91 protein-coding genes and 1 riboswitch (1 of these 92 running past the window's edge) are annotated in these 115,343 nt (G+C 73.1%); of the genes, 40 read left to right on the top strand and 51 right to left on the bottom strand.

Translation table 11 applies throughout. The annotated features are described in order from the left end of the window. A protein-coding gene (locus tag BL253_RS02950; RefSeq protein WP_198946136.1) for a CoA-transferase subunit beta crosses the window boundary here: on the bottom strand, nt 1-333 show its start. 519 nt of this gene lie to the left of the window's left edge; only the first 333 of its 852 coding nucleotides appear in the window; the start codon lies at nt 331-333; its stop codon lies beyond the left edge, outside the window. Then, complete coding sequence (locus tag BL253_RS02945) at nt 330-1,235, bottom strand: CoA transferase subunit A (protein ID WP_076813354.1); 906 nt, start codon at nt 1,233-1,235, stop codon at nt 330-332. The genes BL253_RS02950 and BL253_RS02945 overlap by 4 nt, the downstream gene beginning before the upstream one ends. Before the next feature lie 256 nt (nt 1,236-1,491). On the opposite strand from BL253_RS02945, the gene BL253_RS02940 reads away from it, so the two are divergent. From BL253_RS02940 to BL253_RS02910, 7 genes are all read left to right on the top strand, one after another. Continuing rightward, nucleotides 1,492-2,424 (top strand): SDR family oxidoreductase, encoded by a 933-nt coding sequence (locus tag BL253_RS02940; RefSeq protein WP_076813352.1) that lies wholly within the window; start codon nt 1,492-1,494, stop codon nt 2,422-2,424. Between the two features lie 310 nt (nt 2,425-2,734). Beyond that, nucleotides 2,735-3,745: an LLM class flavin-dependent oxidoreductase gene (locus BL253_RS02935; protein WP_076813350.1), complete on the top strand. Its 1,011-nt coding sequence runs from the start codon at nt 2,735-2,737 to the stop codon at nt 3,743-3,745. A 660-nt stretch (nt 3,746-4,405) separates the two neighbouring features. After that, nucleotides 4,406-5,803: a sensor histidine kinase gene (locus BL253_RS02930; protein ID WP_076813348.1), complete on the top strand. Its 1,398-nt coding sequence runs from the start codon at nt 4,406-4,408 to the stop codon at nt 5,801-5,803. 8 nt (nt 5,804-5,811) lie between these two features. Continuing rightward, entirely contained in the window at nt 5,812-6,258 is a 447-nt protein-coding gene (locus BL253_RS02925) for a roadblock/LC7 domain-containing protein (RefSeq protein WP_076813347.1), read from the top strand. Nucleotides 6,259-6,352: 94 nt separating this feature from the next. Further along, nucleotides 6,353-6,739: a DUF742 domain-containing protein gene (locus BL253_RS02920; RefSeq protein ID WP_076813345.1), complete on the top strand. Its 387-nt coding sequence runs from the start codon at nt 6,353-6,355 to the stop codon at nt 6,737-6,739. A 132-nt stretch (nt 6,740-6,871) separates the two neighbouring features. Continuing rightward, nucleotides 6,872-7,513, top strand: coding sequence for a GTP-binding protein (locus BL253_RS02915; RefSeq protein ID WP_420801615.1), 642 nt, complete (start codon nt 6,872-6,874; stop codon nt 7,511-7,513). Continuing rightward, nucleotides 7,506-8,732 carry a styrene monooxygenase/indole monooxygenase family protein gene (locus BL253_RS02910; protein ID WP_076813343.1) on the top strand — a complete coding sequence of 409 codons (1,227 nt, stop codon included), beginning with the start codon at nt 7,506-7,508 and terminating at the stop codon, nt 8,730-8,732. Before BL253_RS02915 ends, BL253_RS02910 begins: the two co-directional genes overlap by 8 nt. A gap of 67 nt (nt 8,733-8,799) precedes the next feature. On the opposite strand, the gene BL253_RS02905 is transcribed toward BL253_RS02910, so the two are convergent. The 4 genes from BL253_RS02905 to BL253_RS02890 form a co-directional block, all read right to left on the bottom strand. After that, nucleotides 8,800-9,720, bottom strand: a complete 921-nt coding sequence (locus tag BL253_RS02905) for a hypothetical protein (protein WP_241834462.1) — start codon at nt 9,718-9,720, stop codon at nt 8,800-8,802. Between the two features lie 208 nt (nt 9,721-9,928). Further along, a complete protein-coding gene (locus BL253_RS02900; RefSeq protein WP_096335896.1) occupies nt 9,929-10,750 on the bottom strand; it encodes an SDR family oxidoreductase in 822 nt (273 codons plus the stop codon). Continuing rightward, nucleotides 10,743-11,975, bottom strand: coding sequence for an acyl-CoA dehydrogenase family protein (locus BL253_RS02895; RefSeq protein ID WP_241834461.1), 1,233 nt, complete (start codon nt 11,973-11,975; stop codon nt 10,743-10,745). The genes BL253_RS02900 and BL253_RS02895 overlap by 8 nt, the downstream gene beginning before the upstream one ends. A gap of 164 nt (nt 11,976-12,139) precedes the next feature. Further along, nucleotides 12,140-12,826: a TetR/AcrR family transcriptional regulator gene (locus tag BL253_RS02890; protein ID WP_076813340.1), complete on the bottom strand. Its 687-nt coding sequence runs from the start codon at nt 12,824-12,826 to the stop codon at nt 12,140-12,142. Nucleotides 12,827-13,037: 211 nt separating this feature from the next. On the opposite strand from BL253_RS02890, the gene BL253_RS02885 reads away from it, so the two are divergent. Together BL253_RS02885 and BL253_RS02880 are read left to right on the top strand one after the other, a co-directional pair. Then, nucleotides 13,038-13,703: an acetyl-CoA sensor PanZ family protein gene (locus tag BL253_RS02885; protein WP_241834460.1), complete on the top strand. Its 666-nt coding sequence runs from the start codon at nt 13,038-13,040 to the stop codon at nt 13,701-13,703. Beyond that, nucleotides 13,704-14,795, top strand: coding sequence for a M56 family metallopeptidase (locus BL253_RS02880; RefSeq protein ID WP_076813336.1), 1,092 nt, complete (start codon nt 13,704-13,706; stop codon nt 14,793-14,795). It begins immediately after the preceding gene. A 77-nt stretch (nt 14,796-14,872) separates the two neighbouring features. Here BL253_RS02880 and BL253_RS02875 read toward each other — a convergent pair whose 3' ends face one another. After that, nucleotides 14,873-15,298, bottom strand: coding sequence for a PPOX class F420-dependent oxidoreductase (locus BL253_RS02875; protein WP_076813335.1), 426 nt, complete (start codon nt 15,296-15,298; stop codon nt 14,873-14,875). A gap of 72 nt (nt 15,299-15,370) precedes the next feature. On the opposite strand from BL253_RS02875, the gene BL253_RS02870 reads away from it, so the two are divergent. Further along, nucleotides 15,371-16,051 carry a GNAT family N-acetyltransferase gene (locus BL253_RS02870; RefSeq protein ID WP_241834459.1) on the top strand — a complete coding sequence of 227 codons (681 nt, stop codon included), beginning with the start codon at nt 15,371-15,373 and terminating at the stop codon, nt 16,049-16,051. Nucleotides 16,052-16,106: 55 nt separating this feature from the next. Here the strand turns inward: BL253_RS02870 and BL253_RS02865 are convergent, their stop codons facing one another. The 4 genes from BL253_RS02865 to BL253_RS02850 are packed head-to-tail and all read right to left on the bottom strand — an operon-like array spanning nt 16,107 to nt 20,548. Continuing rightward, a complete protein-coding gene (locus BL253_RS02865; protein WP_076813333.1) occupies nt 16,107-16,541 on the bottom strand; it encodes a hypothetical protein in 435 nt (144 codons plus the stop codon). Next, nucleotides 16,538-17,428: an ABC transporter ATP-binding protein gene (locus BL253_RS02860; RefSeq protein WP_076813332.1), complete on the bottom strand. Its 891-nt coding sequence runs from the start codon at nt 17,426-17,428 to the stop codon at nt 16,538-16,540. The genes BL253_RS02865 and BL253_RS02860 overlap by 4 nt, the downstream gene beginning before the upstream one ends. Further along, on the bottom strand, nt 17,425-18,207 hold the full coding sequence (locus BL253_RS02855; RefSeq protein ID WP_076813330.1) for an ABC transporter ATP-binding protein: 783 nt from the start codon (nt 18,205-18,207) through the stop codon (nt 17,425-17,427). Before BL253_RS02855 ends, BL253_RS02860 begins: the two co-directional genes overlap by 4 nt. Next, nucleotides 18,194-20,548, bottom strand: a complete 2,355-nt coding sequence (locus BL253_RS02850) for an ABC transporter permease subunit (protein ID WP_076813328.1) — start codon at nt 20,546-20,548, stop codon at nt 18,194-18,196. Before BL253_RS02850 ends, BL253_RS02855 begins: the two co-directional genes overlap by 14 nt. A 472-nt stretch (nt 20,549-21,020) precedes the next feature. Between BL253_RS02850 and BL253_RS02845 the strand changes: the two genes are divergently transcribed. The 4 genes from BL253_RS02845 (at nt 21,021) to BL253_RS02830 (ending at nt 25,488) form a co-directional block, all read left to right on the top strand. Continuing rightward, nucleotides 21,021-22,100, top strand: a complete 1,080-nt coding sequence (locus BL253_RS02845) for a Zn-ribbon domain-containing OB-fold protein (protein ID WP_081437930.1) — start codon at nt 21,021-21,023, stop codon at nt 22,098-22,100. Further along, entirely contained in the window at nt 22,100-23,323 is a 1,224-nt protein-coding gene (locus tag BL253_RS02840) for a lipid-transfer protein (RefSeq protein ID WP_076813326.1), read from the top strand. The genes BL253_RS02845 and BL253_RS02840 overlap by 1 nt, the downstream gene beginning before the upstream one ends. Next, complete coding sequence (locus tag BL253_RS02835) at nt 23,320-24,474, top strand: thiolase domain-containing protein (protein WP_076813324.1); 1,155 nt, start codon at nt 23,320-23,322, stop codon at nt 24,472-24,474. The genes BL253_RS02840 and BL253_RS02835 overlap by 4 nt, the downstream gene beginning before the upstream one ends. 87 nt (nt 24,475-24,561) lie before the next feature. Beyond that, nucleotides 24,562-25,488, top strand: a complete 927-nt coding sequence (locus tag BL253_RS02830) for a cyclase family protein (RefSeq protein ID WP_076813323.1) — start codon at nt 24,562-24,564, stop codon at nt 25,486-25,488. Between the two features lie 141 nt (nt 25,489-25,629). On the opposite strand, the gene BL253_RS02825 is transcribed toward BL253_RS02830, so the two are convergent. From BL253_RS02825 to BL253_RS02805, 5 genes are all read right to left on the bottom strand, one after another. Next, the gene (locus BL253_RS02825) at nt 25,630-27,363 is read right to left on the bottom strand and encodes a PhnE/PtxC family ABC transporter permease (RefSeq protein ID WP_076813321.1); all 1,734 of its coding nucleotides are present in this window, start codon (nt 27,361-27,363) and stop codon (nt 25,630-25,632) included. Next, nucleotides 27,360-28,238, bottom strand: a complete 879-nt coding sequence (gene phnC / locus BL253_RS02820) for a phosphonate ABC transporter ATP-binding protein (protein ID WP_076813320.1) — start codon at nt 28,236-28,238, stop codon at nt 27,360-27,362. Before phnC ends, BL253_RS02825 begins: the two co-directional genes overlap by 4 nt. Nucleotides 28,239-28,279: 41 nt before the next feature. Beyond that, entirely contained in the window at nt 28,280-29,278 is a 999-nt protein-coding gene (locus BL253_RS02815; protein ID WP_076813319.1) for a phosphate/phosphite/phosphonate ABC transporter substrate-binding protein, read from the bottom strand. 200 nt (nt 29,279-29,478) lie between these two features. After that, entirely contained in the window at nt 29,479-29,730 is a 252-nt protein-coding gene (locus BL253_RS02810; protein ID WP_131831436.1) for a hypothetical protein, read from the bottom strand. A 510-nt stretch (nt 29,731-30,240) separates the two neighbouring features. Continuing rightward, on the bottom strand, nt 30,241-30,369 hold the full coding sequence (locus BL253_RS02805; RefSeq protein WP_076813315.1) for an adenylyl-sulfate kinase: 129 nt from the start codon (nt 30,367-30,369) through the stop codon (nt 30,241-30,243). A gap of 153 nt (nt 30,370-30,522) precedes the next feature. On the opposite strand from BL253_RS02805, the gene BL253_RS02800 reads away from it, so the two are divergent. Then, the gene (locus BL253_RS02800) at nt 30,523-31,953 is read left to right on the top strand and encodes an aminotransferase-like domain-containing protein (RefSeq protein WP_076813313.1); all 1,431 of its coding nucleotides are present in this window, start codon (nt 30,523-30,525) and stop codon (nt 31,951-31,953) included. A gap of 300 nt (nt 31,954-32,253) precedes the next feature. Then, entirely contained in the window at nt 32,254-33,954 is a 1,701-nt protein-coding gene (locus tag BL253_RS02795; RefSeq protein ID WP_241834458.1) for a S8 family peptidase, read from the top strand. Between the two features lie 114 nt (nt 33,955-34,068). Here the strand turns inward: BL253_RS02795 and BL253_RS02790 are convergent, their stop codons facing one another. Together BL253_RS02790 and BL253_RS02785 are read right to left on the bottom strand one after the other, a co-directional pair. Beyond that, the gene (locus BL253_RS02790) at nt 34,069-35,673 is read right to left on the bottom strand and encodes an AMP-binding protein (protein ID WP_076813311.1); all 1,605 of its coding nucleotides are present in this window, start codon (nt 35,671-35,673) and stop codon (nt 34,069-34,071) included. A 28-nt stretch (nt 35,674-35,701) separates the two neighbouring features. After that, on the bottom strand, nt 35,702-36,928 hold the full coding sequence (locus BL253_RS02785) for an amidohydrolase family protein (RefSeq protein WP_076813309.1): 1,227 nt from the start codon (nt 36,926-36,928) through the stop codon (nt 35,702-35,704). 159 nt (nt 36,929-37,087) lie between these two features. Here BL253_RS02785 and BL253_RS02780 point away from each other — a divergent pair, with 159 nt between their 5' ends. Further along, a complete protein-coding gene (locus BL253_RS02780) occupies nt 37,088-38,167 on the top strand; it encodes an alcohol dehydrogenase catalytic domain-containing protein (protein WP_081437929.1) in 1,080 nt (359 codons plus the stop codon). A 141-nt stretch (nt 38,168-38,308) separates the two neighbouring features. Continuing rightward, nucleotides 38,309-39,577: an MFS transporter gene (locus tag BL253_RS02775; protein WP_241834457.1), complete on the top strand. Its 1,269-nt coding sequence runs from the start codon at nt 38,309-38,311 to the stop codon at nt 39,575-39,577. Here BL253_RS02775 and BL253_RS02770 read toward each other — a convergent pair. The 3 genes from BL253_RS02770 to BL253_RS02760 all read right to left on the bottom strand — a co-directional run bounded on the left by BL253_RS02770 (nt 39,574) and on the right by BL253_RS02760 (nt 43,249). Then, nucleotides 39,574-40,698, bottom strand: a complete 1,125-nt coding sequence (locus BL253_RS02770) for a Gfo/Idh/MocA family protein (RefSeq protein WP_076813305.1) — start codon at nt 40,696-40,698, stop codon at nt 39,574-39,576. The two genes, BL253_RS02775 and BL253_RS02770, sit on opposite strands and share 4 nt — an antisense overlap. 141 nt (nt 40,699-40,839) lie before the next feature. Further along, the gene (locus BL253_RS02765; RefSeq protein WP_076813304.1) at nt 40,840-42,126 is read right to left on the bottom strand and encodes a flavin reductase; all 1,287 of its coding nucleotides are present in this window, start codon (nt 42,124-42,126) and stop codon (nt 40,840-40,842) included. 4 nt (nt 42,127-42,130) lie between these two features. Continuing rightward, nucleotides 42,131-43,249: a nitronate monooxygenase gene (locus tag BL253_RS02760; RefSeq protein ID WP_241834456.1), complete on the bottom strand. Its 1,119-nt coding sequence runs from the start codon at nt 43,247-43,249 to the stop codon at nt 42,131-42,133. Nucleotides 43,250-43,582: 333 nt separating this feature from the next. Here BL253_RS02760 and BL253_RS02755 point away from each other — a divergent pair, with 333 nt between their 5' ends. Further along, a complete protein-coding gene (locus BL253_RS02755) occupies nt 43,583-44,338 on the top strand; it encodes a sulfite exporter TauE/SafE family protein (RefSeq protein WP_081437937.1) in 756 nt (251 codons plus the stop codon). A gap of 11 nt (nt 44,339-44,349) precedes the next feature. Here the strand turns inward: BL253_RS02755 and BL253_RS02750 are convergent, their stop codons facing one another. From BL253_RS02750 to BL253_RS02740, 3 genes are all read right to left on the bottom strand, one after another. After that, nucleotides 44,350-45,270, bottom strand: coding sequence for a hypothetical protein (locus BL253_RS02750; RefSeq protein ID WP_076813302.1), 921 nt, complete (start codon nt 45,268-45,270; stop codon nt 44,350-44,352). Nucleotides 45,271-45,413: 143 nt separating this feature from the next. Continuing rightward, a complete protein-coding gene (locus BL253_RS02745; RefSeq protein WP_076813301.1) occupies nt 45,414-46,643 on the bottom strand; it encodes a cytochrome P450 in 1,230 nt (409 codons plus the stop codon). 315 nt (nt 46,644-46,958) lie between these two features. Further along, a complete protein-coding gene (locus BL253_RS02740) occupies nt 46,959-47,936 on the bottom strand; it encodes a hypothetical protein (protein ID WP_076813299.1) in 978 nt (325 codons plus the stop codon). 131 nt (nt 47,937-48,067) lie between these two features. Between BL253_RS02740 and BL253_RS02735 the strand changes: the two genes are divergently transcribed. Beyond that, nucleotides 48,068-49,009, top strand: a complete 942-nt coding sequence (locus BL253_RS02735; RefSeq protein ID WP_096335894.1) for a TIGR03619 family F420-dependent LLM class oxidoreductase — start codon at nt 48,068-48,070, stop codon at nt 49,007-49,009. Nucleotides 49,010-49,124: 115 nt separating this feature from the next. Here BL253_RS02735 and BL253_RS02730 read toward each other — a convergent pair whose 3' ends face one another. The 3 genes from BL253_RS02730 to BL253_RS02720 all read right to left on the bottom strand — a co-directional run bounded on the left by BL253_RS02730 (nt 49,125) and on the right by BL253_RS02720 (nt 52,104). Beyond that, a complete protein-coding gene (locus BL253_RS02730; RefSeq protein ID WP_081437928.1) occupies nt 49,125-50,135 on the bottom strand; it encodes a COG1361 family protein in 1,011 nt (336 codons plus the stop codon). Nucleotides 50,136-50,151: 16 nt separating this feature from the next. Continuing rightward, on the bottom strand, nt 50,152-50,646 hold the full coding sequence (locus BL253_RS02725) for a hypothetical protein (RefSeq protein WP_131831435.1): 495 nt from the start codon (nt 50,644-50,646) through the stop codon (nt 50,152-50,154). A 441-nt stretch (nt 50,647-51,087) separates the two neighbouring features. Continuing rightward, nucleotides 51,088-52,104, bottom strand: coding sequence for an LLM class F420-dependent oxidoreductase (locus tag BL253_RS02720; RefSeq protein WP_076813297.1), 1,017 nt, complete (start codon nt 52,102-52,104; stop codon nt 51,088-51,090). Nucleotides 52,105-52,320: 216 nt separating this feature from the next. Between BL253_RS02720 and BL253_RS02715 the strand changes: the two genes are divergently transcribed. The 5 genes from BL253_RS02715 to BL253_RS02695 all read left to right on the top strand — a co-directional run bounded on the left by BL253_RS02715 (nt 52,321) and on the right by BL253_RS02695 (nt 58,087). Then, entirely contained in the window at nt 52,321-53,853 is a 1,533-nt protein-coding gene (locus BL253_RS02715) for an aldehyde dehydrogenase (RefSeq protein WP_076813295.1), read from the top strand. Further along, complete coding sequence (locus BL253_RS02710) at nt 53,850-54,578, top strand: EthD domain-containing protein (RefSeq protein ID WP_076813293.1); 729 nt, start codon at nt 53,850-53,852, stop codon at nt 54,576-54,578. Before BL253_RS02715 ends, BL253_RS02710 begins: the two co-directional genes overlap by 4 nt. A 6-nt stretch (nt 54,579-54,584) precedes the next feature. Beyond that, complete coding sequence (locus BL253_RS02705; RefSeq protein WP_076813292.1) at nt 54,585-55,703, top strand: NDMA-dependent alcohol dehydrogenase; 1,119 nt, start codon at nt 54,585-54,587, stop codon at nt 55,701-55,703. Nucleotides 55,704-55,717: 14 nt separating this feature from the next. Beyond that, nucleotides 55,718-56,821 (top strand): NAD-dependent epimerase/dehydratase family protein, encoded by a 1,104-nt coding sequence (locus BL253_RS02700; protein ID WP_081437926.1) that lies wholly within the window; start codon nt 55,718-55,720, stop codon nt 56,819-56,821. Nucleotides 56,822-57,208: 387 nt separating this feature from the next. Further along, nucleotides 57,209-58,087, top strand: coding sequence for a TetR/AcrR family transcriptional regulator (locus BL253_RS02695; RefSeq protein WP_198946134.1), 879 nt, complete (start codon nt 57,209-57,211; stop codon nt 58,085-58,087). A 55-nt stretch (nt 58,088-58,142) separates the two neighbouring features. Here the strand turns inward: BL253_RS02695 and BL253_RS02690 are convergent, their stop codons facing one another. Further along, nucleotides 58,143-58,622, bottom strand: a complete 480-nt coding sequence (locus tag BL253_RS02690; protein WP_076813291.1) for an Hsp20/alpha crystallin family protein — start codon at nt 58,620-58,622, stop codon at nt 58,143-58,145. 531 nt (nt 58,623-59,153) lie between these two features. On the opposite strand from BL253_RS02690, the gene BL253_RS02685 reads away from it, so the two are divergent. From BL253_RS02685 to BL253_RS02675, 3 genes are all read left to right on the top strand, one after another. Continuing rightward, on the top strand, nt 59,154-61,916 hold the full coding sequence (locus BL253_RS02685) for an ATP-binding cassette domain-containing protein (RefSeq protein WP_076813289.1): 2,763 nt from the start codon (nt 59,154-59,156) through the stop codon (nt 61,914-61,916). Between the two features lie 452 nt (nt 61,917-62,368). Continuing rightward, nucleotides 62,369-63,550: a ferritin-like domain-containing protein gene (locus BL253_RS02680; protein WP_076813372.1), complete on the top strand. Its 1,182-nt coding sequence runs from the start codon at nt 62,369-62,371 to the stop codon at nt 63,548-63,550. A 205-nt stretch (nt 63,551-63,755) separates the two neighbouring features. Continuing rightward, entirely contained in the window at nt 63,756-64,703 is a 948-nt protein-coding gene (locus BL253_RS02675; protein WP_076813287.1) for an exodeoxyribonuclease III, read from the top strand. A gap of 88 nt (nt 64,704-64,791) precedes the next feature. Here BL253_RS02675 and BL253_RS02670 read toward each other — a convergent pair whose 3' ends face one another. From BL253_RS02670 to BL253_RS02660, 3 genes are all read right to left on the bottom strand, one after another. After that, entirely contained in the window at nt 64,792-65,697 is a 906-nt protein-coding gene (locus BL253_RS02670) for a crotonase/enoyl-CoA hydratase family protein (RefSeq protein WP_081437924.1), read from the bottom strand. 161 nt (nt 65,698-65,858) lie between these two features. Further along, nucleotides 65,859-66,614, bottom strand: coding sequence for a DUF4230 domain-containing protein (locus BL253_RS02665; protein ID WP_076813286.1), 756 nt, complete (start codon nt 66,612-66,614; stop codon nt 65,859-65,861). Between the two features lie 74 nt (nt 66,615-66,688). Further along, nucleotides 66,689-68,521 (bottom strand): PP2C family protein-serine/threonine phosphatase, encoded by a 1,833-nt coding sequence (locus BL253_RS02660; RefSeq protein ID WP_076813370.1) that lies wholly within the window; start codon nt 68,519-68,521, stop codon nt 66,689-66,691. Nucleotides 68,522-69,121: 600 nt separating this feature from the next. Between BL253_RS02660 and BL253_RS02655 the strand changes: the two genes are divergently transcribed. Together BL253_RS02655 and BL253_RS02650 are read left to right on the top strand one after the other, a co-directional pair. Then, nucleotides 69,122-70,480 (top strand): ABC transporter ATP-binding protein, encoded by a 1,359-nt coding sequence (locus tag BL253_RS02655; RefSeq protein WP_076813284.1) that lies wholly within the window; start codon nt 69,122-69,124, stop codon nt 70,478-70,480. Further along, entirely contained in the window at nt 70,481-71,266 is a 786-nt protein-coding gene (locus BL253_RS02650; RefSeq protein WP_076813282.1) for an ABC transporter permease subunit, read from the top strand. A 64-nt stretch (nt 71,267-71,330) separates the two neighbouring features. On the opposite strand, the gene BL253_RS02645 is transcribed toward BL253_RS02650, so the two are convergent. Together BL253_RS02645 and BL253_RS02640 are read right to left on the bottom strand one after the other, a co-directional pair. Beyond that, nucleotides 71,331-72,572 (bottom strand): glycosyltransferase, encoded by a 1,242-nt coding sequence (locus tag BL253_RS02645; protein WP_076813280.1) that lies wholly within the window; start codon nt 72,570-72,572, stop codon nt 71,331-71,333. Nucleotides 72,573-72,866: 294 nt separating this feature from the next. Continuing rightward, nucleotides 72,867-74,534: a lipopolysaccharide biosynthesis protein gene (locus tag BL253_RS02640; protein WP_241834455.1), complete on the bottom strand. Its 1,668-nt coding sequence runs from the start codon at nt 74,532-74,534 to the stop codon at nt 72,867-72,869. A 370-nt stretch (nt 74,535-74,904) separates the two neighbouring features. Between BL253_RS02640 and BL253_RS02635 the strand changes: the two genes are divergently transcribed. Continuing rightward, nucleotides 74,905-76,503, top strand: a complete 1,599-nt coding sequence (locus BL253_RS02635) for a glycosyltransferase family 4 protein (RefSeq protein ID WP_081437923.1) — start codon at nt 74,905-74,907, stop codon at nt 76,501-76,503. A 163-nt stretch (nt 76,504-76,666) separates the two neighbouring features. Here the strand turns inward: BL253_RS02635 and BL253_RS02630 are convergent, their stop codons facing one another. The 4 genes from BL253_RS02630 to BL253_RS02610 all read right to left on the bottom strand — a co-directional run bounded on the left by BL253_RS02630 (nt 76,667) and on the right by BL253_RS02610 (nt 81,626). After that, entirely contained in the window at nt 76,667-77,569 is a 903-nt protein-coding gene (locus tag BL253_RS02630; protein WP_241834454.1) for a dolichyl-phosphate beta-glucosyltransferase, read from the bottom strand. 1,068 nt (nt 77,570-78,637) lie between these two features. Beyond that, the gene (locus BL253_RS02620; RefSeq protein WP_076813277.1) at nt 78,638-79,132 is read right to left on the bottom strand and encodes a ribose-5-phosphate isomerase; all 495 of its coding nucleotides are present in this window, start codon (nt 79,130-79,132) and stop codon (nt 78,638-78,640) included. A gap of 93 nt (nt 79,133-79,225) precedes the next feature. After that, entirely contained in the window at nt 79,226-80,005 is a 780-nt protein-coding gene (locus tag BL253_RS02615; RefSeq protein WP_076813276.1) for a mycothiol-dependent nitroreductase Rv2466c family protein, read from the bottom strand. A 64-nt stretch (nt 80,006-80,069) separates the two neighbouring features. Continuing rightward, a complete protein-coding gene (locus BL253_RS02610) occupies nt 80,070-81,626 on the bottom strand; it encodes an AI-2E family transporter (protein WP_420801614.1) in 1,557 nt (518 codons plus the stop codon). A 360-nt stretch (nt 81,627-81,986) separates the two neighbouring features. Between BL253_RS02610 and pepN the strand changes: the two genes are divergently transcribed. Further along, nucleotides 81,987-84,545 (top strand): aminopeptidase N, encoded by a 2,559-nt coding sequence (gene pepN, locus BL253_RS02605; protein WP_076813275.1) that lies wholly within the window; start codon nt 81,987-81,989, stop codon nt 84,543-84,545. Between the two features lie 137 nt (nt 84,546-84,682). Here pepN and BL253_RS02600 read toward each other — a convergent pair whose 3' ends face one another. The 7 genes from BL253_RS02600 to BL253_RS02570 all read right to left on the bottom strand — a co-directional run bounded on the left by BL253_RS02600 (nt 84,683) and on the right by BL253_RS02570 (nt 93,863). Then, nucleotides 84,683-86,266 (bottom strand): MFS transporter, encoded by a 1,584-nt coding sequence (locus BL253_RS02600; protein WP_274535167.1) that lies wholly within the window; start codon nt 86,264-86,266, stop codon nt 84,683-84,685. A 311-nt stretch (nt 86,267-86,577) separates the two neighbouring features. Then, nucleotides 86,578-86,976, bottom strand: a complete 399-nt coding sequence (locus BL253_RS02595) for a DUF5130 family protein (RefSeq protein ID WP_076813272.1) — start codon at nt 86,974-86,976, stop codon at nt 86,578-86,580. Beyond that, nucleotides 86,963-87,343, bottom strand: a complete 381-nt coding sequence (gene ctaJ / locus BL253_RS02590; protein WP_241834453.1) for an aa3-type cytochrome oxidase subunit CtaJ — start codon at nt 87,341-87,343, stop codon at nt 86,963-86,965. The genes BL253_RS02595 and ctaJ overlap by 14 nt, the downstream gene beginning before the upstream one ends. Before the next feature lie 150 nt (nt 87,344-87,493). Beyond that, the gene (locus BL253_RS02585) at nt 87,494-89,815 is read right to left on the bottom strand and encodes a 4-alpha-glucanotransferase (RefSeq protein ID WP_076813268.1); all 2,322 of its coding nucleotides are present in this window, start codon (nt 89,813-89,815) and stop codon (nt 87,494-87,496) included. Between the two features lie 10 nt (nt 89,816-89,825). Continuing rightward, the gene (locus tag BL253_RS02580) at nt 89,826-91,715 is read right to left on the bottom strand and encodes a sensor histidine kinase (RefSeq protein ID WP_076813266.1); all 1,890 of its coding nucleotides are present in this window, start codon (nt 91,713-91,715) and stop codon (nt 89,826-89,828) included. Beyond that, complete coding sequence (locus tag BL253_RS02575) at nt 91,712-92,452, bottom strand: response regulator transcription factor (protein ID WP_076813264.1); 741 nt, start codon at nt 92,450-92,452, stop codon at nt 91,712-91,714. Before BL253_RS02575 ends, BL253_RS02580 begins: the two co-directional genes overlap by 4 nt. A gap of 193 nt (nt 92,453-92,645) precedes the next feature. Continuing rightward, a complete protein-coding gene (locus BL253_RS02570; protein WP_076813262.1) occupies nt 92,646-93,863 on the bottom strand; it encodes a mechanosensitive ion channel family protein in 1,218 nt (405 codons plus the stop codon). Between the two features lie 542 nt (nt 93,864-94,405). Between BL253_RS02570 and BL253_RS02565 the strand changes: the two genes are divergently transcribed. After that, the gene (locus BL253_RS02565) at nt 94,406-94,921 is read left to right on the top strand and encodes an HNH endonuclease (RefSeq protein WP_076813261.1); all 516 of its coding nucleotides are present in this window, start codon (nt 94,406-94,408) and stop codon (nt 94,919-94,921) included. A gap of 32 nt (nt 94,922-94,953) precedes the next feature. Here the strand turns inward: BL253_RS02565 and BL253_RS02560 are convergent, their stop codons facing one another. Beyond that, entirely contained in the window at nt 94,954-97,548 is a 2,595-nt protein-coding gene (locus tag BL253_RS02560; RefSeq protein ID WP_081437933.1) for an ATP-binding SpoIIE family protein phosphatase, read from the bottom strand. 341 nt (nt 97,549-97,889) lie between these two features. Between BL253_RS02560 and BL253_RS02555 the strand changes: the two genes are divergently transcribed. Both BL253_RS02555 and BL253_RS02550 read left to right on the top strand, forming a co-directional pair. After that, nucleotides 97,890-99,641, top strand: coding sequence for an alpha-amylase family glycosyl hydrolase (locus BL253_RS02555; protein WP_076813259.1), 1,752 nt, complete (start codon nt 97,890-97,892; stop codon nt 99,639-99,641). 180 nt (nt 99,642-99,821) lie between these two features. Continuing rightward, complete coding sequence (locus tag BL253_RS02550; protein WP_076813258.1) at nt 99,822-100,223, top strand: globin; 402 nt, start codon at nt 99,822-99,824, stop codon at nt 100,221-100,223. A gap of 91 nt (nt 100,224-100,314) precedes the next feature. Here the strand turns inward: BL253_RS02550 and BL253_RS02545 are convergent, their stop codons facing one another. After that, complete coding sequence (locus BL253_RS02545; protein ID WP_076813256.1) at nt 100,315-102,033, bottom strand: MFS transporter; 1,719 nt, start codon at nt 102,031-102,033, stop codon at nt 100,315-100,317. A gap of 235 nt (nt 102,034-102,268) precedes the next feature. Here BL253_RS02545 and BL253_RS02540 point away from each other — a divergent pair, with 235 nt between their 5' ends. Further along, complete coding sequence (locus BL253_RS02540; RefSeq protein ID WP_076813255.1) at nt 102,269-102,622, top strand: ArsR/SmtB family transcription factor; 354 nt, start codon at nt 102,269-102,271, stop codon at nt 102,620-102,622. Here BL253_RS02540 and BL253_RS02535 read toward each other — a convergent pair. Then, nucleotides 102,570-103,253, bottom strand: coding sequence for a ribonuclease FAU-1 family protein (locus tag BL253_RS02535; protein WP_241834452.1), 684 nt, complete (start codon nt 103,251-103,253; stop codon nt 102,570-102,572). The two genes, BL253_RS02540 and BL253_RS02535, sit on opposite strands and share 53 nt — an antisense overlap. Nucleotides 103,254-103,408: 155 nt before the next feature. Between BL253_RS02535 and ettA the strand changes: the two genes are divergently transcribed. Then, nucleotides 103,409-105,091, top strand: a complete 1,683-nt coding sequence (gene ettA, locus BL253_RS02530; RefSeq protein ID WP_076813253.1) for an energy-dependent translational throttle protein EttA — start codon at nt 103,409-103,411, stop codon at nt 105,089-105,091. Here the strand turns inward: ettA and BL253_RS02525 are convergent. Then, complete coding sequence (locus BL253_RS02525; RefSeq protein ID WP_076813251.1) at nt 105,078-107,333, bottom strand: ABC transporter ATP-binding protein; 2,256 nt, start codon at nt 107,331-107,333, stop codon at nt 105,078-105,080. The two genes, ettA and BL253_RS02525, sit on opposite strands and share 14 nt — an antisense overlap. 477 nt (nt 107,334-107,810) lie before the next feature. On the opposite strand from BL253_RS02525, the gene BL253_RS02520 reads away from it, so the two are divergent. The 3 genes from BL253_RS02520 to BL253_RS02510 all read left to right on the top strand — a co-directional run bounded on the left by BL253_RS02520 (nt 107,811) and on the right by BL253_RS02510 (nt 111,824). Next, nucleotides 107,811-109,040, top strand: a complete 1,230-nt coding sequence (locus BL253_RS02520; protein WP_241834451.1) for a PP2C family protein-serine/threonine phosphatase — start codon at nt 107,811-107,813, stop codon at nt 109,038-109,040. Between the two features lie 103 nt (nt 109,041-109,143). Next, entirely contained in the window at nt 109,144-110,271 is a 1,128-nt protein-coding gene (locus BL253_RS02515) for an AMP-binding protein (RefSeq protein WP_076813247.1), read from the top strand. Continuing rightward, nucleotides 110,271-111,824 carry an aldehyde dehydrogenase family protein gene (locus tag BL253_RS02510; RefSeq protein WP_241834450.1) on the top strand — a complete coding sequence of 518 codons (1,554 nt, stop codon included), beginning with the start codon at nt 110,271-110,273 and terminating at the stop codon, nt 111,822-111,824. The genes BL253_RS02515 and BL253_RS02510 overlap by 1 nt, the downstream gene beginning before the upstream one ends. Nucleotides 111,825-111,896: 72 nt before the next feature. Here BL253_RS02510 and glyA read toward each other — a convergent pair whose 3' ends face one another. The 3 genes from glyA to BL253_RS42145 all read right to left on the bottom strand — a co-directional run. Further along, nucleotides 111,897-113,159, bottom strand: coding sequence for a serine hydroxymethyltransferase (glyA, locus tag BL253_RS02505; protein WP_076813245.1), 1,263 nt, complete (start codon nt 113,157-113,159; stop codon nt 111,897-111,899). A 111-nt stretch (nt 113,160-113,270) separates the two neighbouring features. Further along, a riboswitch (ZMP/ZTP riboswitch) is annotated at nt 113,271-113,357 on the bottom strand. Between the two features lie 256 nt (nt 113,358-113,613). Beyond that, nucleotides 113,614-114,369: a hypothetical protein gene (locus BL253_RS41750; protein WP_131831434.1), complete on the bottom strand. Its 756-nt coding sequence runs from the start codon at nt 114,367-114,369 to the stop codon at nt 113,614-113,616. A gap of 458 nt (nt 114,370-114,827) precedes the next feature. Then, nucleotides 114,828-115,343: hypothetical protein (locus BL253_RS42145; RefSeq protein ID WP_076813244.1), on the bottom strand; the 516-nt coding region annotated here is incomplete at its 5' end.

Genomic DNA, 115,343 nt, shown 5'->3' with positions numbered 1-115,343 from the left:
GTCGAAGACCGAGCGGAACGGCAGCCAGCCCTCGACGACGGCACCGGCGGGGACCGCGCCGAGTGGCGGCGGGTCGGCCATGAGCATCGCCTCTCCGTCGGAGAGCAACAGGTCCGGCGCGAAGGTGCGCCGGGCCAGGCGCACGCCGAGCGCGGGCGCCGTCCCGAAGGCGCTGGCCAGGATCTCGCCGGCGTCGCGGAACGCCTCCGCGCACGCGAGCGCGCAGACGTCCGCCCGCCGGGCGGCACGCGGCGCGGTCCCCGGGGCGCCGGCCATCCCCGTAGCACCGGCGGTCCCCGTGGCGCCGGCCGCCGTCGCGTCGAGCTGGGTCATCGCGCGCCCTCCTTCTCCCGCGCGCGGTCACCCGCGCGCCCGGCCGAGCCGCCGTCCGCGCGGACGGCGGCCTGGTAGGCGGCCTCGTCGCCCGCGAGGTAACGGTCGTGGAACGCCGCCCAGCCCGAGCCGTCGCCGCCGGCCGCGGTCACGTACACCCGCTGGAAGGCCTCGTCCCGGTCGTAGTCGGGCACGCAGCTGGTGAAGTGCGCGCCGTTCGGCGTCCCGACCACGGCGTCGACCATCATCCGGTTGATCCGCAGGGCCTGGACCGGTGCTTCCTTCGTCAGCTCGGCGGTCTCGACGACCCGCTCGCACGAGAGCACCCGGTGCCGGGCGGCCAGGCAGAACAGGTCGTCGAAGTACGGGTCCGGGCCGAGGAAGGCTGCGTTGCCGGCGGCGTCGGCCCGGTTCGCGTGCACGAACGCCACGTCGAGCGGCAGCGCCGGCATCGCGAGAAGCTCCTCCCCGTCGTCGTAGGGCGAGGTGACGGTGCGCAGGCCGGGGAACGTGGCCGGCACGTCGGAGCCGAGGCCGGCGCGGATCGGCAGGAACGGCAGCCGGTGCGCGGCGGCGAGCAGGCCCCACTGCAGCATGCCCTCGTCGAGCTCGGCGAACTCGATCTCGCCGCGCTGGCGGGCGGCGCGGAAGTGCGGCTCCAGCGGGACCGAGTCAAGCGAGACGAAGCCGCTGACCAGCTTGCGGATCTTGCCCGCGGCGGCGAGCAGCCCCACGTCCGGCCCGCCGTAGGTGACGACGGTGAGGTCGGTGGCCGGGCCGCGGGCGAGCGCCCTGACCAGGGCCATCGGCTTGCGGCGCGACCCCCAGCCGCCGATGCCGATGGTCATGCCGTTCTCCACCACCGCTACGGCGTCGGAGATCGTGAGCAGCTTCGCGCCCATCAACCGTCCCTGTGTCGTCTGCGCGGCCGTCGTCTCCGCGGCCGCGCGCGGGCCTGTGTCCGCCTGTGGCCGGGACGGGCCCGCGCCCAGGGGGCGCGTCGGCCGCGGCCGGGTCCCGCGGAACATCTACACAAGCGCTTGCTTGGTTCGGTAAGTTACCAGCCGTCGACGGCCGCCGCGAGAACCTCGCGGGCGCCCCGCGACGAAGCGAAGGGGTGACCACGTGAGCACAGGTGCAGGCGGCGGACGGGGCGCGATGCCGGAGCGAACCCGCGACGGGGCGGGTGAGAGCGGGATCTGCGCGGGCCGGGTGGTGATCGTGACCGGCGCCGGCCGTGGCATCGGCCGCGAGCACGCGCTGGAGTTCGCCCGTCAGGGCGCGCGGGTCGTCGTCAACGACGTCGGCGTCGCCCGCGACGGGGCGGCCGCCGGCGAACCGGTGGCGCGGACCGTCGTCGAGGAGATCAGGGCGCTCGGGGCCGAGGCCGTCGCGAACACCGACGACGTCGCCGACTGGGACGGCGCGAAGGCGCTGGTGGCGAGCGCGCTCGCGGCCTTCGGCCGGCTGGACGTCCTGGTGAACAACGCGGGCTTCGTCCGCGACCGGATGATCGTCTCGATGACCGAGCAGGAATGGGACGCGGTGGTGCGCGTCCACCTCAAGGGGCACGCGGCGCCGCTTCGGCACGCCGCCGCCCACTGGCGCGACGAGGCGAAGGCCGGGCGGCGCCCGGACGCCCGGGTCATCAACACGAGCTCCGGCGCCGGGCTGCAGGGAAGCGTCGGGCAGGCCAACTACGGCGCGGCCAAGGCCGGTATCGCCGCGCTCACGCTGACCGCGGCCACCGAGCTCGCCCGTTACGGAGTCACGGCGAACGCGATCGCGCCGTCGGCGCGCACCCGGATGACCGAGGGCGTGTTCGCGACGATGGACCGGCCGGAATCCGGATTCGACGCCATGGACCCGGCGAACATCGCGCCGCTCGTGGTGTGGCTCGGCAGCGAGCTGTCCGCGCACGTCACCGGGCAGGTGTTCGAGGTGGAGGGCGGCAGAATCGCGGTCGCCTCCGGCTGGCACCACGGCGTGCCGGCCGACCGCGGCGGCCGCTGGGACCCGGCCGACGTCGGCCCTGCCGTCGACAAGCTGCTCGCCGCCGCTCCCCCCGCCGAACCCGTCTATGGCTCCTGATGGACCTCCGAGCGCGCGAGGCTCCGCCATCGTCGCGCACCCTTCGGCCAGGGCTCCTGATGGACCTCCGAGCGCGCGAGGCTCCGCCATCGTCGCGCACCCTTCGGCCAGGGCTCCCGATGGACCTCCGAGCGCGCGAGGCTCCGCCATCGTCGCGCGACCTTTGGCCAGGGAGCTTGATGGACCTCCGAGCGGCTGATGGCTGGTCATCGGTCACCAGGGCCCCGAAGATCGGATGGGGCCGGTCTCCGGGGGAAGCGCCTTCGGTCAGGGAGCCTGACCGGCACACCTCTCACGAAGGGCTGCGCCCATGCTGTCCATACTTCGGTTCAACTTCGCGGTGCCGGGACTCGACCGGGGGGCACTCGCGGCGTCCTACCAGGCGGGCGTCGAGATGGCCCGGTTCGCCGACGAGAACGGGTTCGCGATGGTCTCCCTCGAGGAGCACCACGGCGCCGACAACGGCTGGAGCCCGGCGCCGCTGACGAACGCGGGACTCATCCTCGGGGCGACCAGGAAGATCCACCTCATCATCCAGGCGCTGCTGGTGCCGCTCTCCGACCCGCTGCGGCTGGCCGAGCAGCTCGCGGTGCTCGACCTGGCCGGCCGGGGACGGCTCACCGCCGTCGCGGGCCTCGGCTATCGGCCGGAGGAGTACGCGGACGCCGGGCTCGACTGGTCGCGGCGCGGGGCTCTCCTGGACGAGTCGCTGGCGGCGATCCTGGCCGCCTGGACCGGCGAGCCGTTCGAGTACCGCGGCCGGACGGTGCGGGTGACGCCGCCGCCGGCCAGCGCCCCGGCGCAGCTGCTGTGGGTCGGCGGGTCGGTGAAGGCGTCCGCGCGCCGGGCGGCCCGGCTGGGGCTGYCGCTGTGCCCGCCGAACACGCTGCCGGACCTCGAGGCGTACTACTACGAGCAGTGCGCCGAGCATGGCACGTCCGGATTCGTCATCATGCCACCCGCGGACACGGCGTTCGTGCACGTCGCCGAGGACCCGGAGAAAGCCTGGGCCGAGCTTGGCGAGCACTTCCTGCACGAGGCTCTGCTCTACTCGTCCTGGCAGCCGGAGGGCCAGACGTCAGCGGCGCACTCGCACGCGACGACGCTCGAGGAACTGCGCGCCGAGGGCCGGTACCGGATCCTCACCCCAGACGAGTGCGTCGAGCGGGCGGGAAACGCGACAGAGGGCGGAATGCCGCCGGTCACGGTCCTGCATCCGTTGTGCGGTGGAATGCCACCGGAAAGGGGCTGGGAGAGCCTGCGGCTCTATGCCGACGCGGTGCTCCCGCGGCTGGCCACCGAGGCTCAGCCGGCCGGCTGAGCCCGCGCGGGCGTCGAGAACCCACGGCCCCACTGCCCCGCGGCCCGCGGACCTGCGGGGTCGCGGACCTGCGCGGTCGCGGACCCGTGGTCCGCGACGGCCCGACGATCATGCCGGTTCCGGCACCCTGCGCACTGTCCGCCACGCTCCCTCGGCGCCGCGGTCGACGGGTGCGACCGATGACGCGCGCCCTCGGCCCGCACCGATGGTGACGGAACGCCGGCGGACGAGGCGGCGCCGTGGCCATGAGCGGCCTCGGCTGTGAACTTGCGAACGCCGGCGGCCGGGACTTTAGGCCTACCCTTTTGCCGCCCAAGTCCGGCACGGGACCGCGCGTGGTGCTCCAGTTGTGGGCACGCACGAGCGGCACTCCCCGGCGCCGCGGGCCACGTTTCTCCCCCGTGTACGCCGGGTGTTGTCCCACGTGGTCCTCTCGATGCCCGCGATACGTGAGGAACGGCGACCGGTACCCTCAAAAGGAACGCACCGGACAGCAACGGTCAGTAACCCTGAAAGCCGCCAACGGGGGGAAGTCGGCGAGGCCAGCGAACGGACGGCACGATGAGACGCGAACTTTGGCGCCTTATGTCTGTTTGCTTCCACGTCGGCGAGGGGACGGGTGGGGAAGGCCGGAAACGACGAGAGAGTGCTCGGGGTGGGATGACGACGCGGGCTCGGGAACTCCTGAACCGATCACGTGCGCTGCTGGGCGACCCCCGCGCGGCGGCCGCCCAGCTACTCGGCCCACAGCCGAAGAGGCCTGGCCTCGCCCGGACCTCCCCGCTGGCGGGCGCGGCGGYGCGCGCCGAGAAGGCCGGCCGGGACAGCCTGGCCGCCGGACCTCCGCCGGCCGGGCCGACGGAGGCCGAGGAGGCGCTGGCGGCCATCTGCGCGGACCTCGCGCTGCGTGATCTCAACCTGGTCGACTCGCTGCTCGCGCAGCTGGAGGAGATGGAGTCCCGGGAAGAGGACGCCGACCGGCTGTCGGAGCTCTACCGGCTGGACCACCTCGCCGCCCGGCTGCGGCGCAACGCCGAGAACCTGCGGGTGCTCGCCGGCCGCGACGCCGGCGACAGCGCGTCGGACACGTCGTCACTGGTCGACGTGATCCGCGGCGCGATGTCGTCCATCGACTACTACCAGCGGGTCAACGTCGGGCGGGTCGTCAGCCTGGGCGTCGTCGGGTTCGCGGCCGAGGACGTCAGCCGGCTGGTCGCGGAGCTCCTCGACAACGCGACGAAGTCGTCGCCGCCGCACTCGCCGGTCCGGATCGGTGCCCATCTCACCGAGCAGGGCAGCGCGCTGCTGCGGATCGAGGACGAGGGCATCGGGCTCCCCCCGGAGCGGCTGAGCCAGCTCAACGCGCGGCTGGAGGCCGAGCCGGTCCTCGACGACGACGCGGTGCGGCACATGGGGCTGGCCGTGGTGCGCCGGCTCGCCGCCAGGTACGAGATCAGGACCTGGCTTGACCACCGCCACCCGCACGGCACCACCGCGTCGGTCCTGCTCCCGGCGCCGCTCATCAGCGAGCTGTCCGATGCCGGCTGGTCGGGTCTGCGGACCGTGACCACCCCGTCGTCCGCATTCGGGGAGGGACCGGGCGAGGCGGCGCTCGCTGAGGCGAGCCGTGGCAACGGCAATGGCACGGTCAGCTCGCTGCCGGACCGGAAGGCGGCGAACGGGCGGGCGGGCTCGCGGGCCGCCGCGGCGGTCGCGGGCGTGCGCGACGCGCGGCCGGCGGGCGCGAACGGCGGGCAGGCCACCGGCCGGGCCGGCGGGCGTACGGATTCGGTCACCGGCCCCATGCGCGCGTCGACCGCGCCCGGGACGACGGCGAGCGGACTGCCGCGGCGGGTGTCCCAAAGCCTGCGCGACCCGCGCGGCGAGGAGGAGAGCCCGCCCGCCGGCGCGACGGAACCGGGCGGCGCGACCGGCGTCGGCAGCGCCCCGGCGCCCACGGAAGCCGACGTGCGCGCCGGCCACCAGAAACTACTGGCGGATCTCGGCGCGTTCTCCGAAGGAGAGCGAGCTGCCCTCGACGAGCTGCGACGGGACTGAGGCCGACGATGGTTACCCAGGAGCACAACCACCACGCCAGCCCGGACTTCACCTGGCTGATCGACGACTTCGTCCAGAAGGTGCACGGCGCCACCCATGCCCTGATCATGTCCGCGGACGGGCTCGCGCTGGCCTCGTCCCAGTCGATGAACACCGAGGAAGGGGAGCGTCTCGCGGCCATCGCCAGCGGGATGCTCGGCCTTGCCCGCAACAGCGCGGCCCTGTTCGGCAAGGGGGACTGCGAACAGATCATCGTCCGGCTCTCGCGCGGCTACTTCCTCTTCATGGGAATCGACGCCGGCGCCGGCCTCGCGGTGATGACCGGGCCGGACTGTGACATGAAGGTCGTCGGCTACGAGATGACCCAGTTCGTGATGCACGCCGGGCACGCCCTCACCCCGGAGAGGCGAGCGGACCTGCGGCGCGTCCTCGTCGGGCGCCGCCCGGCCGGCTGAGCCACCTCGAGTGGGTCCGGGACAACGGCCTCCGGGCGCACGAGAAAAGATCATTTTCGCAGGCCCGCTGGCCTTCGAGGAGACAGGGAAAGTGATGGCGGTGCCGCAGGAGTCGAGGCCGGTGAGGCCGGTCCACACCGCGCGCAGCAAGAGGGTCCGGCCGTACGCGCTGACCGGCGGGCGGACCAGGTCGCGCCACCATCTGCTGGTGGAGACCCTGGTGTCCGTGCCGCGGTACGACCCGGCGCTGAGCGAGGTGCTCATGCCGGAGTCGCAGGCGCTCTACGAGCGCGCCCGCTCGCAGCTGTCGATCGCCGAGCTGTCGGCGCTGCTGGCGATTCCACTCGGCGTCGTCCGCGTACTGATCAGCGACCTGGCGACGCAGGGCGCCGTGCTCATCCACCCGACGGCGCACGCCTTCCGCGACGACCGCAACGTACTCGAACGCATTCTCAGCGGCCTGCGGGAGCTTCCCGTCTGACGGCCCTCGGCGCCCCGCGCCCGCTCCGCACGGAGAGGTTCGGGTTCCGCCGCCGCCAGGTGCGCTGCCCCAGACCACGCCAGGACATTCAGGCGCCATGACTACAGGAACGCGGACGTGAGCCCTGCCGACATGACCCCCAGCGACCCGCGCCGCCCGGACGCGCGCGACAACGACGGCTCGAGCGGCGGCCCACTGACGATCTCGGCGAAGATCGTGGTCGCCGGCGGTTTCGGCGTGGGGAAGACAACCCTCGTCGGGGCGGTGTCCGAGGTCCCCCCGATCAACACCGAGGCGTGGATGACCGAGGCGAGCGAGGGCGTCGACGACCTGCCGCCGGGCGGCGGGAAGACGACGACGACCGTCGCGATGGACTTCGGCCGGATCACGCTGGACCCGGACCTCGTGCTCTACCTGTTCGGCACGCCGGGGCAGGCTCGTTTCTGGTTCATGTGGGACGACCTGTCGCGCGGTGCGCTCGGCGCGATCGTCCTGGTCGACACCCGCCGCCTGGACCAGTCCTTCGCGGCGATCAACTATTTCGAGAACGATTCCGACGTGCCCTTCATCGTCGCCGTCAATCTTTTTGACGGAAAACTGTGGCACGACCTCGCCGAGGTGCGGGAGGCTCTTGCGCTGAGCCCGCGGACCCCGTTGGTGACCTGCGACGCGCGCGAACCCGCGTCCGTCGTCGCGACACTGCGCGAGCTCGTGCTTTACACGATGTCGATGACGGAGACGCCGGATCCCAGGAGGGCACGAACACATGCGTAAAGTGCTGGTCGTCGGGGCTGGCCAGTCCGGGCTTCAGCTCGCGCTGATGCTCCAGGAACGTGAATACGACGTCACGGTGATGTCGGCACGCACGCCGGAGGAGATCCGGGGCGGCCGCGTCATGTCCACGCAGGGCATGTTCCACACGTCGTTGCAGCACGAGCGCGACCACGGCCTGAACCTGTGGGAGAAGGACGCCGTCCGCTTCGAAGGCCTCGGTGTGTCGGTCGCGACGCCCGACGGCGGGCGCGCGCTGGACTGGTTCGGCCTCCTCGACCACTACGGCCAGTCCATCGACCAGCGAGTGAAGATGGCGGGCTGGGCGGAGCTGTTCGAGCAGCGCGGCGGGAAGCTGCTCATCCACGGAGTTACCACCGCCGACCTGAACTCGCTCACGTCGCTCTACGACCTCGTCGTCGTCGCGGCGGGAAAGGGTGAGCTGGTCCAGCTGTTCGACCGCCACCCGGAGCGCTCGCCGTTCACCAGCCCGCAACGCGCGCTGTCGCTGGCCTATGTGCACGGCCTCGCGCCGCGCCCCGAGCACCCCGACCAGCCAGGCGTCCGGTTCAACATCGTGCCGGGTGTCGGCGAGCTCTTCATGATCCCGGGATACACGACCAGCGGGAACTGCGACATCCTCTTCTTCGAGGGGATTCCGGGCGGCCCGCTGGACTGCTGGTCCGACCAGCCGGGCCCGGACGAGCACCTGGCGCGCCTGCTCGACCTGATGCGGACGTACGTGCCGTGGGAGTACGAGCGCTGTGCGGACGTGGAGCTCACCGACGCGCGCGCCACGCTCGCCGGCGGCTACACCCCGGTGGTGCGCCGGCCGGTCGGCGAGCTGCCCGACGGCGGCATCGTGCTCGGYATGGCGGACGTCGTCGTCGCCAACGACCCGATCACCGGCCAGGGCTCGAACAACGCCTCGAAGTGCGCCGTGTCCTATCTGGACAGCATCCTCGCGCACGGCGACAAGCCGTTCGACCGCGTGTGGATGACGGCGACCTTCGAGAAGTACTGGGACTACGCCCAGTACGTCACCACGTGGACGAACGCGCTGCTCGGGCCGCCCCCGGAGCACGTGCTGCAGATCCTCGGCACCGCGCAGGCCAAGGACGCGGTCGCGCGCCGGTTCGTCAACGGCTTCGACAACCCGCCGGACTACTTCGAATGGTTCATGGACCCGGCCAAGACAGCCGCCTATCTGGCGACCGTTTAGGCGGTCCGATCGCCCACGCTCGGAGCCGGCCCCGCGACCGCGACGCGGGGCCGGTCCGCGTTCCGCCTCACGGCTGGGGCGACGCCGGCGCCGGGCTCGGTGGCGGGGCGGCCTGACCAGTGAGCAACGGCCCGACCTTGGCCAACAGCGGACCGAGCTGGTCTGACAACGGCGCGAGCTTGCTGAGCAGCTCGGGGCCAAGCGCCGGCGCGTCCTCGCCACCGGTCAGCGACGCCAGCATCGGCGTGAAGATCGGTCCCAGGGCCGGGCCGACGACGTCCATCATGCTGATGCCGACGTCCGCGCCAGGCCATTCGGCGGCGCCCACGTCCAGCAGGCCCAGCCACGGGTCGTTCGCGGCGTAGGTGACCGGGCGCGGCGGGCCGGCCGGCCACATGGCCCCCAGGATAAGCGCGAGGTAGGCCGGGTCCAGCCCGGTGAACAGGCCGCGCACGGCGGTACGCGGAGCCATCGCGCCCGGTACGTGCGCGGCCACCTCGACGGCGCCCAGCAAGGGGAAGACCGCGACCCGGTACTGCGGCCGGGAGAACAGGTAGCCGGGTGTGCCCGGCGGCACCGCCTCCCAGGAGCCGTCACCGAACACCAGGTGCCCGGGGCCCGGCAGGTACGGCGCCAGCTCGTCGATCGGTCCGATGTGGGCGATCTCGGCGATCGCGGTCCTGATGCTCACCCTGCCGTCGAGGGTCCGGATCCCGTAGGCCTGCAGCCGCCCCACCGTGTAGAGGTCGCCGCGGCCGGTCGGCACCTGGTCGAGCGCGGCGACCAGCGGCCCGGTGGCGAGGAACCCGGGAACGTCGAGCGTCCCGAGCGGGATGGTCGCCCGTTCGAGCCCGATCGGCCCGAACGGCGGCAGCCGCCCCGCGTCGGAAGCCGCCGGGACCGGCACCCCTGTGACGGCCGACGCGCCGGGCGCGCCGGCGACCCCGGCCGCCCCGACGCACCCGGCCGCGACCAACGTCACGGCCACGGCGCGAACGGCCCCACCAGGCCGGCCGCCTCGACTACGTGGAGTAACCATCGGCACGTAGGCTAACGGCGACGTGCCGGCCCTCCCGGCCGCCCGCGCCCCGGGCGTGGCGCCAGGCCGCGACCGGCCTCGCCAGCGGGCCGGGATTGGCGGCGGGCGCGGCCACGGACGTGGCCGGGCGGCGAGACGGGGCGACGGGGCGGGGCGGTTACGGATGCTGGCTGCTCACGGAAACGATCTCGCCGGTCATGTAGGTCGAGTAGTCGCTGGCGAGGAAGGCGATGACGGTGGCGACCTCCCAGGGCTCGGCGGCGCGGCCGAAGGCCTCCCGGCGGGAGAGCTCGGCGAGGAAGTCCTCGTCGCTGACCTTGGCGAGGAACGGGTGCATGGCCAGGCTCGGCGCCACGGCGTTCACCCGCACTCCGTAGGGCGCCGCCTCCATGGCGGCGCATCGGGTCAGTGCCATGACGCCGGCCTTGGCCGCGGCGTAGTGCGCCTGGCCGGACTGGGCGCGCCAGCCGACGACGGAGGCGTTGTTCACGATCACGCCGGCGCCGGCCGGCAGCATCCGGCGCAGGGCGGCCCTGGTGGCCCGCATAGTGCCGGTCAGGGTCACGTCCAGCACCGTCGACCACTGCTCGTCGGTCATCTCGGTCAGCGGCACGTCGCCGCCCAGGCCCGCGTTGTTGACGAGCACGTCGAGGCGGCCGTGGGTGTCGTGGACGGCGTCGAACAGGGCGCCGATCTGCTCCTCGCTGCGCACGTCGCAGGGCACCGCCAGCGGCGGCGTGCCGGCCAGCTCGCCGAGCTTCGTCGCGGCCTCGCCGAGGCGGCGGACGTGGTGGTCGGAGACGACGACCGTCGCGCCCTCCAACGCCGCCCGCCAGGCGGTGGCGAACCCGATGCCGGTGCCGGCGGCGGCGGTCACCAGGACGACCTTCCCTCGCAGGAGATCCCGCCCGGGCGGTGGCTCCGGCGCCGCGCGCGGACCCGCGGCCCGAGGGGTGTCGGAGATCTTCTCGTCAGGCACGCGGCAGCCCCAGCGTTCTCTCGGCGATGATGTTGCGCTGGATCTCGCTCGACCCGGCGTAGATGGTGTCGGCCCTGCTGAACAGGAACAGCGACTGTTCTGGCCGCGGCTCGTAGGGCTCGCCGGCCTCGCCCCCGGCGAGCATCGCCTCGGCGCCGAGCACGTCCATCGCGAGCTCGCCCAGCTGCTGGTGCCAGGTCGACCAGTAGAGCTTCCCGATCGACGACGCCGGGCCGGGCGGAACGTCGGCGGTGGCGTCCGTGAGCGTGCGCAGCGCGGTGAAGCGCATGATCTCGACGCCGATCCAGGCACGCACCAGGCGGTCACGCAGGTGCGGGTTCTCCCAGGCACCGTTGCGCTTGGCCAGGGCGATGATCCGCTCCAGCTCGCGCTTGAAGCCGACCTGCTGGCCGAGCGTGAACGTGCCGCGTTCGAAGCCGAGCGTGGCCATCCCGATCCGCCAGCCGTCACCTTCGGCTCCGACCAGGTTGGCCGCCGGCGTGCGCGCGCCGTCGAAGAAGACCTCGTTGAACTCCGACGTGCCGGTCATCGACACGATCGGGCGGATCTCGATGCCAGGCTGGCGCATCGGAACCAGCAGGTAGGACAGGCCCTTGTGCCGCGCCGAGCCGGGCTCCGTGCGCACCAGCGCGAACCCCCAGTCGGCCTGATGCGCGAGCGAGGACCAGACCTTCTGCCCGTGGATGACGTAGTCGTCGCCGTCGCGCCGGGCGCGGGTGGACAGCGCGGCCAGGTCGGAGCCGGCGCCCGGCTCGGAGTACAGCTGGCACCACAGCGCCTCGCCCGCCCGGATCGGCGGCAGCAGCCGGCGGCGCTGGTCCTCGGTGCCGAAGGCGATGAGCGTCGGGCCGACCATGCCGTCGCCGATCAGCCCTACCCGCGCCGGCGCGTCCGCCCGCGCGTACTCCTCGTGGAAGACGACCTGCTCGGCGACCGACAGCCCCCGTCCGCCGTACTCCTTCGGCCACGACAGGCAGGTCCAGCCGGCCGCGGCGAGGTGGCGCTCCCAGTCGAGGCGCAGCTCGAACGCCTCGTGCTCGCGCCCGGGGCCGCCGAGGCCGCGGGCCTTCGCGAACTCACCGGCCAGCGCGTCGGCCAGCCACGCGCGCACCCGCGCGCGGAAGCCGGACGCCTCCGCGCGGACCGCGCCCGGCGTCCCCGGCGTCCCTGACGTCCCGCTCGGCACCAGCTCGCTCGACACCACGGCAGACAGGCTAGCGCCCTGCCCAAGCTAGCGCTTGGTTTCGCGTCGCGGCCGGTGGCGACCCGACAGATCGCGCTCGCTCCGCGGCGCTTGCCTCCGGGCGTGACGGCGGCCGTGGCCGGGGCCGTGGTCACTCGGCGCGGGTCACCGGCAGGCGAGCGGCGCTAACCGACGGAGCGGGCGCGGATGCCGTCGAAGACGGTGGTGAGAAACTGCTCAGCCATTTCCGGCGGCCCGAGGGGTCCATCCGCGGAGTACCAGTGCACCGACACCCAGATCGCATCGCGCAGGAAACGGTAAGTCAGCCTGGGGTCGAGCTCGGCGCGCAGCTCACCGGCGGCGACGCCGTCGCGCAGGGCCGCGAGCCACAGCCGCTGGCTTTCTTCCTCGGATACGCGCAGGTAGGCGAACCGCGGCAGCGTCGCCAGGTAGCCGCGCTCGTTCTGGAACACGGTGACGGCGGCGCGGTGCCGCGCGATCGCGGCGAACGCGGCCTTCACCAGCGCGGCGATCGTGTCGCTCGGCCCGGCCTGCGCGGCGGCGATCGCGGCGTACTGGGCGTGCAGGTCGTCGAGAAAGCTCGACAGCAGCTCGTCGACGATCGACTCCTTGGAGTCGAAGTGGTGGTAGAGGCTGCCAGAGAGCATGCCGGCGGCGTCCGCGATCTCCCGGACCGTCGTCGCCCGGTAGCCTCGCTCGGCGAACAGGCCGGCGGCGATCTCGACGATGGCCGCGCGCCGCTCCGACTCGCCGGCCGTCGCAGCTCGCCCGCCCCTGGCGGCGCGGGCGGTCCTGCCGTGGCGCCCCGCGCGCGGGGGGGCTGGCGTTTCGGTTTCCGCTTCGAGGTCCACACCCGCATTATCGCCTGTCAACCAAGCGCTTGGTCGGTTCCGTGCCGCGTGGCCGTCCCGGTGACGGCGACCGGCGCCGCGACAGAGCGACCCAGTGACCGCCGCCGGCGGTCCGCCGGCGGCACAACACGCCGAGGAATCCGCGCGACGCGGCGCGCCACGGGCACACCTGCCCTCCCGCGACCCCATCCGGAAACGTATGGTCGGAGGCGTGGTACCCGATGCCGACGGATTCGCGGACGATACCGGTGACGACCGCCTGGGCGCCGGCGGCCTCCTTGACGAGGTCATGACCGACGCCGATGTCTTCGGTAGTGACGTCCTGACCGACCAGACAGCGGACGACGCCGTCCTCACCGCCCGGATACGGCGCCGATCGCCGGGCTCGCTCGAGGCGGAGATCCTCAACGTGCTGCACACGGCACGCCGAGAACTCTCGCCCGCCCAGGTGCGCGAACGCCTGGTCAGCGGCGCCACGCTGTCGTACAGCGCCGTGGTCACGACGCTGACCCGCCTGCACGGCAAGGGCGTGGTCACCCGGCGCCGAGTCGGCCGCGCCTTCCTCTACCTGGCGGAGTCCGACGCGGCGAGCCTGGTCGCGTGGCGCATGAACCGCCTGCTCGACGAGCAGGCGGACCACCGCCCGGCGCTCACCCACTTCGTCGCCGCGCTCTCCCCCGGCGACGAGGCGCTCATCCGTCAGTTGCTCGCGGAGAGCCCCGCGGACCAGGCCGCGCCTTCCACCGGCCATGTGCCGGGCCAGGGCGGGCCGGACGGCGCCGGGCGCGCCCCCCTCGACGAGCAGGGCGCTGGCGAGACAGGCCCGTGGGACAGGAGGCACGGCTCCGGCGACGGCCGCGCACCGGCCGGGCACTAGATGGTCGGCGAGCTGGTCCTCTGCGCACTGATCGCCCCGCTGCTCGGCACGCTCGTGATGCGCCTGCTCGCGGACCGGGTGGCCGCGGGCATCGCCGTCGTCGCCTTCACGGTCTCGGCCTGCCTGCTCGCGCTCGGGACGGCGCTGGTGCTGCTCGCTGGCGGCATCCACACGACGACGACGCTGCTGAACACCGGTAGGCGCGGGTGGACCGCCGAGGCCTGGGCCGACGCCGGCCAGGACGTGTGGCTGTCCGGGCCGTGCGCGCTCGTCGCCGTCGTGGCCGCCGTCTCGGCGGCGCGGGCGTGGCGGGCGCAGCGGACCGCCCTGCGGGCCGCCGGTGACGAGGCGGCCGCGCTGCCCGGCGAGGACGTCGTCGTGGTCGTCCCCAGCGAGCACCCGGACGCGTTCACGCTGCCCGGTTCGCCCGGCCGGATCGTGGTCACCGAGTCCATGCGCGCGGCGCTGAGCCCGGACGAGCTGGGGGTGGTGCTCGCGCACGAACGTGCCCACCTCCGCGGCCGCCATCATCGCTACGTCGACGCGGCGAGGCTCGCCGCCGCCGGCCAGCCACTGCTGCGGCCGGTCGCCCGGCTGGTCGAGTACGGCGTGGAGCGCTGGGCCGACGAGCGCGCCGCGGTCGAGGTCGGCGACCGGGTGCGGGTCGCCCGGGCGATCGGCACGGTAGCCCTGGTCACCGCCGCGGCTGGCCCGCCGTCATCGCCTGGCTTCGCCTCGCCCGGTTCCTGGTGCCCGGCCGGTCACGCGTCGCTGGGCTCCGCGCCGTCCGCGCTGCGCATCGCCGCCCCCGTCTGGCTGGAGGAGCCCGCGCGCTCCGCGGCCGCGTTGTCCCGCCGCGCGCGGCGGGTCGAGCGGGCCGGGCGGCCCCCGCTCGCCGGGCGCGCTCCCCGACCGGGCCCGGTCCCGCGCCGGGTCCGGGCCCTCCTGCGCCCGCTGCCCGCCTCGAGCCACCTGATGCTGCTGACGATCCCCGCGCTCCTGTCGCTCGGCTCCTGCTTCTTCGCCGGCAATATCTGCTACGACCTGCATCTCCCCCTGGCCGTGGCGCTCGAGTTCGAAGCCCAGCTATAAGCGAACGGGCCCGGGTCGGCCGCCCACGACCGGCGCGATGGAGGACTGGTCGCGAGCCGTCCGGGAGTTGACGGTGGTCAGTCGGCGACGGCCCGCTCGGCGACGACGCCGACGGGAGTGAGGCGGACCAGCAGCTCGCCGGGTACGCCGTTGCGGCGGCCGAACTCCTCGGCGCGGTCGGCGCCCATGTAACGTCCACCGATCGCGGCCGCCCAGCGGCGCACCTCGGCGAGGTCCTCCGAAATGGTCACGGTGCCGCTCACGACCACGAACGAGTACGGCGGCGTGTCGTCATCCACGCACAGGCTGGCACGCCCGTCCCGGCGCAGGTTGCGCCCCTTCACCGTCTCGGTGCCGGTGTTGAACAGGATGTCGTCACCGTCGAGCACGAACCAGATCGGGGCGATGTGCGGCCGCCYGTCCGCCCGGACCGTCGCGAGCTTCCCCGTCCGCGTGCCCGCCGCCGCGAACTCCCGCCACTCCCCCGCGCTCATCGCCACCATGCCCCCACCCTCGCACACCCTCAGCGGGGCGACATACCCATACGGCGATCATGAAAGGAGCCCGTCGCCCGGATGCCGGTGATCGCCGCTGGAGGATGCGAGCTCGCGTCCGGCGGCCTGTCGACCGACCCGTCGACGACCACCCCGCAGGATCCGTGGAGCGCGGAGTTGGATATGGGTGTGGGAACCGAGGTTCGTCGTGTCGCGGCACCCGACGGCGCGCGACTGCGCGAGGTGCGGCTGGCGGCGCTCGCCGACGCGCCCCGCGCGTTCTGGCAGACGTTCGACGGCGAGTCCGCACGACCGCTCGACGACTGGCACCGTCGTGCCGCCCGGGGCGCCGCGGGGGACGCGCACGCGATGTTCCTGCTGGAGCGCGACGGCGAGCCGGTCGGGATGATCGATGTCCACCGGCCGTCGATGGCCCCGGAGTTCCGCGAGCTGGCCGCGATGTGGGTGGCGCCGGCCGCGCGCGCCACCGGCGCGGCCGACCTGCTGATCGGCGCCGCCCTGGACTGGGCACGCTCGGTCGGCGCGGTCGGGGTCCGGCTGTGGGTGGAGGTCGCGAACCTCGCGGCGCAGCGGGCCTACCGCCGGCACGGGTTCCAGCAGATCGGCGGCCCCGATCGCGACCACGCCGACCCGGCCGGCAAGTCCTACCTGCTGATGGCGCTCCCGCTCAGCCCCGAGACGGCGGCGTCCCCGACCTTCCTGGCCCGCGCGAGCGCCCCCTGGACCGACGAGTCCGCCTGAAGCCGCCGACCCAGAGCCGTCCGTGAACAGGCGGACCGCCGGGCCGCGGAGCCCGTCAGGCGGGGGGGTTCTGGCGGTCGAAGAGGATGCGGGCGAGCCAGAAACGCAGGAAGGCGGCCATCGAGTAGCGCACGAACAGCGCCGCGCCGGCGACGCTGATCGAGACGGCGACCGTACCGAGGACGATCGCGTCGCGCTGCTGCAGCGGGTTCGTCGTCCCGTGCGAGATCACGTACGCGATGACCCCCAGCACGGGGCCGGCCGCCAGCAGCACGGCGCCCAGGCGCAACAGCGCCCCCTCGGTACGAGCCCGCGGATCTCGGATGCGCAGTGCCGCCATGTCCGAGCGGAACGCGTCCGCGCGGCTGCCGCCGCGCGCGCCGCCTGCCCCCTCGTCCACGGCCGGCGGGGCTGGCGGGGCCTGCCCGGCCTGGCTCGCGGGATCGGCCGCGCCGGTCGTTGCGGCGGTGCCGGTCGTCTCGATCGTCACGATCTCACCTCGTCGATCGTCGTCATCGCGTCGTGCCTGACCGCCGGGGCCCGGACCGCGCGGGGCCGCGCGGCGCCGGAGGCGTCCTCAGGACTGTTCTCGTCACGGGCGGGTCGCCCGCCCAGGTAGGCGCCGGAGAGGCTGCCAGCGATGTCGGCCGGCCGGCCGGCGGCGGCGATCCGGCCCTCGACCAGCACCGCCGCGGTGTCGGCGACCTCGAGGACCGCCGCGGCGAACTGCTCCACCACGATGATCGTCACGTTCTCGGCGGCGATCGCCCGGACGGACGCGTACAGCTCCGCCACCACCAGCGGCGCGAGGCCCATCGACAGCTCGTCGAGCAGCAGCGCCGCCGGCTCGGCGACGATCGCCCTGGCGAGCGCGAGCATCTGCTGCTCGCCGCCGCTCATCGTGCCCGCCGGCTGGTGCAGCCGCTGGCCGAGTTTCGGGAACCGGGCGACGGCCCGCTCCTCGACGTCGGCCCGCGACCGGCCGCCGCGGTAGGTCATCATCCGCAGGTTCTCCCGGACGGTGAGGCTCGGGAAGACGCCCCGCCCCTCCGGGATCAGGCACAGCCCTCGCCGGGCGAGGTCGACCGGGTCGGCGCCGGTCACCCGCCGTCCGCCGAGCACGACGTCACCGGCGCTCGCCGCGTGCAGGCCGGCGATGACCCGCAGCAGGGTCGACTTGCCGGCGCCGTTCGGGCCGAGGACGGCGAGCACCTGGCCGGCACCCACGGCGAGGTCGACGCCGTGCAGCACCTCGACCCGGCCGTAGCGGGCACGCAGGCCGCGGGCCGCGACCAGCGGTGCCCCCACGCCGCCGGGTGCCGCGCCGACGCCCGGCCGCGACTCGGCGGGCCCTCCGGCCGGCAGGACGACGGTCATCGCGGCTCCTCCCCGGCCGAACCGGTCGTCGCGGCTGTCGCGGCCAGCCCCGCCTCGCCGGGGCCGGGGACGGTCCCGAGATACGCCTCGCGGACGCGCGGGTCGGCGCGCACGCTCGCCGGGTCGCCCTCGGCCATCAGGGTGCCGAAGTCCAGCACGTACAGGTGCGCGCAGACGCCCATGACCAGCGTCATGTCGTGCTCGACGAGCAGGATGGCCAGGCCCTCGCCGGCGAGTTCGCCGAGCAGGTCGGCGAAGGCCGCCGTCTCCTCCTCGTCCTGGCCGGACGCCGGCTCGTCGAGCAGCAGGACTCGCGGGCGCACGGCCAGCGCCCGGGCGAGCTCGAGGCGGCGGCCGAGGCCGGTGGGCAGCGTGTCCGCCCGCCGGTCGGCGAGCGCGGTCAGGCCCACCCGGGCGAGCAGCGCGCGCGGGTCGGCGGCGGCGCCGGGCGCCGAGCGGCGGCGCAGCCGGGCGGCGAGCTGCACGTTCTCCAGGACGGTGAGCTGCCCGAACAGCTCGAGGATCTGGAACGTCCTGGCGAGCCCGCGCCGGGCGCGCCGGTAGGGGGCGAGCCGGGTGATCTCCTGCCCGTCGAGCAGGACGTGGCCGGAGCTGGGCGGGAGCAGGCCGGTGAGGACGTTGAACAGGGTGGTCTTGCCGGCGCCGTTCGGGCCGATCAGGCCGGTGACCCGGCCGGCCTCCACGCCGAGGTTGACGGAGTGCAGCGCGACGTGCCCGCCGTAGCGGACCGTCACGTCGCGGACCTCAAGCAGCGCCAACGCGGACCTCCCCGAGACGGGACTCGTCGACGCCGGCCAGGGCCAGCCGGGCGTCGAGGACGTCGAGGTCGGTCTGGCTGACCGGGGCGTCGAAGCCGAGCCATTCCAGCGGACCGGACAGGCCCTCGTCCGGCCCGGAGACGACGGTGCCCCCGCCCGCGCCGGTCGCGGCCACCGTCGGCGCGGCAGCCGCGGTGGCGGTGGCGGTGGCGGTGGCGGCCGTGGTGGCGATGGTCGAGGCCGCCTCGGAGGCGACCGCGTCGCCCGGGACAGCCGCTGTCCCGGCGGCGCGAGCGACCGTCCCGGCGGCGCGGTCGAAGAGCGAGCGGGCGAGCAGCGGCGCGGCGACGGCGACGGCGACGATCCCCAGCAGGAGCACATCCCCGTCGACCACGTGCGCCAGCCGCAGCACCCACAGCCCGGTGACGACGCCCACGGAGCCGACCAGCACCGCGGGCACCCGGCGCACCGGCTCGTAGGCGGGCCGCAGCACCGACGGGATCAGACCGTTCGGATTGGCCGCCAGCGCCAGCGCCGCGAGGCCGGCGAGGGTGGCGGTCACCCGGGCGGCCGAGTCGCCGGCGGCGCTGCTGATCGCGGCGGTGCCGAGCAGCAGCCCGGCGGCCAGGCCGCTGCCGATCGAGCTCACCCCGGCGACGACGACGAGCAGCAGCAGGGTCAGTCCGGTGAAGAAGCTGAAGGAGTCGGCGGTGGTGGAGCGCACCGCGGAGGCGTAGACACCGCCGCCCAGCCCGGCGAGCCCCGCCGACAGGGTGAACACGGCGAGCGTCGTCAGCCGCACGTTCATCCCGAGCGTCGCCGACGCGGCCGGGCTCTCCTTGACGGCGATGAGCCGCTGGCCGAGCTCGCTGCGCCGCACCGCCACGACGACGAGCGCGGCGAGGGCGAACAGCACCGCGCCGGTGATGAAGAACGTCTTCGCCGAGTCGGTGTGGAAGCCGCCGACGCGGAACCGGTCGGCGGACAGCGTCCCGCCCTGGAACAGGTCGAAACGGTGCCCGGCCACGGTGAACGACGGCAGCTGGAAGATCCAGTTGTCGAGGGTGACGGCGAACGCGCCGGTCAGCAGCGCCAGGTAGATCCCGGACAGCCGCAGCGCCGGCAGCGACACCACGGCGCCGACGGCGGCGGCGACCACGACCGCGAGCAGCAGCGCCGCCGGGTTGCCACCGTTGCCCGCGTGCGCGACGACGGCCGCGCCGATGCCGGCGAAGCTCAGCTGGCACAGCGAGATCCGCCCGGCGTAGCCGACGAGCGGCACCATCGACACGCCGACGATCGCGAGTCCCCACATCGACGTGGAGGCGAACAGGTCGGCCTTCGACATCGTCGTCGCCGCGATGACCGCCCCGAAGACGACGGCGGCGCAGAACCCCAGGCCACCACCCCAGGTGGGCGTCGGGGTGATCTCGCGGACGGCGAGCGCCGGCCGGCCGCGCAGCCGGGAGGCACGCAGCACCAGCAGCGCGACGAGCAGCACCAGCACCGGCACCACCGGCAGCGCGCCGCGCAGGTACTGCTGGCCGTAGTGGACCTTTGGGAGGTAGCCGACGGCGTAGTCGGCGGCGAGCCCGACCACGAGCGCGCCGGCGAACGTCATCGGCAGGCTGCGCAGCCGGCCGATGACAGCGGCGGCGTAGGCGTTCACGATCAGCAGCGTCAGCGGGATCGCCGACATGGTGAGCTTCGGCGCGATCAGGATCCCGGCGAGCGCGGCGAGCGCCGTACCCGTCATCCAGGCCAGGCGCGCCGACGTGCTGGGCCGCGCCCCGTTGAGGGTGGCCAGGGACGGGTCGTCGACGCGGGCGCGCATCGCGATGCCCGCGCGGCTGTGGTGCAGCAGCAGCCACAGGAGGACGGCGACCGCCGCCGCCACGCCGAGCACGAGCACGTCGTTGTAGGGCACCGAGATGGTGCCGAGGTGGAAGCCCTTGCCGGCGAACAGCTCCTGAGACCGCCGGAACGTGCTCGGGTCCCACACCCACTGGACGAGCGAGACGAGCACGACGAGCACCGCGACGGTGACGACCAGCCTGGTCGACTCTGGAGCGCCGGCGAGCCGGCGCATCACCAGCCGTTCGAGCAGCAGGCCGAACAGCGGGGCGGCGACGAGGACGCAGAGCGGCAGCGCGAGCGGGGCCGGCAGCCCCCAGCCGACGGCCAGCTGCCAGTAGGTGAAGGCGGCGAGCATCCCGGTGGCACCGTGGGCGATGTTGAACACGCCGGTGGTGACGTAGGTGAGCGTCAGCCCGGACGCGCTGATCGCGTAGATCCCGGCGGTGGTCAGTCCACTGATGGTGAAGACCAGGAACTCGTGCACGCGCGACCTCCTGTCCCCCGCTGCCCGCCGTCTGGCGGCCGCCCGACTGCCTGGGCCGCCAGGCGGCCCGCGGCCGAGTGGCGCGGCCAGCCCGGCGACCACGGCCGCCCACGCGGACGGCCGGCGATCACTGTGGCCTACGCCACAGGACGCTCGGGGACATAGAACACGTTCCTAATCGATCAGGCAATGTTTTCACCCGCCCGGCCCACAAACAGCCGCGAGCACCCCAGAAGGTAGCGGAAAATCGCGCGATGGATACTTAACGTGACAGCGAGGCGTGTTCCCGGCAGGGTCTGACGACCCAGCCCCGCACATCACTAGAACAGGTTCTCGTTATGCGATAGAACCCGGTAGACGTAGGAACACGTTCTCATCGTGCCCGCCGCGACGCGCCTGTCGCGGCGTTCTCGTCGCTCCCCCGCCGGCCGGGCCGCACGGGTGGGCGCGACGCCGGGAGGCAGCCTTGCCTGTGTCATCTGGTGCCAGGTCCGGACCAAGGATTGTCACCAACACCGTCGAGTTCCCCTATCGCCGCAGCCTCGGGCCGGTCATCGGCACCTTCGTCGCCGCGCTCGCCCGCGGCCAGATACTCGGGGTGCGCAGCGGCGAGCGGGTGCTCTGCCCGCCGCTCGAGTACGACCCGGACACCGGCGCCGCCACGTCCGGCGAGTTCGTCGCCGTCGGCCCGGTCGGCACCGTCCGCTCGTGGACGTGGGTGGGCGAGCCGAGCGATCGCCACCCGCTGGACCGGCCGTTCGCGTTCGCCCTCATCCAGCTCGACGGCGCCGGCACGAGCCTGCTGCACGCGGTCGACGCCGGTGGCGAGGGCGCGATGCGCACCGGCCTGCGGGTCGTCCCCCGCTTCCGCGCCGAGCCGAAGGGCCACACCGGCGACCTTGCCTACTTCGTCCCCGAGGGCGCCGAGACGACCGACGCGGGCGTCGTGGACGGCGCGGCGCTCTCGCCCGTCGCTGGTGGCGAGCCGGGGGTGGTGCTCGAGCCGGTGGAGACGATGGAGTTCTGGTCGTCGCTGACGTACAGGGAGGCGCTGTCGGCCGCCAGCGAGCGCTACGCGCGATCCCTGCTGGCCGGGCGGCTGCTCGGCCAGCGGTGCCCGACGTGCGGGAAGGTCTACGTCCCGCCGCGCGACTTCTGCGCGATCGACGGGATCCCCCTGGGCGAAGGCGACGACCTGGCGCTGCCCGACCGGGGCGTCATCACCAACTTCACGATCGTCACCCCGGTGAAGTACCCGGGCCAGAAGGAGACCGAGCCGTTCGTGCGGGTCTCGGTACTGCTCGACGCGCCGGACGGCCAGCTGTCGGAGTCGGGAAGCGCGCTGATGGGCCTGCAGCCCGTCGTCGACGTCACCAACGAGGAGGTACGGGTGGGCATGCGCGTCGAGGCGGTGTGGCTGCCGGAGGCGGAACGCAACACCGACGAGCTCGGCAACCGCGGGTGGGGCTCGACGTCCGGCGCGCTCACCGGCTGGAGGCCGACCGGTGAGCAGGATCTGTCTGTCGAGCGCTACATCGACCGGGTCTTCTGATGAGCGCCGACCAGAAGGCCTTCGGCGAGCCGATCGCGATCGTCGGCTACGCGATCTCGCCCATGAGCGCGTTCTCCGAGGACACCGAGGTGCGGCTCTGCCTGGACGTCGTCACGCGGGCGCTCGCCGCCTCGGGGCTCGGCCGCAAGGAGATCGAGTTCACCTGCTCGGGCAGCGCCGACTACCTGTCCGGCGGCACGTTCACCTTCGTCGCCAACCTCGACGCCGTCGGTGCCTGGCCGCCGATCCGCGAGTCCCATGTCGAGATGGACGGCGCCTGGGCGCTGCACGAGGCGTGGGTGCGGCTGCTGATCGGCGAGGAGCGCACCGCGCTGGTGTTCGGCTCCGGCAAGTCGTCCACCGGCGACCTGTCCCGGGTGCTCGCCCTGCAGACCGACCCGTACTACCTGGCGCCGCTGGGCGCCGACCCGCTCTCGCTCGCGGCGCTGCAGGCGCGGGCGCTTCTCGACTCCGGCCGGGCGACCGAACGCGACCTCGCCGCCGTCGCCGCGCGGGCGCGCCGGGCCGCCGTGACCAGTCCGCACGCCCTGCCCGCGCTCGCCGCGGCCGCCGCTGACGCCAGCGGCACCGGCGGCACCGGCGGCACCGGCGGCACGGACGGCGGCGACGACCTGGGCGACCAGATCGACGCGCTGCTCACGGCCGACTACGTCCGTTCGCCGCTGCGCGCCCATGACACCCCGCCGGTGACGGACGGCGCGTGCGCGCTCGTGCTCGCCACCGCGACCGTGGCGCGCCGGCTCGCCGAGGAGAAGGGCATCACCCCGGTGTGGATCACCGGGCTCGAGCACTTCGTCGAGCCGCACCAGCCGGGCACGCGCGACCTCACCGACTCGGTGTCGGCGAGGCGCGCGGCCCAGGCGGCGGGGCTCGCCGGCGGCGCCCCGGTCGAGGTGGCCGAGCTGTCGGCGCTCTACAGCCACGAGGAGATCATCCTGCGGGAGGCCCTGGGCCTCCCGGACGGCTGCGAGATCAACCCGTCGGGCGGCCCACTGGCCGCGAACCCGACGATGGCCACCGGACTGGTACGCGTCGCCGAGGCGGCCAGGGCGATCCAGGAGCGCGGCGTGAGCCGGGCGCTCGCGCACGCCACCTCCGGCCCGTGCCTGCAGCAGAACCTCGTCTGCCTGCTGGACCGTCAGCCCCTCGGCAAGGAAGCACACACCAGCCAGGGCAGCAGCCAGGAAGGAGGCGCGCGGTGAGCGGCGAGCCGTGCGCGGTCATCGGGATCGGCCAGACCCATCACAGGAGCAAGCGCCTGGACGTGTCGCTCGCGGGCCTCGTCCGGGAGGCGGCGGCCCGCGCGCTCGAGGACGCGGGCCTGGACTGGCCCGACATCGACGCCGTCGTCATCGGCAAGGCGCCGGACGCCTTCGAGGGCGTCATGATGCCCGAGCTCTACCTCGCCGACGCGCTCGGCGCCGCCGGAAAGCCCATCATGCGCGTCCACACCGCCGGCAGCGTCGGCGGCTCGACCGCGATCGTCGCCTCGCACCTGATCCACGCGCGGCGCCACCGCCGGGTACTCGCGGTCGCGTTCGAGAAGCAGTCGGAGGGCAACGCCCAGTGGGGCCTGGCCGGAGGGAAGTCCGGTGGCATGGGCGCGGGCGGCATCTTCGCGCCCTGGATCCGCTCCTACATCCGTCGCTCCGGCGCCCCCGAGCACATCGGCTGGCAGGTGGCCGTCAAGGACCGGCGGAACGCGCTGAAGAACCCCTACGCTCACCTGAAGCTCGCCGACATCTCGATCGAGAAGGTCCGCGACTCCTTCATGCTCTGGGACCCGCTGCACTTCCTGGAGTCCTGCCCGAGCTCCGACGGCGCGTGCGCGATCGTGCTGACCGACGAGGCCGGCGGTCGGGACGCGGCCGCCGCGGGCCGCTCCCCCGCCTGGGTGGCGGCGACGGCGATGCRCAGCGAGCCGACGTCGTTCCCCGGCCGGGACGCGGTGCGCCCGCGGGCGGGCGTCGACTGCGCCCACGACCTGTACCGGGCCGCCGGCATCACCAACCCCCTCGCCGACATCGACGTCGCGGAGCTGTACGTGCCGTTCAGCTGGTACGAGCCGATGTGGCTGGAGGGCCACGACATCACCGGCCAGGGTGGCGGCTGGAAGCTCGTCGAGAGCGGCGAGACCGAGATCGGCGGCTCGTTCCCGGTCAACCCGTCCGGCGGGGTGCTCTCGTCGAACCCGATCGGCGCGTCCGGCATGCTGCGCTTCGCCGAGGCGGCGCTGCAGGTCCGCGGCCGGGCCGGCGAGCACCAGGTCGACGGCGCCCGCACCGCCCTCGGCCACGCCTACGGCGGCGGTGCCCAGTACTTCGCCATGTGGATCGTGAAATCGTCGTTGTGAGCCAGGCGGCGGCTGTGGGGCCCACAGCTGTGGGCCCCACCGGCGTGAGCCCCGCGTAGCAGCGGTTCCGATCAAAGGAGATCACCGGTGCCGTTACCCGAGGAGTTCCACGCGCTGGCCCGGAAGGTCAACAACTGGGGGCGGTGGGGGCCGGAGGACGAGCGGGGCACGTTGAACCTGCTCACCGACGAGGCGGTGCGCCGCGGAGCCGCGTCGGTACGTTCCGGGAAACGCTTCCCGCTCGCGATCCCRCTGTCCCAGAACGGTCCGCAGGTGGGGTTCATCCCGGGGCGGATCAACCCGATCCGCACCATGATCTCCCTGAACGAGCCGCTCACCGGTGACCCGACCCAGGTGTGCTTCTCCGACGACATCTTCGTGATGGGCGCGCAGGCGGCGACCCACTGGGACGCGCTCGCGCACGCCTCGTACGACGGCCGGATCTACAACGGCTTCGGGTCGGCCACCGTCACCGCGGCGGGCGCCGCCCGCTGCGGTGTCGACAAGGCCGGCCCGGTCGCCGGGCGCGGGGTGCTGCTCGACGTCGCCCGGGCCAAGGGCGTCGAACGGCTCGACGGCGGCTACGCCATCACCGGCGACGACCTGGACGCCGCCGCCGACCTCGCGGGTGTCGCCGTCGAGCCGGGCGACATCGCGCTGGTCCGCACCGGGCAGATGCGGCTCCTGCACGGCGGCGACAGGATGGCCTACCTCTATCCGGTCGCCGGGCTGTCACTGCGCTCGGTGGAGTGGATGCGCGGGCACGACGTCGCCGCGGCGGCCACCGACACGATCGTGTTCGAGGTCTACCCCGGCGAGCTTCCGGACGTCGAGCTACCCGTCCATCTGCTGCACCTGGTGGAGATGGGCATGACCCAGGGCCAGAACTTCGACCTGGAGGACCTGGCCGCCGACTGCGCGGACGACGGCGTCTACACCTTCCTGCTGGCGGCGACCCCGGAGCCGCTCACCGGTGGCCTGGGCGGTCCGGTCGCCCCGCTCGCCATCAAGTAGCCCGACGACAACAGGACGCGGGCCGCGGCTTTCGCCGTGGCCCGCGGCTGTTCTCTTCTCTCCCGCACCGTCACCGCGTGGTGGCCGGCGAGAGCACCACCTCGCGGATGACGCGGACGCGGTGGCGCCATGGCGGGTCCGCTACCGGAACACCCGCCGTAGCCACTGGGAGATGCCCTCCAGGACCAGCGTGGTGACGACAATCATGATGACGAGCGTCGTCACCTGGCCGTGCAGCTTCAGGACGGGCGAGGCGACCGTCAGGAAGTAGCCGATGCCGCTGCCGCCGACGATGCCGAGGATCGTCGCCGCCCGCAGGTTCGTGTCGACGAGGTACAGCGAGTTACTCAGGAGCGAGGGAAGCCCCTGCGGCCAGGTCGCGGCGAGGTAGCGCTGACCCCTCGTCGCGCCCGCGGCGGTGAGGGCGCGCTCCGGCCCGGCCGGCACCTCCTCGAAGGAGTCGGCGACGAGCTTGCCGAGCAGGCCCACGCCGCCGAACGCGAGCGCGACGACGCCCGCCTGGTTGCCAAGACCGGTGACCATGATGAGGAAGATCGCGAGCACCAGCTCCGGTACGCCGCGGAAGATCACCAGAATGACGCGGAAGGCGTTGCGCACCCGGCCGTTCGGGGCGACGTTGCGCGCGGCGAGCGACCCGAACAGCAGCGAGAAGAACAGCGAGAGCACCGCGGCCGCGAAGGCGACCTCGATGGTCACGAGCAGGGCGTGCATGTACTCGCTGAAGGTGTGGCTGCCGAGGCTCGGCGGCCAGAAGCTCTTGAGCGTCGGCCGGACGTACTCCCAGGTGATGTCGCTGAACTTGACGTCCGCCATCCAGTAGCTGCCGATGATGAGCGCCAGAGCGGCGAACGACCAGCTCAGGTTGCGCACCCGGGAGGAAGTCCACGGGCGCTTCATCATCGACTCGGCGGTCGTGGGGCTCGCGCCCGCGCCGAGCTTCGGCGCGGGCGCCGGCGCGTTCCTGGTCGCCCTGCGAACGATGCGGTCGCCGAGGCCCTTGCCGGTGGGCTGGATGCCGAGCAGGTTGCGCCGGATGGTCGACGAGACGATCTCGAGCACGACGCAGAGCACGAAGATGACGATGGCGATGCCGAGCCCGCGGCCGTATCCCTCCGGAAACCTCTCGAAGGAGATCTTCATCGCGTAGCCGAGGCCGCCCACGCCGGCGTAGCCGAGGATGGCCGAGCCACGAAGGTTGATGTCGAAACGGTGCAGGACGGTCGCGATCCACGACGGCAGCACCTGGGGGAAGACCCCGGACCAGAACTCCTGCGCCCGCGACCCGCCCGCCGCGCGGATGGCGAGGCGCGGGCCGTCGTCGATCTGCTCGATCGCGTCGGCGAACAGCTTCGAGATCATGCCGATCGAGTGGATGCCGATCGCGAGGATGCCGGGCAGCGGGCTGCCGAGGACGAAGACCAGGGCGAACGCGAGGGCGAGAACGACGTCCGGGAGCGCGCGGGTGAGGACGCCGATCGCCCGGCCGATCGGGCGCAGCCAGAACGCCGGAGTCGTGTTGTGCGCCGCGATCCACGCCACCGGGACTGAGATGATCGCGGCGATCACGGTCCCGAGGATCACGATGCCGAGTGTGAGCCCGATGAGGTAGAACAGGTCGCTCGGCCCCGGAACGCTGATCGGGTCCATCTGCCCGAACACCTTGGCGGCGTTGTCGAAGCTCGAGACGGTGTTGCTCCACGAGAAGTCGAGCGTCGTCAGCGAGTAGATCGAGAAGCCGAGCATCGCCAGGATGAAGGCGCCACCGATGATCCTGCTCACCGGAACGGGCCGCCGCGGAGCCCGCCGCGCGACGTCCGGCGCGGCGGTGGCCCGGGCGGCCTCAAGAGTGGTCACGCTATGCCGTCCTGGGCCGGCACCGAGGAGATGGCCGGAGCGTCGTGGACGGGAGGGTCAACCGTGACGTCCGACAGTTCCGTCGCGATCGCCTTGAGCTCGGCGGTCGAGGTCGCCACCCGCCCGTAGATCTCCATCACCTGGGACTTGCTGAGGCCGTCGGTGGTGGTGTCGAGKACGACCCCGCCCTGGCGCAGGCCGACGATCCGGTCGCCCCAGTCGAGCGCGAGGTCGACCTGGTGCAGGCTGCAGACGACGGTCAGGCCGTCGTCGGCCGCGATCTCCCGGATGAGCCGCATGACCTGCTCGCTCGACTCGGGATCGAGGCTCGCGACGGGCTCGTCGGCGAGCAGGATCTCGGGGCTCTGCATCAGCGCGCGGGCGATCGCGACGCGCTGCTGCTGGCCGCCGGAGAGCTGGTCTGCCCGCTGGTAGGCCTTCTCGAGCAGGCCGACTCGGTCCAGGTGGGTCAGCGCCGTGAGTCTGAGGCTCTTGGGGTACGACCACAGGCCGATGCGCGGGCCCGACAGGCGCGAGAGCGCGCCGGTCAGCACGTTCTCGAGCACCGTGAGGGAGGGCACCAGCTCGAACTGCTGGAAGATCATGCCCACACGCCCGCGCAGCGCGCGCAGCGCCTTCGTCCTGAGCTTGGGAACGTTCTGTCCGAGGACCTCGACCGTCCCCCTGGTCGGGAACTCGAGGCCGTTGAGATGCCGGAGCAGCGTCGACTTGCCCGAGCCGGAAAGCCCGAGCAGYACGACGACCTCCCCGGGCTCCACCGTCAGATCGACGTCGTGGAGTGCTCTCGTGGAGGAGCCGAAGTCCTTGGTGACTCCGCTCACAGAGATGATCGGGGAGGCCGCCGCGCCGCTCATGAGCTACCTGTCTCTTCTATCCGACTACCTGGAGCAGTCCGCTACTTCTTGGCGCAATCCGCGGCAGTGACCTTCGAGCAGATGTCGCGGATCGCGTCGTAGTAGGAGTCGTCCTCGGGCTTCGCGCCCTGGAAGGCGTCCTTGAAGCCATCAGTGACGGTGATGCCGGCCTTGGTGATGTMGTCGAGCGTGACGCTGCCCAGAGTCGCCTTGAGCTTGGTCTGGACGCTCTGCGGCAGGGCGGTCGAGTAGGTCAGCGGGCCGCCGGGCACGTACTGCTTGTCGAGCGAGACGAGCGAGCCGTCCTTCACGCCGGGCTCGACTTCCGAGTCCTCGGCGAAGCCCGCGTCGCACTGCTTCGAGGCCACGGCCTGGACCGACTTGTCGTGGGCGCCGGCGAAGGACGCCTTGAAGTCGGCGAAGGTCGGGTTGCCGCTGGCGTCCGTGCCCGACGGGGTGATGTTGAGGCCCGCCTTGCTCAGCGCGAGCATCGGGAAGAGGAACCCGGAGGTCGAGCTCTTCGAGACGAAGCAGACGGTCTTGCCCTTGAAGCCGGCCACCGAGGTGATGTCCGAGCCCTTGGGAACGATCGCCTCGGAGTAGTAGCCCGGGTCGGTCAGGCCGGCAGACGCGATGACGGCCGACGCGACGGTCTGCTTGGCGCCCTTGTTGGTGGCGTTCACGTAGGTGAGGCCCGAGAACGCGGCGACGTCGACCTTGCCGGCGACGGCGGCGGCGATGAGAGCCGTGTAGTCGGCGGTCGGGAAGTACTCGACCTTGTAGCCGGTCTGCTTGGCGATGTACTCCTCGAGCGGCTTCCAGTTCGAGTCCGAACCGGCCTGGTCGGGCACCGTGCCGAAGATGAGGGTGCCGGCGCTCTTGGCGAACTTGCCCGCCTCGGCCGAGCCACTGGCCCCGGCGGACGCCCCGGCCGTGCCGGTGGAGTCGTCGTCAGAACCACAGCCCGCGAGAGCCACGACGGCGAGCAGCCCGCCGACGGCGAGGCCAGCCATGGCCCGCTTGGTGCCGATGAAACGCATGTGGACCCTTTCGATGTTCTTAGTGGAGTTCAGTGCGTACGGGTGTCCCGGTGGGTTCACCACGCTGGGCGCGAGGCGGTCCGGGACGGGTGGTGGTCGTGGACGCGTGGGTCTTCTCGGGACCGGGTCGCCGGTCCGGGTGGGGTGGCTGACTTGTCAGGGAGGAGCCGCGACCCGGTGGGCCACGGGCGGCCAGGGGGTCAGGTGGCGCCCGCCGGGACAGGCGCGCCAACCGGGATCCGCCTCGCCGCGGCGAGGGCCGCGGCGAGTGGGTCGGGCAGCTCGGGGGCCGCGGCGGCGGCGGCGAACGCATCGGCGGCGACCTCGACCATGAGGGCCGTCTCCAGGCATGAGATCGACTGGAGCCGGCAGAGGCCTCGGATGCCCGTCTCGGCGGCAGGTGCCGGACGCTCGAAACCCCGGGTGGCATAGCCACCCATTCGGCCGGTCACGGCATCACCGCCGGACAGACACGAAACCGTTCCGCGTCCGCCACATGCGGGATCCGCGAAACGCGGCTCTGGCATATGGCGAGACGCCGCAATTCCTCCGCGCAGGCAGGCTCGCAGGACCCCCGGTCGTCCACGTCCAGAACCTTGATGGCCCAGCCTGAACGGGCAGTGAACCATGAGCGTTGCGCCAGCAACGTTCGTGTGTCGTGGGCAAGGCGATTTGCGCGTGTTCGTGGCGGCTGTCTGCGCGCGTTACGAGGACATGTCCAACGCGAGGCGCAGCCGCCGGTCGTGACGCAACGATGACGCAACGCTGCCAAGAGCCGACCCGTCGACGCGCAGACACCCCCAGGCTTGGACGTCCCCACAAGCCAGGACACGGCGATGTTCGAGCCGCGCGCCCCGGCCGAGCCGCGCGCCCCGGCGCAGCCACAAACAGCAACGACGCATCAGCGCCGCGTCAACAGGACCACCTTGCCGGGCCGCGCCAGCCCGGCCCCTCCATATGCCCTAGTTCCGGTCCGCGCGGGGAGAGCGCTCCGCGCCCATCGAGTAGTCCGGGTCCCGGGTGTCCGGACCGACGAGCCAGCCGAGCAGCGCGGACAGGACGAGCACGCCCAGGATCACAAGAACGATCATCGCCGCCCTCCCACCGAGCGTCCGTGAAGGCCGCGAAGGTCCAGGGCGGCGGGCGACGTGACGAGGTCGGGGCGCGCCACGAGGAGAGCGCCGACGGCGGATGTCGCGAAAGCGGATGACGGGTCCGGAACGATAGCGCTATCTTCTATTCTCATGGGAAATGGTAGCAGTAGGGACGCCGGCAGCGTCGACAAAGTCACCGACGAGTTGCGCTCCCTCGCTGATACCCGAGCCGTCGGCGCTCGCCTGCCCAGCACCCGCGACCTGCAGCAGCGGCTGGGCGTAGGCCCGGTGACCGTGCAGCGGGCCCTCGCCCGCCTGGTCACCGAAGGTGTGCTGGTCACCCGGCCGGGCGCCGGTACCTTCGTGTCCGCGCGCCGCTCCGCCCGCGTCGGCGACACCGACTGGCAGCAGGTGGCGCTCGGCGCCAGCCCGGTGTCGACGTCCGGCGTCGACGTGCTGCTGGCGGGCGCCCACTCGACCGGCTTCCAGCTGGGCGTCGGCTACTTCGACGCGACGCTGCGCGCCGACAGCCGGCTCGCCGCCGCGGCCAGCCGCGCGGTGCGCCGGCCGGACGCCTGGAGCGCGCCGCCGGCGGCGGGCGTCCCCGAGCTGCGCAGCTGGTTCGGCCGCCAGGTCGGCGCCGATCCGGACCAGGTCCTGATCACCCCGGCCGCCCAGGGCGCCCTCTCGGCCGTCTTCCGCGCCCTCCTGCCAGCCGGGAGCCCGGTGCTGTTCGCGGTGCCGACCTACCCCGGCGCGCTGGCGGTCGCGCGCAGCGCCGGCCACGTGCCGGTGCCGGTGCCGACCGACGCCGACGGCATCCGCCCGGAGTTGCTCGAACGGGCGCTGGCGGCGACGTCGGCCCGGCTGCTGTTCCTGCAGCCGACGTTCGCCAACCCGGACGGTGGCGTGCTGGCGCACGCGCGCCGCCGCGAGGTGCTCGACATCTGCGAGCGGGCCGGCGCCTTCATCCTCGAGGACGACTTCGCGCGCTGGCTCGGCCACGGGCAGGTCCCACCGCCGCCGCTGTGGCGCGACGACGACCAGGGCAGGGTCATCACCGTCTGCTCGCTGACGAAGATTCTCGCCCCGAGCCTGCGCATCGGCGCGATCGTGGCCCGCGGGCCGGTGATGACCCGGCTCGCCTCGATGCGCCAGGTCGATGACTCGTTCGTGCCCATGCCGCTGCAGCACACCGCCGTGGAGATGGTGGCCGGGCCGGGCTGGTCGGCCCAGCTGCGCGCCGCCTCGGCGGCGCTGCGTACCCGGATGGCCACGCTCACGGCGGCCCTCGCCACCGAGCTGCCGGAGTGCTCGTTCGCGAACCCCCGCGGGGGGATCAGCGTCTGGCTGTGGCTGCCCCGCGGCACCGACGACCTCGCGGTCGCCACCCGCGCGGGCCGGCTCGGGGTGACGGTGGCGCCCGGCCGGTACTTCGTGATCGGCGAGCAGGACGTCAGCTACCTGCGGTTGTGCGTCGCCGGGATCAGGGAGCCTGACATCCCCACCGCCGTCGCCCTGCTCGCCGAGGCCGTCCGCGCCAGCGCCGGCACCACCGCCGACCGCTCGTTCGCGGGATAACCGAACAGCCATAGCCAGGGACGTCGCGAAATTCCTGAAACAGTGGAAACCATCCCGTTACCGTCGACGATGCACAGGCGTGCGTACGGAGTGCCGCCGGTGATACGCGACCGGGAAATCCTCAAATGGCCACAAAGGTGCCGTTGTCAGATGATAGATCCACTATGGTGCCCTGAGCAGGATCCACCGGGTCCAGCGCATTTCCCCACGCCTCACAAGGTGAGTGAGTACATGCGCCGATCGCTCAGATCTCCCACCCCGCCCACCGGCGAGAGGCGTGGCCGTCGCCGGTCACGCGGGTTGGCTCTGCTGGCCGCGCCGGTCGCCGCCCTGGTCGCCGTCCCGCTCGCTCTCACACTGCCGGGCGGCCCGGCGAGCGCCGCGAGCTCCAGGACCTACCTCGTCGTCTACTCAGGCTCCGCCGATGCCGGCCGGGCGGCGGTCGCCAGGCTCGGCGGCAGGATCGAGTCCGAGAACGCCGAGACCGGGCTCGCCGTCGTGACCTCGACGGACGCGTCCTTCGAGACGAAGGCCGGTACCAACGCGGCGCTCGTCGGCGCGGCCCCCGACTCACCGATCGGCTACGCCGCCCCGGACGCGGCCGGCGCCGCGGCCGGCGGCGAGGACCAGTCGTTCACCCAGCGCGAGCGCGACCTGTCCCGAAGCGGCGGCGGCACCAAGCCCGGCAAGCCGAGCAAGCCCGCGGCCGGCGCCGAGCCGCTGTCGAGCCTGCAGTGGGACATGCAGATGATGGGCGCGACGCCGACCGGCTCGTACAAGTACGAGCCGGGCAGCAAGGGCGTGCTCGTCGGCGTCATCGACACCGGTATCGACGGCACCCACCCGGACATCGCCCCCAACTTCAACAAGGGCCTGTCACGCAACTTCGTCACCGACATCCCGACCGACCCGGTCTCCGGCGAGGAGGTCGACGGTCCGTGTGAGCACCCGAGCTGCAAGGACCCGATCGACGAGGACGACGACGGCCACGGCACCCACGTGGCGTCCACGATCGCCTCGCCGATCAACGGCCTGGGCATCGCGGGCGTCGCCCCGAACGTGCAGCTGGTGAACGTCCGCGCCGGTCAGGACTCCGGCTACTTCTTCCTGAAGCCGACGATCGACGCGATCACCTACGCCGGTGACGCGGGCATCGACGTGGTCAACATGTCCTTCTACACCGACCCCTACCTGTTCAACTGCAAGGCGAACCCGGCGGACTCCCCCGAGCGGCAGGCCGAGCAGCGCACGATCATCGCCGCGACGCAGCGCGCGGTCGCCTACGCGTCCAGGCGCGGGGTGACCCTGATCGCCGCGTCCGGCAACGAGGGGTCCGACCTCGGCCACCCCACTGGCGACGACACCAGCCCGGACTACCCGCCGTCAGGCAGCGCCGCCTACCCGCGCGTCATCGACAACTCGTGCCTGTCGATGCCGTCGGAGGCCCCGAACGTGCTCGACGTCAACGCGATCGGCCCGTCCAAGCGGCTGAGCTACTACAGCAACTACGGCCTGGAGCAGACGGTCGTGGCCGCGCCGGGCGGTGACGCCTACGACGGCTCCCCCACCCGCCTGGTGACGAACGAGATCCTCGCCGCCTATCCGAAGAACGTCGCCGAGGCCAACGGTGACATCGACGCGGACGGCAACCCGACCAGCGAGTTCGTCGTTCGCGACGACAGCAAGGGCAAGACGTCGTACTACCAGTACCTGCAGGGCACGTCGATGGCCTCGCCGCACGCCGTGGGCGTGGCCGCGATCATCATCAGCGCGCTGGGTCACAAGGACCCGAGGCACGGCGGGCTGACGCTGGACCCGGCGATCGTCCAGCAGCAACTACAGAGGACGGCCGTGGCGACGCCCTGCCCGACGCCGAACCCGTACGTCTACCCCGCCCCGGTGCCAGCTAGCTACACCAAGACCTGCGAGGGCACCACAAGGTTCAACGGGTTCTATGGAAACGGGATCGTCAGCGCACTGAACGCATCCAGGCTCCACTAGCTTTCCAAACCAGGGGAACCACAACCGCATAAGAACCGGCCCGGACGGCGACCGCCGTCCGGGCCGGTCCGTCGTAGCCCGCGGGTCTGAACGGACGCGCGGGCGTCCCTACTGTCAGCGGCCGCTGAAACGGTCGCGCAGCTCGTGCTTCAGGATCTTCAGGGTGGCGTTGCGGGGCAACGCGTCGAGGATCTCAAGACGCTCGGGGATCTTCTGCGTCATCAGCCCGGCGCCGCGCAGGAAGTCGGCGAGCTCGGCGAGCGTCGGCGCGGCCCCGCCCGGCGCCGGCTCCACGACCGCGCAGACCAGCTCGCCGCGCTCGGCGTCCGGCAGCCCGATGACGGCGACCGCGCCGACCTTCGGATGCTGGTAGAGCAGGTCCTCGACCTCCCTGGCGGAGACGTTCTCGCCCTTGCGGATGATGACGTCCTTGAGCCGGCCGGTGAGGGTCACGTGGCCGTCCGAGCGCAGGAGGCCGAGGTCACCCGTGCGGAACCAGCCCTCCTCGTCGAAGGCGGCGGCGGTCGCCTCGTCGTCGGTGTAGCCGGCGCAGACCGTGACGCCGCGGACCCGGATCTCGCCCTCGGCGCCGGCCGGGGCCGCCGCGCCGGCCGCGGTGACGACGCGCACCTCGACTCCCGGCAGCGGCGCGCCCTCGGAGTACATGAGCGCGTCGTCGCTGTCCGCCGGTGAGCCCTGGGTGATCATCGGGACCTCGGTCATGCCGTAGCCGTGCGCGAGCGGGATACCCATCTCCCGCTTCACGTCGGTGAACAGCTCCGGGGGCTTCGGCGCGCCGCCGCCGGCGAGCATCCGCAGCGTCGGCATGAGCGGCTCGCCGGGCGTCGGCGAGGAACGCTGCGCGGCCAGCAGGGTGGAGTAGAAGGCGGTCGAGCCGCCGGCGATCGTCACCCCGTGCCGCCGGTAGGCGGCGACGGCGCCGGCCGGCACGAAGGCCTCCAGCAGCAGCGCGGGAAAGCCCACGGCGAGCATCATCGCCAGGTAGTCCGGGCCGCCGATATGCGCGATCGGGAACGCGATCGAGCCGACGTCGTCCGGGCGGGCCCCGAGCGCCAGCGCGAGCCCGACCCCGGCGGCGACGAGCGTCGCGTCCCGGTGGCGCACGCCCTTGGGACGAGAGGTCGTGCCCGAGGTGTAGTAGATCCAGCGGACCTCCGTGCCGTCCGAGGGCGGCGGGGGCAGCAGCGCCGGGTCGCCCTCGGGCAGGCCGTCCGCGGTGACGACCAGCACTTCCGGCCGGTCGGCGAGGTCCCTGCTCGCGGCCGCCGCGAGCTCGACGTAGTCCGTGCCGCGCCACACGCCGGGCACGCAGAACAGCGCCGCGCGGGTGGCGCCCAGCGCGACGGCGACCTCGCGCTCCCGGTAGATGTGGATGATCGGCACCTGCACGGCACCGAGGCGGGCGAGCGCCATCGAGAGCACGACGGTCTCGATCCTGGTCGGCAGCTGCCAGCACACCGCCGTTCCCGCCCCGACGGCGTACCGCTCGGACAGGCCCRCCGCGACCCGCTCGGCCCGGGCGACGAGCTCGGCGCAGGTCACCCGGACCGTCCCGCCCTCACCATCCCCCGAGTCCGCGAGCAGCAGCGGAGCGTCCGGCGTGAGCTCGGCTCGTCGCGCGAGCAGCCCCCACAGCGTCGCYACGTCCGCACCGGTGATCATCGACGAGCCCGCGACCGTCGCCGAGGTAACAGCCATCCGCGTGTTCTCCCGCCTGGGACCTGGGTTAGGTGAGGTCAAGATCCAGCATCCGGATGGCGTTGCCACGGACGATCTTGTAGACGGTGTCGGCGTCGAGGCCGGCCATCATCTCCTCGGCGACCTTCCTCGTGTGCGGCCAGGTCGAGTCGGTGTGCGGGTAGTCGGTCTCGAAGGTGACGTTGTCGACGCCGATCTCGGCCAGGGACGCGAGGCCGTGCCGGTCACGGAAGAAGCAGCCGAACACCTGGCGGTGGAAGTAGCTCGACGGCGGCTCGGGGACGAGGTCGCGCACCCCGGCCCAGGCGCGGTGCTCGCGCCACACGTCGTCGGCCCGCTCCAACGCGTACGGCAGCCAGCCGATCTGGCCCTCCGAGTAGGCGAGCCTCAGCGTCGGGAAGCGCACGAGCACGCCGGAGAACAGCCAGTCGGCGAGCGAGGCCATCGCGTTGTTGAACGACAGCGTCGCCGCGACGGCGACCGGCGCGTCCCCCGAGGTGGCGGGCATCTGGGACGAGGAGCCGATGTGCATGCACACGACCGTCCCGGTCTCGGCGCAGGCGGCGAAGAGCGGGTCCCAGTAGCCGCTGTGGATGCTCGGCAGCCCCAGCTTCGGCGGGATCTCGCTGAAGCAGACGGCCCGCACGCCGCGGGCCGCGTTGCGGCGCACCTCGGCGCCCGACGCCTCCGCGTCCCACAGCGGGATGATGCACAGCGGGATCAGCCGGCCGCCGGAGTCGCCGCACCACTCCTCGACCATCCAGTCGTTGTAGGCGACGACGCAGGCGGCGGCGAGCTCACGGTCCGAGGCCTCGGCGAACGTCTGCCCGCAGAAGCGCGGGAAGGTGGGGAACGACAGCGAGGCCTCGACGTGGTTGAGGTCCATGTCGGCGAGCCGGGCGGCCGGGTCGTAACAGCCGGGGCGCATCTCGTCGTAGGTGATCGGCGACATCGTCATGTCGTCGCGGTCGAACCCGACGGCCGCGACGTGCCGCTTGTTGATGTAGACGAGGTCCTCGTAGACCCAGCAGTCGGCCTTTGGCCCATCCGGGTCGAAGGTCTGCCGGTAGCTGCCGCCGCCGAGGTGCTCCATCGTCCCGATGCCACGCCGCTCGACGCGGGGCCCGGCGTCGCGGAAACGGGCCGGCAGCCACGTCCTCCACAGGTGCGCGGGCTCCACCACGTGGTCGTCCACGCTGATGATCTTCGGCAGTTCGCCGAAGGAGTGCCCCTCGCCGCCGTCGCCGGTCGCCATGACTCGTCCTCCCTCGCCGCGCGGCCATCGCGCGCCCATCGCGTGGCCACCGTCCGTCCGCCGCGCGCAAGCCGCGACCCGCTTTCCAGCCCACGTCCGTGTTCCGACGCTAGCATCCGAGCTGACGGACCGTCAGGTTATCTGCCCGTGGGAGACCCCATGACCAGCACCGCCGCGACGACCATGCCGGCATACCGGATCAATGACTGGCTCGAGAATCCGCGCCTTGTGGACGTTCCCGTACCTCAGCCCGGTCGCGGCGAGGTGCTGGTCGCGGTGGCGGCGAACGGGCTGTGCCACTCCGACCTGACGATGAGCCAGATCGCGGGCGAGATCGGCGAGCTGATCGGCTGGCGCGTGCCGTTCACTCTCGGCCATGAGATCGCCGGCGCCGTCGCCGCCCTCGGCGAGGACACGACCGACGCCCCGCAGGTCGGCACACCCGTCGCGCTGGTCTCGCCGGCGTCCTGCGGCCGCTGCGCCTACTGCCTCGCCGGCAGGGACAGCGCCTGCCCGAACGGCCTGGCCGGCCGCGGGTACGGCCGCGACGGCGGGCTCGCGCCGTACGTCGTCGCGCCGGTACGCGCGCTGATCCCGCTGAACGGGCTGGACCCGGTGGCCGCCGCGCCGCTCACCGACGCCGGCGCCACCTCGTATCACGCCGTCCGCCGGGTGCTCCCCGCGCTGGCGCCGGGCGGCACCGCCGTCGTCATCGGCGCCGGCGGGCTCGGCGGCTTCGCCATCCAGCATCTGAAGGCCTGCTCCCCCGCCCGGGTCGTCGCCGTCGACACCTCTCCCGCCCGCCTGGCCGTCGCCCGCGAGCTGGGCGCCGACGAGACCGTCAGCGGTGTGGGGAGCGAGCGGGGGGACCCGGCCCGGGTAGCGGGCGCGCTGAAGGAGGCCTGCGGCAACGAGGGCGCCGCCGCGGTGCTCGACTTCGTCGGCACCGACGCGACGATCACCGCCGGGGTCGGCGCGGTCCGCCCGTGCGGCGCGTTCGGCCTGGTCGGCTCCGGCGGCGGGCGGCTTCGCGCCTCCTGGTACGGCGGCCTGCCCCGCGAGGCCGAGGTCTTCACGTTCCAGGGCTCGACGATCGCCGACGCGCACGCCGTGGTCGCGCTCGCCGCCGCCGGCAGGATCCGCAGCCTCGTCGAGGTCTTCCCCCTGGACTCCGTCGCGGACGCCTACGACGCCCTCGACGACGCGACCCTGCGCGGCCGCGCCGTCATCACGCCATAGGCGGGCGCGCGGCCTGGAGCAGGGGATTTCCGGATGTTCGGATGTCCTGCCGGCATTTATGATCGCGCCGTGTCCGCGCCGCCCGCCGATTCCCTCGGCCGCCCTGTTGATGTAGGTCCGGCCGGTAGTGGGCTGCCCGCCGTGAGCGCCACGGCGCCGCCAGGAACGGCGCCCTCGACGGTCGGAACGCCAGCCACGCGCGCCCCGTCGCGGCTGCCGTACCTGCTGTCGACGGTCGGGCTGGAGAGCATGACCGCCGTCACTGCCCCGTTCCTCGGGCGCACCCTCGGGGCGGCGCCGTTCGCGCTCGCGGGAGTGGAGGCTGCCGGCCGCGCCGGATCGGCCGCCGCCCGGTACGGCCGCAACCAGCTCGCCGACCGGCAGCCGGGGCTGCGCGGGTTCATGGACCTCGCCGGCTCGGCGGGGCTGGCGCTCGCGGCCGGGTTCTTCGCCGCCAGCAGCGCCCTCTGGCAGGCCGGCGCGTGCCGGGCCGGTTCCTGGGCCGCGCGCGGGCTGGGGACGCCCGCGCTCGAGGAGCACGCGAGCGCGGCCGCCCCGGCGCACCAGCTCGGCCGGCGGCTCGGGTTCGAGCGGTCGATCGGCGCGCTCGGCGCGGCCGTCGGCGCGCTGCTGGTGGCGGTGCTGCTGGAGGTCACCGACACGCGCGGCGTCATCGGCTACGCCCTGATACCCGTCGCCCTGGCGGTGGTGGTGAGCATCCTCGGCCTGCGGCGTGGCCGGGCCGACGCGCCGCCGCCCGCGCCCACCCAGATCAAGATCACAAAGCTGCGCGGCGGCCCGCTCGGCGTCCTGCTCCTCGGCATCGTCTGCTACGAGGCGTCCAACATCGCGGTCGTGCTGCTCCTGCTGCGGGCCTCAAAGATCGTCAGCGTCAGCGAGGCGCTGCCCGTCGTCCAGCGAGTCGCCCTCTGCTATGGGCTCTACCAGCTCAGCGCCGCCGCCTGCGCGGTGATCGCGGGCCGGCTGACGGACCGCGCCGCGGCGAGTCTCGTGCTGGCGGCCGGCGGGCTGAGCCTGCTCGGGGCCTACATCGGCCTGGCCTGGGCCAGCGCGGGCGACGACGCGATCGTGGTGCTCTGCCTCGTGCTCGCCGGGGCCGCGGCCGGGGCGGTCGACACCGCCGAGTTCACCGGCGTCGCCCGGCTGACCAGCCCGGACTCGCGGCGCGCCGCGTTCGGCGTGCTCGCCGGGCTGCAGAGCGGCGGCCGGGTGTTCGCGACGCTGACCGCGGGCGGGCTGTGGACCCTGATCGGCCCGAAGGCCGGCCTGCTGGTCTGCGGGCCGCTGCTCGTCGCGGCCATCGTCATCTTCGCGGTACGGGTGGACCGCCCCACCCGTACCCAGCGCGCGACGGCCGCGGCGCCCGGCAACCCGGATCCTCGGCCCTAGGGCGCGGGGATCGGGGCCTCGCCCGGGTAGCGAACGCCGAGGACGGCGCGGATGCGGTCGAGGGTGGTCGCGACGCGGACGCTCTCGGCCGGCGGCATCACGTCGCTGTCCAGGTGGCCGGCGCGCAGCCGGTCATGGACGTGGCGCACCTGGTAGTGCAGACCGATCCCGGTCAGCGGCGTCTCGATCCGGCGCTGGGGGGCCGGGCCGTCCGCCGCGCCCCCGATGCGGACCGGCGCCGCGGGCGTCCGCACCGACAGCACCTCCGGCGCCCACATCGACGTCGGGAACTCCAGCGACCCGCGGGTGCCGGTGATCCGGGCCGTCCCTGGCAGGTCCGCGCGCAGCGACGACGTCGCGACGGCGAGCGCGCCCGCGTCGTAGCGCAGCACCGCCACGACGTGCTCGTCGACCCCGGTGGCGCCGACGACGCCGCCGGCGGTGACGCCGTCCGGGGCGCCGAGCAGCAGGTGGGCGAACTGCACCGGGTAGATGCCGATGTCCAGGACGCTGCCGCCGCCGAGCGCCGGGTCGAACAGCCGGTGGGCCGGGTCGAACGGCGCGCGGAAGCCGAACTCGGCCTCGACCAGCAGCACGTCACCGATCTCGCCACCGCCGACCAGGTCGCGCATCACCCGATAGCCCGGGGTGAACCGGCTCCACACCGCCTCCATCAGGAACCGGCCGGCGGCGGTGGCCGCGGCGGCCATCTCGCCGGCCTGCGCCGCGTTCAGCGCGAGCGGCTTCTCGCACAGGACGTGCTTGCCCGCGCCGAGGAACAGCAGCGTGTGCGCGAGGTGCGCCGGGTGCGGCGAGGCTACGTAGACGATGTCGACGTCCGGGTCCGCGGCGAGCGCCTCGTAGGAGCCGTGCCGGCGCGGCGCCGCGAACTCGGCGCCGAACGCCTCGGCACGCCCAGCGCCCCGCGAGCCGACCGCGACCAGCTCCGCGTCCTCGACCAGCGCGAGATCGCGGGCGAACTCCCTGGCGATCATGCCGGTGCCCGCGACACCCCACCGGAACCGGCCGCCGGTGGCCGAGGCACCGCCCGGGCCCGGCCGCGCGCCGGACGGGGCCGACGGGACCTCCGGCGGCGACGAGCGCGCGGACGGGGAACCCACGGACGGGTGGTCAGGAGACAAGGAGGCGGATGGTGACGACGACGCTGGCTGCTCTTCCACGCCGGCCATCCTGCTCCAGCACGCGCCGGGGCGTCGTTCCCCCGGCCACCACCCCGCCCGTCGAAGGCGCACGGGGCCAGGTCAGTCAGGGTGGTGGCCGCCGAGCGCGGTGGTCACGGTGGCGGCCGCGGCGCGCAGGGCGGCGACCGGGTCCTCGCCGCCGGCGGCGGTCGCGCCGAGCGGGCCGTGGACACCGATGAGTGTCAGGACGAGCACGACCGTCCCGTCGCGGCCGAAGACGGGCACGGACACGGTGCGCAGCTCGTCCTCCCGGCCGCCGCGAGTCCCGCCGCCCTCCTCGAGGCCCGCCTGGCCGTCGCCGGGCGTGGGCACGAACGTAGGCGCGGGCGCGGGCGCGGACGCGGGCGACGCCGACGCCGACGCCGACGGCGACGGCGACGGCGACTCGTAGCCGGGCGGAAGGGCGCGGATCAGCCGGCGCACCGCGTCGTGGCCGGGGTCCGCCGGGTCCGTCGGGTCGGCCTTGGCCAGCACGGTGTTCAGCTCGCCGTGCCAGCCGGCGCCCCGCCCGACGGCGTAGCCGGCGGCGCGGACCTCGGCGAGGGTCGCCTCCAGCGCCCGGGCGGTGCCGGGCGGGCAGTCCCGGCCCGCGCGGTCCAGCCAGGCACGCCGGGCGAGCTCGCCCGCCCAGGCGACGAACGCGGTGCCCAGCGGCGGCAGGAACGGGATGCGCTGCCCGACCCGGGTCGGCAGCTCGCCGGAGGGCGACGAGCCGGCGGCCGCGTTCGCGACCAGCACCATCTCGTCACCGACCGCGGCGCTGGCCACGCACTCGGCGCCGAGCCGGGCGGCCAGCCGCTCCATCTGTGGGCGGGCGAGGTCGGCGGTGCGCAGCTGGACCGCGAGGTCACCCTCCCAGGCGGCGAGCGACAGCGGCGAGAACCGGCCGTAGCCGCCCTGGAAGAAGACCAGTGGCAACGCCGACCGGCCGACGTCGAGGACGCGCACCCGTCCGAGCACCAGGTCGTGGTCGCCGGCAGGGTGGATGGCCTCGAGGTCGCAGTCGACCCAGGCGACGGCGCCGTCGAGGATCGGCGCCCCTGACGGCGCCGGGCGCCAGGACAGCTCGGCGAACTTGTCGCCGCCGCGGACGGCGAACGTCCGGCAGACCGACTCCTGGTCGTAGCCGAGGATGTTCACGCAGAAGCGGCCGGTGGCCGCGATCCGCGGCCAACTGCTCGACCGGCGGTCCGGGAAGAACGCGACGAGCGGGGGGTCGAGCGACGCCGACGAGAACGAGCCGACCGCGAGCCCCACCGGCGCGCCGTCCTGGTCGAGGCCGGTGACCACAGCGACGCCGGTGGGGAAGTTACCCAGCACCTGCCGGAACCAGCCCGAGTCGATCACCGTGCTAGTCCTCGACCAGGCCCGACAGCCGCTGGGTCGTCGTGATCCATTCCTCCACGAGGCCGTGCACGACCTCGGCGGCGGGGCGGCGGGCGTTCATCCGCCCGACGATCTGGCCGACCGGGAACCCGTTGAGCTCCGGCGTGCCGGCCCGGGTGAACCGGCGGGCGGCCTCGGCCCAGACCACGCCCTGCAGCGGCATCGGCAGCGTCTTCGGCGCGTCCGGCCGTTCCCAGGCGTCCGTCCAGGCGTTGCGCAGCAGGCGGGCGGGCTTGCCCGTCATCGAGCGTGACCGGACGGTGTCCCGCGAGGTGGCCTTCAGCAGGTTGTCGACGGCGGCCAGGTTGGTGTCCGCCTCGGCGACCGTGAGCCAGATGGAGCCGGTCCAGGCGCCCTGCGCGCCGAGCGCGAGCGCCGCCGCCACCTGGCGCCCCGAGCCGATGCCGCCGGCCGCGAGCACCGGAATGTCCGGCCCGACGGCGTCGACGACGTCGGGCACGAGCACCATCGTCCCGATCTCGCCCGTGTGCCCGCCGGCCTCGGTGCCCTGCGCCACGATGATGTCGACGCCCTGCTCGACCTGCTTGACGGCGTGCCTCGGGCTGCCGACCAGCGCCCCGACCAGGATGCCGTGCTCGTGCGCCCGGTCGACGACCTCCTTCGGCGGCGGGCCGAGGGCGTTGACGAGCAGGCGGGTCGGGTGCTTGAGCGCCACCTCGACCTGGCCCGGGCCCTCCAGGTCGACGGCGAGGCCAGCGGCCTTGATGTCGCGGCCGTCCTCGGCGTCCTCGGGCAGCGGCGGGACGCCGTACTCGGCGAGCACCGAGTCGACGAACGCCCGGTGCTCCGCCGGCACGAGACCGGAGATCTTCTCCCGGGTGAGGCCCTCGCCCTTGCCCATGTACGCGTTCGGCATGACGATGTCGACGCCGTAGGGCAAGCCGCCGACGTGGTCGTCGATCCAGGACAGCTCGACCTCGAGCTCCTCCGCGTTGAACGCCAGCGCGCCGAGCACCCCGAACCCGCCGGCCCGGCTCACCGCGGCGACGACGTCGCGGCAGTGCGAGAACGCGAAGATCGGGAACTCGATGCCGAGCCGGTCACAGATAGAAGTTCGCACCACGACTCTCTCCTTTTTCCACGGTTACTGACCGCTAGTGAGCTGCGTTCCGCTGTGACTGGCCGTCCGGCATCCCGCCCCGGATTGAAACGAGTTCTAGTTTTGCCGTGACGGGCGTCCGAGGCAAGCCAATCCGCGAACATCGCCCTCGCCCTCGGCGAGGGCACCCGAGGGCCGGACGCGGCCCGGCTCGGACACGTTGCTCACATCCGCGTCGCGGCCCAGGTGGCGATGCCCAGTGGGCGGATAGCGTCGCCGCGTGCCACGCCGGTCGTTGTCGATGCCTCACCGGCTGGCCCGATGCGGCGTCCGGCGCGCCTCGGCCGGGATGGCGCGGTGAGCGCCGCCGACGTCACGATGCTGGTCGTCGCCGGCGTGCTGGCCGGTATCACCGGGACGGTGGGGCTCGCGTCGCTGGTCTCCTACCCGGCGCTGCTCGCCGTCGGGCTGCATCCCCTGGACGCCAACGTCACGAACACGGTCGCACTGGTCTCCATCGCCGTCGGCGCGGTCGCCGGCTCCAGGCCGGAGCTCACGGGCCAGACCCGGCGGGTGCTGCGGTACGGCGTGTTGACGCTGCTCGGCGGCTCGGCGGGCGCGGTGCTGCTGCTGGCGACGCCGCCGGGAGCGTTCACGCTGGCGGTGCCGTGGCTGATCGCGGGGGCCGCGGCGCTGCTCGCGCTGCAGCCGCGGCTGGTGCGAAGGCCGGCGGGTGTGATCGACGAACGGGGGCTCCCGGTGAGCGCCGCGGTCCTCGGCGTGGGGGTCTATCTCGGCTACTTCGGCGCCGGCGGTGGGGTGGCGCTGCTGGCCGTGCTCGCCCTGGCGCTGCCGGAGCCGCTGGCGCGGGTGAACGCCGTCAAGACCGTGTCCGGCGGGTTCGCCAACCTGCTGGCCGCCTTCGCGTTCGCGCTCGTCGCCCCGGTGCACTGGGCGGCGGTCGGGGCGCTCGCGGCCGGGCTGCTCGTGGGCGGCGCCGCCGGACCGGCGATCGTCCGGGTCCTGCCGGCGACGGCCGTACGGCTCGCCGTGTCCGCCGCCGCCTTATGCCTCGCCATCAGCCTCGGCGTCAGCGCCTACGCAGCCGGGTGAGGCAGAGGCCGTCAGCCGAGAGCCGTCAGATCGAACAGGCGGGGGTCCGGGGTGTCGCCCACCGTAAGGTGGCGCAGCGCGCGGCGCTCCACGAGCCGGCCGAGGTAGTAGGCGGCGAGCTCGACGATGACGCCGGTCTCGTCGTCCAGGACCAGGTCGAAGCGCTGCGCGCCGTCGGCGAGCCCTTCGAGTGCCGGCGGCCGCGGGCCGGGGCGCGGCGCCATGGTCAGGCGGGTCGAGGGCCGCCCGCCGGCCTCGACCGGCGCGACCAGCCTCGGCCGCAGCCAGGACAGCAGCAGCCAGGGGCGGACGAGCAGCTGCTCGCGCACGACGAGGCCGGGCCGGCGGGCCGGGTCCGGGGCGCTGACGGTCCCGGTGCCGCTGACGGCGTCGCCGCGGCGGCGGCGCCAGTGCTCGCCGACGACGACCGTCACCTCGTCCTCGTCGGGCCACTCGACCCGCAGCCTGCCGTCGGCGGCGAGCAGCCGACCACGGCGGACCACGGGGTCGGTGGCGTCCTCGCCGCGGGCGGGCGGGGCGGGCGCCGGCAGAAACGCCGCCGGCACGGTCCCAGCCGGGATCCGCGAGGCCGCTGCGCCGCCGCCGAGGCCGGGCGTTCCCGCGTCGTCGAGGTCCGCGGCCCAGGCGTCGAGGATCGACTCCCAGTCGGAGCCCGGCGTGTCCCAGCCGCCGGGAACGCCGGGAACGCCGGGAACGCCGGGAACGCCGGGGCCGCCGCCGGCCGCGGCGCCCCGCCCGCCGCTCGTGGGTGGTTCGTCGCGGGTCCTCGCCTCGAGGTCGCGCGCGAGCGCCGCGCGGCGCGCCTCCGCGAGGGTTCCCGGGTCGTAGCGGTGCACCAGTTCGGCATGAACGGACGGCCATCCCTCGCCGCAGGCGACCATCACCGCCAGCGCCTCACCCAGCGACCTCATGTCGTGATGTTGACACAGCTCGCCACGATCTGTTGGTCGTTTGTTCACGGTAGGTCTCCGCGTGCCGACGACCTGGCCCGCCCGAGCCGGGTCGCCCGCGGCGCGGCGCGCCCGCCAGGCAGGGACCCGCCTCGGTCGGCGGCTCAGTCAGCGGGGACGAGGCGGACCTGCATCTCCTTGACGCCGTTGATGAAGTTCGAGCGCAGGCGGCGCGGGGCGGCCGTCGGCACGACCTGGGCCGCGCGGCGGGCCAGTGTCCGGTACATGATCTCGATCTCCAGCAGCGCGAGGTGGCGGCCCAGGCAGAAGTGCGGGCCGCCGCCGCCGAAGCCGACGTGCGGGTTCGGGTCGCGGCCGATGTCGAACGCGTGCGGGTTCTCGAAGACCGTCTCGTCGAAGTTGGCCGCCGTGTAGTACATGACGACCTTGTCGTTCTCCCTGATGAGCTGRCCGGAGAGCTCGACGTCGCGGGTGGCGGTGCGCCGGAAGCCCATCACCGGGCTCACCCAGCGGACCATCTCGTCGGCGGCGAGGCGGGCCATCCGGTCCGGGTCGGCGCGCAGCCGCTCCCACTGCTCCGGGAAGTCGATCAGCGCCTGCATGCCGCCGGAGATCGCGTTCCGAGTGGTCTCGTTGCCGGCGACGATCAGCAGGATGAAGAAGAGGTCGAACTCCAGCTCCGAGAGCTCGTGGCCGTCCTCGTCCGGGACGACCAGCTTGCTGACGATGTCGTCGACCGGGCACCCTCGCTTGGCCCTGCCCAGCTCGTTGGCGTAGGCGTAGGCCTCCATCGCGGCCACCAGGCCCTCGTCGGGGGCCGGGCTGAGCTCCGGGTCGTCGGCCGCGAGCATCCGGTTCGACCATTCGAAGAGCTTGTAGCGGTCGGTGTTCGGGACGCCCATCAGCTCCGCGATGACCACTAAGGGCAGCTCGGCCGCGCACAGCGCCACGAAGTCGCCGGTGCCGGCCGCCAGCGCCTTGTCCACGATCGCGTCGCAGGCCCTCTGGATCTTGTCGGTGAGCCGGCCGATGGTGCGCGGGGTGAAGCCGCGGTTGAGCAGGGCGCGCAGCCGGGTGTGGTCCGGCGGGTCCTGGTTGACCATCATCAGCTGCTGCTCGGCCAGCCGATCCGGGTCCTGCTCGTTGAGGAAGCAGGTCTGCCGGTGCGAGGAGAAGATCTCCGGGTTGCGGGAGACGTGAGTGACGTCGGCGTGCCTGGTCACCGCCCAGAACCCGTCCGGCAGCTCATGGTCGGCGTGCCGGAAGACCGGGGCCTCGGCCCGCAGCACGGCGAACTGGTCGTGCGGGACGCCGGTCACGTACAGATCGGGGTCGTAGACGTCGATGGTGTCGAGGCTGATCTGCGATGCCATGGGGACCTCCGGGTGCGGCACGACCGGCCTGGCGAGGGCGGGCGAGGCGGGCGAGCACTGAGGGCGGTCCGCTGGGTCCCGCGCCCGCGGCGGCCAGCCGACGGCGGTGCCGTCGGCGTGGCCGTCGCCGGAGCGGGTTCTCGCGGCCCGATCTGAGCACCCGTCAGGTCACGAGCCCTACGGGACTTTCAGTTTGGGACAAGTTTGTAAAGTTGCCAACCCTCAACGCGCCTTTCAGTGAGGGGAAAATCTGTAAAGATCAGTGGCGACAGGGCGGGCGGCCGGCGTCGAGGCCGCTCACCCTCCTCGCCTGGATCAGCGCAGCTGGTCGACGTAGGTGTCGGTGCCGGGCAGGGTCGGGATGAACGGCGCGACGAGCTCGAGGCGACCGGCGCCGCCGGCCTCGGCCTCCTGCGCGGCACCCCCGAACGCCTCGTCCCACACCGAGCGCGGGTCGGTCTCCAGGAACCACAGCACGGTCACCCGCCGGCCAAGCCCCTCGACCTGCCTGACGTAGGACATCCGGTTCTCCGGCAGCGGCAGCGGGGTGAAGTACAGGCCCATCGCGACGCCGGGCACGCCCAGCACCCGCGGCGCCCGCTCGGTTCGCAGCCACTCGAGGACCCCCGCGACCCCGGCGCCGCCCGGCTCGGCGGCCTCGGCCGGCGCGTCGACGACCTCCACCACCAGCCCCTGGTACGGGTAGTCGAGCGCGTGGACGTCGCGCGGGCTCGACGGGCCGCCTGGCGCCGACGCGTCCCGGTAGGACGCCCCCAGGTAGCGCTGGAACGCCGTGAAGATGTGGTCGCGGTCCAGGTAGACCCGCCCGTCCGGCAGGAGCCGCTGGTTGGTGGCCACCGTCCAGCGCATGTGCTCCTCCTGGCGGCCCCTCGTGATCCAGTAGACCGCGAGGTAGCAGCCGGTGGTGACCGGCTGGGCGATCAYGGAGTCGGCCGGGCGGCGCAGCAGCTGCAGGTCGCGGGGGGCGACCCAGCGGCGACCGGCGAACATCCACGGCATCGCCATCGCGCCGGCGTAGAAGTGGTCGTCCTCGTACCAGCGGTTGTAGGCGTGCTCGTGGCCCGGCCGCGGCTCGACCATCGTGATCAGCGCCGAGCCGATGTCGACCGCGTACGGCCCGACCGCGGCCAGCCCCGTGTAGGCCGGGTCCGGGTCGGCCCACGCCACGGGCTCGGCCGGGTCCCTCGTCACGGTCGCCGGCTGGCCAGTCCCGGCCGGGCCGGTCCCGGCGCCGGGAGTGGCCGTCCTGCCGGGCTCGCTGGTGGTCGTCATCGCGCCTGCCTCTCTCGTGGCTGGTCCGGGCGGTCCTGTCGCTCGTCCGAGTCGCGGGCGTGGGTCAGCGTAGGCCAGCGTCGCACCGAGAATCTGTCGACCCGTCAGAAAATCTTCTACACTCCGGGGCCGTGACCTCGACAGACCCCCGGGCCGTGGGCGGCCTCGCCTACGGCATGCAGCTGCCCGTCCAGGCGCAGAGCGCGCTGTTCGCCGAGCCGTGGGAGCGCACGGCGGGCCCCGCCCAGCTGGCCGCCATCGCCGCCGCCGCCGACGCGGCCGGCTTCGACTACATCGGCGTGTGCGACCACGTCGCGATCCCGCGCCGGCTCGCCGCCGCGATGAGCACCGTCTGGTACGACACCATCGCCACCCTCGGCTGGCTCGCGGCCCATACGACGCGCACCCGCCTGCTGTCCCACGTCTTCAACGTCACCTACCGCCACCCGCTGGTCACGGCGAAGGCGTTCGCCACCCTCGACGCCCTCTCGGCCGGCCGGGTGATCGTCGGGGTCGGCGCCGGCCACGTCCCCGAGGAGTTCGCCGCCCTGGGGGTGGACTTCCACCGGCGCGGCCAGCTCCTGGACGCGGCCCTCACGGACGTCGACGCGGCGCTGCGCGACGAGTTCGCGCTCACCGACCCGGCCGGCGGCGGCCTGGGCCAGGCCCCCAGGCCCGCGCAGTCCCCGCGCCCGCCGATCTGGGTCGGCGGGTCGGCGCCCGCCGCCGTCCGCCGCGCCGCCCGCTACGACGGCTGGCTGCCGCAGGGCACCCCACGGGGCGAGATGCGCCCGCTGGTGGAGCTGCTGACCAAGGAGCGGGCCGCCGCCGGGATCGAGACGGCGGCGGCCGTCGGCGCCGTCACCGAGTGGCTGTACGTCGGCACGCCCGGCTGGGACGTCGACCGCCCCTGCGCCAGTGGCACGCCGGCCGAGCTCGCCGAGAACCTGCGCGAGTACGCCGCGATCGGCGTCACCCACCTGCAGGTCCGCTTCCCCAGCCGCACCCTGGCCGAGCTCACCGACCAGATCTCGGCCTTCGGTGCCGAGGTCGGCCCCCTCCTCACCAGCTGAGGGCCGCCCAGCGCTCGGCCCCGCGCGGGCTCGCCGAAGCCGGCCATCGCGGCGCCGTCGGGGGCGCGTTACGGTCCCGTACTCCCCGGCTCCCGGCCTCGGTCAGGGCGCGGCTTCAGTCTGAACGGCGCTTCCGGCGCAGCAGGGCGAATGCCAGACCGGCAAGCACGACCAGGACGGCCGCCATGGAGGCAAGGAGGACGGGCCCAGGCCGGGAGGTTCCGGTCGCCGGGTCGGTGCTGGCCTTGCCGGGCAGCGCGACGGTGGCCTGAGTGGTCCTTTCGAGAAGGCCACTCCTGAGTCGGATMTTGACCGTCCACCTGCCCTCGGGCAGTCGGCTGTCGAGGTCCACCTCGACCGGCATGGCCTGACCGGTGCCCACGGTGGTGCCGAGCCGGGCGGGGAACGGTCCGGCGCTGAGTCCGCCGGGGCCGTCGGTCAGGGTCAGATCACCGCTGAGATCCAGTGCGCGGCCGCCGGTGTTGTGGACACGCGCGGTGACGGCCGGTCGGCCGTTCACCAGGCGCCTCGCGGTGATCTTGTCGATAACGAAGTCGGACGGAGGGGGTCCGCCAGGGCCAACGGCCAGGTAGACACGCACACCCACGCGGCTGACCTCGAGGATGCCCCTGCTCTGCTCCGGGGTGGCGGCGGCGGCGACTTCAGCCCAGATGCCGGCGTAGCGCTCGCCCGGGGAGGCGTCCCGAGGTACCGCGATGGTCACGGTGACAGGTGCCGACGCGCCGGGCGGCAGTGTCAGGACGTGCCGGTCCAGGCTCATCCAGCTCGTCAGCTCGTTGGGGGTATGTCCCGGAGCGACGTCGAACGATCCGTTTTTGACGGACGCCGCTCCGGGGTAGATCGACACGCGCGCCTCGGCGTCGGTCTTGTTGGTGACCTCGACTCGTCTGTGGATCACGGCACCGAGTTTTAGGTAGTCGACGATGTAGAGCCGCGCACGGGGGTCGTCGACATCATCAGTTGGCACGTCGAGCAGGCGGATCCCGATGCTTCCGGAGGTGGGACCGCTGGCCCGCGCGGGCTGGGTGAACGCGGTCGTGGCCGGGACCAGAGTCCCGGCCACGACCACAGCGAGTGCGGTGAGGACACGTCGCACGTTGTACACAGCTGATGGCGTCTCGTCAGATGACCGAGTGGGTGACGACCGAGGAATACGTCCCGGCAATGGCATTCGGCGGAATCGCCACGGTAATCGTGGGATTCCACGCCGCACTGTTGTTACCGCCACCGGGCCAGGTCGGATTGAGCGTCACGATCTGCTGCGGGTTGGGGGTGAGCGTCACCGGCGTGTTGATCGTCCACTGGCTGATCGGGATGCCCGTGGAAGTGACCACTCCCGTGTCATACGAGGCGCTGAGGACATGCGCCCCGCTCTGAAACGGTGTCGCCGAGACCGATGCCGCCCAGGCGGCGGGGTCCGCGCTGCGGTTGTCGGTCACGGTCACCAGGCCCAGCGGGCCGCTGGCGGACGAATCCGTCACCGCCTTGACGCCGAGGCTCACCGGTCCGGTTGGCACGCTGATGTCCAGCGTTGCACCTGTGAGTTCAAGCGTGACCGTGGTGTCTCCAAAACCAGCCGCGCTGGCCGGCAACGCCATTGCGGCGGCGAGAATCACGGAACCCGCCAAGAGTGGGACAGCTCTACGCAAAGCACACCTCTTATGACATCGCGAAGTCGACGAAGCACGCCGGATTAGGATCACGCTCCACGAAGATTATCACTCTGAGTAATCAATGAAGGGCATTAGGTAACTACGTGCTCCGACCCTGTGGCCCGGGCATCCGGGACCTTGGACAACCGGAGGAATCCCGTCCGCTGTACGCCCCGCACGCGCAGCAACGAACACTCGCCCGCGCCGCCATCCGCACGTCGCTCACGGCGATGGCAGCCGCGGGCTTTGGCCTACCGCGCCCAAGGCACGCCGCAACAGCGTCGAGACGACTCATCTGGGCGGCCCGCCCGGTCGGCAAACGGACGGCACGGGTAGGCCGAACACCGGCCGGAAGACCGACGGGGCCTCCCGACGACGGCATACGACCGTCGGCGGGCGGGCCCGTCAGAGCAGGTCGGCGAGGGTGCGCAGGTGTGCCGGGTCCCTGATGCCGCCGACGAGGAGGGTGGTCACCGGGGAGTCACGCCACAGCTGGAGGCGCTCGCGGATGCGAGCGGGTGGGCCGACGAGGGCGATGCCGTCGGCGAGGTCGTCGGGGACGGCCGCGGCGGCGGCGGCCCGGTCACCCGCCAGGAAGAGGCGCTGGACCTCGGCCGCCTCGTCGGCGTAGCCGAGCCGGCCCATCAGATCGAAGTGGAAGTTCACCGTCTGCGCGCCCATCCCGCCGATGTAGAACGCGAGCGTCCACCTGACCACCGCGAGCCCGGCCGCGACGTCGTCGGTGACGTTCACCGTCACCGGGCAGGCGATCTCGAATCCGGCGGGAGCGTCCTCGAGCGCGCCGGCGTAGGCCTTCGGGCCGCGCTCGGCGTGGTAGAAGATCGGGACCCAGCCGTCGGCGATCTCGGCGGCGAGCGCGACGTTGCGCGGGCCCTCGGCGCCGAGGTAGATCGGGACGCGGCCGCGCAGCGGATGGACGATCATCTTCAGCGGCTTGCCGAGGCCCGTGCCGCCCGGGTACGGCAGCGGGTAGTGCGGGCCGCCGCTCGTCACCGGCTCCTCGCGGGCCAGCGCCTTGCGGATGATGTCCACGTACTCGCGGGTACGGGCGAGCGGGCGCGGGAACGGCTGGCCGTACCAGCCCTCCACGACCTGCGGCCCGGAGACGCCGAGGCCCAGGATGACCCGCCCGCCGGAGAGGTGGTCGAGCGTGGCCACCGTCATCGCCGTGCAGGCCGGGGTACGTGCGGAGAGCTGGATCAGGCCGGTGGCGAGCTTGATCCGGCTGGTGTGGGCGCCGTACCAGGCGAGCGGGGTGACGGCGTCGGAGCCCCATGCCTCGGCGGTCCACAGGGAGTCGTAGCCGCAGGCGTCGGCCTCCTTGACCAGCTCCAGCTGGCCGGGGGGCGGGCTCGCCGGCCAGTAGCCGAGGTTGAGGCCCAGCTTCAGGTCCGCGGTCATGCGTCCTCCTGTCGTCGCGTCCAGCCGGCCGAGCCCCCTGGCTGACGGGCCGTCAGGAAGCATTGCGGATTTCTAGAACTCGTACTAGTTTTCGGGCGTCCGATCCAGTGAGCCAGGCCACTCGTCCAGCCGTGGCACGCGCGTGACCGCGACGACGCCAGGTCCCGGACGACACCGACCCCAGCGGCGCCGGGCGACCGGCGGACGGAGGCGACGATGCAGGTCCACGACCGGTTGTTCATCGGGGGCGCGTGGGCCGCGCCCGCCGGGACCGGCACCATCGACGTGGTCTCGCCACACACCGAGGAGACGGTGGGACGGGTGCCGGAGGGCACCACCGCCGACCTGGACGCCGCGGTCGCCGCGGCCAGGGACGCCTTCGACAACGGCCCCTGGCCGCGCATGTCGCCCGCCGAGCGGGCCGACGCCATCGGGCGGATCGCGGCGGTGCTGAACGGGAAGGCGGAGGAGGTCGCCCGCACGATCAGCACCGAGATGGGCAGCCCGGTCAGCTGGGCGCTGTTCGGGCAGGTCTACTCGACGACGTTCGCACTGGACTACTTCGCGAACCTGGCGCGGACGTTCGCGTTCACCGACGTGCGCGCGGGGATGCTCGGCCCCGCCCTGGTCCGCCGGCTGCCGATCGGCGTCGTGGGGGCGATCGTGCCGTGGAACGTGCCGCTCTACGTCACCGCGCTCAAGCTGGGCCCGGCGCTCGCGTCCGGCTCGACGATCGTGATCAAGCCCGCGCCGGAGACGCCGCTGTCGGCCTGGCTGCTCGCCGAGGCCGTCGAGGAGGCCGGCCTGCCGCCGGGCGTCGTCAGCATCGTGCCGGCGCATCGCGAGGTGGCCGAGCATCTCGTCCGCCATCCCGGCGTCGACAAGGTCAGCTTCACCGGCTCGACGGCCGCCGGGCGGCGGATCGCCTCGATCTGCGGCGAGCGGCTCGCCCGCTGCACGCTCGAGCTCGGCGGCAAGTCCGCCGCCCTGCTGCTGCCGGACGTGGACATCGAGGCGGCCCTGCCCGCGCTGCTGCCGGCCGCGCTGATGAACAACGGGCAGGCCTGCGTCGCCCAGACCCGCCTGCTCGCGCCCCGGGAGCGCTACGACGAGATCGTCGAGGCGCTCGTCGCCAAGGTCGGGGCGATGAAGATCGGCGACCCGCTCGACGCGGCGACCGAGGTGGGCCCGCTGGTCGCGGCGCGCCAGCGGGAGCGGGTCGAGGGTTACATCGCGGCCGGGCGGGAGGCCGGCGCCAAGGTCGCGCTCGGCGGCGGCCGGCCCGCCGAGCTGGACCGGGGCTTCTACGTCGAGCCGACCGTGTTCACCGAGGTCGACAACGGCATGAGGATCGCCCAGGAGGAGATCTTCGGCCCGGTGCTGTCGGTCATCCCGTACTCGGGGGTCGAGGAGGCGGTGGCGATCGCCAACGACTCCCGCTACGGCCTGTCCGGCTCGGTCTGGACGGCGGACGTCGAGGAGGGCCTGAAGATCTCGGCCCGGATCCGCACCGGGACGTTCAACGTCAACACGTTCATGCTGGAGAACTCTGCGCCGTTCGGCGGGTTCAAGGAGTCCGGGCTCGGCCGCGAGCTCGGGCCCGAGGGCCTGTCCGCCTATCTGGAGTACCAGTCGGTGAACCTCCCGGCCGGCTGGACCCCGCCGCCCCCACCCCCGACGTCGGCCGCCGAGCCGGGCGCGGCGGACGCGGGTACCGACGCCGCCGGCACGGACGGAGCGGGCGCGTGAGCGGGGCGGACGCCGGCGCGTTAGCCGGCGCCGACGGGCCCGGCTCGAAGGAACCGCCCGCCGGCGAGATCCTGCTGTTCCTGTTCACCCGCAAGGACAACATGTCCGAGGACCAGTTCCGCGACCACTACCTCGGCGTGCACGCCCCGATGAGCGTGGCGCACTCGACAGCGACCGGCCGCTACGTCGTGCGCCTCGTCGAGGGCGGCCACGGACCGCTGTCGCTGGACGCTGTCACCGAGATCCACACCGAGTCGGTCGACGCGTTCGTCGACCCGGCGAAGGGCTGGGACTCGGCGGAGAACTGGAAGGCCGTGATCGACGACGCGGCGAGCTTCCTCGATGGCTTCCACATGTACCGCGTCAGCCGCGAGGTCCTGGTCCCCGCGGAGGTGGACGCCGACGCGGCGACGCACCCCCCGAACGGGGCGGATGGGGCGGCCGGGGCGGCCACCGCCGCCGGCGGGGCGGGGGCGCGCGGGCGTTCGCCGGGCGTCGTGCTCGCCCGGCTCTTCCTCACCGGCGACACGGGCGAGGAGGCGGCCGACGAGCCGGACGGCCCGGACGCCATCCCCGGCGCGGTCCGCTACCGGGTGCTCGACACGCTGAGCCCGGACGCGCCGCCGCTGCACGCCGTCGATCTCGTGACGCTGCCGGACGCCACCGCGGCCCGCTACCGTCCGAACGCCTATGTACTCGGTGAGTACGTGCAGAAGGAGGTCTGACGGGCCATGCGCACCAAGGCAGCGGTGATGTGGGGGCTGAACCAGCCCTGGACCGTCGAGGAGATCGAGCTCGACCCGCCGAAGGCCGGCGAGGTGCTGGTCCGCTGGCACGTCTCCGGCATGTGCCATTCCGACGACCACCTGCGCACCGGCGACATGGGCGCCGGCACGCCGATCGTCGGCGGCCACGAGGGCGCCGGCGTCGTCGAGTCCGTCGGGCCCGAGGTCACGAGCGTCGCCCCGGGCGATCATGTGATCTGCACGTTCATGCCGTCGTGCGGGCAGTGCCGCTGGTGCGCGAGCGGCCGCTCGAACCTGTGCGACCTCGGCGCGAACCTGATGATGGGCTACGGCGTGGACGGCACCGCCCGGTTCCACGCCCGCGGCCAGGACGTCTCGGCGATCTGCTTCCTCGGCACGTTCAGCGAGTACGCCGTGCTGCACGAACGCAGCATCGTCAAGATCGACGACGACATCCCGATGGACGTGGCCGCGCTCGTCTCCTGTGGCGTGCCGACCGGCTACGGCTCGGCGGTCCACACCGCGAGGGTCGTCCCCGGCGAGACGGTGGTCGTCGTCGGCGCCGGCGGCGTCGGGATGAACGCGGTCCAGGGCGCCCGGATCGCCGGCGCCGAGCGGATCATCGCCGTCGACCCGGTCGAGTCCAAGCGGGACGCCGCCAAGATCTTCGGTGCCACCCATACCGCGGCCGACCTGGGCGAGGCGGCCGCGCTGGTCCGCGACCTGACCTACGGGGTGATGGCCGACGCCGCGATCGTCACCATCGGCGTCGTCAGGGGCGACCAGCACATCGCCCCGACGATGGCGCTGGTGTCCAAGGGCGGGCGGGTCGTCGTCACCGGCATCTCCCCGGTCCAGGACAGCGACGTCAAGCTGTCGCTGTTCGATCTGGCGATCTTCCAGAAGGAGCTGCGCGRCACCCTGTTCGGCGCGTGCAACGCCCGCGCGGACCTGCCGACGCTGTTCCGGCTCTACCGCTCCGGCCAGCTCAAGCTCGACGAGCTGATCACCAACCGCTACCCGCTGGACGAGATCAACACCGGGTACGCGGACATGCTCGCGGGCCGCAACATCCGCGGCGTCATCGTCCACGACGTGAGCTGACGGAGGCGCACCCGATGTCCGACACCGCCGAGGCGCCGTCCGGTGGCACCAGCTATGATCAACTAGCCGGCGCCACGGCCGCGGGCCCGCCGGCCGGCGCGGGCGACGCCGACGAGTACCCCGAGGCGTCGAAGGGCGTTGCGGGCCGGCGGGGACCGATCGACCTGGTCGACCGGACGCTCCTCGTCACCGGCGTGACCGGTCAGGTCGCCCACCCGCTCGCGGTCGCGCTCGCCAGGAACAACACGGTCTACGGCGCCGCCCGGTTCAAGGACGCGACGCTGCGCGAGGAGCTGACCGCGGCCGGGGTGCGCGCCACCCCGGCCGACCTTGTCACCGGCGAGCTGTCCCAGCTGCCAGAGCGGGTCGAGTTCGTCCTGCACTTCGGGGTCGTCAAGAGCAACCGCTGGACCGTCGACCTGGACGGCAACGTCGGCGGGACCCTGGCGCTCGCCGAGCGCTACGCCGGGATCGCGCGGGCGTTCCTGCACTGCAGCTCGGGCGCGGTCTACGCGCCCGACCACGACGGCGTGCTGGCGGAGGACCACGCTCTCGGCGACAGCCACGCCGTCTGGCCGTTCCTGCACACCTACAGCGTCTGCAAGATCGCCGCCGAGAGCGCGGCACGGTACGCGGCCCGCCGCTTCGCCCTGCCGACGACGATCGCGCGGCTCAACGTTCCCTACGGCCCGACGGCCGGCGGCCTGCCTGACTACCACCTGCAGATGATGGCCGCCGGAATGGCCGTGCCCGTCTACGGCGAGAGCGAGGCGGACGCGACCCCCACCCGCTACCAGCTGCTGCACGACGACGACATCGCGGCCATGATCCCCGGCCTGCTGGCGGTGGCGGACGTGCCGGCGACGGTCCTCAACTGGGCCGGGCCCGAGACGCCCAGCGTCCAGGAGTGGTGCGCCGAGCTCACGGCGCTCACCGGCATCCCGGCGACGTTCGAGTACACGAAGGCGACTCTGGGCAGCGTCGTCATGGACCTGGCGACGCTGCACGAGCGGGTCGGCCGTGCGGAGGTCCCGTGGCGCGAAGGCGTGCGCGCCATGGTCACCGCCCGGCATCCTCAGCTGCTGCGCGTCGCCGCCGACGCCCGGACCCCCGCCTAGCCGGCACGCCGAACGCGGGCGGTGCCACCGGAGCGCGCCAGGTAAGTCCGATCATGAAAGTGAGGGGACCGGAGAAGACGCCCGGACGCGGACAGGGACGGAAAGGAACGAGACCGCAGGAAGCGGAACGACACGGCCACGGGGTTCCCGCCACCTGATCGGGCGTCAGGCCGGAGTTCCACTTCCTGCCGGCCCTCGACGCCCGGACCGCCCGGACAAGCACGTTTCGCCCTGATGGATGGGCCACCACGCAGGCAGAGTGCGCGGAGACCGAGGGCTTGGGCCGAACTGGCCGCCGACCGCGGCCAAGCCGTGGCCACGGTCGGTGAAGATGGTCACATGGCCTGCTTCTGACGCCCCGTCGGGTCGTCGTCTTACGCTTACCCCGTGTCTCCAGCCGACGCCCCCGCCCTTGACAAGACCGCCAAGCCCGCCAAGGCATCCCCCCGCCAGAGCCCTCGAGGCCGCGGCCGGGCGGCGACGGCGGGCGCCAGCGCGCGGCTCGCGGTCGGCGCCGACGCGGGCAACGGCCAGGGCGACACGGACCAGGTGGGCGCGCCGCCCGAGGCGGACGCCGCGGCCGAGGCGAGCCTGGCCGGCGCCGCGAGCTCGGCCGCCGCGGCACCGCGGGCGGCGGACGGCCGGGTACCGGGCCGCCGAGGTCTCGCCACCAGGGCCCGCCTGCTGGACTGCGCCGCGGCGATGCTGGAGACGACCCCGTACCGGGAGCTGACGGTCACCGACGTCGCGCGTGAGGCGGGCACCTCGCCGGCGACCTTCTACCAGTACTTCGTCGACATGGAGACGGCGATGCTCGCGCTCGCCGAGCAGGTCGCCGACCAGGGCTCCCACCTGTCGGACCTCGTCGGCGCCAGGCCGTGGCGGGGTGCCGCCGGCTGGCACAGCGCGGAGTCGCTCGTCGACGGGTTCCTGACGTTCTGGCAGGCGCACCAGCCGGTGCTTCGGGTCGTCGACCTGCTCACCGAGGAGGGCGACCAGCGGTTCCGCCGCGCCCGTGTACGCATGCTCAACGCGATCACGAGGGCACTCGCGGGCGCGGTCGAGGAGGCACAGACCCGCGCCGGGCGCAGCGCCGAGGTCGAGCCGATGGCGATGGCCGGCGCGCTCGTCTCGATGCTCGCGCACGTCGCCGCCCATCAGCCCGGCTTCGAGGCGTGGGAGATCCACGTCGCCGACCTGCGCCAGGCGATGATCCGCCTCGTCTTCTGGGGCGTCACCGGCCCCAAGGTCCCCCGGGTGATCTAGCCGCGGCACCCGGCGAACCTGTGGGGCCGTGGGGCCGTCCCGCGCGCCGCGTGGGTCAGGCGGCGTCGATCTCGATCCGGCGCGGGTGGGTGGCACGCTGCTTGACGCAGCGAATGGTCAGGACGCCGTCGCTCAGGGAGGCGTGGACCGACTCGGGGTCGATGTCGCCGGGCAGCGCTATGCGGTGCTCGAAAGAGCCGGTGCGGCGTGCCTGACGGCGCAGCTTGCCAGTGCGCTCCCGCTCCTCGATGACGCCACCGACGATCAGCTCGTTGTCCTGAAGGTCGATGGTGACGTTGCTCTTCGAGACGCCAGGAAGATCGATCTCGACGATGAACCCGTCATCGGTCTCCTCGATGTCAACCGGGGTGATCATGTTGGCCAGCGTGCTGAAGGTGCGACCCTCGGGCGCCCCACCACCGACCACGTCGCCGAGGAGGCTGCCCATCTTCGTCCAGGCGTCTTCAATCTCCCGGAACGGGTCCCACTTCGACAGCATCGGGCGGACGTCGCCGCTACGCACGGGAAGTGCCATTTGGAGCCTCCTCAGAACTTTGATGCCGATTAAGGTGGTTTCAGGTCTAATGACGCCGCGGGGTCGGGACCGTGAACCGACGCGTGACGGGGATCCATCGGCGATTCGGCCAGCGCCCGCGGCCGCTCGCCGCGGGCCGGTGACGACCAGACCCTGCCAGGCGGGGCACTGACAGCCAGCTTCCGCCGGGGCACTCCCCGCCAGGCCACGTCCCGCAGGGCCGAGTCGGACCAGCCGCGGATACCAGTCCGTAATGCTTTGCCTACCCACTGCGTTTCGATGCATGTCCCGTCGGAAATTCGACACAGCTGTAAGGACCCGCCCGTTCCGTGCGGTACCTGGGCGCACTAGCGTGCTTGTCAACGTAGGACCGAAACGCGCGGACCAGATTCGTGCTTGCCGGTTCATGGGGGATGGCCGGGACGGCGATGGCGCGGCGCTCAGGCAGCGTGATCATCACGCGACCGGGCGCCCGCATCGCGGTGCCCAGACATTGACGAGTAGACGAGCGGTACAGCGGAGGGGGACGGGGTGGTCAGCACCGCACTTCGGGTGACGACATCGACGGGAGAGGTGCTGCTCACCGGTCCGGACTCCGCGGTGATCGGCAGGGCCCGGTCCTCGACCATCGCGATCAGCGACAGCAAGGTGTCGCGCCAGCACGTGCTGCTCGCGCCGTCGGCGTCCGGCTGGCGGGTCGTCGACCAGAGCGCCAACGGGATCTGGCAGGACGGCCGCCGCATCACCGAGGTGGAGCTTCGGGCCGGCGAGGTGGCGAGGATCCGGCTGGGCGGAGTGGACGGCCCGGAGGTCGTCATCACCGCCGTCCCCGCCGACGCGCCCGCGACACCGGCGCCCAGGGCAGTGACCCCGCCGGCTCGCGCCACACCGGCGAGGGCGCCACGGCCGGCCGCCGCCACTCCCCCCGCCCCGCGCGCGGCCCAGCCCCCTCAGCCAGCCCAGCCCGGCCCCCAGATACCGCCCACCCCGCAGCTCCTGCCCGTCCTGGCCGGCCAGCCGGCGCCCGGGGCGCGGACCGGCACGATCGACCCCGCGACCACCGCGAACCCGTCGGTGCCGGCCGCGCGCAAGGTCCATCCGATCTCCGGCGGCCGGATCCGGCTCGGCCGGTCCCGGGACAACGACGTGTCGGTCCCGGACCTGCTCGCCTCCCGTCACCACGCCGACCTGTTCCTGCACCCCGGCGGCGGCGCCGAGGTCGTCGACCTCGAGTCGGCGAACGGCACGTTCGTCAACGGCCAGCGCGTGCAGCGCGCGCCCGTCGGGCAGCGCGACGTGATCGCGATCGGCCACCACCTGTACCAGCTCGACGGCGCGACACTCGTCGAGTACCGCGACTCGGGTGACGTCGCGTTCGAGGCGACAAGCCTCAACGTCTGGGCCGGCACCAAGCAGCTGATGCACGACATGACGTTCCGGCTGCCGGCCCGCTCGCTGCTCGGCGTCGTCGGCCCGTCCGGCGCGGGCAAGTCGACGCTGCTCAACGCGCTCACCGGCTTCCGACCGGCCGACGCCGGCACCGTCCGCTACGCGGGCCGTGACCTGTACGACGAGTACGACGAGCTGCGCCGCCGGATCGGCTATGTGCCGCAGGCGGACCCGCTGCACGCGCAGCTGACCGTCCGCCAGGCGCTGGAGTACGGCGCCGAGCTGCGGTTCCCCGCGGACACGACCAAGGACGAGCGGCGCTCCCGGGTCCAGGAGGTGATCGGCGAGCTGGGTCTCACCCAGCACGCCGACACGCCGGTCTCGCGTCTGTCCGGTGGCCAGAAGAAGCGCACGAGCGTCGCGCTGGAGCTGTTGACCCGCCCGTCGCTGCTGTTCCTCGACGAGCCGACCTCGGGCCTCGACCCCGCCAACGACCAGGCCGTGATGGACACGCTGAGGACGCTGGCCAAGGGCGGCGGCGCGGGCTCCGCCGACGAGCAGGGCCGCACCTGCATCGTCGTCACCCACAGCGTCCTGTTCCTCGACCGGTGCGACTACGTCCTGGTGCTGTCGCCCGGCGGTTTCATCGCCTACTTCGGCCCGCCGGACGGGGCGCTGACCTACTTCGGCAAGCGGGACTTCAAGGACTTCGTCGACGTCTTCCGGGAGCTTGAGGCGACCCCGGGCGAGCAGATGGCGGCCCGGTTCCGCGACTCCGAGTACTACGTGCCGTCGGCCATGGTCGCGCCGTCGGTGCGCACGGCGCCGCCGGCACTGCCGAGCATCCGCCAGCAGTCCGTGCCCAAGCAGCTGTCGACGCTGACCCGCCGGTATCTGAAGGTCATCCTGGCGGACAAGTCGTACCTACGCCTGATCGCCGCGTTCCCCGTCTTCCTGGGAATCATCCCCCGGGTCATTCCGGCGCCGAACGGGCTGGGAGTGCTGGCGAACGGCCGGCCGAACGGGGACGCGACGAAGGTCCTCGTCGTGCTGATCCTGTGTGCCTGTTTCATGGGCATGGCCAACTCGGTCCGTGAAATTGTCAAAGAACGGGATATCTACCGCCGAGAACGCACCATAGGCCTGTCCAGACCGGCCTACCTCGGCTCGAAGATCATCATTCTGACCGGCATCACGACRCTGCAGTGCATCATCTTCACGCTGATCGGCCTCGTCGGGCGCACCCCAGAAGAGGCGGTGGTCATCGGTTCTCCGCTGCTGGAGTGCCTCATCGCGATCGTCATCGCCGCGCTCGTGTCCATGATGATCGGCCTGCTCGTCTCGACCCTGGTCGACAACGCCGACAAGACGATGCCGTTCCTGGTCCTGATCACGATGGCGCAGCTGGTGCTCTCCGGCGGCCTGATCACCGTGTCGGACGGGGTCGGGCTGCAGCAGGTCAGCTGGCTCGCCCCGGCCCGCTGGGCCTTCGCCGCGCTCGCCTCGACCGACGACCTCAACAACGCCGGCAAGCTCGGCGACGAGCGGATCGGCACCGCGCCCCGCGACACCCTCTGGAACCACACCGCGGGCACCTGGGCACTCGACATCGCCGTGGCCCTGGCGCTCGGCGTCATCCTGCTCTACCTGACCTCGGTCACGCTGCGCCGCATCGAGCCCAAGGTCGGTCGCCCGGCCGCCGCCGGCGTCGCCGCCAGCGCGGTGGCCGCCTACGGCCCCGCCGGCGCACCGGCACCGGGCACCCCCGGCCACGGCGCTCCCGCCGGCGCCGGCTACCCGCCCGCGGGGCCACCGAGCGGTGCCATCCCGTGGTCACCCCAGCAGCCCGGCGCCCAGTACCCGCCCGCCCCCGGCCAAGGCTCCTGGGGCCCTTCGGGCCGCTGAGCTGACCGTGGCCTGAGCCGTCGGTACCGCGCCGCCCGGGTACCGGTGGCGGTGGCTGGCGCCCAGAGCCCCGTGGATCGTAGGCCGGGCCGGGGCGGCGGCCGGACGCCCGGAAGCTCGTGCCGGCGCGGGCCCAGACGGACGAGTTCGCGCTGTCGCGCGCCAAGGCGTGATCCGCCTGGACGCTCGCCCCGCCGAAGTGACCCGCGGGTAACAAAGTTGGTCGCCGGGGGTGTCTCAGGCCGTCGGGTTTGGCACGATCAGGGGTGCTGACTGCCTGACCGTCCCTTGACTGCCGGAGGCCGCCGCCAGGGCCGACCGCTGCCAGCGCGACCACGCGGCGCCGCGTCCCGCCCGGGCGCGGCCGCACCAGACCGATCCGTCCTCCGCCCCTCGCCCCATCGCCCCGCGGGACCGATGGGCCGGTGGGCCGGGAGAGGGGGCTGAACGTCATGTCCACCTACCCGCGGTACGTCGAGCCCGTCGAACGCGAGACCTGGAACGTCCCGGCTTCCGGGGCGGCCCGGTTCAGCTGGGAGTACGACGAGGGCCGCGAACGGCTCCTCGCCCTTTACCAGAAGGGCAAGGACAAGCAGTGGGACGCGGGCACCCGGATCGACTGGTCGCTCCAGGTCCCCTATGGCCGGCCGCTCGGGCTGCCCGACGAGGCGATCGCGATCTACGGCACCCCGGCATGGGACAAGATGTCGGACGCGAACCGGGACGAGCTGCGCCATCATCTGGCCTCCTGGCAGTTCAGCCAGTTCCTGCACGGCGAACAGGGCGCGATGGTCTGCAGTGCCCGGATCGTCGAGTCGGTCCCGGACATGGACGCGAAGTTCTACGCGACGACGCAGACCATCGACGAGTCCCGTCACGTCGAGGTCTACTCGCGTTTCCTGCACGAGAAGCTCAGCCTGATCTACCCGATCAACGAGCATCTGAAGCTGCTGCTCGACCAGACCCTGTCCGACAGCCGCTGGGATATCCCCTACCTGGGCATGCAGGTGCTCATCGAGGGGCTGGCGCTGGCCGCGTTCGGCCTGCTGCGCGACATGACGCCACTTCCCCTGCCCAAGCAGATTCTGGCGTACGTCATGCAGGACGAGGCCCGCCACGTCGCGTTCGGCCGGCTCGCGCTGCGCGACTACTACCGGGAGCTCTCCGACGCCGAGCGCGGGGAGCGGGAGGAGTTCGCCGCCGAGGGCTGTTTCCTGATGTACGAGCGGCTCAACGGCGCCGAGGTCTGGGAGAACGTCRGGCTGAATCTCGCTGAGAGCACCGAGCTGGTGAAGAACTCCGACTACTTCCGGTCCTTCCAGACGCTGCTGTTCAGCCGGATCGTGCCATGCATGCGGGACATCGGCCTGTGGGGCCCGACGATTCGGGACGCCTACACGAAGCTCGGTGTCCTGGACATGGTGAACGTCGACCTCGGCGCGATGATGGCCGCGGACGAGCGCGTCGCCGAGGATCTCGACCACGAGCGCGGGCACGCCGCCGCGCGGGAGCGGTCCGAGCTCGCCGGCCGCCGGSCCGAGGTCGCCGCCACGATCGCCGCCGCCGACAGCACGGCCACTCCCGCCGAGGTGGCCGACGCTCTGCCGGCCGCCCCCAGAAGCGCCGCCTCCTGACGCCCGCCGGCCGACCTGACCTGACGATCCGCCCCTGACGGCCTGCCTCTGACGGCCTGCCTCTGACGATCGCCGGCCCGGCTGACAGCCGGGCCGGCGGTCCCGGGCGGGGCTGACGAGCCCCCTCCTGTCCCCGCCTCGCCCGCCGGCGGCAGGGGCAGGAGGATCACGTGGCTTGTCGGACGAGGGGACTAACGTCTTCGATGTGCGGATCGCGACGTGGAACATCAACTCGGCCAAGGCCCGGCAGGCACGGCTGATCGAATGGCTCGACCGTGCCCAGCCCGACGTGGTGTGCCTCCAGGAGACCAAGCTCGACGACCAGTCGTTCGCCGAGGCCTTCGACGAGGACCTCTTCCGCCGGGGCTACCGCTACGCCCACCACGGCGACGGCCGTTGGAACGGGGTGGCGCTGCTGTCCCGGGAGGGCCTCGACGACGTCGAGCGCGGCCTGGCCGGCGACCCGGGCTTCCCCGCGGGCACGCACGAGCCGCGGGCCGTCGCCGCGACCTGCGGCGGCATCCGGGTCTGGTCGCTCTACATCCCCAACGGCCGTACACCCGAGGACCCGCACTACGCCTACAAGCTCGAGTGGCTCGCCGCGCTGCGCGGCGTGCTCGCCGCCGCGGCGCCACACCAGCCGATCATGGCCTGCGGCGACTTCAACATCGCCCCCACCGACGCCGACGTGTGGGATCCCGCCGACTTCGTCGGCGCCACCCACGTCACGGAGCCGGAGCGAGCCGCGCTGCGGGCGGTCACCGAGACCGGCCTGGTCGACGTGCTGCGAACCCGCTGGCCGGACGACGTGGTCTACACCTACTGGGACTACCGGGCGCTGTGCTTCCCGAAGAACATGGGCATGCGCATCGACCTGACGCTGGCGAGCGCCGACGTCGCGAAACGGGTCGCCGCCGTCTGGGTCGACCGGGCGGCCCGCAAGGGCACCGGCACCTCCGACCACGCCCCGGTCGTCGTCGACCTCGACACCGCCCCGGACGGCGACGTCGGCCCGATGGTCCCGCCGCCCTCGGCCAAGGGCTCGTCGGGCGGCGGCGCGCAGCGCGGCCGCGCCGCCGCCACGATCCGCCGCACCTCCGCGCCGAGGCCACCCGCCACTCCCACTCCCAAGCCGCCCGCCTCGACCGAGTAGCGCCGCGAGGCGGCTGGAGGGACGAGGCGACGAGGAGAGCCGCCCGCCGCCCGGGCCCGCCGCCCGGCACCGAACGGTCGCGGTGGGATCAGCGGCCCTGGTAGCGAGGTGGGCGGCGCTCGACGAACGCGGTGACGGCCTCGTTCAGGTCGTGGGACGGCAGGAAGGCCGCGTTCCACGCCGCGACGTAGCGCAGCCCGGCGGCCACCGCCGGGCCGCGGGCCACGTCGAGGATCTCCTTGACTCCCTGGACGACGAGCGGCGGATTCGCGGCGGCCTCGTCCGCGAAGGCGTGCGCGGCGGCGAGCGTCGCGGCCTGGTCGGGCAGGACGTCGTTGACCAGGCCGATCTTCTCGGCGCGCTGGGCGTCGATGTCCTTGCCGGTCAGCGCCAGCTCGCGCAGGTGGCCGTCGCCGATGATCGCCGGGAGCCGCTGGAGGCTGCCGAGGTCGGCGACGATCGCCACCTTCACCTCCCGGACGCTGAACCGGGCGTCGGCGCTCGCGTAGCGGACGTCGCAGGCGGCGGCGAGGTCGACGCCACCGCCGATGCACCAGCCCGAGATGGCCGCGGCGACCGGCTTGCGGCATCCGGCCACGGCGTCGAGAGCGCGCTGCAGGGAGCGGACCTTCTCGAGCATCGCCGTGCGGGCCCCGGCGAGGCCGCCGTCGTCCGCGCCGCCCGCGGTGAGCCCGCCGAGCATCGCGGTCAGGTCCAGGCCGTAGCAGAAGTGCGCGCCGGAGCCGGCGATGACGACGGCGCGCACCGAGTCATCCCCGTCCAGCGCCGCGAAGACCTCCGGGAGCTCGCGGAAGAAGTCCGGCCCCATCGCGTTGCCCTTGCCCGGGCCGAGCATCGTCACCTGGACGACCCGCCCGCCGTCGCCGCGGCGCTGGACCCGCAGCGCCCTGAGCTCCGGCGAGAGGCCATAGTCGACCAGCTCCGTGGCCGGCCCCGCCTGGCCGCTGGCCGCGCCGTGGTCCGTCGTCGTCATAGCGGCGCCTCCACTGTCCCCGGGAGTGTCCTGTGCCCCGGGAGTGTCCTGGCGGTCCCCGGCCCGCCGCCTACCGTCGCATACCCGGCGCCTGACGCGCGCGGGCCCGGACGCGTCGCGCGCGCCCGGGCCCGGGTCGAGGTGGAGCGTTCCGCCCTACCTCACTTCTTGTCCTCCTCGTAGGTGACGGTGACGTTGGTGTAACCCAACGCGCCGAGCAGGCCCTTCAGCATGGCCGTCGTGTTCGACTTGCCCAGCGCGAGGACCTGGCCGTCGGTGGCCGCGGCGGCCTGCATCTGCGTGGTCGCCCTGACGTAGAGGTCCTGATCGGTGCTCTGGCCGCCGAACAGGCCCCCGATCCGGTCGAGCGCGCCGCGCTGCCGGGCGACGACGTAGCTCTTCTGGGGGTCGAGGTTCGCCTTGCCGATCGTCGGCGCYGGCAGCCGGATCGTCACCGCCTTGGTCGCCTCGTCGACGGTGACCCGCTTCGCGTCAAGCCCGGTGAAGTCGACTATCGAGTCGACGGTACCGACGCCGACGAAGAGCACCCGCTCGCCCTTGAGCGAGGACGGGATCCACTTCGTGTCGTCCTCGACATCGACGACCACCTCCATATGGGCACTCGCCGCGTGGTACTGGCTGATGTTCTCCAGCGATCGCAGCACCGGCGGGGAGCTGCGATCGACCTTCTTCTCACTGAAGGGGTTGTGGATCAACGACGGCCAGCCGGCGACGAAGCTGACCACGCTGGCGAGGACCACCAGCGTGACCACCAACGCCACAAGCTTGAGTAGGCCGCCGAAGGAGGGCAGCCGCGCGCTCCTGCCACCGCGGCGGGACGCGGTGGCTCCGTCGGGGGTGGTGGGAGGCAGTGTGTCGGTCGCCTGCGAGGTCGACCGACCGGACTCGTCGCTCATGGTCAGGGATCTACCCAGAAACCCTGCCATCACGCAGGTTCGTCGTCCACAGGACAAAAAACGAGACCAGGGTGCTACACCCGGGCGCGGCGGCCTCCCGGCGCGGCCGGACTCAGCGACAGGGCGATGGCGGTGCGGTCGTCGCTGGGGCGGCCGGGCGCGTGGCTGCGCACGGCGGCGAACACGTCGTCGAGCAGCCGGTCGGGCGAGCGTCCGGAGACGCGGACCAGCTCGCCGACGAGCCGGTGGCGGCCGAACAGCCGGCCGCTGTCGTCGCGCGCCTCGACGAGGCCATCGGTGTAGACGAACAGAACGTCGCCCTGGCGCAGGCGAAGCCGACCGGTGCGCCAGGCCCCCGGCTCGGCGACGAGGCTGGACATCAGCGGCCCGGTCGACGCCAGCGGCTCCACCAGACCCATCCCGGTCAGCCGGTCCAGGCCCTCCGGGTCGTCGAGATCATCGAGACGGTCGAGCCCGACAAGGTCGTTGACGTCGCCGAGGCCGTCCTCGTCGTCCAGGTTGTCGAGCTCGTCGAGGCCCTCGAGCCCGTCCAGGTCGTCGAGGTCCTCCATCTCGTCGAAGTCGTCGAGGTCGCCACGCCCGCCCACATAACCCGGCCGATAGCCGGCGGCGGCGCGGGCGCGCGTCCGGGCGCCGGCACCGGCCGCGGTGGTCCTGCCCGCGCGCAGCACGAGCGCGTCCGGGTGGCCCGCGTTGGCGTAGATGATCTCGCCATCCCACGGGTCGATGAGCGCGATCAGCACGGTCGCGAACGTCTCGTCGGTGTCGCCGAGCGCCTCGACCACCCACTGCACAGCCGTCGCGGGCTCGGAGCCGCGCGACAGTGACGCGGTGAGCAGCTGCTTGAGCCGCAGCGCGAAGACGCCGGAGGCGGCGCCGTGCCCGGCGACATCGCCGACGACGATCGCGACCCGGCCGTCGGGCATCTCGATGGCGTCGAACCAGTCGCCCGCGAGCGCGCCCTCGGCCGGGTCGACCCTGCCCAGCAGCTCCAGCCCCGCCGTGTCGCGCAGCGACGACGGGGTCAGGGCGTCCCGCAGCGCCATCACCGCAGGCCCCTCCTGGGCGAGTGCCTCCCAGGAGCGCTCGTTCTGACGGACCAGGCTCACCAGCTGGGCGCGCATCGCCTCGACGTTGCCCGCGAGGTCGACGATCTCGCGGGGGCCGACTGCGGGGATCGTGGTGTCGTGGCGACCGGCGGCGACGGCGTTCACCGCCCGGCGCAGCTCGTTGATCGGGAGAATGAGCCAGCGCCGGGACAGGACGAGCATGAGCAGCGACATCGCCAGCAGCACGGCGACGACGGTGCCGACCGAGGTGAGCAGCAGGTCCGCCGAGTTCTTCACCCGGCCGGTCGCCGCGGACTGCTCGTCCGCGATCGCCTTCGTGAGGCCTTCGGAGGCCGCGCGCAGGTCCCGGAAACGCTCCARGCTGACGTCGCTGATCTCGAGGAGCTGCGCGGCCAGGGCGTTGCCGCCGCCCGCCTCGTCGAGCTCCGACTGGACGACGCCGTCCCGCCAGGTCTGGTAGCTGCGGCTCAGTGAGTCAACCCGGGTGAGCAGGTCGGGGAAGTCGGTGACCAGGCCGCGCAGCCGGACGGTCAGGAGGGGGATGTTCTTCTCGGCGTCGCGAAAGGGGTCAAGCAGCTGGTCGTTCGCGCCGTCGGAGATGAGATAGCCGCGCAGCGCGCTGCGCTGGTCGACGAACGCCGTGTAGAGCTGGGCGGTGACGGTCGCGGCCGGGTCGAGCCGGTTCGCGCGCTCCGCCGCGGCGTCGTTCGCCCGGACCGACGAGTAGACGGCGAGGATCATCGTCGCGATGACCGCGACGACGGTGAGCCCGACCAGCACGCGGATGCCGTGGCGCAGCCCCGCCGATCCGCCCACGATCACTCCCTGGCATCCACGGCGCCGACGTCACCCGGCGCTCCTCTGACCCGACCTCTGACCCGACGTCGTCCCACTGGGATCTTCCGTCACGGGTGGCCGCCATCCGCCGCCGCCCGGGCGGCTCTCTCCGCTCGTGCTCTCATCCGCCCGTTCGCGCGCCTGCCCGCCAACCTCGCTCGCCCGATCCGTCCGCGTCGGGCCAGGCGGACCTGACGGGATGGGCGAACCGCAGGAGCCGCCGGCCCAGCTGTCCGCGGAGGTTCCCGGCATCGCGCGACCCGGCGTGTCGGAGCTGGTGGCGGATGGAACCGGAGCACCTCCCTCCGGGACTACACATTGTGGGCCATTGTCGCCCAGCGGCTCGGAAGCGGACATGGCCGGTCGGCACTGGTGACGCGCGGTCACCGCGTGGTATGCGTCCGTCTCAGTGCCAGGCAGACCGACGCCGGGCAGCCGCCCCGCCCGGGACCGGGGCCGAGGTGCCAGGCCGGTACGGGCAACACCGGAGCGGGTATTCCTGCGGAGGACGCACGCGCCGTTACGTGACGGATACCTCGCGCGCACAGCCGTGATCTGCCTTGCGGGAGGAACCACCGGATGACGTCGGGCGAGCGGGGACGGGCGGGCCGGCGCGGACGCGACGAGACCCGCCCCACCGAGATCAGGGAACCGAGCACGTCGGTGTTCCCGAACCTGCCCAACCTGCGGCTGCCGCATCCGCTGCACGGGCATGCCCACCTGCCCCACCCGCATCTCCCCCATCCGCACCTGCCGCACCGCGACCCGCACCGCGACCCGCACGCCGGCCTCGACCGGCGCCCGGACGCGGCGATCTGGACCCGCGGGCTGACCAAGCTGCACGACGACCGCCGCTCCGTGGACCACCTCGACCTCGACGTTCCGGTGGGCGCCCTGTCCGGGTTCGTCGGGCCCAACGGCGCGGGCAAGTCGACGACGCTGCGGATGCTGCTCGGACTGGTCCGCCCGACGGAAGGCGTCGGCTACGTCCTGGGAGAGCCGGTAAGCCACCCGGAGCGCTACCTCAGCCACGTCGGCGCGATGATCGAGGGACCGACCTTCCACCCGGGGCTGTCCGGCCGGGAGAACCTGCGGCAGCTGGCGGTGCTGCGCGGCGTCGACAAATGCAGGATCTACGAGGTGCTGCGGATGGTCCGGCTCACAGGCCGGGCCGGCGACCCGTTCGCCAGCTACTCACTCGGCATGAAGCAGCGCCTCGGCATCGCCGCCGCGCTGCTGTCGAAGCCGGAGCTGCTGATCCTCGACGAGCCGACGAACGGGCTGGACCCGGCGGGTATCCGGGAGATCCGCGCGCTGCTGCGTGAGCTCGCCGACGGCGGGATGACCGTGTTCGTCTCCAGCCACCTGCTTTCCGAGGTCGAGCAGATCTGCGACCACGTGGTGATGATCCGCGGCGGGCGGCTGCTCTTCCAGGGCCGCACCAGCGAGTTGCTGGCCGCCGGGGACTCGCGGATCCTGCTCACCCCCGAGCGTTGCGCCGACGCGCGCCGGCTGCTCACCGTGCTCGCCGACGACGGCGTGCGGGCGGAGATCCGCCTCGATGGTCCGCCGACGGTCGCGGCGCATTCGTGCGACCGACGCGTCGTCGTCGTCGCGCACGCGCCGGAGCGGGTGGCGGCCGACCTGAACCGGGCCGCGATGCGGGCCGGCATCGCGCTGCGCGGCCTGCGCGCCCACCGACCGAGCCTGGAGGAGACCTTCCTGCGCGCCACCAGCGGCGCTGACGGCGCTGACGGCGACGTCCTGTCCGGCGACCCACCGCCCGGCCTTCAGACGGTCAGGGGCAGCTGGGCCGCGACATCGACTGCCGAGACGGAGGTATACCCGGCCGAGCCCGACCAGAGGGCCGATGTCGGCCGTACGCGCTCGTCCCCGACCCCCCAGAGCGGGTCGGGCCGGCATCGGGGAGGTCTATAGATGGCCCGGGCATTCCTCGCAGAATGGCTCCCGCTGCGGCGTCGTCGGTTCGTCGTCGGCACGTTCAGCGCGACGGCGGCCGTCGCCGCTCTCGGCGCTGTGCTGACCTTCATGGCCACCGGTGGGCGCGAGTTCTACGGCGACTACCTGCACACCAACTCCCTGGCCAGGCCCACCGGCATCGTCGACGGGCTGAGCGCGATCAGCATCCTGCTCGGTGTCGTCGGGCTGTGCGTGGTCGCCGCGGCGCTCGCGGGCGACTACAGYCGGGGCACCCTGCGCAACCAGCTCATGGCCCAACCGCACCGGCTACAGCTGCTCGCGGGCAAATGCCTGGCGCTCGCGTCGTTCATCGCGCTGGTCGTGCTCGCGGCGGCGGCCGTCAACGTCGCGTTGTCGTTCGTCCTCGCCCCGATCAAGGGCGTGCCGACGGACGCCTGGACGTCGGTGGCGGGGATGCGCGAGCTCGGCAAGGGGATCGCCAACAACCTGCTCAACGCCTGGGGATACGGAGTGCTCGGCGCGCTGGTCGCCATCGTGTTCAGGTCTCCGGCGGCGGCGATCTCGGTCGGACTCGCGTACGTGCTGCCGGTGGAGATCATCGTCACAGGCATCTGGGGGGCCGCCGGCCACTGGCTACCCGGCCAGCTGCTGCAGGACATCGCCAACGGCGGCCACGGCTACCCGACCACCTACGCCGACGCCGGCCTGCGCATTCTGCTCTACAGCCTCGTGGCCGCACTCATCACGGCACTCCTCTTCCGCTATCGCGACATGACGTCCTGACCGCGCGGCCCGGCGGCGCGTGGTATCGCACAACACGCGCCGCGGGCTACCGACCGGCCCGGCATCATCGAGGCCTGGCCGGGCTGGTCGAACTGGCCGGGCTGGTCGAACTGGTTGGCCGCATCCTTGGCGAGCGCGGCAGCGCGGACCTCGCTCCGGCCCGCAGCCACGCCTGCGAGGCCGGGGAGACCGCCGAAACCGGTGCGGCCGGCGGAACGGCCGAGGCCGGTGAGACCGCCGAGGCCGGCCTCACCGGCACCCGGTCAAGGCGTCTCGGCCTGGCTGAGTCCGCGTGCGGGGCGGGCGAGCGGGGCAGTACGGACCTCCCCCCGGCCCGCAGCCACATCGGTGGCGTCAGCGGCGCGAGCGCCGCCAATACCATCGGTGCGACCGGTGGCACCGGTGACCCCGATCTGATCGGGACTCGGTCGACTCGGTCAGGGCGTCCAAGCTCCGCCGAGGCCGCTGACGGGGTAACCGCTTGCCGGCCGGCCTTGCCAAGGCCAACGAGGCCCGTGCTGCTATGGCCGCCGCCCGCCTGGCCGTAGCGTCCGCCACGCGACGGCCCGGCGAGCCCGGCGACGCGCGCCCGCTGGCCTGCCCGGGTCATGTGCCGGCGAGCCCGGAGCAGGTCGACGAGCATCGCCGGAGTGTGCCGGCCGGCGCGGAACGTCCCGTCGGGCTTCTCGATCCAACGCACCGGAACCTCGGCGATCCGGTAGTCCAGCGATCGGGCGATGGCGAGCACCTCGACGTCAAAACCGAAGCCGGTGGCCTCGGACCGGTCAAAGAGGATCTTCGCCTCGGCATGCCGGAAGGCCTTGAAGCCGCACTGGGTGTCGGCGAGGCCGAGCGGGACCAGCAGCCGGGAGATCTCGTGGAACGCCCAGCTGCCCACGCGACGAGTGACGACGCGATCGACGTCGCGGCCCAGCCGACGCGACCCGAGCGCCACCTCGGCGTCCTCGAGCGCCGCCAGCAGCGCCGGCAGGTCGGAGACGTCGGAGGCCAGGTCGGCATCCATGAAGACGATCGCCTCGCCCGTGGCGGCGGCGACTCCGGCCCGCACCGCGGCACCCTTCCCATTGTTGCTCGGCAGGCTGATGACCCGGCTTTTCTCCAGGCCGCGCAGCAGTTCCACGGCTATCTCGGCGGTGTCGTCGACGCTGCCGTCGTCAACGACGATCACCTCGGCGTCGTCGAGCGAAAGAGCACGCAGGGCATCCGAAAGGACGGGAAGGGACGACGGAAGCCGGTGGGCCTCGTTGAAGGCCGGAATAACAACGCTAAGAGAAACCTTGCCCACCAAAAACCCCCGCCGTGTCAACAGATGAACAACAGGGCATGTTGGGCCGTCGGGCGCCAGCTTCCGGCCGCTGAACAGACAGACATCTACTACATAGTGTGTCAAGCGTGTCAGTACTGTAGCCATTCGTCCGTGGACGCGCACTTTTTATGTCTGTTAACTTTGCGTGACATCCACACGTCCGACCCCCGCGATCGTGACGTATCGTGACCGCCCTCAGCTACTACCGCCCCGTGATCGGGCGCAGTGGAGCTGTGCCCCGAGCCGGCCCGACACGGCCGCGGTCTCGGCGAGTCAGTTCGCCGTCACACTCGGCGAGGGCCGCTCGTGCCCCGTCAGATCATGCCGGGTCTGTGCCGCTGGCGCATCAAATGGCTTGTTCGCCCCGGTCAGACCCGGTACGTCCGCCGTGCCCGATACCGGGGCGGGGCGAGAGCCGCCTTCCGTCGGGGCGGCGTCCGTCGAGGCGGCGTCCGTCGAGGCGGCGTCCGCGGGAGCGACTTCCACGGAGACGGGCTCCGGGAAAGCGGCCTCCGCTCCCCTTCCCACCTCGTTGGTACCGACATGGCGGGCCGCGGCGGTCGCGGCGGTCGCGGCGGTCGCGGCGGTCGCGGCGGTCGCGGCGGGGGTGAGGTGGTGACTGTGCAGCCGGTACACGAGCGCGCCGGCGACGGCGGCCGTGACCGCCTGGCAGGCGAGGCCCGCCAGGGCCGTCCGCATCACCACGCCGCCCGCGAGCGTGAGCACGACCGCGGTCAGCGGGGTGCAGCAGGCAAGCGCCCAGACGATCTTCCGGTAGCCGGCGCCGAGCAGGTAGGTGGCGAACATCAGGGTGGCCGCGAGGCACGTCATCGCGATCGCCAGCACCCACAGCGCCGGCGCCGCCACCGCGAGGTCGGGACCGAACACCAGGGAGAGCATCTGGCGGCCGGCGACCGCGCCGACGGCGGCGAGGAACAGCCCCGGGGTCACCACGAACACCAGCGCCATCGCGAGCGCCCGCCCGGCCGGCAGGCCCTCCCTGCGCCGGCGGGCGGCCTCTGGCAGCAGGAAGTTGGCCACCGCCAGGCCGATGAACACCGGCACCTTGCAGGCGGTGGAGATCGCCGCGTAGCCGCCGATGCCGCTCGGGTTGCGCCAGCCGACGATGACGACGTCCATGTTCTGCAGCAGCGCGAGCGGCACCAGCGTGGCCAGCGCGACCGACGACTCGGCGACCAGGCTGTCCCTGGTACGCCGGGGCGACGCCGCCACCGGCACGATCGGGATCGGCCCCGTCGCCGTGGGCGTGACGCCCTCGGTCCGCTCACTCAGCCGGGTGCCCAGGGAGCGGATCAGCGACGGCGTGCGCGCGACCGCGTGGCGGGCGTGCTCGCCGCCGGCGAGGCAGCCGAGAGCGAGGGCGAGACCGGCGCCGTTCACGCCGAGACCCGCCGAGACGAGGGCGACGACGCAGGTGATCCGGAAGGCCGACTCGAAGACCAGGTTGCGCGCCAGCGCCGGGTAGTTGCCTCTGGCCTGCAGGAGGCCGCGCTCGACGCAGAGCGCCACCCAGATCGCGGCGGCGACGGCCGCCTCGGCGATCGCGAACGGGTGCGGGTAGGACAGCACGACCGCGATCGGCTTGCACAACGCGAGTGACAGGAGCGAGGCGACCAGGATCGCAGCCCAGGTGACGTTGCGTAGTTGGCGGATCCAGGTACGCCGCTCACGGCGGGTGTCGCCGATCTGGGCCGACTCGCGGTGCACGGTCGCCGTCAGCACCGCCGTACCGACAACCGACAGGATCATGAAAATGTTGGTCTGAACGCCGAAGGCGCCGTAACCGGTCGTATCAAGCGCCCGGGCGAGCACCAGGTTCATGATCAGGTTGAAGCCGTTGGTCACGACGCCGGCGATGGCGAGGGTCGCCGGGCCACGCAGCAGCTCGGCGACGAGATCCCGCCGAACCGCCAGCGCCATCGCCCTCTCCCACTACGCCGGGTAACAGTCTCCGGCCGGCCATGTCGGCCCAAGACCCGCGCAATCGTATGACTCGGCCTTGGGGCGCCGCTGGCGGGGCGAGGCGCCGCACGCGCTCGCCCCGAGTCGGGCGCTGAGCCCGACCTCCAGATCACTTCGCGATCCGGCAGGAACCCTGCTCCCCGCCGGGGATCCGGGGCTGATGTGCTGTCACCATCGGTGGCTGGATCGCGCTGAGGCCTCATCCGGACGGGGTTGCGCGGGATCGCGCCGCTTGGCCCCTTAAAGTCGTGGATGTCTGGGGTGTCCGGCGCGGGCCGCGTGACCGCGGGCCGGCCATGGGCCGCCGACGAGGAAGGACGGACGACCTGTGGGCACCTCTGCCTACGCGCCCGGCGAGCAGCCGCCCGCCGACGCCGCGGCTCGCGCGGTCGGCCGGCTGGCCGGCCGGCACGTGGTCTTCCTGAACTGGCGGGATCTGGAGCATCCCCAGGCGGGCGGCGCCGAGCTGTTCTGCCAGTCGGTCGCCGCGCTGTTCGCGGCCGCCGGGGTGAAGGTCACGCTGCTGACGGCCCAGCCGCCGGGGCTGCCGGTCCTGGCCGACGCGGACGGCGTCATGGTCCACCGCGGCGGCGGCGCGTTCGGCGTGTACCCGTCGGTGCTTCGCCGGCTGGCCCGGCTCGCCAGGTCACCGCGCGGCGTCGACGCGGTGGTCGACTGCCAGAACGGGATCCCGTTCTTCAGCCCGCTGGTGCTGCCCGCGGCCACCCCGGTCGTGCAGGTGCTCCACCACGTGCACCAGAAGCAGTTCCCGCTGTTCTTCCCCGGCCCGGTCGCCCGGGTGGGCCAGCTGCTCGAGGCGCCCGGCAGCCGCTGGGTCTACCGGCGCCGCCCGGTCGTGGCTGTGTCCCCGTCGACGCGGGACGAGGCACGTACCGTGCTGGGCCTGCCCGGACCGCGCTTCCTCGTCCCCAACGGGGTGACCCCGGCGACCGTCCCCGCCGACACCGGCCAGGCGGCGAGCCCGACGGTCGTCTGCGTCGGCCGACTGGTCCCGCACAAGCGGCTGCACCTGCTGCTCGAGGCGATTCCCGCACTGGCCGCGCGCCATCCCGGCCTGGTGGTGCACCTCATCGGCGACGGCCCTGACCGGGAACGGCTGACCGCGCGCGCTGGCGAGCTCGGCCTGGACCAGGGCGGCCCGGACAGCGGCGCGGTTCTCCGCTGGCATGGCCACACCGACGCGGCGACCCGCGACACGCTGCTGGCCCGTGCCTGGCTGACGGTCAACCCGTCGCACGGCGAGGGCTGGGGGCTGTCCGTGCTGGAGGCGAACGCGCTGGGGGTCCCGGCCGTCGCCTTCCGGGTGCCGGGACTGCGGGACGCGGTCCGCGACGGCGAGACCGGCTGGCTGCTGGACACACCCGCGCGGCTCGCCGAGACCGTCGATCTGGCGCTCACCGAGCTGCGCGACCCGGCCCGCGCGGCCGCGCTGCGCGCCGGCGCGCGCCGGTGGGCCGCCGGGTTCCGCTGGGAGGCGACCGCCGCACTGCTCGCTACGGTCCTTGACGCCGAGCTGGCCCGCGCCGACCGCCGCGACCGGCGCGACCGCCGCCGGCCCGACGACGCCGTCACTCTCGTCCGGTTCCCACTGGGGCGCGACGAGCCGACACCACGGCTGCGCCGCACGGACCTCGTCTACCGGGCAAGCTTCGCGGAAGGAAGCGAGCCGCCGGCCGGGACACCAGCCGACGGCGCGGTGGCGCTCCTCTACGGCGCGTCGCCGGCCCAGGCTCGCGCGGCGCTCACCCGGGCCGGCGTCCCCGTTCACACCGCGCTCCTGCGTCCCGCCACCGGCACCGACCTGCTCCTCGCCACCGGCCGGGCCTGGTCCTCCGACTCCTACACGCAGCCCGTGGGCGCCAGCTGGGAGGGCACCGTCTCCCCCAGCATCGCCGCCGACCGCTGACCGGCTCGCGCACGGCCAGGAGTCCGCGTCATAGCCAGGGGATACCCGGCGGGCGCCGCTGGCGGCGGCACGCGCCCAGACCGGCGACGGGCTTGGGGTGGGCGGACCGGGACCGGCCCGCCGCCGCCGGCGCCGCCGGCGTCTCGCCGTCACGCCGGTCGCGTCACACGCCGCGGAGGGGACCGGCTTCCTGGGACAGCGCCGGCACCTGCGTCGGCACGGCTGGCAACGGGCTCCCGGCCCGCGCGATGGGCGAGCCCGCCGGCGACGGGTCCGTGGCCGGCTTCGGCGGCCCGGCGGCGTCGCGGCCCCGGTTCGGCCACGCGCTGGGTGCCACCGGCCGTCCTGGCAGGCTCCGGCGGGCATGGCGCCGTGCCCGCGCGAGCTCGGCCAGCATCGCCGGGGTGTGCCGCACGACCCGGAACGTCCCGCCTGGCTCCTCCGACCAGCGAACCGGGATCTCGGCGATCCGGTAGCCGAGCGATCGCGCGAGGCTGAGCACCTCGACGTCGAAGCCGAACCCGTTCGCCTGCGACAGGCCGAAGAGAACCTTTGCTTCGGCGTGGCGGAACGCCTTGAAGCCGCACTGGGTGTCGGCAAGGTCAAGAGACACCAGCGAGCGGGTGAGCTGGTTGAACGCCCAGCTGCCCAGGCGGCGCGCGGCGGCGCGGTCCGCGGTCCGGCCGAGCCGGCGCGAGCCGAGCGCGACCTCGGCATGCTCCAGCGCCGCCAGCAGCAGCGGAAGGTCGGAGATGTCGGAGGCCAGGTCGGCGTCCATGAACACGATCGCCTCGCCCACGGCGGCGGCCACGCCGACCCGGATCGCGGCGCCCTTCCCGCTGTTCCAGGGGAGTCTGATCACCCGGCTGTTCGGCACGTCGCGCAGCAGTTCACCGGCTATCCGGGAGGTGTCGTCAGTGCTGCCGTCATCCACGACGATCAGCTCGGAACCCGGAAAGCGGCGTAGGACGTCCGCGAGCACAGGGAGCGACCAGGGGAGCCGGCGAGCCTCGTTGAACGCCGGAATGACCACGCTCACGGGCACCCGGTCCAAGTCCCACCCCACGCTGCGCCGACTCCGTGCGACAGGCGCCTGCCGGCCGTCGCGCGAATAACATCTTCGGGCTGATGTGCCGAAAAACATCGGCCAGGGACGAGCCCGACGTCTGGAACCCTACCCACCCATCCGTCGCAAACCTGGCAGGCAAGTCGACCGATGGCATGTCGTTGCTCATCCGTTGATGTCGGCATTGACGTTAAGGAGCGGTACATCCAACACAAACCGCTACTACCTGAAAAACCCCAGAAAGTGCACACCCCCATGACACGGCGGCCCATCGCGCCATCCGCACGCACCCCCGGCCTCCCGCCCACGCACCGCCGGTCACCGCGGTCAGCCGTCAGCGGCCTCCATCGCTCGCCCGGAGTGCTCCGGTTGGGCCATCTATGGCTTTCGGTAGGCCGGCTCCACGGGCAAACCAGCCGCATCTCCGGCGGGCACGCCGGAGAATGAGCTCTCCCGTCGTCGGCTGCCCGTCGCCTGTCGCGCGGGCGGCGGGCGGCGGCGGGCGGGCGGGCGGGCGGCTTATGGGAGCCGCCGGACTGGGGACGGAGGAGACATGGCTGGCCTTGGGCGTGACCGAAAGCGGGACGGCCGGCGCGACGGGGCACCCGAGGCCGCGCACGAGGGCTCACGCGAAGGAGAGCACGAGGGCCGACACGGCGGGGAGCCGCCGCCCGAGGCCCCTCCCGCACGGCCTCGGGTGTCGCGGCGCTGGCCAGCGCCGCCGCCCTCCCCCAGTGCCGACGAGCCCACCGCGCCGCCGCGGGAGAGTCGGGCGCGGCCGACAGGCGGGCGGGGACGACGGCCCGGCGACGACAATGACGGCGCGCTGCGCGGACTCGTCGGCGCCGGACGCAGCAAGCTCAGCCTGAGCGCGGCGATGCGGGCTCGTGACGTCGCCCGCCCGGACGCGGACGACGTCGCCCGCGCCGAGAGGGCCATCGCCGAACGGTTCCAGGCGCGGTCCGGCGCCGACCGGCCCGCGCCGGACCGGGATCGGGCATCGGCCGACCGGGCGAGTCCCGCCCGGCTCAGCGGGCGGCCGTCGCCGAGCTGGGCCGCCCGGCGCGGTCAGACCGCGGGCGGGGCGGGGGCACCCGAAGGGACGGGCGGGAGCTCGCCGGTGCGCTCGTAGGCGGTCAGCATCCGCAGGCGGCGGGTGTGCCGGGCCTCGTCGGAGAACGGGGTCGACAGGAACACCTCGGCGAAGGCGATCGCCTCGGCGACCTCGTGCATCCGCGCGCCCAGGCTGAGCACGTTCGCGTCGTTGTGCTGGCGACCGAGACGGGCGGTCTCCTCGGACCAGKCGAGCGCCGCGCGTGCCCCCGCGACCTTGTTGGCGGCGATGGCCTCGCCGTTGCCCGATCCGCCGATGACGATCCCGAGGCTGCCCGGCTCGGCGGCGACGGCCGCGGCGGCGGCCATCACGAACGGGGGGTAGTCGTCGTCGGGGTCGTAGTCGCTTGGGCCGTGGTCTACCGGGGTGTGGCCGAGCTCCGCCAGCCGCTCGGTGAGGGCGGCCTTCAGGTGGTAGCCGGCATGGTCAGAACCGAGATGGACGCGCACGATGAGCCATCATGCCCTCTCGCGCGGCACGGAGTGGCGGGGGCGCGGTCGACGTCGCCGCCGCGCCCCCGCCCCCGTGGGACTCGGGTCCGGTCAGGACTCCTGAGCGGCGAGCTTCTTCGGCCGCTCGACCGGCTCGGACGTGGTCGCCGGGTTCGGCCGCACCAGCCCGCCGAAGGTCGGGTCCGCGCTCGCCGCCGGCGTGTCAAAGGTCAGATTGTCGAAGGTCGGGCCGACGTCGCGGCTCCGCTTGAGCTCGTAGAAGCCCGGCGTCCGGGCCACGAGCAGGAAGCCGTCCCACAGCCGGCCGGCCGCCTCGCCGGTCGGCGTCGGGGTCATGACCGGGCCGAACAGCGCCACGTCGCCCACGGCGAGCACCGGGGTGCCGACGTCCATGCCGACGCGGCCGATGCCCTCGTCGTGGCTCGCGCGCACCCGCTCGTCGTAGTCCGTGGACTCGGCCGCGTCGGCGAGCGACGCCGGCAGGCCGACCTCGGCCAGCGCGGCCTCGAAGACGTCGCGGCTCCACTCCACCTTGTCGATGTGGCGGCGTCGCGAGAGCGCGGTGTAGAGCGGGCCGAGCACCTCGTCGCCGTGCGCGGCGGCGGCCGCCACGGCGACCCGGACGGGACCCCACATCTGCGGGATCATCGACTTGTAGGGCTCGGGAATGTCGTCACGCCCGCCGTTGAGCACCGCCAGGCTCATGACGTGCCAGCGGATCTCGACGGGCCGCACCTTCTGGACCTCGAGCATCCACCGGGACGTCAGGAACGCCCACGGACAGCTCGGGTCGAACCAGAAGTCGGCCACTACCGCCGGCCCGCTCCCGGCCGTCGATGACACAGTTTCGACGCCTGTTCCTGCAGTCACGCGCTGTCTCCTGTCCGGACGGTTCGCCGGCGGGGCCGTTGCCCGTCGACTTCCCCTTCCGGCGTCAACCATCCGCCGCGGGCGGTGGCTTCCCGCTTGAGGCGAGATATCTCGCCACCCGGTTGATCACTGCCACAGTCGGCACGGCGACGACCGCCCCGGGGATCCCCGCGAGCACGGCGCCGGCCGACAGCGCGATCACGATCGCGAGCGGGTGCAGCCGCACCGCGCGGCGCATCACCAGTGGCTGCAGCAGATGGCCCTCGACCTGCTGGACGAACAGCACCACGCCAGCCAYGATGATCGCCGGCACCAGTCCCTTGGCCACCAGCGTGACGAGGATGGCCGCGACGCCAGCGGCCGTCGCGCCGACGATCGGGATGAATCCGCCGAAGAACGTGACCAGTGCCAGCGGCGCGACCAGTGGTGTACCCACCGCGACCAGGCCGATCGAGATGCCGATGGAGTCGACGACGGCGACGAACACGGTGCCGCGGATGTAGCCGGTGAGGGTGGCCCATGCCTCCCGCCCGGCGCCGCGGACCCGCTCCTCGGCGGCCGCGGGGAACCGGGACACGATCCAGTCCCAGATCCCGGCGCCGTCGTAGACGAAGAAGAACGTGGCGAACAAGGTGACCAGAATGGTGGTGAGGACCTCGAACAGCACCGAGGCAGTGGTGATCACCCCGGACAGGACCCTGCCCCGGTTCTCGCTGAGCGAGTGCTGGATGCTGTCGACCAGGTCGTCGATCTGTTTCTGCGACAGGTGCAGCGGACCGCTGATCAGGTAGTCCCGGACCTGGTCGATACCCGCGCTGACCTGGTCGATGACCTTCGGCAGCTCGTTGGCCGCGTTGAAGCCGACGGCGACCGCCGCGCCTCCGATCAGGACGAAGAACGTCAGCAGCGCGATCCACGCCGAGGTGAGCCGCGGCACGCCCCACTGCTGCAGCCGGTGCGCGATCGGGACGATCAGCGCGCTGATCAGCAGGCCGGCGACAACCGGGATGACCACGGTACGGATCCGCCCGAGCGCGACCACCACGACGTAGACCGCGGCGCCGACGACGAGCAGCCGCCACGACCACCCGGCGCTGACCCGTAACGCCAGCGGCACCGCCCGCTCGGCCCGCTCCCGCGTCGAGAGCCGGGCGGCCTCCTCGGCCGCGGCGGCACGGCGCGCGGCGGCCTCGGCCCGGCGGGCCGCCGCCTCGGCCTCGGCCACCTCGGCGGCTCGGCGGACGGCCGCGGCTCTGGCGGCTCGGCGGGCCAGCACCCGCTCCTGCAGGTTCACGCGGAGGCCCCCACGCCGAGGCGCTCCCGCGCCCGGACCATCATCGTCCGGGGCGTCATCCGGATCAGCGCGGTCAGCGTCAGCGACGTCGACGTCGACGTCGGCGTCGTCCGCGGCGTCGACGCCGCGAGTCTCGTCAACGTTCCCAGCGCCGTCGCCGTCGTCTCCGGCACCGCTCCCGGCGCCGGTGCCGCCGCTGTCGACGGTGTCAGCGATGCCGGCGGTGTCAGCGACCTCGGCCGTGCCGCGAACCTCCGCGTCCGGCGTGTCGTCGCCGCCTGGCGGCGGCGTCGGGTCGGACTGCCCACCACCCGCGGCCCGTTCCACCTGGCGCTCTCCTCCGGTCGGGCGGTGTGCCGGATAGCCGGCGCTTCAGGGCCGGCGGCCGGCGCGTGGCCAGACCGTGGGAACCGGCCGGCCAGACGCGGCCCCGAGACTACGCCGGAATCGTCCCACATCGTTGATGGACCGCTGACAGCACGACCCGGAGCGCACCGCCGCGGGCGACGCCGTGCGCGCGGGCACGGCCCGGTCGCCCACGCAGCGTGGAAGACTGGCGGGAATCGTTCTTCCGTCGTGCCTTCGGGGGCCMGCCGAGGCAAGAACCCAGACACCTGGCCAAAGGCGGCGCGAAACTGCCCTTCTTCGCGTCTCCCGAGGATCACCGGAGACATAGAGAGGATCCGAGTGCCGAACAACCTCACCCGTGACGAGGCGAGCGCGCGCGCCCGACTGCTGAATGTCTCCTCCTACGACGTCGAGCTCGACCTGACGACCGGTCACGAGAACTTCGCCTCGACGACCACCGTCACGTTCACCGCGGCCGAGCCAGGCGCGTCGACCTTCATCGAGCTGGCGGCGCCGGCGTTGCGGGAGGTCGCGCTCAACGGCGTCGCGCTCGACCCCGCCGAGGTGTTCGACGGCGACCGGATCATCCTGACGAACCTCGCCGAGTCGAACCGGCTCACCGTCGTCGCCGACTGCGCCTACTCGCGCACGGGTGAGGGCCTGCACCGGTTCGTCGACCCGGTGGACGAGGCGGTGTACCTCTACACCCAGTTCGAGACGTACGACGCGCACCGGATGTACGCCTGCTTCGACCAGCCCGACCTGAAGGCCGCCTTCACTCTCAGCGTCACCGCCCCGGCCGACTGGAAGATCATCTCCAACAGCCCGGTCGCGGCGGTCGCCGAGGCGGCGATCGGCGTGCGCGTGACCCGGTTCCTGCCGACCGTGGTGATGTCGACCTACATCACCGCGCTCGTCGCCGGCCCGTACCACGAGGTCCGCGACCAGCATGACGGCATCGACCTCGGGCTGTACTGCCGGCGCTCACTCGCGGAGTTCCTCGACCCGGCGGAGCTGTTCGAGATCACCAGGCAGGGCTTCGACTTCTACCACCGGGTGTTCGACTACCGGTACCCGTTCGGCAAGTACGACCAGCTGTTCGTGCCGGAGTTCAACGCCGGCGCGATGGAGAACGCCGGCTGTGTGACCTTCCTGGAGGACTACGTCTTCCGCGCCAAGGTGACCGAGGCCCGCCGGGAGCGGCGCGCCGAGACGATCCTGCACGAGATGGCGCACATGTGGTTCGGCGACCTGGTCACCATGCGCTGGTGGGACGACCTGTGGTTGAACGAGTCGTTCGCGACCTACATGTCGGTGCTCGCGCAGGTCGACTCGACCCGGTTCACCAACGGCTGGACGACGTTCGCGAACGCGGAGAAGGCCTGGGCCTACCGCCAGGACCAGCTGTCGTCCACCCACCCGATCGTCGCGGACGCCGTCGACATGGACGCGGTGCGCACGAACTTCGACGGCATCACCTACGCCAAGGGCGCCTCCGTCCTCAAGCAGCTGGTCGCCTGGGTCGGCCAGGAGGAGTTCCTCGCCGGCCTGCGCAGCTACTTCCGCGCCTACGAGTTCGGCAACACCGAGCTKCGCGACCTGCTCGACGAGCTGGAGAAGTCCAGCGGCCGCAAGCTGACCGCCTGGTCACGCGACTGGCTGGAAACCACCGGTGTCAACACGCTGCGCCCGCGGTTCGAGACCGACTCGTCGGGCCTGTTCACCTCGTTCGACGTCGTCCAGGAGCCGGCGTCCTCGCCGCCGACCGCCTCGAAGACGCTGCGGCCGCACCGCGTCGCGATCGGCCTCTATGACCGGGACGAGAAGGGTGACCTGGTCCGGCGCGAGCGGGTCGAGCTGGACGTCGTCGGCGAGCTCACCGAGGTGGCGAAGCTGGTCGGCGCGCGGCGCCCCGAGCTGCTGMTGCTCAACGACGACGACCTGACGTTCGCCAAGATCCGTCTCGACGACCACTCCCTGCGGACGCTGGTCAGCGACATCGGCAAGGTGCGGGYGTCGCTGCCGCGCACGCTGTGCTGGGCGGCGGCGTGGGACATGACCCGCGACGCGGAGCTCGCCGCCCGCGACTACGTCCGGCTGGTGCTGTCCGGTGCCGACGCCGAGGACGACATCGGCGTCGTGCAGACGCTGCTCGCGCGGGCCGCGCTCACGCTCGACAGCTACGGCGACCCGGCGAACCGGTCGGCGGCGCTGCGGGCGCTGTGCGCGCGGGCCGAGGAGCTGATGCGGGCCGCGCCCGCCGGCAGCGACCTGCAGCTCGTGTTCACGACGACGTTCGCTCAGGCCGAGGACCCCGAGCAGGTCGAGAGGATACGGGCGATCTTCGAGGGCCGCGACGTGATCGAGGGCCTCGCCCTGGACACCGAGCTGCGCTGGACGCTGCTGACCCAGCTGGTCGCCCGCGGCGTCTACGGCGACGCCGAGATCGACGCCGAGCTGGCCCGCGACGCCACGGCGGCGGGCGAGAAGCGGGCGGCCACGGCGCGCAGCGCCCGGCCGACCGCGGAGGCGAAGGCCACGGCCTGGGCGGCGGTCATGGAGTCCGACAAGCTGTCCAACCACCTTCTGGCGGCGACGTTGGGCGGCTTCTGGATCTCCAGCCAGCGGGAGCTGACGAGGCCCTACGTGGACCGCTACTTCGCCGAGATCGCCGAGATCTGGAAGACACGCAGCTTCGACACCGCGCAGACGATCACTCAGCTGCTCTTCCCTGACGGGGTCATCGAACAGGCGACGATCGACAAGGTGGATGCCTACCTCGCGAACGAGGACCCGACGCCCCCGCTGCGCCGCGCCCTCGCCGAGGGCCGTGACGGACTGGTCCGGGCCCTGGCCGCCCGCGCCGAGGACCTCGCCGCGGCCTCGTCCGGGGACTGACCGCCCAGCGTCGTCCGGTACCCCAGCGTCACCCGGTACCCGGCCAGGCCGGCCAGCCGCGGCCCACGCCGCGGCTGGCCGGACGCCGGTGACCGATCGACCAGACGGGGCGGGGCCGGCTCTGGCTCCGGCCCGTCTCAGGCAGAGGCCGGAGCCGGGCGGCGGGACCGCAGGCCCACGAAGGCGGTCACCGAGGCGGCGAGGCTGGTGGCGGCGACGAACCACCAGCCCTCGTGGAAGGCGCTCACCAGGTGCTGACGCGCCGGAGCGCCGACGACGGCGATGAGGACGGCCACGCCGAGGACGCTCGCGACCTGGCGGGACATGTTCATGACCGCGCTGCCGGTGGCGAACCGGGCGGGTGGCAGGACGGTGGTCGCCCCGGCCGTCAGCGTCGGCAGCACCAGCCCCACGCCGATACCGGTCAGCAGCATCCCAGGCAGGATGCCGGCGGCGTAGTGCGTGTGCAGGCCGACCCGCAGCGCCCACCAGCCCGCCCCCACGGCGTAGATCAGGGCACCGGCGCCCGCGACCCGCCCGAGGCCGAACCGGGCGACCAGCCGGCCCGCCAGCAGGAGCGCCACCGGCGGCACCATCGCCGGCCCCGGGGTCACCGCGAGGCCGATCTTCAGCGCCGACCAGCCCCAGGCACTGTCCATGTAGGTCACCAGCGACAGCAGCATCGCCGCGAACGCGACGCTGAACAGGAACAACGCCGCCACCGCCGGCGAGAACCCCGGCGAGCGCAGCACGGAGAGCTCCACCACCGGCGCCGGGTGGCGCGCGGACCGCGCGACGAACCCGGCCAGCAGCACGACGGCGCCCGCCAGGCTACCGACGACCGCCGCCGACCCCCAGCCCCAGTTGGACGACTCCACCAGGCCGAGCGCCAGCAGGCCGATGCCGGCGGTCAGCGCGAGCACGCCGACGACGTCCGGAAGCGGCCCGGGGTTCTCCTCCCGCCGCCGCGGCAGCACCCGGGCACCGACCACGAGGGTCGCGACGCCGACCGGCAGGTTCACCAGGAACACCCACCGCCAGTCCGCCTCGACGAGCAGGCCACCGACCACCGGGCCGAGCGCGGCGGCCAGCCCACCGACCGCCGCCCAGCCGCGCACCGCGGCGGCCCGGCGGCCCGGCGGGGTGGCGGCGAGCAGCAGCGCGAGGCTCGTCGGCAGCAGCAGCGCCGCGCCCGCCGCCTGCGCGACCCGGCCGATGACCAGCGTCACGATTCCCGGGCTCGCCGCGCACAGGGCGCTCGCCGCGGTGAACAGCGCGGTGCCGAGCAGGAACCCGCCCCGGTGCCCGTGCCGGTCGGCCAGCCGCCCGGCGGGCACGAGGAGCGCCGCGAACGCGATCGCGTAGCCGTTGAGCACCCAGGACAGCGTCGACAGGCCGCCGCCGAGATCCCGGTGAATGTCCGGGAAGGCGACGTTGACGATGAACAGGTCCAGGTTGGACATGAACACCGCCGCGCACACCACCCCCAGCACGACCCGCGCCCGCCGAGCCGCCCCGGCGGCGGCTGGCCCGACGGGGGCCGCCCCGGTCTTTTGACCCGCCACAGCGGCCGTCTCGATCCCGGCCGGCCGAGACCCGGCCGTCTCGGCCTCGGCTGACGCGGGCGGCGCGGCGCCGGCCGCCGTCCGCGCCGCGGGGACCGCCGCGCGTCCCCCCTCGGCCGCTGGGGGCGCCGTGCGCAACGCGTCGTCCACCGTCACAAACCTCCCTTGCCACCGCCCGCGTCTCGGACGACCTTTGAGTTCATATATCGAACCCAGCAGAGCCGCAAGGGTCCCGGGCATATCGGCGGCCATGGAGCCGCCGATCGGGCGCTGGAAATCGGGCAACCGTCAGGCCCGGAGCAATCACGGCCCGGACCCGGGCGCCACGCCGGGGACGAGTCACCCGTGAACGAGCGGGCCCGCGCAGTTCGGCGGGCCGGAGGATCGGGCCGAAGGCCGTCGGGCCATTCCGGCCAGCGCACGTCAGGACGGGGTGCCGACGTGCCTGTCGCGATTCGCGCGCCCGGCTACGGCGCGCTGGCCGGAACGGACACGGACGGCGGCCCGGCCATATCGGCGAGCTGGCGAAGCCCGGAGGCAATGCCGCCGACCAGGTCGCCGACGGCGAAACTCGACGTCATCGACAGCGCGGCCAGCGACGCGGCCACGTCGGGAATCCGGCGGCGGGCGGCCGCGGTCGTGACGATCCGGACGAACCGCTGTCCCGGGGAGACGAGAACCAGGACGGCGGCGACGGGGCTGCCGTCGACGATCTCGCCGAGCAGGCGGTCGGCGGCGGCCTTCGGATCACCGGCGACCGCGCCGACCCGGACGTGAAAACCGATACCGGTCTGACGCTCGGCAAGCAGCCGAGCGCTGTTCAACCGGTCGATCTGGTCCTGGCGGAACGCCTCACCAGCTGCCACTGGCTCCGCCGGAGCCCGGCGCCGCCGTTCCCGCGGTCTCCTGCGCCGTGGGCTCGGCGCCCGCGGCCGCTCCCTCGCCGCCGAGCCAGACCTCCCGGTGCTCCCACGGCTGCCCAGGACGGTAACGATCCGAGCTCTTGCCGCCGGACAGCGCGGTGAGGATCAGGGCGACCAGGAAGCCGGCGGCGATGATGCCGCCGTAGATCAGCCAGGACTCCAGCGGAGAGAGCGGATCCGGGTCGTAGTGCGTGCCGATCCGCCCTCCGTCCGCGAGAGCCGCCGCGGAGAAGAGCGGCAAGGTCAGGGTGGTCAGCGCGGCCAGCGTCAGCGCACGACGCGCCCCGCGGCGCACAGGACGGCGAGTCACGGTTCCGAAGACTACCGGCAACCGACCCGGTCCGAGAACCGCATGGTCCGCTGGTGGCCGAAGCTCACGCGACAGTTGGCGAAGCCTCGCGCGGGCGGAGGCATCCAGCGGATTCCGTCCATCAGATGTAGACCGTCGAGCACGGAAGGATCAGGTGGCGGGCGGCGGGCCGGCGGTGGACACCTCGGACAGGATGTCCACGAGACGGGCGACCCGGGGGTCGGTCATCAGGTCCTCGATGGTGACCGCGACGCCGCGGTCGTCACGGACCGGCAGGCGCCAGTTCGGGTAGCTGTCGACCGTGCCGGGCAGGTTGGGCTGGTGGCGGTCGCCGACGGCGTCACCAGGAGCGGCGAGAATGATGCGCGCCGGCGTGGCGACCAGGAGGCGGTGCATCCCGAGCGCGGCGTCCCGGACCAGCGCCGGGTCCAGCTCGTCGCCGTCCGCGGTTCCCGCCGGCGCCGTACCCGGGGCGGCGGTCCCGTCGTCGGTGAGCAGGCCGTGGGCGCGCAGGTGGGCCAGCAGGCGGTCGCGGGCGACGCGCCAGTCGGCCGTCTCGTCCGCCACCGGGCGACCAAGCAGACCGCGCTCGGCGCGGGCGCGGACATGCTCGCCGAGCAGGAAGCCGGCGGCGGTCGGCAGGTCGTGCGTCGTGACGCTCGCCATCGTGCGCTCCCGCCAGGCGCCCGGCGGGAGCGGGACGCCGTCGGCGTCGTTCTCGAACCACAGCACCGACGAGCCGAGCACGCCGGCGCCGGCCAGCGTGGTCGCGACCGTCGGCTCGACGGTGCCCAGGTCCTCGCCGACGATCACCGCCCCGGCTCGCGCGGCCTCCAGCGCGATCACACCGAGCATGGCCTCGGCGTCGTAGCGGACGAACGTGCCGTTCGCGGCGCCCGCGCCCTCCGGGATCCACCACAGCCGGAAGAGCCCCAGGATGTGGTCGACGCGCAGCCCGCCGCCACGGGCGAGGACAGCGGCGACCATCCCGCGCAGCGGCGCGTAGCCGGACGCGGCGAGCCGGTCGGGCCGCCACGGTGGCAGCCCCCAGTCCTGGCCCTGCTGGTTGAAGGTGTCCGGCGGAGCACCGATGCTCGCGCCCGCCGCGTAGGCGTCCCGGCCGGCCCAGGTGTCGGCGCCCGCGCGGTCCACGCCGACGGCCAGGTCATGGACGACGCCGACCCGCATCCCGGCCGCGAGCGCGGCGGCCTGGGCCGCGGCCACCTGCTCCTCGCAGCGCTCCTGCAGCCAGCGGTGGAACGCGACCCGGTCCGCGAGCTCGCGCCGGGCCTCGGCGACGGCCGCGGGGTCCCGGTCGCGCAGGCCGGCCGGCCATCGCCGCCAGTCGGGGCCGTGCCGCTCGGCGAGCGCGCACCAGGTCGCGAACCCGGACAGCTCGTCGTCGGCCTCGTCGTCGGCGCCGGCGGGCGGCGTCGAGACGGCGAACAGCAGCTCCAGCGCCGCCTGCTTGGCCTCCCACACGGCGTCCCGGTCGATCAACTGGCCGAACTCGTCGTCGCCGGCCACCGCCGGGCCAGCCTCGACCACGCCGGTCGCCCGTGCCCGCCCCAGGGAGCGGGACGCGGCGCCGCCGCCCCGCTGGGACTTGCGCGCGGCGACGGCCTGGGCGTCGACGGCGGCGCGGGTCGCCTCGCCGGCCGCGGCGTACTCGGGGGTGTGTTCCGGGCGCAGGTACAGCGGCGAGAGGAAGCGCCGGCTTGTCGGGTAGTAGGGCGACGGCTGGACGGGCAGGGCGGGCGCGGCCGCGTGCAGCGGGTTGACGAGCAGCACGTCCGCCCGGCCGCCGGCCGGCGAGCCCGACCAGGCGGCGAGCTGGGCGAGGTCGGCGTAGTCGCCAATCCCCCACGAGCCGGCCGAGCGCAGCGCGTAGAGCTGCGCCATCCAGCCCCACATCCTGTCGCCCCGCTGGCCGTCGGTGGGCTCGGGCACCCGGTCCGGCACGGCGACGACCTGGGTCGCGCTCTCGCGCCCGCCCGCGCGCACCCGCAGGATGTGATCGCCCAGCGGCAGCCCTGGCGGCAGCAGAGCCGGCACCGCGGCCAGCTGCTCGCCGTCGACCTCCTGGCGCTCCCCCGCCGCTCCGAGCGGCACCGCGACCCGGCCGCCACCGTCGCCCAGCTCGAGCTCGCAGTCGGCGCCGACGCCAGAGCCGCCGCCGGCCGCCGGCCCGCCCGGCGCGGAGGCCACGAGGCGCGCCGGCAGACGCAGGACGACGGGACGTGGCGCGGATGCCTTCACGACCACGCTGGCCGGCGACAGCCGGCGCCACGGGGCGGTCCGGGCCTGGGCGAGCGCCGCGACCGGGTCGGCGGTGTCGACGCCCATGAGTTCCAGCACGCGCCGCACCGCGGTGGCCGAGACGGCGACCGGCCGGTCGTTGGCGTCCAGGTAACCGGTCGCGACGCCGTAGGCCTCGGCGAGCGCGGCCAGCGCGGGGTCGGCGAGATCCATGAGGAGCAGCCTAAGGCTCGGTGTTCGCGGCCTCGCCGGGTCTGTTCGTGTCCGGGCGCTCGACGGTGGTGAAACCGAGATAGGCACGGCGGACGGCTTCGTTCCCAGGGCCCCCAGGGTCGCGAGGGCCCGGCGCGTCGGGCGCGTCGGGCGCGTCGGGCGCGTCGGGCGTCCGCGACGCCACCGGGCTGGGGGGGTCTGGCGCCTCGGGTGCCTGTGGGCCCGGAATCGGGCCGCGTGGGGGATCCGGCGGCGCCCAGGGCTCCCTTGGCGGGACCCGGGGACCGTCCCAGAGGGGCGCTGGCGGCGTTTCCGGCGGCGAGGCGAGGGGCAGCCGCATGTGCATGCGCGCGCCGCCGGCCGGGGCCTCTCCCGCCGTGACCGTGCCGCCGTGGGTGCGCACCGCGTCGGCGACGATCGCCAGGCCGAGCCCGGACCCGGGGAGGCTGCGGGCGTCGGTCGACCGGTAGAAGCGCTCGAAGACGTGCGGGCGGTCCTCTACCGCGATGCCGGGCCCCTCGTCGCTGACGGCCACCTCGCCGGCGGCCGTCTGGACGTGCACGGTCGAGTCCRCCGGGGAGAACTTCACCGCGTTGTCGAGCAGGTTGGTGACCGCCCGCTCCAGCATGTTCGGCCGCCCGTCCACCCAGGACGCGGCCGTCGTCACCTCGATCACGATGCCCCTCGGGGCCGCGCGCCGCCGCGCCCTCACCACGGCCGCGGCCACCACCTCGGCGAGATCGAGCCGCTCGACCTCCTCCACCGGCGCCTCGTCGCGAGCGAGCTCCACGAGCTCGCTCACCAGGCCGGTCAGCTCACGCGTCTGGCCGTCGACGTCGCGCAGCAGGTCCGCCCGGTCGGCCGCGGGCAGCGCCCGGTGCGGGTTCGCCTCGGAGCGGATGAGCAGCTCGATGTTGGTGCGCAGGCTGGTCAGCGGGGTGCGCAGCTCGTGGCTGGCGTCATCGACGAGCTGGCGCTGCCGCGCCTTGGAGGCCTCGAGGGCGCGCAGCATGCTGTTCAGGCTGCCGGCGAGCCGGGCGATCTCGTCGGTGCCGGTCACCGGGATGAGCGCGGACAGGTCCTGGGTCCGTGCCACATGCTCGGCCGCGGCGGCCGTGGCGTCGACTGGCCGCAGGGCCGCACGTGCCACGAGCAGGCCGGCGACCGTCGAACCGCCCACGCCGACGATGCCCACGACCAGCATCACCAGACCGAGCTCTCCTAGCGTGCTGGTGACGTCCGACATCGGGCGGGCGAGCTGAAGGCCGAAATCGAGCGGCGGCAGCTGGAGGTCGCTGGGTAGTGGGTTATAGACGTCGAAGTCCTTTGCCGTCATCCGCAGCGCCACGGTGGCGACCCGGTACTCCTTGCCGTCGACCTTCACCGTCCGCAACCGGGTCTGATCGCTCTGCGTCTGAGCGATCGACGTGTCGACGCCGTCCACCGGCAGCCGGACGTAGTCGTAGGGGTTGAACGGGGTGAGGATCGTGCCGTCTGGCCAGAAGATCTGCAGACGAAGGCCGAGCGGGAGCGAATTGACCTGGATGCGGTCGTCAGTAAGGCTGCCGGGGTCAGGCCCCGCCCTGTACCGAAGATCGGTGTTGGCACCCGCGATGGCGACCTGCTGGCGCAGTTGGTCGTCGATCGAGTTGCGCAGGACGACGTTGGTCGCGCCAAGCGCGACCCCGGCGAYGACCGCGATTCCGGCCAGTACCGCGGCGCCAACCAGCAGCGCCATCCGGTTGCGCAGCGCGAGCCGTGAGAACCATGACCGTCGGCGCCGCTGACGGGGAGAACCAGCATCGGGCCGGGCCTGGGCGGCACCCTGGCCCCCACCCGCGGAGGCCTCCATCGGACGGTGGTCACGCCTGTCGGCGAGAAGGTCGAACGGGTTGGTCACGGTGAGGGCTCACGAGGCGGCGCCGCCGACTGCTCGCGCAGCACGTAGCCGACGCCGCGGACGGTGTGCAGCAGCCGTGGCTCACCGGACGCCTCGAGCTTGCGCCGCAGGTAGCTCACGAACACCTCCAGCGAGTTCGACGACGGGCCGAAGTCGTACCCCCACACCCGCTCCATGATCATGGAACGGGACAGCACCTGGCGCGGGTGGGTGAGGAAGAGCTCCAGCAGCTCGAACTCGGTCTTGGTGAGCGTCAGTTCCCGGCTGCCGCGAGTGACCTGCCGGCTGCTCGGGTCGAGCGCCACGCCGCCGTAGCCGAGTACTCCGGTACCCGCCGCCGAGGAGGAGCCGCCCCTGGTGCCGGTACGGGCCGCGAGCGCCGAGCGGCGCGCGAGCGCCCGCAGCCGGGCGAACAGCTCCTCCAGGGCGAACGGCTTGACGAGGTAGTCGTCCGCGCCGACGTCGAGGCCGCTGACCCGGTCGGCGAGCCCGTCACGGGCGGTGAGCATGAGCACGGGCAGGTCGTCGCCACGGGCGCGCAGCTGCCGGCAGGCCTCCAGCCCGTCCATCCGMGGCATCATCACGTCGAGGACGGCGATGTCCGGCCGCTCCCTGGCGATCAGCTCGAGCGCCGCGACCCCGTCGGCCGCCGTGGCGACCTCGTATCCCTCGAACCGGAGCGACCGCTCCAGGGACTGCCGGACCGCCGCGTCATCATCTACAACCAGTACCCGCACGTGCCCAGTCTGCTCCGGCCGGAGCCTCTCGGGGCTGTCCCGACATAGGGCTCAGGGAGATCTCGTTCCCCGTTCAGGATCCCTTCAGGCGGCGTCGGCCAAGCCGCGCCATGAACCGAGCCGCCACGGGTGCCGGGCATGGCCGCGGATCCGGGCATGCGCCCGGCGGCGAAGGGCGTTTCCGTCGGCTCCCTCAGCCGCGAGCGGCGCCCGGGCCTGAGGACGGCAACGGTCCGGGCTGGGCCGGTGGGTCGATACGGGGCGGCGCGTCGCCGAGCTGCGGCGGCGCTCCGGGCTCCGCCTCCTCTTCCTCCTCGGAGGAGGGCTCGGCCTCCTCGTCGTCGTCGACGACGACGAGGCTGCGCTGCAGGGCGCCCAGGCTGATGCCGGCCCCGACGAGCGCGAGGCGCAGGCGCTCGCGCAGCTCGCGGGCGACGTCCCACTGCTTCAGGGGGAGGGTCTTGACGGCGACGCGCAGCGTGTAACCGTCCGCCGTCATCGATTCCATGCCCCAGACCTCGGGCTCCTCGAGGATGAGCAGGGCCCACCGGTCGTCACGCCACATCGTCTGGGTGGTCTCGAGCAGGACATCCTTTGCGCGGGCGACGTCAGTGTCGTAATCCAGCGGCACGTCGAGCACGGTTCGCGCCCATTGCTGGCTCTTGTTACCGATTCTGGTGATCTCGCCGTTGCGGACGTACCAGACGGTTCCTTCGACGTCGCGCAGCCGCGTCATCCGGAAGGTGACCGCCTCGACGGTGCCGGAGATGGTGCCGCCGACGTCGACGACATCGCCGACCCCGTACTGGTCCTCCAGCAACATGAAGATTCCGGAAAGAAAGTCCTTGACCAGGTTCTGCGCGCCGAAACCGACAGCGATGCCGAGTACGCCGGCGCTGGCGACGATCGGCGCGAGGTTGATGCCGAGCTCGCCCAGAACCAGGACGAACCCGATCCCATAGACCACGATCGACACGACGCTGCGCAGCAGCGAACCCACGGTCTCCGCGCGCTGGCGGCGCCGTTCGAGCAGGATCGCGCTGTCACCGAACAGGCCACCGCGCAGCAGGCCGCCGTTCCCGGTCACGGACGCCATGTGCCGCGTCGTCCGCTTGATCAGCCGGTGCAGCAGCGAGCGGATGATGGTCGCCAGCAGCACGATCAGGATGATCGTCACCGGCGTGCCGAAGAAGAACTGGGCGAGGGAGGCCAGATAGTCGCTGTGGGTCGAGTCGTAGACGGTGCGGCACAGGAAACCGGGCGTCTGGCCGCAGGCGTCCATGAGCGCGGCCTTGACACCGTCCAGGCTCACGTCGGGCAGGCCTGGGGTCGACGTGGGCGACGGCGACGGCAACGGCGTCGATGTCGATGTCGATGTCGCGCCGGCGGCGAGTATCAGGGGCAGGGACACGGCCTGGTCATCCTCCTCGGGCGGTCGGCTCCTCGGGCGCGGCGGACGCCGGGTGGCGACCGGCGAGCCGCTCGCGGGGCGTGGCGGTCACCGACTGCGCCCCGGGCGCCCACTGAGGCGCGCCCGGCACGGCACGCGGGCAACCCGCGCGCCACGGCGCCGCTGGGTCTACGCGGCCAGGACAGACCGGTCGGGGATGGCAAGTCCGCGCCCCCCGCGGGCCCACGGCCAGCACCTTACGGGGTGTCGGATACGTCCGACTGATCGGCACCCGGCGCGTGGCCCCGGCGCCGCGCGGTCCAGCAGGGACGTCGCGAGGAGCCAGCGAGGTGGCACGCTGCGCGACACGCCCGTCATCCCACTGACACGATGGCGTGACAAAGGCGACCAGATATGTCCATCGCCACTTTCGCGCACCAGATGACCATGCAAACACGCTCGCGTTCCGCGCCGGAACACGCTTGACTATCCATTGTCACCGGAGACGCTGGTTAGGACGGGCTCCCGGGTGGGCGCCCGCCTCGACTCGGCAGGAGGTCGGCGTGGCAGAGKCGCTGGTTCTCAATGCCACGTACGAGCCCCTGTGCGTGGTGTCCCAACGTAGGGCACTCATCCTCGTCCTCACGGACAAGGCCGTGATGGTCGAGGCCGGCGGGCAGGTCCTGCACTCCGTGGCGGCGGCCGTCGAGGTTCCCGTCGTCGTCCGGTTAGCGCGGTTTGTGCGGGTTCCCTATCGCTCGCAGGTCCCGCTGACCCGCAAGGGCGTCCTCGCCCGCGACCATCACCGGTGCGTGTACTGCAACGCTCCGGCGACGTCGCTTGACCATGTCATTCCCCGGTCCCGTGGGGGCCCGCATGTCTGGGAGAACGTGGTGGCGGCCTGCGGCCGCTGCAATCATGTTAAAGCCGACCGCGCCGTCGCTGATCTAGGCTGGCGGCTTCGCACGGCGCCACGCGCGCCGAGCGGAGCCGCCTGGCGCATTCTGGGGAGCCGTCGCATGGATCCGCGCTGGTCCCAGTACCTCAACACCGACCTGGGCGAGGCCGCCACCGCCTAGTTCAGATCAGGCCGGTGCCGTGCCGCGTGCCGTCAGCCCGGCCGCCGGTCGAAGTGGGGGCCGTCGTCGGGGGGAGCCTGGCGGAGCAGGTCGAGGTCGAACCAGACGCGCTTGCCGCCGGGGGTCGTCTGGACGCCCCAGGCGTCGGCGAGGGCCTCGACGAGCAACAGGCCCCACCCGGACTCCGCCTCCGGGTCGCCGCGGGCCGCCCGGCCGGGCCTCGGCAGCGTCGCGCCCTCCCGGTCCTCGACACTGATCCGCAGCCGCGCGGGCTCCGCCCACACCCGCAGCGTCAGCTCGCTGCGGGCATGCTTGATCGCGTTGGTGCAGATCTCGCTGACCAGCAGCGCCGCGTCGTCGGCCCGGCCCAGGGCGCGTGCCCCGACCACCGCCCGCACCGCGGTCCTCGCCTGCGCGGCGGACGCGGCCACCGGAGGCATCACCAGCTCCAGCAGCGGCGGCCCGGCGGCCTGCGTGGTCAGCACCAGCAGCGCCGTGTCGTCGTCGGTGTCGGGGGGCAGGTCGGCGGCGAGCAGGCTGAGCTCCAGCAGCGCGCGAGAGGCGTTCTGCGGCCAGTGACCGTCGTCGAGGTCGACGGTGTCCGGCCCCGACCAGCTGCGGACGGAGAACCCGCTCCTGGTGCGCCGGCGACGGTCGCCACCGCGGCGGCGCTCGATCCCCCCGGGCGGGCGGCCGGGGCCGGGCGCGCGGCGGTCCCGGGTACGCCGATCGCTCCCGGTGCGCCGTTCCGGGCCTGTCCAGTGGTCACTGCCGCCGGCACGGCGGTCCACCGCCGCGTCGGGAGCCGGATCACCCGGACTGGGCGAGCCGGGCATGCGCTCGCGCGTGGGCGCGACTGTCGTGGCGGTCGTCGAGGCGGCCGGGTGACGCTGGCGCGCCGCGTCGATCTCCGCTCGCCGCGCGGCGGCCCGGCGGCGCGCCAGCTGCTCGCCCATCCCGGCCCGCAGCAGGTCGAGGCCGTCGGACAGCGGGCGGTGGCGCGACTCGACCAGGCCGTCGGTGAAGAACACCAGGCTGGAGCCGGGCGGCAGCTCGACGGCCGACTCGACGAAGTGCGCGGGGTCGCCGACCCCGAGGGGCAGCCCGGGATCGATCTCGAGGTAGCTCGGGTCGTCGTCCGGCGGTATCAGCAGCGGGGCCGGGTGGCCGGCGCCGGCGAGCACGACCCTGGCGCACTGGGGGTCCGGACCGCCGCTGGCAGGGTCGGCGTCTCGCGAACCGGTGACCGGCGCGGCGCGGGCGGGCTCGTAGATCCCGTACAGGCAGGTCGCGAACGGCAGGCCCGGCAGTGAGGAGACCATCATGTCGAGGCGGGCCAGCAGCTCGGCGGGCCCCCACTCCTCCAGCGCGTAGGCACGCAGCGCGGCACGCAGCTGGCCCATCACCGCCGCGGCGCGCAGCCCCCTCCCCATCACGTCGCCGATCGCGAGCCCGACCCGGCCCCCGGCCAGCGGGATGACGTCGTAGAAGTCACCGCCGACCTCGGTTCCGGTGGTGCCCGGCCGGTACTCCATCGCCACGTCCGCGCCCTCGAGCACGGGCGGGTGCGCCGGCAGCAGCGATCGCTGCAGCGCCCGGCCGGCCTCCTGGGACTCGCGGTACATCCGGGCGTTGACGAGCGCGAGCGCGGCGCGGCGGGCGAGGTCCTCCGCGATCGTCTGCTCGGCCTTCGAGTACGGCGGGTCGCCATGCACCCGGCTGAGGGTCAGGGCTCCGATGACCTGGTCGCCGTACGGCAGCGGCACGGTCATCGACGGCCCCCAGCCGAACTGGCGGAAGCGCGCGTACTCCTGGGGATCGGGGAACAGCGCGCGGCGCAGCGTCGGAGTGAGGTCCTCGATGCACATCGGCTCGCCGGTACGCACCACCGCGCCCGGGGCGTAGTCGTCGCTCAGCCGCGCCGGGCGGGTCGCGGTGAGTGCCCGGACATAAGCGGCGGCCTGCGGGTCGACGTGGTCCACGGCGGCGAGGTCGATCACGTCGCCCTCGGGCGCGCGCAGCCAGAGCATGGCGCCGTCGCCCAGGCGGCGCCGCGCCAGCTCGACCACCATCTCGATGATCCGGTACGGCTCGAGCGAGCCGCCGAGCCGCAGGCTCGCGTCGGAAAGGAACAGCAGGCCCTCCAGCACGGCGCGTTCCTCGGCATGCCGCCGCCGCGCGCCCGGCAGCGACCGGGCGGCGTCCCACAGCGCCGCGGCGCGGCGCGACGCCGCGGCCCAGTCCGGGCCTGCCCCGCCAGCGCCGATGCCGCGGCTGGCCTCGCGGCCGGCGTCGGGGCGTTTGTCCTGTCCCGCGGCCGGCCGCTCACCGCCCGCGCCCGGTCGCCGCACGCTGGGCCCGCCATGCCATGTCCCGAGGCAGCGCCAGAGCCTGTCCCCCGGCAGGACGTGCGTCTGCCCGTCACCCGTGGCCGCCGCGCCGGCGGTTCGCGCCCGCGCGACGCCCGCGGCCCCATCGGCCGCCGCGGGTGTGGCCGCTGTCGGCGCACCGGGCGCACTGGTCTCGACCCGTCCGCCGTCCTCGGTGTGTTCGACCGGCGCCTCGGCCGCGACCGACGGATCGTTCTCATCCGGCGATTCGGCGCTTTTCGGGACGTCAGCCGTCATCGCCACCTCCGCTGCCGGCGGACCGCCGGCCGCCGGCGGCGTGTCAGCCGCCACCGGGCAGTCGGGCGCCTGGCACGCCGGCTCCTGGAGACGATCCCGTCCCTCCACGCCGAAAGCCTCAAAATGAGGACCCTTCGGAGTGGAAGGATAACGGGCAGTCACGTCGTCCACTCAGGAAGTGTAGTTCAGCTCACCCAATGCTCGCTTGGTGAGAACATCTGCGCCTTGCGCGACGAGCACGCACCAGCCACGACGACAGCCGGATGTCCTCCGCGCTGTGACATGGGCCGACCTCGCCGATCTCGACGACAGTGCGCGCCCCCGGCGGCTTGAATGGCCAGGTGGCCCTCACCGCCGGCTGGTGGCGCGATGCCGTGTTCTACGAGGTGTATGTCCGCAGCTTCGCGGACGCGGACGGCGACGGGGTCGGCGACCTCGACGGCATCCGCGCCCGGCTGCCCGACCTCGCCGAGCTCGGCGTCGACGGCATCTGGCTCACACCGTTCTACCCATCGCCGATGGCCGACCACGGCTACGACGTCGCCGACCACCGCGACGTCGACCCGCTGTTCGGCGACCTCGCCGCCTTCGACGCGCTCCTCGCCGAGGCGCACCGCCTCGACCTGGCCGTCCTCGTCGACCTCGTCCCCAACCACTCCAGCGACGCCCACCCCGCCTTCCAGGCGGCGCTCGCCGCGCCGCCCGGCGACCCGGCCCGCCACCGCTACCTGATCCGCCCGGGCCAGGGCCCCGGGGGCCTCGAGCCGCCGAACAACTGGATCTCGACCTTCGGCGGCGGGGCCTGGACCCGCCTGGACCAGGCCCGCCGCCTCCCGGGCCCCGCCGGCTCACAGGCCGCGGCACCGCCCGCCAGCGGGGACGATCCGGCCGGCCAGGACGAGCCGGCCGAGTGGTACCTGCACCTGTTCGCGCCCGAGCAGCCGGACTGGAACTGGTCCGACCCCGCGGTACGCGCCGACCACGAGCGGACCCTGCGGTTCTGGCTCGACCGGGGCGTCGACGGGTTCCGGATCGACGTCTCCCACGGCCTGGTCAAGGACGGCGAACTGCGCGACAACCCGCCCGGGCCGCCCGCCACCCCGGCGACCAGCTTCCGGGAGCGGCTGGAGCCGCACGTCTGGGACCAGGAGGGCGTGCACGACGTCTACCGGTCGTGGCGAACGCTCGTCGATGGCTACCAGCGAGACGATGGCCGCGAGCGGGTGCTCGTGGGCGAGACCTGGGTCGAGGACCCGGACCGGCTGGCCCGCTATGTGCGCCCGGACGAGTTACACCTCACGTTCGCGTTCTCGCTGCTGACCGTCGAATGGTCGGCCCCGAGGTGGCGCCAGGCAGTCCAGGAGGGGCTCGCGGCGACGGCCGCCGTCGGCGCGCCGCCGACCTGGGTGCTCGCCAGCCACGACGCGACCCGCCCGGTGACCCGCTACGGCGGCGGCGCGACCGGCCTGCGCCGGGCCAGGGCCGCCCTGCTGACGCTGTTGGCGCTTCCCGGCGTGGTGTTCCTCTACCAGGGCGACGAGCTGGCCCTCCCGCAGGTGGACGTGCCCCCGGAGGCCCGCCAGGACCCGGTCTGGGAGCGTTCGGGGCGCACCGAGACCGGCCGCGACGGCTGCCGGGTGCCCATTCCCTGGGCCGGAGCCCGGCCGCCGTACGACTTCGCCGCGCCGGGGGTCGTCACCTGGCTGCCCCAGCCGGACGACTGGGCGCAGCTGACCGTCGAGGCTCAGCGAGCCGACCCGGCATCGACGTGGCGCCTCGTCCACGACGCCCTGGCCACTCGCCGTGACCTGTCACGGGGAGCGAACGGCGGCCCGCCGCTGCGCTGGCTCGACACTCCCCCGGATGTGCTCGCCTTYGACCACCCGGCCGGGCCGGCAGACGGCACCGAGGTGCTGACCTGCGTGCTCGCGACGGCCACCGAGACACGGCTGGCGCTGCCCGGCAGGCTGCTGCTGGCCAGCGGCCCGGCCGAGCACGACGGCGAGACCCTGGTCATTCCACCCGACACCGCCGCCTGGATCATCCGGGAGGCGGCCGATGGTGAGGGCCCGGATGACAGCTCCATGGCATGAGGTGGGTTCTCCCGTCGGTCCGTTCCTCGGTGGAGGTCGGTCCACGCGCAAAATAGAGGGGTGAGCCGACAGCCGACGCCTGCCCAGCCGACCCCCGAGCCGGCACCAGCGCGGCCGCCGGCGGGCGCGGCGCCGCCCTCGGCGGACGCGGCGGGCCCGCCGCCCAAACCGGCCCGGCCCATGCTGCCCGTGGGGCCGCCGCCGGGGGCCGACGAGACGTTCTACGCGTCCGTCGGCGGCGAGGAGACCTTCCGGCGGCTGGTGGCCCGCTTCTACGAGGGGGTCGCCGCCGACCCGGTGCTGCGCCCGCTCTACCCGGAGGAGGACCTCGGCCCCGCCGAGGAGCGGCTGCGGTTCTTCCTGATCCAGTACTGGGGCGGCCCGGCGACCTATCACGAGCGGCGTGGTCATCCCCGCCTGCGGATGCGGCACGTCCCGTTCGCGATCGGCCCGGCCGAGCGGGACGCCTGGCTCGCCCACATGCGCGCCGCCGTGGACTCGCTGGACCTGTCTCCCGACCAGGACGAGACGCTCTGGTCCTACCTCGTCTACGCCGCGGGCTCGATGCAGAACCGCCCCTGAGACGGCTGATGGCCAGGCATCCAGTGCCTGGCCATCAGCCGTCTCCAGCCGGCGAGCCCCGCCACATTCGGGCGCTGGCCCCGGTGCCGGCCTACAGCCGCGCGGGCAGGTCCGCGCCGCCGGCGGCCTGCGCGGGCACGGCGACCCGGCCGAGCCCGCCGCCCGCCGCGCCGGGTGGTGCCACTTCCACGGTTCCGACTTCCGCTTCGACTTCCACGGTTCCGACCGTGCCGACCGATCCGGAGATCGCGAGCGCCGGCGTGGCGGCGCCGCGCGGGAGCAGCAGGGTGCCGACAGCCGCGATCACGACCCCGACCAGGTCGAACGCGAGGGCCGCGACCATGGCGTCGGCCAGACCGCCGCGGTCCGCCACCGCGAAGAACACGGTCCCCACCCCGGCGACCCCGAGGGCCGCCGACGCCTGCTGGGTGGTCGTGAGCAGTCCGCTGACCGCGCCGCTGACGTCCGCGGACGCGCCGGCCAGGACCGCGGCGACGAGCGCCGGGATGATCAGGCCGTTGCCGATCCCCATGGCGAGCAGCGGCGGCATCATCTGCGCGGTCGGAACCCCCGTGCCCTCGCTCGCGACCATGACCAGCAGTCCGAGCACCCCAGCCGCGGTGATCAGGGCTCCGACGGTCAGCGTCCTCGGTCCGTAGCGGGCGACCAGGCCGCGGGCGGCCATGGAGGACAGCGCGAACGCCACCCCCAKCGGTCCGAACACGAGGCCGGCGTCCAGCGGCGAGCGGTGCTGCCCCTCCTGCAGGAAGATCGTCGCGGCCAGCAGGAAGCTGCCGAAGAAGGTGAAGAACCCGAAGCTCACCAGCAGTCCGGCGATGGTCCGCCGGGTCCGCAGCACGGCCGGCGGGACGATCGGGTAGCCACCCGTCCGGGCCAGCCGGACCTCCCAGCCGCCGAAGGCGGCCAGCACCACGACGCCGGCGGCAAGCGCCAGCCACGTCCAGATCGGCCAGCCCTCATCCCGGCCGAGCGTCAGCGGGACCAGCACCAGGCCGAGCCCCGAGGCGAGCCCGATGAGCCCCACGGGGTCGAGCGGCTCGGGCCGGGCCGCCTTCGACTCGCCGAGCAGCCGCCAGACCACCGCCATCGCGACGATGCCGATCGGCACGTTCACCAGGAAGATCGGCCGCCAGCCCAGCCCGAAGACGTCCGCGTCGACGAGCAGGCCGCCGATGACCTGCCCGGACACGGCGCCGAGGCCGACCGTGACGCCGAAGTACGAGAACGCGCGCGCCCGCTCCGCCGGCGGGAAGATCACGTTGATGATGGCGAGCGCCTGCGGCACCATCGCCGCCGCGCCGATGCCCTGCAGGAGCCGGCCGGCGATCAGCGTCCCCTCGGTCGGGGCCACGCCGCACAGGGCCGAGGCGACGGTGAACAGCCCCATCCCCAGCAGGAACATCCGCCGGCGGCCGGTACGGTCGCCGAGCCGTCCGCCGGTGATCAGACCGGCCGCGTAGGTGAACGAGTAGCCGGCGACGATCAGCTCCAGGCCGGCGTCGGAGGCCCGCAGGTCGCCGCCGATGCTGGGGGCGGCCACGTTGACGACGAAGATGTCGAACAGCGACATGAACGTGGCGACGAGGACCGCGGGCAGCACGCGCCAGCGCCTGGGGTCCGGCTCCGCCGGCGCCGCGGCCGCGGCCTCGCGCACCGGGCTGGCGGAGGCGGAAGCGGAGTCCGGAAGACGCCGCGGGGCCCGGCTGGTCGCGCCGGACGGTGACAACGGTGACGATGGCGCACCCGTGGGCGTCTCGGCCACGGGCTCGTCGACCCTGTTGGAGGCCATCGGGCTCCTCAGCTAGTTCGATGTTTGCCGAACTAGGTCAAGTCGGCGCCGCCCCGGGGCATTCCCCGAACCCCGCGACATTCCGGGAAATGTCGCTGGCCTCCGCGACGGTTCTCCGTTGTGGTTCGCTCTGGAGTTGACGGACATACGAGGGATCTCCCTCGCGTGTCCGGCGGCCCGGGTCGGAGTCACGGTGGGCGGGGCAGGGTCCCCGTCCGGACGCAGGAGGTGGGTCATGGGCACGCTGCCGATGCCGGCGACCCAGGACATCGATCTCGTCGCCGTGCTGGCCTCGCTGGGCGACCCTTCCCGCCTCGAGATCGTCGGCGCGCTCGCCCAGGTCCAGGAGGCCGCCTGCGGCGAGCTGCTCGCCGGCCGGATGGCCAAGTCGACCCGCAGCCACCACCTGCGGGTCCTGCGCGAGGCCGGCGTCATCGCCACCCGCGCCGAGGGCACCCACAAGTTCTCCCGGCTGCGCCGCGACGACCTCGACGCCCGCTTCCCAGGCCTCCTGGCCGCCGTCGTGACCGGCGCCCTCACACCGGCCGGCGTCGCCGGTGCGTTCGCGGACGGTCCCAGCCAGGTGTGAGGTCGAACGGAAGGGCGCGCCAGGCCGGCTCGGGGCGAAAGTCGCGCCAGGTGCCGTCGAACGGGAAGAGGCCCGCCTCGGCATCCTTGATCAGTCGCTCGCCCTCGGCGCGGACCGCGGCGGCGTCGCGCACCCAGTAGCGATCCGGGAAGGCGAGGCGCTCCTCCAGCTCGTCCTCRTCCTTCCAGGCCCAGCCGCGGTCCGGCCGGACCCAGATGTCGAGATCCTGGTCACAGCCGTCCACGCCGGCGCCGGCGCCGTCCCGCCAGCGGGTGACCGGCTCCTCGAGGTTGACGTACCAGGCGTCGAAGCCGCCGCGCCGGTCCCAGAACCACCAGACGCTGTGCGCCCGGTCGGGCGGGATGAGCATGAAGATGTCCGGGCCCCACCAGGCCGTGCGGGTGAGCAAGGTCCGCTGCGTGATCCACTCCGCGAACGGCATGTCGCGGATCCCGCGGCCGTCCTCGCTCATCCGGACCGCCGCCGGACCGCCGTTCGGGATCCAGACCCGCAGCCCCCGCTCGTCGTCGCCGACCACCACGCCGCAGCGGACGAAGACCAGCTCGTCGTCGGTGAACATGCGATGCAGGATCAGCTCGCCCGGCTCGAACACCGGCTCGACATGATCCACGGGCCTCACGATAGCGCCTCTCGGAGTCGTTCCGGCCCGGACCGCGCGACGCATGTCGGCCAGACGGTGGGGAACCAGTGGCAAACGGGCGCGCCCGGCCTCGCCTCCGATCACCGCCTCGCCGGGACCGCGGCGCGGACCAATAGGGTTGGTGCATGGCGCAGTACGTCTTCCAGATGCGCAAGGTGCGCAAATCCCACGGTGACAAGGTCGTCCTCGACGACGTGACCCTGGCGTTCCTGCCAGGAGCCAAGATCGGGGTCGTCGGTCCCAACGGTGCGGGGAAGTCGTCCCTGCTCAAGCTGATGGCCGGGCTCGATCACCCGAGCAACGGCGACGCCCTGCTCTCCCCCGGCTACACGGTCGRCATGCTCGCCCAGGAGCCGGTGCTCGACGAGACCAAGGACGTCCGCGGCAACGTCGAGGACGGCGTGGCCGAGATCCGTCAGGTGCTCGCCGACTACGAGGCCATCAACGAGAAGATGGCCGACCCGGACGCGGACTTCGACACGCTGCTGGCCCAGCAGGCCGCGCTGATCGACAAGATCGAGGCCGCGAACGCCTGGGAGCTCGACAGCCAGCTCGACCAGGCGATGGACGCGCTGCGGCTGCCGCCGGCGGACGCCGACGTCTCCAAGCTCTCCGGTGGCGAGCGGCGCCGCGTCGCGCTGTGCCGGCTGCTACTGGAGGCGCCCGACCTGCTGCTGCTCGACGAGCCGACCAACCACCTGGACGCCGAGTCGGTGCTGTGGCTCGAGCAGCACCTGGCCCGCTACCACGGCGCCGTGCTGGCCGTCACCCACGACCGGTACTTCCTCGACAACGTCGCCGGCTGGATCCTGGAACTCGACCGCGGCCGGGCGCACCCGTACGAGGGCAACTACAGCACGTACCTGGAGAACAAGGCGGCCCGTCTCAAGGTCGAGGGGTCGAAGGACGCCAAGCGGCGCCGGATGCTCTCCCAGGAGCTGGAGTGGGTCCGCTCCAACCCGAAGGCGCGGCAGGCCAAGAGCAAGGCACGGCTGTCCCGCTACGAGGAGCTCGCGGCGGAGGYGGACAAGGCCAGGCCGCGCGATTTCGACGACATCCAGATCCCGCCGGGCCCGCGGCTGGGCAGCCTGGTCATCGAGGCGAAGAACCTGACCAAGGGCTTCGGCGACCGGGTGCTCATGGACAACCTGTCGTTCAGCCTGCCGCGCGGCGGCATCGTCGGGATCATCGGCCCGAACGGCGTCGGCAAGACCACCCTGTTCACCATGCTCACCGGCGAGGCGAAGCCCGACTCGGGCGCCCTGACGATCGGCGACACCGTCGACATCTCCTACGTCGACCAGAGCCGTTCCGGCCTCGACGGCAAGAAGAACGTGTGGCAGGTCGTCTCCGACGGGCTCGACCACATCATCGTCGGCAAGGTCGACTTCCCGAGCCGGGCGTACGTGTCGTCGTTCGGCTTCAAGGGCCCCGACCAGCAGAAGCCGGTCGGCGTGCTCTCCGGCGGTGAGCGCAACCGGCTGAACCTGGCGCTGACCCTGAAGCACGGCGGCAACGTGCTGCTGCTCGACGAGCCGACCAACGACCTCGACGTCGAGACGCTGCGCTCGCTGGAGGACGCGCTGCTGGAGTTCGCCGGCTGCGCCGTGGTCAYCTCCCACGATCGCTGGTTCCTCGACCGGGTCGCCACCCACATCCTCGCGTGGGAGGGCGACGACGAGAACCCGGCGAAGTGGTTCTGGTTCGAGGGCAACTTCGCCGACTACGAGACCAACAAGCTCGAGCGCCTCGGCCAGGAGGCCGCCCGCCCGCACCGCGTCACCTACCGCCGGCTCAACCGCGACTAGTCGGCCGGGCAGGATCTGGAGAGGCAGGGTCTGGAACGGCCGGATCTGGAGATGCCGGGTCGTCGATGTAGGCGGCGGCCTGGAGGGTGAAGAGTTCGGCGTACTGGCCGCCGAGGGCCATCAGCTCGCGGTGGGTGCCGGACTCGGTGATGCCGCCGTCCTCGAGGAAGATGATCCGGTCCGCCTGGCGCACCGTGGAGAAGCGGTGCGAGATGTAGAAGGCGGTGCGGCCGGTCGCCAGGGCGCGCAGCCGGGTGAACAGGTCGTGCTCCGCGCGGGCGTCGAGCGCGGCGCTCGGCTCGTCGAGGACGAGGATCCGGGCGGCGCGCATGAAGCCGCGGGCGAGGGCGACCTTCTGCCATTCTCCGCCGGAGAGGTTCACCCCGTTGCCGAACCAACGGCCGAGCGATGTGTCGTACCCGTGCGGCAGGGCCCGGATGAAGCCGTCCGCACCGCCGTCCAGGCCGGCCTGCTCCACCCGCGGCCGGTCGGACAGCGCGGAGAGTTCGCCCAGGCCGATGTTCTCCGCGGCGCTGGCTTGGAAGGAGACATGGTCCTGGAAGACCGCGCCGATCTGGGAACGCAACGCTTCCGCGTCCACATCGGCGATGTCGACGTCGTCGACGAGGATCCGGCCGCTGTCCGGCGTGTACAGCCGGCACAGCAGTTTGATCAGCGTCGATTTCCCAGCGCCGTTGCGACCGACGATCGCGATCGTCTCCCCGGCGCCGACCTCGAAACTGACGTCGTTCAGCGCCACGACCTCCGTGCCCGGGTAGCGGAACGAGACACCCTCGAAGACGACGTGCCCGCGCAGCGGTGTCGGTAACGGCGCAGGTGCAGGCAGCGGCGCGGATGCAGGTAGCGGCGCTGACTTGGGTGCGGCCCGTGGCGCCGGCACCGCCGCCGGGGCGTCGACCGGCGCCGCCTCGATCGCCGCCGCCTGGATCGCGGCCGCCTGGATCGCCATCGCCTCCGATGCCGCCCCGGGCGACGCGGCCGCCAGCCGGGCCGCCTGGTGGGCGGCCTGCCGTTCCGCCTCGGTCGGCGTGGCCAGCAGGCGGTACAGGTCGTCGACGTACAGGTTGTTCTCGTACATCTGGGTGAGCGAGCTCAACATGCTCGACACGTTGCCCTGAACGCTGGAGGCGGCGGTGCCGTAGAGGGTCAGGTCGCCGAGCGTGAGCCGCCCGGCGGCGGCCTGGAGGGCGACGTAGAGGTAGCTGCCCGAGCGGGCGAGCTCCGCGAGCAGGCTCCATCCCAGCTCGGCGAGCTGGCGGCGGATGGCCAGTTCACGGAGCCGCTGGTTGTAGTTGGCCGACAGCAGCCGGAATCGCTCGACCAGGTAGGGGCCGAGGTTGAAGATCCTGATTTCCTTGGCGTCGGTGTCCGTGGTCAGCACCCGCTGCAGGTAGGAGATCCGCCGGTTCACCGGCGATGTCCACCTGCTCCGCATGTAGGTCCACCGGCCGTAACGGGTGTCGACGATGAAGGCGGGGATCGGCGCCACCAGCACAATGACCCCGAGGAGCGGGTTCAGGCTGACGAGCAGCCCGATCATGCTGACGAACGTCACCACCGTCTGCAGCAGCCCGAAGAACGTCGTGAGTGTGTCGAATGGCCGAGTGCCCTGCTGCGAGGCTCGCTGCAACAGGTCGTACGACTCGGACTGCTCGAAGAAGCTCAGTTCGAGCTGGCTCGCCTTCTCGACGACCATCGTCTGCACGGTGAGCGACAGCCGGTCGGACAGGATGCGCTGGACGATGGACCGCGCGGCCGACAGCAGCTGGCTGAGGATGGACACGGCGAACTGGGTCAGGACCAGCCAGAAGACGACCTGGGTGCCGGTCAGCGTGGCCACCCGCGGGCTTCCAGGCAACGGCAGCGCCAGGACCGAATGATCAGGCTGATGGGTCGTCCGGATCTGCACCGCCCGGACCACCGCGTCGACGAGCAGCCGCGCCGTCGAGGCGGTCAGCGCGGGAAAGAGCCCGACCGCGACGGTCAGCAGCGCGAGCATCACCGTCGCCGGCGCGCTCGCCCGCCAGCACAGCCGCAGCACCCGGGGAAGCCCGACCACGGTCGCGCGCGCGCCCCGGCCGGCGTCGCGCAGCCGTTCACGCCACGGTTTCGGCGGGTCCGGCGGTGGATCGGGGATGTCGACCGGCCCGGTCAGGCCGCTCGGCAGACCGGACTCATCCCGCTCCGGCCCACGTCTGACGGAACGGCGCCTACCCGGCATGCGACCCCTCTCGCTCCTCGACCACCATCGCCGCCGCCGGCCGGATGGCCTCCCGGCTGGCGCATCGGCGCACCCGGTGCGTCCGCCCGGACCTCGCGGGCCGGCATCCGATGCCGCCGATCGAGGTGGCTTCCTGCCAGGACCATCGCCTAACAGGACCATCGTGCTCTCCCGCGCATGAAGGACATGCGACGTTCGCGCACGGCCGACCGCGCCGCCGCCGACAGGCGGCACCTGGCGTTGGGTGTCGATTGTGGGGGCGGACCACCGGGTACGGGCCGACGTATGCCTGCAAGGACCCGCGCGGCCTCGCGCGGACCGGACGGGGGGCCACCCTCGAGGATGGGCGACCACTCGCGGCCCGCGCACCCGCCGGACCCACTGGCCGCCGCCACGATGCGCCGGGCGCTCCCCGCGGTCGCGGGACGGCCGGGCGGACGGGGCCAGCCACGGCGCGCGGCCAGGATCCGGCGCCCGGTGACCTCGTCGCGGCGCACCTGGTGGGCGGTGGTCATGCCGGCGCTCACCCTGATCGCGGTGATCCTGCTGGAGATCAGCAACCGGACGTGGACGATCCGCGAGCTGGTGGTGATCAGCCCCATGGCCGCCGCGACGCTCGCCGGCCCGGGACTGACCACCGTGTACGCGGTCGCCGCGGTTGTCAGCGCGTTGGGGCTTGGCTGGTATGACAGCCTCGACACGGGCATGGCGGGTGGCTGGACGGCACAGATCGTCCGGCTCGGCGGGGTCGCGATCGGCGGCGTGCTGGCGATCCTCGCCAGCCGGTACAACACCGGGCGGGAGACCACGCTCGCCAACGTCAGGCGCGTCGCGGAGGTCGCGCAGCAGGCGATCCTCACCGACGTGCCCCCGGTGTCCCGGGAGGGCCTGCGCCTCGCGGTCCGCTACGAGAGCGCCGCCGCCGAGGCGAGTGTCGGCGGCGACCTCTACGAGCTGGTCGACAGCCCCTGGGGCACGAGGCTGTTGATCGGTGACGCACGCGGCAAGGGGCTCGGGGCGGTGCGGCTGGCCAGTCGGGTGCTCGGCTGCTTCCGCGTGGTCGCCCGTGGCCGTCGATATATCCATGAGGTCCTGCCCGACCTCGACGCCGAGGTGGCCAGCGTCGGCGAGCTYGACGACTTCGTGACCGGCATCGTCGCCGAACTCGGCGGGCGCTGGCTCACTCTGGCCAACGCGGGCCATCCCGACCCGGTGCTGTGGCGGCACGGGCGCGTCCGGCTGCTGGCGCCGTCCGGGCGCCAGCCGCCCCTCGGCCTCGGCGCGGGGAGCGCACGGGCGGCGCGGGACAACGCGGGCGTGGTCACCGTGGCGCTGGAGCCGGGCGATCGGCTGCTGTTCTACACCGACGGGATCGCGGAGGCGCGGGATCGCCGCACCGGCGAGTTCTTCCCGCTGCTGCCCGCCGTCGAGCGCGCCCTCGGCGAGGCGCGCACCCTCGACGACGCCCTCGCGGACCTCGCGGCCACGGTTCGCGAGTGGACCGGCTCGGCCCTGGGCGACGACGTGGCACTGCTGGCCGCGGAGGTGCCGGCCGACCCACGCCCGGCCCTCCCCGGCACCCCGACCTTCTCGACCCGCCGCCAGGCCGGCCTCGCGGCCCCTGGCCCGGCACCGGGCGGCCGTCGCGGCGAGCAGTCAGGCCTCGCCGCGGCCGGCGGATCGGCATCGGCATCGGCATCGGCATAGAGCCGACCAGGCAGGACATCCGATCACGACCGGACAGGACACCCGACCGGACAGGACATCGAGACGACGCTGGAAAGCGGGGACGACGGAGGGGACGACGGAGATGACTCCACTCACCGATCTGGGACTGCGGCTACCCGAGCCTGTGCTCGATCGTCCACCGGGTGAGGCCGTCCCGGAGACCGAGTTCATCGAGGCCGCGATGCGCTGGCACTTCGACCCGGCCACGGGCTCGCCGTTCTGGCTACGGGCGGCGGGCGATCTCGGCTTCGACCCGCGCCGCGACGTCCACACCATCGCGGACCTGGCGAAGTTCCCCAACCTCGTGGACCTGCTGCGGGAGGTGCCGGTCTTCGACCTCGTCCCCCGCGGCTACGGACCCGATCCCGGAATCGGCGGGGTGTTCGAGAGCGGTGGGACGACCGGACCACCCAAGCGGGTCGTCTTCCTCGACGACTGGTTTGACTGGCTGATCGACTACAGCCTCGCCGACCTGGCCGCCCGGGGCTCCCCCACCGGCGTCGACTGGCTCGCGGTCACACCCAGCGGACCGCACATGTTCGGCGCCTTCATCGAGCGGTTCGTGCGCCGGGCCGGCAGGCTGCCGTTCACGATCGACCTCGACCCCCGGTGGGTGAAGCGCGTCATCGCCGAGGGCCACGCCGACGAGGCCGACCGGTACGCCGACCACCTCATCGACCAGGTCCGGCACGTGCTGCGGACGCAGGACATCCGCGTCATGGTCATCACGCCGCCGCTGCTGGAACGCCTCGCCCGCCAGGACGACCTGGTGGAGCTCGTCCGGGCGAAGGTCAGGACGGTCGAGTGGGGCGGCGCCCACATGGACGCCGACACCCGCTCCCTTTACATGACCGAGATCTTCCCCGGCGCCTCGCTCTACGGCCGTTACGGCAGCACGATGATCCTCGGCGCGGCGGTGGAGCGCCATGGGCTCACGGCGGACGACCCGTGCGTGTTCGACCCGCCGTCGCCGTACATCACGTTCTCGGTCGTCGACCCGGAGACCCTGCGGCCGGTCGAGTACGGCGCCAGCGGTCAGGTGGTGATGAGCCACGTGAGCCGCTCCGCGCTGCTGCCGAACAACCTGGAGCGTGACCTCGCCACCCGCGTCGAACCCCTGCCGGGCTCGGCGCAGGTGGGCGACTCGGTCGCCGACGTCAGGCCGGTCCCGGTGTTCGGCGGGGAAACCGTGGTCGAGGGGGTGTACTGATGACCGGACCGAGCGGCGCCGGCGCGAACCCGCCCGCCACCGCGAGCCGCGCCGCCACCGCCAGCGGTGTCAACACCGCCACCGGCACCGGCACCAGCACCGGCAAGGGGCCCTCCACCGGGCCCGCCACGGCCTCCGCTGGACGGGCGGCTCCCGCCGGGGTCACTCCCGGCACGGCCGTCAGGCCCGATCCTCTCAAGCTGGACGCGCTCGGGCCGAACGGGCCGTTCCGGTCGCGGGAGCGGCTGACGATCAGCGACGTTGCCGGCGCGCCGATGGCCGAGCTCAGCCTGGTCCCCCGCCTCTTCGTGCACCGGGCGATGGCCGCGCTGCGCAAGGCGGAGACCATGCCGGCCGAGGAGCGGCTCGCGGCGCTGGCCCGCGCCGCCGAGGCGTTCGAGCACGGCGCGCCGGCCGGAATCCCGACCGACGAGTACACCCACCTGGTGAGCCGGATGTCCGGGATGCCGATCTCCGTGGTGCGCTCGGCCGCGCGGGGAATCGCGCGCAGCGTGGCCGGCGCCGGCCATGACGCCGGGTGTGCCCGCCCCATGGCCGCCGTCGAGAGCTGGCGGGACCCGGCGACCCGCGAGGGACGCGCGGTGTGGACCCGACGCGCCGAGGTCTTCGCCGTCCACGCGGCCGGCAACCACCCAGGGGTGCACTCACTGTGGCCGGAGGCGCTGGCGCTCGGCTACCGGGTCGCCGTCCGGCCGTCACGCCGCGAGCCGCTGACCCCGTACCGGCTGATCACCGCGCTGCGCGACGCCGGCTTCGGCGACGACCAGGTGGTGCTCCTGCCGACCGACCGCACCGTCGCCGACGACATCCTGCGGGCCGCGGACCTGTCGATGGCCTACGGCGGCGACGAGGTGGTCCACAAGTACGCCCATGACGGCACGGTGCTGCCGCAGGGGCCCGGCCGGTCGAAGATCCTCGTCTCCGGCGGGGACTGGCGGCCGCACCTGGACATGATCGTCGACTCGGTGGCCGACGAGGGCGGTACCGCGTGCGTGAACACGACCGCGGTCTACGTCGAGGGTGACCCGACGCCGCTGGCCGAGGCACTGGCCGAGCGGCTGGCCGCGATCCCGAGCCTGCCGCCGGAGGACGAGGGGGCGGTGCTGCCCACCCAGCCGGTCCAGACGGCCCGGGCGGTGGAGAAGTACCTGCTCGACCACGCCGGTGACGCCACCCCGCGCCTCGGCGGCGACGGGATCGTCGACCCGCTGCCCGGCGGCGGCGCCGTGCTGCGCCCGGCGGTCTTCCAGGTCGACCGCCCCGACGCGCCCCAGACCGGCATCGAGCTGGGCTTCCCGTGCGTCTGGGTGGCGCCGTGGTCGGCGAAGGACGGCGCCGGGCCGCTGCGCGACACACTGGTGCTCACCGCGATCACCGAGGACGCCCGGCTGGTGGACCGGCTGGTCGACGACCCGTCGATCAGCAACGTCTACCTCGGCGATCACCCGACCTACTGGATGCGTCCCGACGTCCCGCACGACAGCTACCTCGGTGAGTTCCTGATGCGCACCAAGGCCGTCATCCGCGACTAGGGCACAGACGAACGGCGTCCGGCCGCCAGGCGGGATGCCTGGCGGCCGGACGCGTCGTTCCTTGACGGGCGCCTACGCCCAGCCGGGCATGGGGTAGCCGGCGGTGAGGTCGCGGACCTCGCCGGCGATCTGGGCGAGGGCGGCCTCGTCGTCGTCGGCGGCGGCCTTGACCGCCTGGTCGATCCAGGCGGCGATCTGGCGCATCTGCTCGGGGCCCATGCCGCGGGTGGTGACGGCGGCGGTACCCAGGCGCAGGCCGGACGGGTCGAACGGCTTGCGGGTGTCGTACGGGACGGCGTTGTAGTTCAGCTCGATGCCGGCCCGGTCGAGCGCCTGGGCGGCGGGCTTGCCGCCGATGCCCTTGCTGGTGAGGTCGACGAGGATCAGGTGGTTGTCGGTGCCGCCGGAGACGAGGTCGAAGCCGCGCTCGGCGAGCCCCTCGGCCAGCGCCGCCGCGTTCGCGACGATCTGGTGGGCGTATGTCCTGAAGTCCGCGGTGGCCGCCTCGCGCAGCGCGACGGCGATCGCCGCGGTGGTGTGGTTGTGCGGGCCGCCCTGCAGGCCGGGGAAGACGGCCTTGTCGATCGCCGAGGCGTGGGCGGCGTCGGTCATCAGCATCGCGCCGCGCGGGCCGCGCAGCGTCTTGTGGGTCGTGGTCGAGATGACGGGGGCGTGGCCGACCGGCGACGGGTGCGCGCCGCCGGCGATCAGGCCGGCGATGTGCGCGATGTCGGCGGCCAGGACCGCGCCGACCTCGCGGGCGATCTCGGCGAACGCCGGGAAGTCGATCGTGCGCGGGATCGCGGTTCCGCCGCAGAAGATGACCTTCGGGCGCTCGGCGAGCGCGAGCTGGCGGACCTCGTCCATGTCGACGCGCCCGGTGTCCTGGCGGACGGTGTAACGCACCGAGCGGAACCACTTGCCGGTGGCGGAGACTGACCAGCCGTGGGTGAGGTGGCCGCCCATCGGCAGCGCCATGCCCATGACGGTGTCGCCCGGCTGCAGGAAGGCCAGGTAGACGGCGAGGTTGGCCGGCGAGCCGGAGTAGGGCTGGACGTTGGCGTGCTCGACGCCGAACAGCGACTTGGCCCGCTCGATGGCCAGTGTCTCGATCGGGTCGATGAACTGCTGGCCCTCGTAGTACCGCTTGCCGACGTAGCCCTCGGAGTACTTGTTCGTCAGGATGGTGCCCGCCGCCTCGAGAACGGCGGTGGAGACGTAGTTCTCCGACGCGATGAGGCGAATCTTCTCATACTGCCGCTGGGCCTCGGACTCGACCAGGTTCGCGATCTCCGGGTCGGCGCTGGCCAGGTGCTTGATGAGTGGCTGGTGCATGGGGAGACCTCCAGGATGTGGCTGCCCGGCCCGTCCGCGTCCACACGTCGCCGCCAGGTGGTCTGTGTGAGCCGCCGACGGCCGATCCGCGTGCGGGCAGGCGTTGTCCGTCGGTGGCACCCAGGCGCACGGTGCCGTGCCGTTCGGTCGCTCCCCGGTGGTTGAATCCACCCTTGCACGCCAGTCACGACTGGGCTCGATTCTAGCCGGTCGTCCGCGGCGGGCGATCCACGCCCGGCCCGCGCACCGGGCCAGGGCCGGGCCGGCCACGGCCTGGTCCGGCGGCGCGCCGAGGTGGCCGGACAGCTGCCGCCGCCCCGGTACCGCCGGCCGGTCGCGCGGGCAAGTCCGGCGACGCGCCCGCCGCCGCCAGCACACACGCGGCCGTCAGGCGCCGGTTCAGGCCCGACCGATCAGAGGGCCCTCAGGCGCCCGACGCCCCGCCGTTTCCGACTTATATTCCCAGCGAGTGCATAACGGGCAAAAGCGTCAGAAAGTTGTAGACAGCCTCGTTGGCCGTCATGCCACGGCCTCCGACGACGACAAGGTTCGTGGAGCTTCCAGCTTCCTGGCTTCCACTGGCGACGGCCGTCAGAGCACCCTGAGCGCGGTCTTCCGGTCCGGACGCGCTGGTCGCACCGTCGCTGACAGGCTCTATCGATCCGACGGAATCGGTGGACCCGACCTGGGTGTCGTCCCTGACGATGTCGTTCGGCCCGAACGTGCCGGCCGCACCGTCGCCGGCGGGACCTTCCAGTCCGAAGGGCCCGGTGGACCCGCCCTGGGTACCATTATTTCCGAACGAGCCGGTCGAGCCACCCTGGGCGACGCCGTTCCCAAAGGAGCCGGTCGACCCACCCTGGGCGCCTCCGTTTCCGAAGGAACCAGTCGACCCACCCTGAGCTCGAGCTCCCGGTCCGAACGCGTTGGTTGGGCCGCCGATACTGATCGCGGTGTTACCGAGAAAGAATATCGAGATGCCCGAGTCACTCGGGATTTTCCACCAGTTCCCGGAGCCCAGTCCTACTGGCACCGCCTCCCTCATGATCGACAGGCCATCGTCCGGCGGCCTCCCCGGTACTGCCAGGCTGTTTGAATCCGACTCGACTGTTGTTGCCGCATCGGCGCTCGCGGGCGCCGCGGACAGGACGGCGACAGCAGACATCCCGCCGACCAGCCACAGAATAGCCCGACTCTTCTTCAGAATCATGTTTTTCCCGCTCGACGACGGATCTAGATCCCCTCGGCAGGATGATAGTTATTGGCCTGTCGAAACAGCCGGCCCCACAGTGGCCGGCGTGTCGCGGGAGAATTTTGGGATACCGACTCAAGACAGGGAAATCGAGCACTCGACACCATCGGGGCATTTCCTGTACACCGCCTTGTTTGTTGAGACCACGGCGGTTGGCGGATGCGCCCCCGTCTCTCCTGCGCATCCGCGGGAGCGCGGGCAGACAACAACATCGACACGAAGGACCACTCCCGGCATCCCGTCGGCGGAAAACAATCCACAGTCACGGCGGCATCAGAATAGATGGCGACATTTCACCACTGTCGGCGCAGACAACAGCCCTCCACTTCACCCCCTGTTCTACCGCGTTCAGGTAGGGGGAAGTGGAGGGCTGCCGTCAAGGACCCATCGGGAGGACTTTGGCGCCGCGGGTTAGATCAGTCGAACGAGCCCGTCGACCCACCCTGGGCACCGCCGCCACCGAACGAGCCGGTCGACCCACCCTGGGCACCGCCACCACCGAAGGAACCGGTCGACCCGCCCTGGGCACCGCCGCCACCACCGAACGAGCCGGTCGACCCGCCCTGCGCACCGCCGCCACCACCGAACGAGCCGGTCGACCCACCCTGGGCACCGCCACCACCGAAGGAACCGGTCGACCCGCCCTGGGCACCGCCGCCGCCACCGAACGAGCCGGTCGACCCGCCCTGGGCACCGCCGCCGCCACCGAACGAGCCCGTCGACCCGCCCTGAGCGCCGCCGCCCCGGCCAAAGGAACCGGTCGACCCACCCTGGGCGCCACCGCCACCGAACGAGCCCGTCGATCCACCCTGGGCGCCGCCGCCACCGAACGAGCCCGTCGACCCACCCTGGGCGCCACCGCCCCGGCCAAAGGAACCGGTCGACCCGCCCTGAGCGCCACCGCCACCGAACGAGCCCGTCGACCCGCCCTG

Origin of the sequence: Pseudofrankia asymbiotica (genome assembly GCF_001983105.1) — a bacterium.
Taxonomy (GTDB): domain Bacteria; phylum Actinomycetota; class Actinomycetes; order Frankiales; family Frankiaceae; genus Pseudofrankia; species Pseudofrankia asymbiotica.
The sequence above is the reverse complement of the archived record's forward strand: the minus strand, read 5'-3'. Positions and strand labels throughout refer to the sequence as shown.

What these genes read in the sequence shown, in the direction of transcription:
- BL253_RS02945 (WP_076813354.1), bottom strand. Translation starts at nt 1,235, where the DNA reads ATGGGCGCGAAGCTGCTCACGATCTCCGACGCCGTAGCGGTGGTGGAG.
- BL253_RS02940 (WP_076813352.1), top strand. Translation starts at nt 1,492, where the DNA reads ATGCCGGAGCGAACCCGCGACGGGGCGGGTGAGAGCGGGATCTGCGCG.
- BL253_RS02925 (WP_076813347.1), top strand. Translation starts at nt 5,812, where the DNA reads ATGGTTACCCAGGAGCACAACCACCACGCCAGCCCGGACTTCACCTGG.
- BL253_RS02920 (WP_076813345.1), top strand. Translation starts at nt 6,353, where the DNA reads ATGGCGGTGCCGCAGGAGTCGAGGCCGGTGAGGCCGGTCCACACCGCG.
- BL253_RS02915 (WP_420801615.1), top strand. Translation starts at nt 6,872, where the DNA reads ATGACCCCCAGCGACCCGCGCCGCCCGGACGCGCGCGACAACGACGGC.
- BL253_RS02880 (WP_076813336.1), top strand. Translation starts at nt 13,704, where the DNA reads ATGGTCGGCGAGCTGGTCCTCTGCGCACTGATCGCCCCGCTGCTCGGC.
- BL253_RS02870 (WP_241834459.1), top strand. Translation starts at nt 15,371, where the DNA reads ATGCCGGTGATCGCCGCTGGAGGATGCGAGCTCGCGTCCGGCGGCCTG.
- BL253_RS02860 (WP_076813332.1), bottom strand. Translation starts at nt 17,428, where the DNA reads ATGACCGTCGTCCTGCCGGCCGGAGGGCCCGCCGAGTCGCGGCCGGGC.
- BL253_RS02840 (WP_076813326.1), top strand. Translation starts at nt 22,100, where the DNA reads ATGAGCGCCGACCAGAAGGCCTTCGGCGAGCCGATCGCGATCGTCGGC.
- BL253_RS02805 (WP_076813315.1), bottom strand. Translation starts at nt 30,369, where the DNA reads ATGATCGTTCTTGTGATCCTGGGCGTGCTCGTCCTGTCCGCGCTGCTC.
- BL253_RS02800 (WP_076813313.1), top strand. Translation starts at nt 30,523, where the DNA reads ATGGGAAATGGTAGCAGTAGGGACGCCGGCAGCGTCGACAAAGTCACC.
- BL253_RS02785 (WP_076813309.1), bottom strand. Translation starts at nt 36,928, where the DNA reads ATGGCGACCGGCGACGGCGGCGAGGGGCACTCCTTCGGCGAACTGCCG.
- BL253_RS02780 (WP_081437929.1), top strand. Translation starts at nt 37,088, where the DNA reads ATGACCAGCACCGCCGCGACGACCATGCCGGCATACCGGATCAATGAC.
- BL253_RS02750 (WP_076813302.1), bottom strand. Translation starts at nt 45,270, where the DNA reads ATGAGGTCGCTGGGTGAGGCGCTGGCGGTGATGGTCGCCTGCGGCGAG.
- BL253_RS02720 (WP_076813297.1), bottom strand. Translation starts at nt 52,104, where the DNA reads ATGACCGCGGACCTGAAGCTGGGCCTCAACCTCGGCTACTGGCCGGCG.
- BL253_RS02715 (WP_076813295.1), top strand. Translation starts at nt 52,321, where the DNA reads ATGCAGGTCCACGACCGGTTGTTCATCGGGGGCGCGTGGGCCGCGCCC.
- BL253_RS02700 (WP_081437926.1), top strand. Translation starts at nt 55,718, where the DNA reads ATGTCCGACACCGCCGAGGCGCCGTCCGGTGGCACCAGCTATGATCAA.
- BL253_RS02690 (WP_076813291.1), bottom strand. Translation starts at nt 58,622, where the DNA reads ATGGCACTTCCCGTGCGTAGCGGCGACGTCCGCCCGATGCTGTCGAAG.
- BL253_RS02670 (WP_081437924.1), bottom strand. Translation starts at nt 65,697, where the DNA reads ATGACGACGACGGACCACGGCGCGGCCAGCGGCCAGGCGGGGCCGGCC.
- BL253_RS02655 (WP_076813284.1), top strand. Translation starts at nt 69,122, where the DNA reads ATGACGTCGGGCGAGCGGGGACGGGCGGGCCGGCGCGGACGCGACGAG.
- BL253_RS02640 (WP_241834455.1), bottom strand. Translation starts at nt 74,534, where the DNA reads ATGGCGCTGGCGGTTCGGCGGGATCTCGTCGCCGAGCTGCTGCGTGGC.
- BL253_RS02585 (WP_076813268.1), bottom strand. Translation starts at nt 89,815, where the DNA reads ATGGATCTCGCCGACCCCGCGCTGGCCGCGCTCGCCGAGGCCTACGGC.
- BL253_RS02560 (WP_081437933.1), bottom strand. Translation starts at nt 97,548, where the DNA reads ATGACGGCTGACGTCCCGAAAAGCGCCGAATCGCCGGATGAGAACGAT.
- BL253_RS02550 (WP_076813258.1), top strand. Translation starts at nt 99,822, where the DNA reads ATGCTGCCCGTGGGGCCGCCGCCGGGGGCCGACGAGACGTTCTACGCG.
- BL253_RS02540 (WP_076813255.1), top strand. Translation starts at nt 102,269, where the DNA reads ATGGGCACGCTGCCGATGCCGGCGACCCAGGACATCGATCTCGTCGCC.
- BL253_RS02525 (WP_076813251.1), bottom strand. Translation starts at nt 107,333, where the DNA reads ATGCCGGGTAGGCGCCGTTCCGTCAGACGTGGGCCGGAGCGGGATGAG.
- BL253_RS02515 (WP_076813247.1), top strand. Translation starts at nt 109,144, where the DNA reads ATGACTCCACTCACCGATCTGGGACTGCGGCTACCCGAGCCTGTGCTC.
- BL253_RS02510 (WP_241834450.1), top strand. Translation starts at nt 110,271, where the DNA reads ATGACCGGACCGAGCGGCGCCGGCGCGAACCCGCCCGCCACCGCGAGC.
- glyA (WP_076813245.1), bottom strand. Translation starts at nt 113,159, where the DNA reads ATGCACCAGCCACTCATCAAGCACCTGGCCAGCGCCGACCCGGAGATC.
- BL253_RS41750 (WP_131831434.1), bottom strand. Translation starts at nt 114,369, where the DNA reads ATGATTCTGAAGAAGAGTCGGGCTATTCTGTGGCTGGTCGGCGGGATG.